General features: G+C 41.4%; 125 protein-coding genes, 1 pseudogene and 2 riboswitches (1 of these 128 cut by a window edge). Of the genes and pseudogenes, 45 read left to right on the top strand and 81 right to left on the bottom strand.

The features are described 5' to 3' along the window. A protein-coding gene (locus AC6CIB_RS13130; RefSeq protein WP_498281286.1) for a sodium-dependent transporter crosses the window boundary here: on the top strand, window positions 1-129 show its final stretch. Its footprint begins 1,200 nt before the window's first position; the window shows 129 of its 1,329 coding nt (coding positions 1,201-1,329); the start codon falls outside the window, past its left edge; the stop codon is at window positions 127-129. Window positions 130-729: 600 nt separating this feature from the next. After that, a complete protein-coding gene (locus tag AC6CIB_RS13125) occupies window positions 730-1,101 on the top strand; it encodes a helix-turn-helix domain-containing protein (protein WP_498281284.1) in 372 nt (123 codons plus the stop codon). Between the two features lie 182 nt (window positions 1,102-1,283). Here AC6CIB_RS13125 and AC6CIB_RS13120 read toward each other — a convergent pair whose 3' ends face one another. Both AC6CIB_RS13120 and AC6CIB_RS13115 read right to left on the bottom strand, forming a co-directional pair. Beyond that, window positions 1,284-2,453 carry an aminotransferase gene (locus AC6CIB_RS13120; RefSeq protein ID WP_498281282.1) on the bottom strand — a complete coding sequence of 390 codons (1,170 nt, stop codon included), beginning with the start codon at window positions 2,451-2,453 and terminating at the stop codon, window positions 1,284-1,286. Continuing rightward, the gene (locus AC6CIB_RS13115) at window positions 2,450-2,950 is read right to left on the bottom strand and encodes an Lrp/AsnC family transcriptional regulator (RefSeq protein WP_498281280.1); all 501 of its coding nucleotides are present in this window, start codon (window positions 2,948-2,950) and stop codon (window positions 2,450-2,452) included. Before AC6CIB_RS13115 ends, AC6CIB_RS13120 begins: the two co-directional genes overlap by 4 nt. 199 nt (window positions 2,951-3,149) lie before the next feature. On the opposite strand from AC6CIB_RS13115, the gene AC6CIB_RS13110 reads away from it, so the two are divergent. After that, window positions 3,150-4,058, top strand: a complete 909-nt coding sequence (locus AC6CIB_RS13110) for an alpha/beta fold hydrolase (protein ID WP_498281278.1) — start codon at window positions 3,150-3,152, stop codon at window positions 4,056-4,058. A gap of 27 nt (window positions 4,059-4,085) precedes the next feature. On the opposite strand, the gene AC6CIB_RS13105 is transcribed toward AC6CIB_RS13110, so the two are convergent. Beyond that, window positions 4,086-4,346, bottom strand: coding sequence for a DUF1871 family protein (locus AC6CIB_RS13105; RefSeq protein WP_498281276.1), 261 nt, complete (start codon window positions 4,344-4,346; stop codon window positions 4,086-4,088). 81 nt (window positions 4,347-4,427) lie between these two features. Between AC6CIB_RS13105 and AC6CIB_RS13100 the strand changes: the two genes are divergently transcribed. Next, window positions 4,428-5,633, top strand: a complete 1,206-nt coding sequence (locus AC6CIB_RS13100) for a MalY/PatB family protein (RefSeq protein ID WP_498281274.1) — start codon at window positions 4,428-4,430, stop codon at window positions 5,631-5,633. A gap of 167 nt (window positions 5,634-5,800) precedes the next feature. On the opposite strand, the gene AC6CIB_RS13095 is transcribed toward AC6CIB_RS13100, so the two are convergent. The 3 genes from AC6CIB_RS13095 to AC6CIB_RS13085 form a co-directional block, all read right to left on the bottom strand. Next, window positions 5,801-6,331, bottom strand: coding sequence for a superoxide dismutase family protein (locus AC6CIB_RS13095; RefSeq protein WP_498281272.1), 531 nt, complete (start codon window positions 6,329-6,331; stop codon window positions 5,801-5,803). Window positions 6,332-6,506: 175 nt separating this feature from the next. Then, window positions 6,507-6,710: a hypothetical protein gene (locus AC6CIB_RS13090; RefSeq protein WP_498281270.1), complete on the bottom strand. Its 204-nt coding sequence runs from the start codon at window positions 6,708-6,710 to the stop codon at window positions 6,507-6,509. Between the two features lie 214 nt (window positions 6,711-6,924). Continuing rightward, entirely contained in the window at window positions 6,925-7,665 is a 741-nt protein-coding gene (locus AC6CIB_RS13085; protein ID WP_498281268.1) for a peptidylprolyl isomerase, read from the bottom strand. Window positions 7,666-7,760: 95 nt separating this feature from the next. Here AC6CIB_RS13085 and kapB point away from each other — a divergent pair, with 95 nt between their 5' ends. After that, window positions 7,761-8,159, top strand: coding sequence for a kinase-associated lipoprotein KapB (kapB, locus tag AC6CIB_RS13080; protein WP_498281266.1), 399 nt, complete (start codon window positions 7,761-7,763; stop codon window positions 8,157-8,159). Between the two features lie 44 nt (window positions 8,160-8,203). On the opposite strand, the gene kapD is transcribed toward kapB, so the two are convergent. After that, window positions 8,204-8,824 (bottom strand): 3'-5' exonuclease KapD, encoded by a 621-nt coding sequence (gene kapD / locus AC6CIB_RS13075; protein ID WP_498281264.1) that lies wholly within the window; start codon window positions 8,822-8,824, stop codon window positions 8,204-8,206. A gap of 255 nt (window positions 8,825-9,079) precedes the next feature. On the opposite strand from kapD, the gene AC6CIB_RS13070 reads away from it, so the two are divergent. Together AC6CIB_RS13070 and AC6CIB_RS13065 are read left to right on the top strand one after the other, a co-directional pair. Then, entirely contained in the window at window positions 9,080-10,291 is a 1,212-nt protein-coding gene (locus tag AC6CIB_RS13070; protein ID WP_498281424.1) for an MFS transporter, read from the top strand. A 16-nt stretch (window positions 10,292-10,307) separates the two neighbouring features. Next, a complete protein-coding gene (locus tag AC6CIB_RS13065) occupies window positions 10,308-12,155 on the top strand; it encodes a transglycosylase domain-containing protein (protein ID WP_498281262.1) in 1,848 nt (615 codons plus the stop codon). A gap of 35 nt (window positions 12,156-12,190) precedes the next feature. Here the strand turns inward: AC6CIB_RS13065 and AC6CIB_RS13060 are convergent, their stop codons facing one another. Both AC6CIB_RS13060 and AC6CIB_RS13055 read right to left on the bottom strand, forming a co-directional pair. Then, window positions 12,191-12,766, bottom strand: a complete 576-nt coding sequence (locus AC6CIB_RS13060) for a DUF5366 family protein (RefSeq protein ID WP_498281260.1) — start codon at window positions 12,764-12,766, stop codon at window positions 12,191-12,193. Between the two features lie 165 nt (window positions 12,767-12,931). Beyond that, entirely contained in the window at window positions 12,932-13,189 is a 258-nt protein-coding gene (locus AC6CIB_RS13055) for a hypothetical protein (protein WP_498281258.1), read from the bottom strand. Between the two features lie 302 nt (window positions 13,190-13,491). Here AC6CIB_RS13055 and AC6CIB_RS13050 point away from each other — a divergent pair, with 302 nt between their 5' ends. The 7 genes from AC6CIB_RS13050 to mnhG are packed head-to-tail and all read left to right on the top strand — an operon-like array spanning window position 13,492 to window position 19,250. Continuing rightward, complete coding sequence (locus tag AC6CIB_RS13050) at window positions 13,492-15,897, top strand: Na+/H+ antiporter subunit A (protein WP_498281256.1); 2,406 nt, start codon at window positions 13,492-13,494, stop codon at window positions 15,895-15,897. Further along, window positions 15,894-16,322 carry a Na(+)/H(+) antiporter subunit B gene (locus AC6CIB_RS13045; protein WP_498281254.1) on the top strand — a complete coding sequence of 143 codons (429 nt, stop codon included), beginning with the start codon at window positions 15,894-15,896 and terminating at the stop codon, window positions 16,320-16,322. The genes AC6CIB_RS13050 and AC6CIB_RS13045 overlap by 4 nt, the downstream gene beginning before the upstream one ends. Continuing rightward, complete coding sequence (locus AC6CIB_RS13040; protein WP_044338125.1) at window positions 16,322-16,663, top strand: Na(+)/H(+) antiporter subunit C; 342 nt, start codon at window positions 16,322-16,324, stop codon at window positions 16,661-16,663. The genes AC6CIB_RS13045 and AC6CIB_RS13040 overlap by 1 nt, the downstream gene beginning before the upstream one ends. After that, the gene (locus tag AC6CIB_RS13035; protein WP_498281252.1) at window positions 16,656-18,137 is read left to right on the top strand and encodes a Na+/H+ antiporter subunit D; all 1,482 of its coding nucleotides are present in this window, start codon (window positions 16,656-16,658) and stop codon (window positions 18,135-18,137) included. The genes AC6CIB_RS13040 and AC6CIB_RS13035 overlap by 8 nt, the downstream gene beginning before the upstream one ends. A 6-nt stretch (window positions 18,138-18,143) precedes the next feature. Further along, window positions 18,144-18,620 (top strand): Na+/H+ antiporter subunit E, encoded by a 477-nt coding sequence (locus AC6CIB_RS13030; RefSeq protein ID WP_498281250.1) that lies wholly within the window; start codon window positions 18,144-18,146, stop codon window positions 18,618-18,620. Then, window positions 18,620-18,904, top strand: a complete 285-nt coding sequence (locus tag AC6CIB_RS13025; protein ID WP_113968950.1) for a Na(+)/H(+) antiporter subunit F1 — start codon at window positions 18,620-18,622, stop codon at window positions 18,902-18,904. Before AC6CIB_RS13030 ends, AC6CIB_RS13025 begins: the two co-directional genes overlap by 1 nt. Then, window positions 18,888-19,250, top strand: coding sequence for a monovalent cation/H(+) antiporter subunit G (gene mnhG, locus AC6CIB_RS13020; protein WP_498281248.1), 363 nt, complete (start codon window positions 18,888-18,890; stop codon window positions 19,248-19,250). The genes AC6CIB_RS13025 and mnhG overlap by 17 nt, the downstream gene beginning before the upstream one ends. 66 nt (window positions 19,251-19,316) lie before the next feature. Here the strand turns inward: mnhG and AC6CIB_RS13015 are convergent, their stop codons facing one another. Both AC6CIB_RS13015 and AC6CIB_RS13010 read right to left on the bottom strand, forming a co-directional pair. Continuing rightward, window positions 19,317-19,685: a DUF2188 domain-containing protein gene (locus AC6CIB_RS13015; protein WP_149157592.1), complete on the bottom strand. Its 369-nt coding sequence runs from the start codon at window positions 19,683-19,685 to the stop codon at window positions 19,317-19,319. Window positions 19,686-19,769: 84 nt separating this feature from the next. Further along, the gene (locus AC6CIB_RS13010; RefSeq protein ID WP_044338131.1) at window positions 19,770-20,153 is read right to left on the bottom strand and encodes a PaaI family thioesterase; all 384 of its coding nucleotides are present in this window, start codon (window positions 20,151-20,153) and stop codon (window positions 19,770-19,772) included. A gap of 175 nt (window positions 20,154-20,328) precedes the next feature. On the opposite strand from AC6CIB_RS13010, the gene AC6CIB_RS13005 reads away from it, so the two are divergent. Further along, window positions 20,329-20,709, top strand: coding sequence for a YuzC family spore coat inner layer protein (locus tag AC6CIB_RS13005; protein ID WP_498281246.1), 381 nt, complete (start codon window positions 20,329-20,331; stop codon window positions 20,707-20,709). Between the two features lie 232 nt (window positions 20,710-20,941). On the opposite strand, the gene ymaG is transcribed toward AC6CIB_RS13005, so the two are convergent. The 3 genes from ymaG to AC6CIB_RS12990 form a co-directional block, all read right to left on the bottom strand. Then, window positions 20,942-21,145, bottom strand: coding sequence for an inner spore coat protein YmaG (ymaG, locus tag AC6CIB_RS13000; protein WP_498281244.1), 204 nt, complete (start codon window positions 21,143-21,145; stop codon window positions 20,942-20,944). A gap of 167 nt (window positions 21,146-21,312) precedes the next feature. Further along, complete coding sequence (locus AC6CIB_RS12995) at window positions 21,313-22,629, bottom strand: Na+/H+ antiporter family protein (protein WP_498281242.1); 1,317 nt, start codon at window positions 22,627-22,629, stop codon at window positions 21,313-21,315. Between the two features lie 370 nt (window positions 22,630-22,999). Beyond that, window positions 23,000-24,505: a leucyl aminopeptidase gene (locus tag AC6CIB_RS12990; RefSeq protein ID WP_498281240.1), complete on the bottom strand. Its 1,506-nt coding sequence runs from the start codon at window positions 24,503-24,505 to the stop codon at window positions 23,000-23,002. Between the two features lie 157 nt (window positions 24,506-24,662). On the opposite strand from AC6CIB_RS12990, the gene AC6CIB_RS12985 reads away from it, so the two are divergent. Continuing rightward, a complete protein-coding gene (locus AC6CIB_RS12985; protein ID WP_498281238.1) occupies window positions 24,663-25,142 on the top strand; it encodes a divergent PAP2 family protein in 480 nt (159 codons plus the stop codon). 10 nt (window positions 25,143-25,152) lie between these two features. Then, window positions 25,153-25,941, top strand: coding sequence for a cobalamin-binding protein (locus tag AC6CIB_RS12980; RefSeq protein WP_498281236.1), 789 nt, complete (start codon window positions 25,153-25,155; stop codon window positions 25,939-25,941). 46 nt (window positions 25,942-25,987) lie between these two features. On the opposite strand, the gene spsC is transcribed toward AC6CIB_RS12980, so the two are convergent. The 5 genes from spsC to AC6CIB_RS12955 all read right to left on the bottom strand — a co-directional run bounded on the left by spsC (window position 25,988) and on the right by AC6CIB_RS12955 (window position 29,547). Continuing rightward, on the bottom strand, window positions 25,988-26,692 hold the full coding sequence (gene spsC, locus AC6CIB_RS12975; RefSeq protein WP_498281234.1) for a stationary phase survival protein SpsC: 705 nt from the start codon (window positions 26,690-26,692) through the stop codon (window positions 25,988-25,990). Between the two features lie 263 nt (window positions 26,693-26,955). Next, a complete protein-coding gene (locus AC6CIB_RS12970) occupies window positions 26,956-27,273 on the bottom strand; it encodes a YuiB family protein (protein ID WP_498281232.1) in 318 nt (105 codons plus the stop codon). A 211-nt stretch (window positions 27,274-27,484) separates the two neighbouring features. Continuing rightward, complete coding sequence (locus tag AC6CIB_RS12965; RefSeq protein ID WP_172655674.1) at window positions 27,485-27,610, bottom strand: YuiA family protein; 126 nt, start codon at window positions 27,608-27,610, stop codon at window positions 27,485-27,487. A 156-nt stretch (window positions 27,611-27,766) separates the two neighbouring features. Next, on the bottom strand, window positions 27,767-28,270 hold the full coding sequence (locus tag AC6CIB_RS12960; RefSeq protein ID WP_498281230.1) for an NUDIX domain-containing protein: 504 nt from the start codon (window positions 28,268-28,270) through the stop codon (window positions 27,767-27,769). Window positions 28,271-28,329: 59 nt separating this feature from the next. Further along, a complete protein-coding gene (locus AC6CIB_RS12955; protein WP_044338140.1) occupies window positions 28,330-29,547 on the bottom strand; it encodes an NAD(P)/FAD-dependent oxidoreductase in 1,218 nt (405 codons plus the stop codon). A gap of 496 nt (window positions 29,548-30,043) precedes the next feature. Between AC6CIB_RS12955 and AC6CIB_RS12950 the strand changes: the two genes are divergently transcribed. Both AC6CIB_RS12950 and AC6CIB_RS12945 read left to right on the top strand, forming a co-directional pair. Next, entirely contained in the window at window positions 30,044-31,042 is a 999-nt protein-coding gene (locus tag AC6CIB_RS12950; RefSeq protein WP_427599018.1) for an NAD(P)/FAD-dependent oxidoreductase, read from the top strand. Window positions 31,043-31,931: 889 nt separating this feature from the next. After that, a complete protein-coding gene (locus AC6CIB_RS12945) occupies window positions 31,932-32,576 on the top strand; it encodes an SDR family oxidoreductase (RefSeq protein ID WP_498281229.1) in 645 nt (214 codons plus the stop codon). A gap of 50 nt (window positions 32,577-32,626) precedes the next feature. On the opposite strand, the gene AC6CIB_RS12940 is transcribed toward AC6CIB_RS12945, so the two are convergent. Continuing rightward, window positions 32,627-32,989, bottom strand: a complete 363-nt coding sequence (locus AC6CIB_RS12940) for a HesB/IscA family protein (RefSeq protein ID WP_299743748.1) — start codon at window positions 32,987-32,989, stop codon at window positions 32,627-32,629. Window positions 32,990-33,208: 219 nt separating this feature from the next. Here AC6CIB_RS12940 and AC6CIB_RS12935 point away from each other — a divergent pair, with 219 nt between their 5' ends. Beyond that, the gene (locus tag AC6CIB_RS12935) at window positions 33,209-33,907 is read left to right on the top strand and encodes a DUF2225 domain-containing protein (protein WP_498281227.1); all 699 of its coding nucleotides are present in this window, start codon (window positions 33,209-33,211) and stop codon (window positions 33,905-33,907) included. 100 nt (window positions 33,908-34,007) lie between these two features. Here the strand turns inward: AC6CIB_RS12935 and AC6CIB_RS12930 are convergent, their stop codons facing one another. Then, window positions 34,008-34,265: a YuzB family protein gene (locus AC6CIB_RS12930; RefSeq protein WP_498281225.1), complete on the bottom strand. Its 258-nt coding sequence runs from the start codon at window positions 34,263-34,265 to the stop codon at window positions 34,008-34,010. Window positions 34,266-34,571: 306 nt separating this feature from the next. On the opposite strand from AC6CIB_RS12930, the gene AC6CIB_RS12925 reads away from it, so the two are divergent. Further along, entirely contained in the window at window positions 34,572-35,639 is a 1,068-nt protein-coding gene (locus AC6CIB_RS12925) for an NAD(P)/FAD-dependent oxidoreductase (protein WP_498281223.1), read from the top strand. A 101-nt stretch (window positions 35,640-35,740) separates the two neighbouring features. Here the strand turns inward: AC6CIB_RS12925 and AC6CIB_RS12920 are convergent, their stop codons facing one another. Beyond that, window positions 35,741-36,067: a YuzD family protein gene (locus AC6CIB_RS12920; protein ID WP_498281222.1), complete on the bottom strand. Its 327-nt coding sequence runs from the start codon at window positions 36,065-36,067 to the stop codon at window positions 35,741-35,743. Between the two features lie 855 nt (window positions 36,068-36,922). On the opposite strand from AC6CIB_RS12920, the gene AC6CIB_RS12915 reads away from it, so the two are divergent. After that, on the top strand, window positions 36,923-37,159 hold the full coding sequence (locus AC6CIB_RS12915; protein WP_034763763.1) for a NifU family protein: 237 nt from the start codon (window positions 36,923-36,925) through the stop codon (window positions 37,157-37,159). A gap of 48 nt (window positions 37,160-37,207) precedes the next feature. Here AC6CIB_RS12915 and AC6CIB_RS12910 read toward each other — a convergent pair whose 3' ends face one another. Beyond that, a complete protein-coding gene (locus AC6CIB_RS12910) occupies window positions 37,208-38,170 on the bottom strand; it encodes a 2-hydroxyacid dehydrogenase (protein WP_498281220.1) in 963 nt (320 codons plus the stop codon). Window positions 38,171-38,259: 89 nt separating this feature from the next. After that, window positions 38,260-39,261, bottom strand: coding sequence for a spore coat putative kinase YutH (gene yutH, locus AC6CIB_RS12905; protein ID WP_498281219.1), 1,002 nt, complete (start codon window positions 39,259-39,261; stop codon window positions 38,260-38,262). A gap of 285 nt (window positions 39,262-39,546) precedes the next feature. Here yutH and AC6CIB_RS12900 point away from each other — a divergent pair, with 285 nt between their 5' ends. Next, the gene (locus AC6CIB_RS12900; protein ID WP_498281217.1) at window positions 39,547-40,047 is read left to right on the top strand and encodes a phosphatidylglycerophosphatase A family protein; all 501 of its coding nucleotides are present in this window, start codon (window positions 39,547-39,549) and stop codon (window positions 40,045-40,047) included. A gap of 146 nt (window positions 40,048-40,193) precedes the next feature. Further along, entirely contained in the window at window positions 40,194-40,316 is a 123-nt protein-coding gene (gene sda / locus AC6CIB_RS12895) for a sporulation histidine kinase inhibitor Sda (RefSeq protein WP_498281422.1), read from the top strand. On the opposite strand, the gene AC6CIB_RS12890 is transcribed toward sda, so the two are convergent. The 3 genes from AC6CIB_RS12890 to AC6CIB_RS12880 all read right to left on the bottom strand — a co-directional run bounded on the left by AC6CIB_RS12890 (window position 40,313) and on the right by AC6CIB_RS12880 (window position 42,457). Further along, the gene (locus tag AC6CIB_RS12890; protein ID WP_498281215.1) at window positions 40,313-40,564 is read right to left on the bottom strand and encodes a helix-turn-helix domain-containing protein; all 252 of its coding nucleotides are present in this window, start codon (window positions 40,562-40,564) and stop codon (window positions 40,313-40,315) included. The genes sda and AC6CIB_RS12890 overlap by 4 nt on opposite strands. Window positions 40,565-41,128: 564 nt before the next feature. Then, window positions 41,129-41,893: a TIGR01457 family HAD-type hydrolase gene (locus AC6CIB_RS12885; protein WP_498281214.1), complete on the bottom strand. Its 765-nt coding sequence runs from the start codon at window positions 41,891-41,893 to the stop codon at window positions 41,129-41,131. A gap of 126 nt (window positions 41,894-42,019) precedes the next feature. Then, the gene (locus tag AC6CIB_RS12880) at window positions 42,020-42,457 is read right to left on the bottom strand and encodes a DUF86 domain-containing protein (protein ID WP_498281212.1); all 438 of its coding nucleotides are present in this window, start codon (window positions 42,455-42,457) and stop codon (window positions 42,020-42,022) included. A 129-nt stretch (window positions 42,458-42,586) separates the two neighbouring features. Here AC6CIB_RS12880 and AC6CIB_RS12875 point away from each other — a divergent pair, with 129 nt between their 5' ends. Both AC6CIB_RS12875 and AC6CIB_RS12870 read left to right on the top strand, forming a co-directional pair. Then, window positions 42,587-42,856, top strand: a complete 270-nt coding sequence (locus AC6CIB_RS12875; protein WP_498281210.1) for a DUF3055 domain-containing protein — start codon at window positions 42,587-42,589, stop codon at window positions 42,854-42,856. Between the two features lie 77 nt (window positions 42,857-42,933). Then, window positions 42,934-43,236, top strand: a complete 303-nt coding sequence (locus tag AC6CIB_RS12870; protein ID WP_113968993.1) for a cytosolic protein — start codon at window positions 42,934-42,936, stop codon at window positions 43,234-43,236. 43 nt (window positions 43,237-43,279) lie between these two features. Here the strand turns inward: AC6CIB_RS12870 and AC6CIB_RS12865 are convergent, their stop codons facing one another. Continuing rightward, entirely contained in the window at window positions 43,280-43,555 is a 276-nt protein-coding gene (locus AC6CIB_RS12865) for a YutD family protein (RefSeq protein WP_113968994.1), read from the bottom strand. A gap of 102 nt (window positions 43,556-43,657) precedes the next feature. Between AC6CIB_RS12865 and AC6CIB_RS12860 the strand changes: the two genes are divergently transcribed. Next, on the top strand, window positions 43,658-44,386 hold the full coding sequence (locus AC6CIB_RS12860; protein ID WP_498281208.1) for a YhcN/YlaJ family sporulation lipoprotein: 729 nt from the start codon (window positions 43,658-43,660) through the stop codon (window positions 44,384-44,386). Window positions 44,387-44,512: 126 nt separating this feature from the next. Here AC6CIB_RS12860 and lipA read toward each other — a convergent pair whose 3' ends face one another. Continuing rightward, window positions 44,513-45,430, bottom strand: a complete 918-nt coding sequence (gene lipA / locus AC6CIB_RS12855; RefSeq protein WP_498281206.1) for a lipoyl synthase — start codon at window positions 45,428-45,430, stop codon at window positions 44,513-44,515. A 268-nt stretch (window positions 45,431-45,698) separates the two neighbouring features. Here lipA and AC6CIB_RS12850 point away from each other — a divergent pair, with 268 nt between their 5' ends. Continuing rightward, window positions 45,699-46,658: a M23 family metallopeptidase gene (locus AC6CIB_RS12850; RefSeq protein ID WP_498281420.1), complete on the top strand. Its 960-nt coding sequence runs from the start codon at window positions 45,699-45,701 to the stop codon at window positions 46,656-46,658. Between the two features lie 47 nt (window positions 46,659-46,705). On the opposite strand, the gene AC6CIB_RS12845 is transcribed toward AC6CIB_RS12850, so the two are convergent. The 31 genes from AC6CIB_RS12845 to AC6CIB_RS12695 form a co-directional block, all read right to left on the bottom strand. Continuing rightward, window positions 46,706-46,813, bottom strand: a complete 108-nt coding sequence (locus AC6CIB_RS12845) for a methionine/alanine import family NSS transporter small subunit (RefSeq protein ID WP_498281204.1) — start codon at window positions 46,811-46,813, stop codon at window positions 46,706-46,708. A 1-nt stretch (window position 46,814) separates the two neighbouring features. Further along, on the bottom strand, window positions 46,815-48,341 hold the full coding sequence (locus tag AC6CIB_RS12840; protein ID WP_498281202.1) for a sodium-dependent transporter: 1,527 nt from the start codon (window positions 48,339-48,341) through the stop codon (window positions 46,815-46,817). 350 nt (window positions 48,342-48,691) lie between these two features. Continuing rightward, the gene (locus AC6CIB_RS12835; RefSeq protein WP_498281200.1) at window positions 48,692-50,257 is read right to left on the bottom strand and encodes a Na+/H+ antiporter NhaC family protein; all 1,566 of its coding nucleotides are present in this window, start codon (window positions 50,255-50,257) and stop codon (window positions 48,692-48,694) included. A gap of 115 nt (window positions 50,258-50,372) precedes the next feature. Continuing rightward, a riboswitch (Lysine riboswitch) is annotated at window positions 50,373-50,554 on the bottom strand. A 79-nt stretch (window positions 50,555-50,633) separates the two neighbouring features. Further along, window positions 50,634-51,398 (bottom strand): sporulation protein YunB, encoded by a 765-nt coding sequence (yunB, locus tag AC6CIB_RS12830; protein WP_148970790.1) that lies wholly within the window; start codon window positions 51,396-51,398, stop codon window positions 50,634-50,636. Between the two features lie 59 nt (window positions 51,399-51,457). Beyond that, window positions 51,458-52,570 carry an HD-GYP domain-containing protein gene (locus tag AC6CIB_RS12825; RefSeq protein ID WP_498281198.1) on the bottom strand — a complete coding sequence of 371 codons (1,113 nt, stop codon included), beginning with the start codon at window positions 52,568-52,570 and terminating at the stop codon, window positions 51,458-51,460. Window positions 52,571-53,288: 718 nt separating this feature from the next. Further along, window positions 53,289-53,591: a YunC family protein gene (locus AC6CIB_RS12820; protein ID WP_397552883.1), complete on the bottom strand. Its 303-nt coding sequence runs from the start codon at window positions 53,589-53,591 to the stop codon at window positions 53,289-53,291. A gap of 56 nt (window positions 53,592-53,647) precedes the next feature. After that, a complete protein-coding gene (locus tag AC6CIB_RS12815) occupies window positions 53,648-55,000 on the bottom strand; it encodes a bifunctional metallophosphatase/5'-nucleotidase (protein WP_498281196.1) in 1,353 nt (450 codons plus the stop codon). Between the two features lie 27 nt (window positions 55,001-55,027). Beyond that, window positions 55,028-55,852 (bottom strand): sulfite exporter TauE/SafE family protein, encoded by an 825-nt coding sequence (locus tag AC6CIB_RS12810; protein ID WP_498281194.1) that lies wholly within the window; start codon window positions 55,850-55,852, stop codon window positions 55,028-55,030. Window positions 55,853-55,873: 21 nt separating this feature from the next. Then, complete coding sequence (locus AC6CIB_RS12805) at window positions 55,874-56,716, bottom strand: DUF72 domain-containing protein (protein ID WP_498281192.1); 843 nt, start codon at window positions 56,714-56,716, stop codon at window positions 55,874-55,876. 154 nt (window positions 56,717-56,870) lie between these two features. Next, window positions 56,871-58,268 carry a Fe-S cluster assembly protein SufB gene (gene sufB / locus AC6CIB_RS12800; RefSeq protein WP_498281190.1) on the bottom strand — a complete coding sequence of 466 codons (1,398 nt, stop codon included), beginning with the start codon at window positions 58,266-58,268 and terminating at the stop codon, window positions 56,871-56,873. 38 nt (window positions 58,269-58,306) lie between these two features. Then, complete coding sequence (sufU, locus tag AC6CIB_RS12795) at window positions 58,307-58,747, bottom strand: Fe-S cluster assembly sulfur transfer protein SufU (RefSeq protein WP_149156675.1); 441 nt, start codon at window positions 58,745-58,747, stop codon at window positions 58,307-58,309. After that, complete coding sequence (locus AC6CIB_RS12790; RefSeq protein ID WP_498281188.1) at window positions 58,737-59,966, bottom strand: cysteine desulfurase; 1,230 nt, start codon at window positions 59,964-59,966, stop codon at window positions 58,737-58,739. The genes sufU and AC6CIB_RS12790 overlap by 11 nt, the downstream gene beginning before the upstream one ends. Then, complete coding sequence (gene sufD / locus AC6CIB_RS12785) at window positions 59,966-61,276, bottom strand: Fe-S cluster assembly protein SufD (protein WP_498281187.1); 1,311 nt, start codon at window positions 61,274-61,276, stop codon at window positions 59,966-59,968. The genes AC6CIB_RS12790 and sufD overlap by 1 nt, the downstream gene beginning before the upstream one ends. Window positions 61,277-61,293: 17 nt before the next feature. Beyond that, window positions 61,294-62,079, bottom strand: coding sequence for a Fe-S cluster assembly ATPase SufC (gene sufC, locus AC6CIB_RS12780; protein ID WP_498281185.1), 786 nt, complete (start codon window positions 62,077-62,079; stop codon window positions 61,294-61,296). Window positions 62,080-62,429: 350 nt separating this feature from the next. Beyond that, on the bottom strand, window positions 62,430-62,588 hold the full coding sequence (locus tag AC6CIB_RS12775) for a YuzK family famiily protein (protein ID WP_498281184.1): 159 nt from the start codon (window positions 62,586-62,588) through the stop codon (window positions 62,430-62,432). A 661-nt stretch (window positions 62,589-63,249) separates the two neighbouring features. Continuing rightward, a complete protein-coding gene (locus AC6CIB_RS12770) occupies window positions 63,250-63,615 on the bottom strand; it encodes a carboxymuconolactone decarboxylase family protein (RefSeq protein ID WP_498281182.1) in 366 nt (121 codons plus the stop codon). A 139-nt stretch (window positions 63,616-63,754) separates the two neighbouring features. Next, window positions 63,755-64,576: a MetQ/NlpA family ABC transporter substrate-binding protein gene (locus AC6CIB_RS12765; protein WP_498281180.1), complete on the bottom strand. Its 822-nt coding sequence runs from the start codon at window positions 64,574-64,576 to the stop codon at window positions 63,755-63,757. 15 nt (window positions 64,577-64,591) lie between these two features. Further along, a complete protein-coding gene (locus AC6CIB_RS12760) occupies window positions 64,592-65,260 on the bottom strand; it encodes a methionine ABC transporter permease (protein ID WP_498281178.1) in 669 nt (222 codons plus the stop codon). Further along, on the bottom strand, window positions 65,257-66,279 hold the full coding sequence (locus AC6CIB_RS12755) for a methionine ABC transporter ATP-binding protein (protein WP_498281418.1): 1,023 nt from the start codon (window positions 66,277-66,279) through the stop codon (window positions 65,257-65,259). Before AC6CIB_RS12755 ends, AC6CIB_RS12760 begins: the two co-directional genes overlap by 4 nt. 150 nt (window positions 66,280-66,429) lie before the next feature. Continuing rightward, window positions 66,430-66,536: riboswitch (SAM riboswitch) on the bottom strand. Between the two features lie 110 nt (window positions 66,537-66,646). After that, complete coding sequence (locus AC6CIB_RS12750; protein WP_498281177.1) at window positions 66,647-66,997, bottom strand: hypothetical protein; 351 nt, start codon at window positions 66,995-66,997, stop codon at window positions 66,647-66,649. 277 nt (window positions 66,998-67,274) lie between these two features. Beyond that, complete coding sequence (locus AC6CIB_RS12745) at window positions 67,275-67,592, bottom strand: thioredoxin family protein (RefSeq protein ID WP_498281175.1); 318 nt, start codon at window positions 67,590-67,592, stop codon at window positions 67,275-67,277. Between the two features lie 2 nt (window positions 67,593-67,594). Continuing rightward, entirely contained in the window at window positions 67,595-67,954 is a 360-nt protein-coding gene (locus AC6CIB_RS12740; protein WP_498281173.1) for a toprim domain-containing protein, read from the bottom strand. Between the two features lie 181 nt (window positions 67,955-68,135). Then, window positions 68,136-68,372, bottom strand: coding sequence for a YusG family protein (locus AC6CIB_RS12735; RefSeq protein WP_498281171.1), 237 nt, complete (start codon window positions 68,370-68,372; stop codon window positions 68,136-68,138). Window positions 68,373-68,995: 623 nt separating this feature from the next. Beyond that, window positions 68,996-69,379: a glycine cleavage system protein GcvH gene (gene gcvH, locus AC6CIB_RS12730; RefSeq protein WP_044338178.1), complete on the bottom strand. Its 384-nt coding sequence runs from the start codon at window positions 69,377-69,379 to the stop codon at window positions 68,996-68,998. A gap of 126 nt (window positions 69,380-69,505) precedes the next feature. Beyond that, window positions 69,506-69,862 carry an arsenate reductase family protein gene (locus AC6CIB_RS12725; protein ID WP_498281170.1) on the bottom strand — a complete coding sequence of 119 codons (357 nt, stop codon included), beginning with the start codon at window positions 69,860-69,862 and terminating at the stop codon, window positions 69,506-69,508. Window positions 69,863-69,979: 117 nt separating this feature from the next. Next, window positions 69,980-70,282: an ArsR/SmtB family transcription factor gene (locus AC6CIB_RS12720; RefSeq protein WP_498281168.1), complete on the bottom strand. Its 303-nt coding sequence runs from the start codon at window positions 70,280-70,282 to the stop codon at window positions 69,980-69,982. 32 nt (window positions 70,283-70,314) lie between these two features. Beyond that, entirely contained in the window at window positions 70,315-70,440 is a 126-nt protein-coding gene (locus AC6CIB_RS12715; RefSeq protein ID WP_498281166.1) for a hypothetical protein, read from the bottom strand. After that, window positions 70,441-71,094 (bottom strand): SDR family NAD(P)-dependent oxidoreductase, encoded by a 654-nt coding sequence (locus tag AC6CIB_RS12710; RefSeq protein ID WP_498281164.1) that lies wholly within the window; start codon window positions 71,092-71,094, stop codon window positions 70,441-70,443. Window positions 71,095-71,175: 81 nt separating this feature from the next. After that, on the bottom strand, window positions 71,176-72,960 hold the full coding sequence (locus tag AC6CIB_RS12705) for an acyl-CoA dehydrogenase FadE (RefSeq protein WP_498281162.1): 1,785 nt from the start codon (window positions 72,958-72,960) through the stop codon (window positions 71,176-71,178). 70 nt (window positions 72,961-73,030) lie between these two features. Beyond that, complete coding sequence (locus AC6CIB_RS12700; RefSeq protein ID WP_498281160.1) at window positions 73,031-74,209, bottom strand: acetyl-CoA C-acetyltransferase; 1,179 nt, start codon at window positions 74,207-74,209, stop codon at window positions 73,031-73,033. A gap of 37 nt (window positions 74,210-74,246) precedes the next feature. Continuing rightward, entirely contained in the window at window positions 74,247-76,631 is a 2,385-nt protein-coding gene (locus AC6CIB_RS12695) for a 3-hydroxyacyl-CoA dehydrogenase/enoyl-CoA hydratase family protein (RefSeq protein ID WP_498281158.1), read from the bottom strand. A 244-nt stretch (window positions 76,632-76,875) separates the two neighbouring features. On the opposite strand from AC6CIB_RS12695, the gene AC6CIB_RS12690 reads away from it, so the two are divergent. The 3 genes from AC6CIB_RS12690 to AC6CIB_RS12680 all read left to right on the top strand — a co-directional run bounded on the left by AC6CIB_RS12690 (window position 76,876) and on the right by AC6CIB_RS12680 (window position 79,760). Beyond that, on the top strand, window positions 76,876-78,456 hold the full coding sequence (locus tag AC6CIB_RS12690) for a bifunctional metallophosphatase/5'-nucleotidase (protein ID WP_498281156.1): 1,581 nt from the start codon (window positions 76,876-76,878) through the stop codon (window positions 78,454-78,456). Window positions 78,457-78,544: 88 nt separating this feature from the next. After that, complete coding sequence (locus AC6CIB_RS12685; protein ID WP_113969033.1) at window positions 78,545-78,682, top strand: YuzL family protein; 138 nt, start codon at window positions 78,545-78,547, stop codon at window positions 78,680-78,682. A 451-nt stretch (window positions 78,683-79,133) separates the two neighbouring features. Continuing rightward, a complete protein-coding gene (locus AC6CIB_RS12680; protein WP_498281154.1) occupies window positions 79,134-79,760 on the top strand; it encodes a YczE/YyaS/YitT family protein in 627 nt (208 codons plus the stop codon). 136 nt (window positions 79,761-79,896) lie between these two features. Here AC6CIB_RS12680 and AC6CIB_RS12675 read toward each other — a convergent pair whose 3' ends face one another. The 3 genes from AC6CIB_RS12675 to AC6CIB_RS12665 all read right to left on the bottom strand — a co-directional run bounded on the left by AC6CIB_RS12675 (window position 79,897) and on the right by AC6CIB_RS12665 (window position 83,656). Further along, window positions 79,897-81,360, bottom strand: coding sequence for a potassium/proton antiporter (locus AC6CIB_RS12675; protein ID WP_498281152.1), 1,464 nt, complete (start codon window positions 81,358-81,360; stop codon window positions 79,897-79,899). A gap of 164 nt (window positions 81,361-81,524) precedes the next feature. Further along, window positions 81,525-82,040, bottom strand: coding sequence for a GNAT family N-acetyltransferase (locus AC6CIB_RS12670; RefSeq protein WP_498281416.1), 516 nt, complete (start codon window positions 82,038-82,040; stop codon window positions 81,525-81,527). A gap of 698 nt (window positions 82,041-82,738) precedes the next feature. Then, the gene (locus AC6CIB_RS12665) at window positions 82,739-83,656 is read right to left on the bottom strand and encodes a proline dehydrogenase family protein (RefSeq protein ID WP_498281150.1); all 918 of its coding nucleotides are present in this window, start codon (window positions 83,654-83,656) and stop codon (window positions 82,739-82,741) included. A 299-nt stretch (window positions 83,657-83,955) separates the two neighbouring features. Here AC6CIB_RS12665 and AC6CIB_RS12660 point away from each other — a divergent pair, with 299 nt between their 5' ends. Next, a complete protein-coding gene (locus AC6CIB_RS12660; RefSeq protein WP_498281148.1) occupies window positions 83,956-84,225 on the top strand; it encodes a hypothetical protein in 270 nt (89 codons plus the stop codon). A gap of 16 nt (window positions 84,226-84,241) precedes the next feature. Then, complete coding sequence (locus tag AC6CIB_RS12655) at window positions 84,242-84,589, top strand: spore coat protein (RefSeq protein WP_148970081.1); 348 nt, start codon at window positions 84,242-84,244, stop codon at window positions 84,587-84,589. Window positions 84,590-84,771: 182 nt separating this feature from the next. Here AC6CIB_RS12655 and AC6CIB_RS12650 read toward each other — a convergent pair whose 3' ends face one another. From AC6CIB_RS12650 to AC6CIB_RS12630, 5 genes are read right to left on the bottom strand one after another with little or no spacing between them, the layout of a single operon-like run. Next, complete coding sequence (locus AC6CIB_RS12650; RefSeq protein WP_498281414.1) at window positions 84,772-85,038, bottom strand: DUF2573 family protein; 267 nt, start codon at window positions 85,036-85,038, stop codon at window positions 84,772-84,774. Window positions 85,039-85,058: 20 nt separating this feature from the next. Next, a complete protein-coding gene (gene fhuF, locus AC6CIB_RS12645) occupies window positions 85,059-85,817 on the bottom strand; it encodes a siderophore-iron reductase FhuF (RefSeq protein WP_498281147.1) in 759 nt (252 codons plus the stop codon). Then, entirely contained in the window at window positions 85,814-86,632 is an 819-nt protein-coding gene (locus AC6CIB_RS12640; RefSeq protein WP_498281146.1) for an ABC transporter ATP-binding protein, read from the bottom strand. The genes fhuF and AC6CIB_RS12640 overlap by 4 nt, the downstream gene beginning before the upstream one ends. Window positions 86,633-86,647: 15 nt before the next feature. Beyond that, on the bottom strand, window positions 86,648-87,703 hold the full coding sequence (locus AC6CIB_RS12635; RefSeq protein ID WP_498281144.1) for a FecCD family ABC transporter permease: 1,056 nt from the start codon (window positions 87,701-87,703) through the stop codon (window positions 86,648-86,650). A 3-nt stretch (window positions 87,704-87,706) separates the two neighbouring features. After that, window positions 87,707-88,693 carry a FecCD family ABC transporter permease gene (locus AC6CIB_RS12630; RefSeq protein ID WP_498281142.1) on the bottom strand — a complete coding sequence of 329 codons (987 nt, stop codon included), beginning with the start codon at window positions 88,691-88,693 and terminating at the stop codon, window positions 87,707-87,709. A 232-nt stretch (window positions 88,694-88,925) separates the two neighbouring features. On the opposite strand from AC6CIB_RS12630, the gene AC6CIB_RS12625 reads away from it, so the two are divergent. The 4 genes from AC6CIB_RS12625 (at window position 88,926) to AC6CIB_RS12610 (ending at window position 93,799) form a co-directional block, all read left to right on the top strand. Next, window positions 88,926-89,891 (top strand): ABC transporter substrate-binding protein, encoded by a 966-nt coding sequence (locus AC6CIB_RS12625; protein WP_498281141.1) that lies wholly within the window; start codon window positions 88,926-88,928, stop codon window positions 89,889-89,891. Between the two features lie 202 nt (window positions 89,892-90,093). Then, complete coding sequence (locus AC6CIB_RS12620) at window positions 90,094-91,599, top strand: spore germination protein (RefSeq protein WP_498281139.1); 1,506 nt, start codon at window positions 90,094-90,096, stop codon at window positions 91,597-91,599. A 17-nt stretch (window positions 91,600-91,616) separates the two neighbouring features. Continuing rightward, window positions 91,617-92,705, top strand: a complete 1,089-nt coding sequence (locus AC6CIB_RS12615; protein ID WP_498281137.1) for a GerAB/ArcD/ProY family transporter — start codon at window positions 91,617-91,619, stop codon at window positions 92,703-92,705. Continuing rightward, on the top strand, window positions 92,702-93,799 hold the full coding sequence (locus tag AC6CIB_RS12610; protein WP_498281135.1) for a Ger(x)C family spore germination protein: 1,098 nt from the start codon (window positions 92,702-92,704) through the stop codon (window positions 93,797-93,799). Before AC6CIB_RS12615 ends, AC6CIB_RS12610 begins: the two co-directional genes overlap by 4 nt. Window positions 93,800-93,842: 43 nt before the next feature. On the opposite strand, the gene AC6CIB_RS12605 is transcribed toward AC6CIB_RS12610, so the two are convergent. Next, the gene (locus AC6CIB_RS12605) at window positions 93,843-94,904 is read right to left on the bottom strand and encodes an oxidoreductase (protein ID WP_498281133.1); all 1,062 of its coding nucleotides are present in this window, start codon (window positions 94,902-94,904) and stop codon (window positions 93,843-93,845) included. 102 nt (window positions 94,905-95,006) lie between these two features. On the opposite strand from AC6CIB_RS12605, the gene AC6CIB_RS12600 reads away from it, so the two are divergent. Further along, window positions 95,007-95,321, top strand: coding sequence for a thioredoxin family protein (locus tag AC6CIB_RS12600; protein WP_498281131.1), 315 nt, complete (start codon window positions 95,007-95,009; stop codon window positions 95,319-95,321). Window positions 95,322-95,397: 76 nt separating this feature from the next. On the opposite strand, the gene AC6CIB_RS12595 is transcribed toward AC6CIB_RS12600, so the two are convergent. After that, window positions 95,398-96,816, bottom strand: a complete 1,419-nt coding sequence (locus AC6CIB_RS12595) for an esterase/lipase family protein (RefSeq protein ID WP_498281129.1) — start codon at window positions 96,814-96,816, stop codon at window positions 95,398-95,400. Between the two features lie 209 nt (window positions 96,817-97,025). Between AC6CIB_RS12595 and AC6CIB_RS12590 the strand changes: the two genes are divergently transcribed. Continuing rightward, entirely contained in the window at window positions 97,026-98,039 is a 1,014-nt protein-coding gene (locus tag AC6CIB_RS12590) for a metal ABC transporter solute-binding protein, Zn/Mn family (RefSeq protein WP_498281127.1), read from the top strand. A gap of 39 nt (window positions 98,040-98,078) precedes the next feature. On the opposite strand, the gene AC6CIB_RS12585 is transcribed toward AC6CIB_RS12590, so the two are convergent. From AC6CIB_RS12585 to AC6CIB_RS12575, 3 genes are all read right to left on the bottom strand, one after another. After that, a complete protein-coding gene (locus AC6CIB_RS12585; RefSeq protein ID WP_498281125.1) occupies window positions 98,079-99,260 on the bottom strand; it encodes a GTP-binding protein in 1,182 nt (393 codons plus the stop codon). A 90-nt stretch (window positions 99,261-99,350) separates the two neighbouring features. Beyond that, on the bottom strand, window positions 99,351-100,253 hold the full coding sequence (locus AC6CIB_RS12580) for a TIGR03943 family putative permease subunit (RefSeq protein WP_498281123.1): 903 nt from the start codon (window positions 100,251-100,253) through the stop codon (window positions 99,351-99,353). Between the two features lie 14 nt (window positions 100,254-100,267). Beyond that, window positions 100,268-101,266, bottom strand: a complete 999-nt coding sequence (locus AC6CIB_RS12575) for a permease (RefSeq protein ID WP_498281121.1) — start codon at window positions 101,264-101,266, stop codon at window positions 100,268-100,270. A gap of 190 nt (window positions 101,267-101,456) precedes the next feature. On the opposite strand from AC6CIB_RS12575, the gene AC6CIB_RS12570 reads away from it, so the two are divergent. Then, entirely contained in the window at window positions 101,457-101,597 is a 141-nt protein-coding gene (locus AC6CIB_RS12570; RefSeq protein ID WP_188048561.1) for a hypothetical protein, read from the top strand. Window positions 101,598-101,664: 67 nt separating this feature from the next. Here AC6CIB_RS12570 and AC6CIB_RS12565 read toward each other — a convergent pair whose 3' ends face one another. Beyond that, the gene (locus AC6CIB_RS12565) at window positions 101,665-101,820 is read right to left on the bottom strand and encodes a hypothetical protein (RefSeq protein WP_498281120.1); all 156 of its coding nucleotides are present in this window, start codon (window positions 101,818-101,820) and stop codon (window positions 101,665-101,667) included. A gap of 114 nt (window positions 101,821-101,934) precedes the next feature. Here AC6CIB_RS12565 and AC6CIB_RS12560 point away from each other — a divergent pair, with 114 nt between their 5' ends. Beyond that, window positions 101,935-102,114: an H-type small acid-soluble spore protein gene (locus AC6CIB_RS12560; RefSeq protein ID WP_498281118.1), complete on the top strand. Its 180-nt coding sequence runs from the start codon at window positions 101,935-101,937 to the stop codon at window positions 102,112-102,114. 65 nt (window positions 102,115-102,179) lie between these two features. Here AC6CIB_RS12560 and AC6CIB_RS12555 read toward each other — a convergent pair whose 3' ends face one another. The 4 genes from AC6CIB_RS12555 to AC6CIB_RS12540 form a co-directional block, all read right to left on the bottom strand. Then, window positions 102,180-103,559, bottom strand: a complete 1,380-nt coding sequence (locus AC6CIB_RS12555) for an alkaline phosphatase (RefSeq protein WP_498281116.1) — start codon at window positions 103,557-103,559, stop codon at window positions 102,180-102,182. 174 nt (window positions 103,560-103,733) lie between these two features. Further along, window positions 103,734-104,591: a dimethylarginine dimethylaminohydrolase family protein gene (locus AC6CIB_RS12550; protein ID WP_498281114.1), complete on the bottom strand. Its 858-nt coding sequence runs from the start codon at window positions 104,589-104,591 to the stop codon at window positions 103,734-103,736. Between the two features lie 190 nt (window positions 104,592-104,781). Beyond that, on the bottom strand, window positions 104,782-106,362 hold the full coding sequence (locus tag AC6CIB_RS12545) for a long-chain-fatty-acid--CoA ligase (protein ID WP_498281112.1): 1,581 nt from the start codon (window positions 106,360-106,362) through the stop codon (window positions 104,782-104,784). 725 nt (window positions 106,363-107,087) lie between these two features. Beyond that, window positions 107,088-108,554: a DEAD/DEAH box helicase gene (locus AC6CIB_RS12540; RefSeq protein ID WP_498281111.1), complete on the bottom strand. Its 1,467-nt coding sequence runs from the start codon at window positions 108,552-108,554 to the stop codon at window positions 107,088-107,090. 75 nt (window positions 108,555-108,629) lie between these two features. On the opposite strand from AC6CIB_RS12540, the gene AC6CIB_RS12535 reads away from it, so the two are divergent. Continuing rightward, on the top strand, window positions 108,630-109,085 hold the full coding sequence (locus AC6CIB_RS12535; protein WP_498281109.1) for a hypothetical protein: 456 nt from the start codon (window positions 108,630-108,632) through the stop codon (window positions 109,083-109,085). 199 nt (window positions 109,086-109,284) lie between these two features. Here the strand turns inward: AC6CIB_RS12535 and AC6CIB_RS12530 are convergent. Both AC6CIB_RS12530 and AC6CIB_RS12525 read right to left on the bottom strand, forming a co-directional pair. Next, a pseudogene (locus AC6CIB_RS12530) lies at window positions 109,285-109,386 on the bottom strand (hypothetical protein); the annotation flags it as partial. 5 nt (window positions 109,387-109,391) lie between these two features. Beyond that, window positions 109,392-110,267 (bottom strand): LysR family transcriptional regulator, encoded by an 876-nt coding sequence (locus AC6CIB_RS12525; RefSeq protein ID WP_498281107.1) that lies wholly within the window; start codon window positions 110,265-110,267, stop codon window positions 109,392-109,394. 293 nt (window positions 110,268-110,560) lie between these two features. Between AC6CIB_RS12525 and AC6CIB_RS12520 the strand changes: the two genes are divergently transcribed. Next, on the top strand, window positions 110,561-111,103 hold the full coding sequence (locus AC6CIB_RS12520; RefSeq protein ID WP_498281106.1) for a flavodoxin family protein: 543 nt from the start codon (window positions 110,561-110,563) through the stop codon (window positions 111,101-111,103). 178 nt (window positions 111,104-111,281) lie between these two features. On the opposite strand, the gene AC6CIB_RS12515 is transcribed toward AC6CIB_RS12520, so the two are convergent. Beyond that, window positions 111,282-111,710, bottom strand: coding sequence for a MarR family winged helix-turn-helix transcriptional regulator (locus AC6CIB_RS12515; RefSeq protein ID WP_498281104.1), 429 nt, complete (start codon window positions 111,708-111,710; stop codon window positions 111,282-111,284). A gap of 177 nt (window positions 111,711-111,887) precedes the next feature. On the opposite strand from AC6CIB_RS12515, the gene AC6CIB_RS12510 reads away from it, so the two are divergent. Then, window positions 111,888-112,310, top strand: coding sequence for an organic hydroperoxide resistance protein (locus AC6CIB_RS12510; RefSeq protein WP_498281102.1), 423 nt, complete (start codon window positions 111,888-111,890; stop codon window positions 112,308-112,310). 134 nt (window positions 112,311-112,444) lie between these two features. Further along, the gene (locus tag AC6CIB_RS12505; protein WP_498281412.1) at window positions 112,445-112,855 is read left to right on the top strand and encodes a VOC family protein; all 411 of its coding nucleotides are present in this window, start codon (window positions 112,445-112,447) and stop codon (window positions 112,853-112,855) included. The last annotated feature ends 143 nt before the right edge of the window (window positions 112,856-112,998 follow it).

Here is a 112,998-nt window from a genome sequence, read left to right as displayed (position 1 = left end):
TTGAAGCGGGAAGACGTATGGAACGAACTTAAATCAGGATCTTCCATATCACCAGCATTATTCAACAGCTGGATCTTCCTTCTCCGCTATATCGTACCAGTAGCCATTTTACTTGTATTTTTATCCTAAATGAGAGGTCCGTCCGAGACGGACCTTTTAATTTTGGCTATTTCATGGTCTTGGTCTTGGGTAGACAGTTGAATTTTGAAAAACGAAGCTGACGACTGGTATGGTCTTGGAGCTCCTTTTTTATCCAAATCCTTCTCCTTTTTATCCTACAGAACTCTTTTGATAGAATTTTGAAGGGGAATAGGACCCTTTTAGTCATTTAGATTACAATTAACAGGGTAAAGTGAGGTTCATGGAAGGTAGAATCAGCCACCTCCCTACTTTATGAACCGCTTTTAGTTAGTTATGAACCGAGTTTGGATTTTATGAACCGGAATTCCGATTTATGAACCACTTTTTCATACTTATGAACAGCTTGTCGAATATTCCTGATCATTTTGTCGAAATTCCACCGTTTACTAACACAAGTCCATATCCCTTTACTTAGCACGAACATTCACAGCTACAGTAAAAGCCTGTGGCCGTATGTATCGGATTAAAAGACTTAGCAAAAGAATCTTTCATTATTAACACTTTGTTCACGACAATGCGGGCTATTTTTTTCCAAATGGTGATAAACTGTAGATATAAGGAAGGTATTCTATGGGGAGGGACTTTAGCATGTCACACTTTGGTGAGAATTTAAAACGGGTACGCGAAGAGCGCAAGCTATCTCAACAGGAGCTTGCTTTAAGGGCCAGATTAGGCACAAAGACGATTGAAAAGTATGAATCCGATCTTCAGATTCCTGATACACAAACGATTCTAAGGCTTTCAACTGTACTTGATATACCCGCTTCTGAACTGCTGGAAAGGGAAGTGAAAGATCATCCTCTAACAGGTGTTGACGCTGAAATGGAACAGCTGATCAAAGAATTGGGACCAAAACGAACAAAGCTGATCCTCCGCAAGGCGAAGGAATTCTCTGAAGAAGATTTCCTTCGTGTGATGCAAATATTGTATGAACTGAAATATGAAAAGAGCGAACGCTAAAAATTTTTTATGAAATGATGTATGGATAGTGAAAAAAGGGGTCATACTGAAAATAAGCTTTCTAAGTATTCCCCCTTTTGTTTTCATTTGTTGGACGATATTTTATCGTCCTATTTTTTTTGCCCAAATAAAAAGGGTGCCAGGCACAAAAGCATTTGTGCCTGGCACTCTTCATTTCCTAACTATGAATGATTCTCTACAAACCGCTTCATCCTTTTCACGGCTTCCTGCAGCTGTTCCATACTTGAGGCATAAGAACAACGAATATATCCTTCTCCCCCTTTACCAAACACATTTCCGGGTACAACCGCAACTTTCTCTTCCATAAGAAGCTTTTCTGCAAATTCCTCTGAGGACATCCCTGTTTTTTTAATGGAAGGAAAGGCATAGAATGCTCCTCCAGGGGTGTGGCAGGTTAATCCGAACTCATTTAGGGAGTCAACAAAATAGTGTCGTCGATGACGATAGCTTCGCTTCATCTCCATCACATCATCCATTCCTTTATCCAATGCCTCTACCGCAGCATGCTGAGCAGGGGTGGATGCACACATCATGGCGTATTGATGAATTTTAAGTAAGGATGAAGCGATCTCTTCAGGAGCACAAATAAACCCCAGTCTCCAGCCCGTCATGGCAAACCCTTTTGAGAATCCATTGATTACGAGGGTTCTTTTTCTCATGTCCTTTAAAGAAGCAATGGACACGTGGCGATGATCATAAGCAAGTTCAGAGTATATCTCATCTGAAAGAACAACTAGATCATGCTTTCGAATCACCACTGCAAGCTCTTCTAAATTTTCTCTTTCAAGGACCGTCCCTGTTGGATTATTCGGCGAACAAAGTAAGACGGCTTTTGTACGCGGAGTGATGGCGGCTTCGAGTTCTTCGGCTGTGACTTTGAAGTCATTTTCCGGCTTGGTTCCGATAGTTACAGCTACTCCACCTGCCAATTGAACAAGAGGTACATAAGAAACGAAGCCAGGTTCCACCACAACGACCTCATCTCCTTGATCAATGATTGCACGCAAACTGATATCAAGGGCTTGAGAGGCACCAACCGTCACAATGATTTCGCTTTTCGGATCATAGTCAACGGAGTAGCCCTCTTTCATATACGCAGCAATCTTCTCCCTCAGCTCCAGTAGGCCAGCGTTCGCTGTATAAGAGGTGTAACCTTGCTCCAAGGAAAGAATCGCGGCTTCCCGCACCGTCCAGGAGGTAATGAAATCCGGTTCCCCAACCCCTAACGAAATGACCCCTTCCATATTTGCTGCCAAATCAAAGAATTTCCGGATACCGGAAGGCTTTAAGTTTTTCACAGATTGAGATATGTAAGATGTCTTTGTTTTCATGGAGACACCACAATTCGTTTATCTTCACCATGATCACCAAAAATGGTTCCGTCATGTTTGTATTTCTTCAATTGAAAATGGGTTGTTGTAGATAAAACGGAATCCAGAGTAGATAGCTTTTCAGAAACGAATGAAGCTACTTCATGCATGGTTCGGCCCTCCACCGTTACAGAAAGGTCGTATGCCCCCGACATTAGATAGACGCTTTTCACTTCTTTGTAACGATAAATACGATGGGCCACTTCATCAAATCCCACTCCCCTTTTCGGAGCTACTTTCACATCGATCATCGCCGTTACTCCTTCATGACCTTCTACTTTGGACCAATCCACAACGGAACTGTATCTGACAAGAACATTGTCTTTTTCAAGCCTTTTAATCGCATTCTCTATTTCCTCTGTTGTTACTTGAAGCATTTTCGCTATGTTCTCTGTGGAAATCCTGGCATCCTTCTGTAAAATCCTTACTAAATCAAGCTCCATTTCTCTTAGTTGCATTCTGCTTCCTCCTCATCACCACTAAATGGTTTTATTATATCAGAAGTCACTGTTATGAAAAGAGGGATCATCAATTTAAGTTTATTTTCCCCATTACATCCATAATTACAATTGGATATGAGACAACTTTTGAATCGAGGTGTTAAATACAGAAATAGGGGTAAAATATCTGTAAACTGGTAGAGAGGAGTGACGAAGTATGCAAGAACAAGATTTTGCAAAGGTTGTTCAGGTGAATGGTGCCAATGTTTACTTTGAACATCATCAGCAACCTGCAGCCACTGAAACCTTCGTCCTTCTTCATGGATTTCTATCATCAACCTTTAGCTTTAGACGGCTTACTCCTCTTTTGAAAGAAAATTATAATGTCATTTCCATCGATCTGCCTCCCTTTGGGAACAGCGAGAAAAACAATCGATTTATCTATTCTTACGACAATCTGGCCAACACAGTTATCGCCTTATTAGACCACTTGAATGTTAGCAATGTCCACTTAACGGGTCATTCAATGGGTGGTCAGATCGCTTTGAACGTGATGAAAAAAGCACCTTCGCTAGTCGAAAAGGGTGTACTCCTGTGCAGTTCCGGCTATCTCAAGAAAATGAAGTGGCCTGTCACGATGCTAAGTTATATTCCCTTTTTCCATCTGTATGTAAAACTGTGGCTTACACGATCAGGGATACGGAATAATCTTGAAAATGTCGTACATGATTCAAAAATGATTGATGATGAAATGATGTTCGGGTATCTGAAACCATTTTTGGAGGATGATATTTTCAAGGCATTGACAAGGATGATTCGAGATCGTGAAGGAGATTTAACTGGGAGCGATTTGCGCAACATTCAAACACCTTGCCTCCTTGTTTGGGGAGAACATGACAGAGTGGTACCTTTATCCACAGGACATAAGCTGAAACAGGATATCCCGAACTCAAGGCTGGTGGTTTTAGAAGAAACCGGCCATCTCGTTCCTGAAGAGAAGCCTGAAGAAGTATTGGAACACATTCATCAATTTGTATCCGCCCCTCTTGAAGGAATTACAGAGGATTCTCAGACACAGCCGCTATATAAAAAAGGACTTTCCCAAACGCTCTTATCAGAAACGTAGGGAGAAGTCCCTTTTTTATGTTAGATGTTAAATCGAACACGATCCGCTATTTTTGATTTGGATCAGCTTGTATGACATCTGGAGACAATCCTCCATTGGTATCCATTCTTCAAAGGAGAATTCATAAATTCTCTGTATTTCTTTCGCAAGGATATTCGGGTTGTCCTGGTCGTGAACCGCTCCGATCACGTCAGCGATTTCAGTGTCATACCCTTCCCTTCCAATCGAAAAAGGATCCCACTGTTGGAGAGTTTCCACGAGTTTTTCATTTGTTTCTCTCATATTCATTACGATCACCTATCACTTATAGTTTCTGTTATCAAGGATAAACGATAAACAAATAATTTTCATCTTTTTCGATTACATCATATGATTATATTAACCATCACATATGAGAAAGGGGACAAATCCGTGAGTAAATTCGAAGAAATCATTAACCGAAAAGGGTCTTCCTCCGTAAAGTGGGACCTGACGAAGACGGTGTTTGGAAAAGACGATGTTCTGCCCATGTGGGTGGCAGATATGGATTTCCTTCCGCCACAAGATGTGTTGGATGCCCTGCAGGATCGACTGAAACACGGGATCTTTGGTTACACCTTTGTTGGAGATGACACGGCAGCAAGCATTAAGGAATGGGTCCACAAGCGTCACGGCTGGGACATCGAAAAAACCTGGCTCCAATATAGTCCAGGAGTCGTGCCGGCGATTTCAACCATTATTCAGGCACTTACTGTTCCGGGAGATAAAGTGCTCGTACAATCCCCTGTCTATACACCCTTTTTCAGCCTGGTGGAGGACAATGACCGGGAAATTGTAAATGCTCAACTGGATTATGATGAAGGAAGCTATTCTATCGACTTTGGTGCGTTTGAGGAATCCTTAAAAACAGGTGTGAAGCTCTTCTTATTATGTAATCCACACAATCCGAGCGGACGGGTATGGAAGAAAGAAGAGCTAATGAAAATAGCTGAATTATGCCATCAGTACAATGTCGTGATCGTGTCGGATGAAATTCATTCAGATCTGGTTTATGAAACTGATACCCATATTCCACTGGCATCTCTTAATGACTCGTTCAGAGATATCACCATCACGTGCATCGCACCAAGCAAAACCTTTAACCTTGCAGGATTACAGGCTTCAGCCATGATTACTCCCAATCCGGATCTCCGGGAAAAAATCGCCGCCATTCATAAAAAACAGGGCTTCTTCACTCTCAATACGTTTGGGATTGTCGGAATGGAAGCAGCCTATCGCTTTGGTGAAGCATGGCTTGAAGAAATACTTGCGTACCTGCAGGAAAACGTGAGAGTCACGAAGGAATTCATTGGGAAGCACTTGCCTGATCTCCAATTGGTGGACCCTGAAGGAACATATTTGCTCTGGATAGATTGTACAAAGATGGAACTCTCTGATGAAGAGCTGAAGGAACGTCTATTGGATAAAGGAAGACTCGCATTGGAACCCGGAACGAAATACGGACCAGGCGGGGAAGGCTTTGTACGTATGAATATTGCCTGTCCACGAGTGACGTTGATGGATGGGTTGGAAAGATTACGAAAAGCTTTAAGCTAATTTTAACTACGGGAAGATGCGACTTTTGTCGGCCACTCTTCCCGTTTTTTGTTTTGTAGGGGAAGGTCATCGCTTTGATCGATTGGCTTTATTTTCAATTTTTTTTGCACCTGGTACATTCCGAATCATTTGTACCCGGTACACCATGTTGCAAACCCTGACTTATTCTACTTCTTCTTATCACTCACAATTTCCCCGCAGGCAATGCGTTTACCGGAATCGCCTGAAGGCTGGGTCATCCCATCGTCTTTGTTTTCATCGATGATCAAAGAAGTCCCCTTTTTAGTGAAAAGGGACGTCTTCCCTTTCGTCAAGGTGACTCCACCTGCCATCAGTTTGACTTTAGCTATGCCATCATCCTCGACAATGATGTTAGGAAGATCCCCTCCATGTGCTCCCTCAGGATGAAGAAGTCCATGTTTTTTATCATCAGGATTGAAGTGATTCCCTGCAGATACAAAATCGGGTCGTTCACATACTCCTTTTTCGTGGATGTGAATCCCGTGTTCACCGGGAGGCAAACCTTCAAGGTCCAAGCCGACTTCCACTCCATCTGATTTCTCTTGCAGAGTGGCTTTTCCAAGTGAATCCCCGTTCTCATTTTTTATTTCCACTTCGACTTTTTTAGGGTTTTCAATGGCACATGCCCCAAGTAATACACTCATCATGATCATATATAATAGTGATAATTTTTTCATTTCGCACTTCCTCCAAATCTGCATACTCTTTCACCATTGTTGACGTTTGAGGGAAAAAGTATTCCTCTTTTTTGTGCAAAAAAGGGCACAGGTTGGAGGCGGTATGAGAAGAAAATCGAGTTGAATCAACACAACAAAAAAACACGCCTATACATTTAAGCGTGTTCCACTCTTTTTATTCTGTTTCCCTTTTATGCTGCCTGGCTTCCTCTTCCATCTTCTTCGTTTTCAATTCTTCACGTTTTGAAACCTTTATAATTAAACGGAACGTCAATAAGGCAGCTATTAAGAAGATGGCCATTGTAATGCTTGCAGGGATATATTCCGACTTATCTTCAGGAAAGTATAGAAATAAATTTAATACATAAGAAGAAAGCATCGTAAGCTCCTTTCAAAAAAACAAACTCTTCGTCCATTATACCAACACTGTTAAGGACAAACCAACTTGAAATTGCCACGTTTTTAACGATTTAATGAACAGGTTCTGAAACAAACCTCGACAATTTCCGAGGAAATATCCGTTTATGCTTTTAGAGCCCCCATCAAAAAAAAAGAGCTATAAACCCCAAATAGGGTTTATAGCTCTCTCACTACTATTTTACAACCTTAATATTTTCAATCACGACATCTTCTTTTGGAAGATCATTCGCACCAACTTCTACATTGGCAATCTCATCGACGATGTCCATTCCTTCAACCACGTGACCAAAGACCGTATGTTTTTGATCAAGCCAAGGGGTTCCACCATTCTCCATATAAGCTTCGGTGATTTCTGCAGGAAAACCAGCTGATTTCATTTGCTCTTCAAATTGTGGATCGATGTCATCCTTTTGTACGATGAAGAATTGACTTCCATTCGAATCCGGGCCGGCGTTGGCCATGGAAAGGGCACCACGAAGGTTGAATAATTCAGGTGAGAATTCATCTTCAAAGGATTCACCATAAATACTTTCTCCACCCGTGCCGTTTCCATTCGGGTCTCCCCCCTGAATCATGAAATCTTTGATTACGCGATGGAATTTAAGCCCGTTATAATAGCCGTTTTCACTATGAGTGATAAAGTTCTCAACGGTTTTAGGTGCCTGCTCAGGGAAAAGCTTGATCTTAATCGTTCCCATCGAGGTTTTCATTTCTACCAATTTTTCGTTTTCAGCAACTTCTGTTGTAAGCTGAGGGTATGTCATTGTGTCATCTCCTTTGGATTCTTCTGCCGTATTCTTCTTTTCTTCTGTTTGTTGTGTTTCTTCTTTAGCGTTATCTTCCTTCTCTGTTTGTCCACAAGAGGCAAGTACTAAACCTAATAAACACAGGATTACGATCATCAGACGCTTCATATATGTACCTCCACATGTTACCTTTATAGTAGTTCTTTCACCATTCATTCCGCTTTCATTATAATAAAGAATGAAGTATTAGAGGAGGTTTTTTTATGAAAAACATACAAATTGGTGATTATGTCACAGCTTTTTATAAAACGGGCAAGTATATTGGGGAAGTAACCGGAGAGCGGCCAGGTGCCTACGTGGTGAAGATTCTCTCCGTCTTGAAGCATCCACGGCAAGGCGATTTACATAATCCCCAGGAAGTGGACGTTCCACTGTTTCACGAACGAAAAGCCCTTGCACACCGCGAGCAGGCAAATATGCCGGAGAAGATGGTGAAGCCGTTTGACGGGAACATTCAAGATTATAATGAATCACTCGTCTCTGCATACCTTACACTGAAGAAAGAGCTGGAAGAAGACCCAACCCCTCACGCCCAAAAGAGCCTTGAAACACTCCAATCGATCCAAAGAGAATACGAACTGATGTATAGCCTGACATTTTAAACATAATGAGGGACGTACCTCAGGAAGGTCGGTCCCTCATCTCGTTATGCAAGCTGGTTGTAAAATTTGGACAGGTCTATTCTTTCCCCTATGGTGGTTGGTTCAGCTTTATCGAGGTATTTTTTGTCTTTTTCGACCAGGTTGTAGATATGGTGGGTGGTGAGGGCATCATCTAAAGCTTTATGATGCTTTCCGACTCCTTCCCTTCCGTATTCCTGGACTGCTTTCCATAGCCCCGTTTGGTTTTGATCACCAAAGAATCGTTTATATTCCATGGACAAGTCGACGAATTGAGCTTGGAAAGGAAATGGAATGCCGGACTGTGCACAGTTATCACGCAGTACCTTCATATCCATGTTTCCCCACGTCACTACTTTGTCGATCCCTCTTGCATTCAACCCGGAAAAATAGTCAATCAAGCATTGAAATGAGATTCCCGAATCGACTTCCTGCTGGTTAATCGATAAGAACCGTTTACAGCGGTTGGTTAGTTTGGGAAACGCAGTCGGTTTCACATAAGATGAAAACGAATCGGACACTTTCCCTTTCTCAACCACCACGACACCGGCTTCAATAACCTCAGGAAAAAAACCTTTGGGGACTCTATGTCGTTCCGGCATAGAAAACTCAAAATCTATAAACACAAGCTGTTCCGGTTTCGCCACTATACTCCCTCCTCAAAATCTAGATAAGACCCCAATTTATCTATAATAAAAAGAATTCATCATAAATATAAAATCGGTACTCACTCCAATTTCCCACACTTCTTATTCTTACATTATATCATGATGAACCTATAAATTATGACTAATTCCCGGTTTTCCCCATGAATAAATGTTATTCGGTGGACTGGAGTCTCAATCTTTAATAAAATGAATATTTAGGAATACGAAATAAAATTCATACAGAAGGTGTTAACCATTTCAATCAAAAAAAAGAATTTGACGATTATGCTTATGGCCAATTTCCTGGTTGCGGCAAGTGCGACGATGGTTTTGCCGTTTTTGTCTCTTTATATTGAAACCTTTGGTACGTACAGTCATGAATACGTTCAACGCTGGTCAGGCTTTGTGTTCGGGGTTACATTCTTAACGGCTTTCTTTATTTCTCCTTTATGGGGACGGATCGGTGACCGTTTCGGCTATAAACCGATCCTTCTTATTACAGGGTACGGAATTGCCACGTCGATTTTTCTAATGGGCTTTATGGATTCCGTTTGGGGGCTCTTCGCCCTTCGCATGATCATGGGTGCGGTGACAGGTTTCATTCCCACTTCGATGGCCCTTATTTCAGCTCAGACTCCAAAGGAAGAAGCAGGGCGTACGCTTGGCACCCTGCAAATGGGAACCGTTTCAGGAGGGCTATTCGGTCCAGTCATCGGTGGGTTACTCGCTGATAATGTAGGCTTTTCCTACACATTCATTTTCACCTCCATTGCCATTGCCATAGCAGCAACCGTTGTTTTACTTGGCATTGACGAACAACGGAGCAAAGAGCAACGGAATCAGCGAAACAAGTATTCAAGTATTGAAGTGCTTCAGCATATTTTCAGTCACAAATTATTAGTGACGGTTCTCTTACTGTCATTCCTTATTCAAGTAGCAAACTTTAGCATTCAGCCTCTTCTAGCCCTCTATGTTGATGAGATTACCTCTTCTACGAATCTGGCATTTTTGGCGGGAATTGCTTTCTCTGCTACCGGGTTTGGGAATTTACTTGCCACGAGACGATGGGGTCAACTAGGTGATGAAATTGGTTATGAAAAAGTTTTATCGATCCTCCTTGTTCTGGCCTCTATTTTCATCGTGCCCCAAGCACTGGCTGTTGAACTATGGCAGCTTGTCCTGTTCCGGTTCTTATTCGGCATCGCGATCGGCGGGATGATTCCATGTGTGACCGCTTATATCCGTCAGGAAGCGCCCATAAGTATGCAAGGGGAAGTGCTCGGGTATAATCAAAGTTTTCGTTTTCTGGGGAACGTGGTCGGACCTGCTTTTGGCGGGATTGTGTCAGGATATATTGGTATTTCTTCCGTTTTTTATGTAACAGGTGCTTTATTCTTAGGCGCGTTTGGATTATTATGGTGGAGTATGCGTCATTCTGAAACAACCAGCCATGTGAAAGATTATTAGAAAAGTAGAGTGAGAAATGAGAGTTTTCGCAGGTTATATAACGGTTATTAGTTTTATGCTCATCTTTTTTACCACATTATTTTTTGCGACGGATGAATGGAACAAAGTACAAAGCTTTCAAAATGAATTAGAACACTCGGTTAGTACCGATACCTTAAATTTAAATCGTACCAGCTTACTGCTGGATCAGAAGGGGAAGGTATTTTCCGAAGTGAACCGTCCGTTCCGGTTATATATTCCGGATGACGAGATCCCCCCTTTTATGAAGGACATTCTTGTCGCTTCAGAGGATCAGCATTTTTATGAACATGTCGGATTCGATGCCGGAGCGATTCTTCGGGCAGTCGTGAAAAACTTGGTTTTCACCCACATTCAGCAGGGTGGGAGCACGATTACACAGCAGCTTGCAAGAAACCTGTATCTGGGTCAGGAAAAAACGTACAATCGTAAATTGACCGAGTTATTTTACGCCCATGAAATCGAAAAATCATTATCTAAAGATGAAATATTAGAGCTTTACCTGAATGTCATTTACTTCAGTAATGGTGTTTACGGAATTGAAACAGCGTCACAGTATTACTTTCAGAAGAGTGTAACGGAACTCAATCAGGCAGAGATGGCGTTCATAGCATCGATTCCCAATAATCCGGGGAAATATGATCCCATCGATCATTTCGATCAAACGAAAGTTCGTCAGGAACGGCTTCTGGATATCCTCGTCAGTACGGATAAGCTATCCAGAGAAGAAGCGAAGAAAATGAAAAAAGTACCGATTAGCTTAAACGTTCGCAAAAAGATCGATCTATATCCTGATTATGCTTTTTATGTAGAAAGTGAATTAAAAGAACTGATTTCGATTCACGAGGGCTACAAAGTGGAATTAGCAAATGCCGCCTCTCCAAAGGATAAGGAGAAAGTAGCACAGAAGCTCGATGAACGTTTCCAAGAAGTGATCTCCTCAGGGGTTCAAATTCAAACCGGACTGAACCCGGAGCTGCAACAAAAAAGTGTGAAGACTTTAAATAAACAGCTTCAGGAAGAGTTACAAGGGGCCTCTGTCACCATTGACAACAAGACAAGGACCATCGCGGCTTTGACCGGAGGCAAGAACTACCAGAAATATAACTTCCATCACGCATTTCAAGCTTTCAGGCAACCTGGGTCAGTGATTAAGCCACTTCTTATCTATGGTCCGTATATCGAGAGGTACCAGGCTTCCATCACTGAAAAAGTAAATGCGAACCGGTACTGTATAGGTGACTATTGCCCAATAAACTATGGAGGGGTCCAGCCGGGAACCGTGACGTTAAAAAAATCGTTAGCACAATCGTATAACGCCCCGTCATTGCGATTGATGGAAAGAGTAGGCATTGAAGAAGCCTTCAAATCGTTATCCCCTTTTTCATTTGAGAAGGTGATCAGCGAGGATCAAACCTATGCCGCCTCCGTAGGGGGATTCACCTATGGGATGAGCCCCCTTGAAATGACGGATGCTTATACTTCCTTTATTGATGGGAAGTACCAGGAAAGTCATGCGATCATTCATGTGAAGGACAATAACGGAAACATCCTTTATCAATGGAAGAACAAGCCAAAGAAGGTTTGGTCCGCAGAAACAGCCTCTAAAATGAGAAAAATGCTGGGCGAAGCCGCTACTTCAGGAACGGGAAAAGCAGCTTACGTATCAAAGCCCTATGTTGGGATTAAGACAGGAACCACCAATAACTATCATGACTACTGGGTTATGGGAATAACAGATACATTCACTACCGGTGTATGGGTCGGTCATGACATTCCCCGTAACATGAGTCACATAGAACAACAGCGACCAAGTCATAAGATTTGGAAGCAGATCATGGAATGACAAAGAGTCTGCAGCATGTGCTGCAGACTCTTTGTCTATAACTTCACTTTCGACATAACCGGCAAACTCGCCATCACGCCATTGTATAATTTCAAACACACAAAGAATATCGTTAAAAGTAAGGATGACCATGAAAACACCTGTAAACCCACGACTGCGAAAATCCCCATTTTCGAGAGGGACGGACTTATTTTATATACAAAATAAATAAAATACACGACCGAGCTCAAAGCAAAGATAATCAACAGTCCCAGGAAGGATTTCAGACTCAGAACAGACACCAGACCACCTATAAAATAAATCATCGAGCCTGTTCGAACACGGTTATACAATAAGCCATTCGAATCCATGGAGAAAAACAACATCGAAATACCATTGACCGTCTCCGCTATCAGCTTCAAGGCAGCAAACACCATAAAAAAAGCAACCATTAATAAAATCAAAATCGCGAGCTTTAATTGCATATCCGATAAAAATTCCCTCATTCCGGGATAAACACCAATTTTCTTAAAGATGTCTACGAATACTTCTACCCCATAAACCGAAAATGTAAGGCTAAATAATAATATTGAAAAAAGAGGCAAATAACTTGTTAAGTATGTATTTTTCACTAAAAACTCTCCCATAACGATTCTTTGACCACTTTCATCATAATCGTTTATGAGTATCTTGAAAAGGGTACAGACACATATGAAACAGTGACTTTTTGCCTATCACTTGTTTCACTGCAAGGACAAAAAGACCGGCCCTTCTATGATTGCAGAAAGGACAGTCATTTATTGCTGAAAATTGGAATGTGGCACGACACGGATATATTCTCTCGATCCAAATGGTTGTCTTTGGTGAATAGAATCTTTCGTTATTTCTTCTTCCACTTCTTCCGTTTCGCCGTATTGAACAGGCCTGATGTTCATACTGGTCGGGTCTTCCATTTCAATCATTCCTCTATTAAACCGATCTTGTGATTCAATTAACCACGCAAAGCCAAAAAAAGTAAAGAATATGGTCGTAACCGCTACAGTTTTCTTTTTCATAACTTCACCACCTTATGGATAGGATTCTCCAATTTGACCGAAACTATTCTGTAGTTGGTCGTATCGTCTAAAAAAAACAACAATTTTCCGGTGGTATTTTCCGTCTATCTACATATTTAATACTTCATGAACAATCTGATACGAATGGAATCCTGAGTAATGCAAGCATTTATTTTTTACGTTATAATGCTCTTTGAGGTTCAGCTTCGGTCGAGGTTTTTGAAAGAAGATGCATGTTTAAAAACAGAAAAGACATTAGACCATGTTGAGAATAAATGAATTTTACATGAGGGGGGTTTTATATGACTTTGTTACACTGGGCTATTGTTTCGCCTTTTTTATTTGCCATACTCATTCCATTTCTTTATAAGGCATTTCGGAATGTACATACTGGTTGGTTCGTTTTATTATTGCCAGTCGCTTTATTTACTTACTTTTTTCAATTCATCGCCATTACTAAGAATGGCGATACCGTCAAGGAAACCTTGGAGTGGATGCCGTCCTTTGGTATCAACTTCATCGCCTACGTTGACGGACTAGGATTACTGTTCGCCCTGCTTATCACAGGGATCGGTTCACTGGTTGTCCTGTACTCGATTTATTACTTAGATAAGAAGAAAGAACAACTACATAACTTTTATGTATATTTAATGATGTTTATGGGAGCGATGTTGGGAGTTGTCCTATCGGATAACTTGATCGTTCTTTATATGTTCTGGGAATTCACATCCATTTCCTCATTCTTATTGATCGGTTACTGGTATCACCGCGAGCGGTCAAGATACGGAGCCCAGAAATCCATGCTCATTACCGTCTTTGGGGGACTGAGCATGCTTGGGGGATTCTTACTTCTCTATCTGATGAGTGGGACGTTCAGCATCAGGGAATTAGTCATGCAATCCGATCAGCTAATGACAGAAGCTCTTTTCCTTCCAGCATTACTTCTTATCCTGTTGGGGGCTTTCACGAAATCCGCTCAATTCCCGTTCCACATTTGGTTACCGGATGCCATGGAGGCACCAACACCGGTCAGTGCGTACCTGCATTCTGCCACGATGGTTAAAGCCGGAATTTATCTAGTTGCCCGCATGAGCCCTGTATTTGCTGAATCAAGTGTATGGTTGTGGCTTGTAGGCGGATTCGGTATCTTTACCCTATTCTGGGGCTCCTTTAATGCGGTGAAACAAACAGACCTTAAAGGAATACTTGCGTTTTCAACCGTCAGTCAACTTGGTCTTATCATGTCTTTATTGGGAGTCGGCGCAGCTGCTCTCCACTACAGTCAATTAGATGAAAATATTTATATGGTTGCTACCCTTGCTGCCGTTTTCCATTTGATAAATCACGCCACCTTCAAAGGAAGCTTGTTCATGGTTGTGGGAATTATTGATCATGAAACAGGCACAAGGGATATCCGTAAGCTTGGCGGGTTGATGAATTTCATGCCGATTACCTTCACCATTGCGATAATCGGAGCATTCTCCATGGCAGGACTTCCTCCATTTAATGGCTTCCTTAGTAAAGAAATGTTCTTTACAGGAATGGTAAGGGTCCTTGAAATGGATATATTCAACCTGGACACAGTGGGTATGATTTTCCCACTCCTTGCCTGGGTTGGTAGTGTGTTCACGTTTATTTACAGCATGATTCTTGTGTTTAGAACCTTTACTGGTAAGCATCAACCGGAGAAACTGGAAAAGAAACCACATGAAGCTCCACTTGGAATGTTAATTTCTCCAATCATCCTGGCTTCACTTGTGATTATTTTTGGTTTCTTTCCAAATATCCTGTCCGAACGAATCATCGCTCCGGCAGTAGCTTCTATTACTCCCAGCCTGATTCAAGAAGGACATGCAGTCGAAACTCATATTTCATTCTGGCATGGCTTTACACCTGAACTGTTTATGACCTTTGGAGTCATTCTATTTGGAATTCTGTTATATCTCCTACTTCCAAGATGGAGAAAGATATACTCTTGGATACCGGAACGTTTCACGTTGAATTCATTTTATGATGGCGGATTAATCGGTAGCGAACGAGGAGCATATAGCTTTACGAAGGGTTATATGACAGGCTTTATCCGTACGTATCTCGTATATATTTTCTCCTTCTTAATTGCCGTATTACTGTTTAGTATGTGGTTTAAAGGAGCATTTGCGATCAATACGGTTGAATTGGCTCCGATTGGAGTCTATGAGGTGGCCATAGCTCTTTTACTTGTTATCAGCTCGGTTACCATCTTGTTTGCAAAGTCTCGATTAACGTCCATCATTTCGCTGGGAGCTGCCGGATATACGGTTTCTTTATTCTTCGTATTATTCCGTGCTCCAGACTTGGCCCTGACACAGCTTGTGATCGAGACCGTGTCTGTTGCTCTATTCTTACTCTGCTTCTATCACCTGCCTCCATTAAGCAGGCATGAAGAACGAATGAGATTTAAGCTTGGAAATGCATTAATTGCGATAGGTGTGGGTCTAGTCGTTACCTTATTTGCGATTTCTGCATATAGCACAAAACTTTTCGATTCGATTTCAAGCTATTACATCGAGAATGTGTATGAAGAAGCGGGCGGTAAGAACATGGTAAACGTTATACTCGTTGACTTCCGTGGATTTGATACATTATTTGAAATTTGTGTATTAGCGATAGCCGCACTTGGTATTTTCTCCATGATTAAATTGCGTCTGACAAGGGGGAAAGAAGGATGAAAACAAAAACGAATGACGTCATCTTACAAACCGTAACGAACGTTGTCGCATTCATCATTATCCTGTTTTCTCTGAGACTCTTCTTCGCCGGGCACTATACCCCGGGTGGAGGCTTTATTGGGGGCTTAATGACTTCGGCAGCGATTGTATTACTGTTGTTGGCGTATGATATCAAAACAGTAGCTAATATCCTGCCGGTGGATTATAAAATCGTTACTGCGAGTGGTTTACTTCTGGCAGTAGCAACTTCTGCGGGGGCACTACTGTTTGATGTGCCTTTCCTGACACATGCGTACGATTATTTCCATCTTCCACTGTTAGGAAAGACATCTCTGCATACAGCCGTTTTATTTGATACGGGAGTGTATCTGGTTGTTATCGGTGTCACGATGACCATTATTCAAACGATTGGGGTGAGCGAATAATGGAAATTTTAATGGCCATTGTTGTTGGAATTCTTATTACGATCGCCGTTTACTTAATGTTATCCAAAAGCTTGCTCCGAATCATTATTGGAACAGCATTGTTGAGCCACGGTGCGCATCTTTTACTTCTTTCCATTAGTGGTCTAAAAGGAGGAGCTGCACCTCTTCTTGGAGAACACGCAAAATCTTATGTCGATCCGTTACCACAAGCATTAATTTTAACAGCGATTGTTATTAGCTTTGGAGTGACAGCTTTCTTCCTTGTTCTTGCTTATCGGGCCTATCAAGAGCTTGGAACGGATAATATGGATCAGATGAGAGGAAACGAAGGAAATGACTAACTTATTAATATTACCCATTTTAATCCCATTATTTACGGCGATCATATTAATGTTTGTCAGCAAATACGTGAAGGTACAACGTGGAATTTCAGCCATTTCGACTCTGGCTACCATTGCAGCATCCCTTGTACTCATCAACACCATCTACAATGATGGAATACAAACAATTAACTTAGGAAGCTGGGTGGCTCCTTTTGGGATTACACTCGTTTCTGACATGCTCTCTGCATTACTGGTGACAACGACGAGCATCATCACATTGGTCGTGTTACTTTACTCCTTTAAGTCTATAGGGGCCGACAGAGAACGATTCTACTACTACCCTGTTGTTCAGTTTCTGCTTGTAGGAGTGAACGGGGCATTTACAACCGGGGATATCTTTAACCTCTTCGTCTTTTTCGAAGTGATGCTGATGAGTTCGTATGTTCTGCTCGTTCTAGGCGGGACAAAGGCTCAATTGCGTGAAGGAATTAAATACATTCTCGTCAATGTCATCTCCTCTGCTTTATTCGTTATTGCCGTGGCATACTTGTATTCCGTGGTAGGAACATTGAATATGGCAGATATTTCGAGAAAGATTGCTGAAGTGAATCAGCCGGGGATACTTACAGCGATCGCTATCATGTTTCTCTTAGTCTTCGGACTTAAGGGTGCGATCTTCCCACTTTACTTTTGGTTACCAGGCTCATACTATGCACCACCAACACCGGTGCTTGCTTTATTCGGAGCCTTGCTCACAAAAGTAGGGATCTATTCGATTTTACGAACGTACACATTATTCTTCTACCATGATATCGGGTATACACATGAAATCCTGAGCATATTAGCCATCCTGACAATCGTCCTTGGCTGTATCGGGGCCATCGCGTATTGGGATGTTAAGAAGATCATCATCTACAACATCATCATTGCAGTTGGTGTGATATTGTTCGGGGTGTCAACCATGAACCCTGAAGCACTAGAAGGAGCTATTTACTATCTCGTTCATGACATGATTATTAAAGCGGCGCTATTCCTCCTGGTTGGAGTAATGATTGCCATAACCGGGACAACCAACCTCAAGAAAATGGGTGGTCTCATTAAAGAGTACCCGTGGCTCGGCTGGACGTTCCTCGTGGCATCCTTCTCCTTGGCAGGGATCCCTCCTTTGAGTGGATTTATAGGGAAACTATTAATTCTAAGAGGAAGCTTTGCTGCAGAAGCCTATGTAGGTGCCGGTGTCATTCTGGCCTCAAGTCTATTGGTACTGTATTCTGTTATCAAAATCTTCCTGAACGGTATATGGGGAACTCCTAAAGAATACAACGGAGTTTCAAAAGGTCACGCTCGTTACTTATGGATGACTTCCGCAATACTTGTCGTGTTAGCCGTATGTTACGGCTTTGGTGCCGAGGCGGTCCGTCCTTTATTCTCACAAGCAGCAGAAGTACTGGTGAATCCGAATCTCTATATAGACGCAGTGTTAAAGGAGTAATGTAGAATGGCATTTCAAATTTTATTAAACTTTTTCCTGGCCTTTGTCTGGATGTTTCTTTCGGTGTCCTTTACTTCTCAGTCATTTATTATTGGCTATTTGCTAGGATTGCTTGTGATTTTTGCATTCAGAAGGTTTTTCAGCTCACGGTTTTATTTATTACGCGTGGCTGCCGTGATCAACTTATTTTTCTTGTTCTTAAAAGAACTGATCCTTGCTAACATCTCGGTCTTAAAAACGATTCTGAGACCGAAGCTTGATTTCCAACCGGGAATCTTTGCTTTACCGACAGATTTAAAAACAGATTGGGAGATTACCTTATTAGCTAATCTCATTACCTTAACACCCGGGACGCTCGTGATGGATGTATCGTATGATAATAAGATTCTTTATGTCCATGCCATCGATATCCCTGATGCGGATCAAGCCATTGATGAGATTAAAAATTCCTTTGAAAAAGCCATTATGGAGGTGAGTCGCTAATGTTACACACGATTTTTCAAATCACACTGCTATGCGTCTCCCTATCCATGCTGGGACTTGTATATAGGGTTGTGAAAGGGCCAACCACCCCCGACCGTGTGGTAGCCCTGGATGCAATCGGTATCAATCTGATTGCCATCATCGCCCTCGTATCCATGATGCTCGATACTTACGCCTTTCTGGAAGTTATTCTCCTTCTTGGGATTCTGGCTTTCTTAGGAACCGTTGCCTTTTCAAAGTTCTTAGAGAAAGGGGAGATCATCGAACGTGAGCGAGATCATTAGATTTTTCATCGGGTTCTTTTTAATAGTAGGAGGGTTTCTCAGCCTGGTCACTGCCTTTGGTTTGCTGAGACTCCCAGATGTATATACGAGAAATCATGCGGCTTCTAAAAGTGCGACACTGGGCGTGATGTCGATTCTTTTGGCAACATTCCTTTACTTTTATTTGGAGCATGGACACTTTAATTCAAGACTGATTCTGACGATTTTCTTCATCTTTGTGACGGCACCTGTTGCTGGACACCTCATTTCAAGAGCTGCCTATAATTCTGGGGTTAAGCTCTGGGACAAAAGTGTACAGGATGATTTAAAAGATAAAAAAGAATACGACCGCCAAAACAGTCAATAAAAAGCATAAGATGAAACAAAAAAGCTTGACCTCACGAGGATTTCCTCGAGTGGTCAAGCCTTTTTCTTATTGTTGATACAAGTGATTCTCCACACTTCCATCCTGTTTGTGTACAACAAGCGTGCCGGAATGATCCGTCACATAGTCCTTCGCCTTTGATAATAGCTTATCCTTTGTCTCCTCTACCAGGATGGCACGTTGTCCGTCTGCTTTCTTTAACTGCCAGCCGTCGTCATGTGGACTGACATGATATTCGGTTTTATCCGAAGCATTTCCTTCTTCAGACTTATGAGCCCGGTCGGTGGCAATCGCAATCGCTCGTCCCTCTTCATACCCTTCATCGAGAAGAGCATTGGCAATCTCAATGGCTTTATTCCGAACATCCGCCGGCAGGTTTTTCAGTGAATCAGGATAATCATTTTTTGTCCAACTCATTAAATAAAGCCCCCTAATCAAATGGTTAGTTATTGATTTCCCATTTATTCACTTTTTAAACATTTGGATATGTAAGATTTCCATTTAGCGTTTTGGCACAACTGCCATCGTACATCTTGAAACACAGATCAATTGATCGTCCTCATCCGTGATCTTAATCTCCCAAACCATTGTGGTTCTCCCTTGGTGCATCACCGTTCCTGTGGCAGTAACAAGGCCTTCACGCTTTGCTTTAATATGATTGGCATTGATCTCCAAACCGAAGCAAATCTCCTTATCCAGATCAATTAATTGAACCGCACCAACACTCGCAACCGTTTCCGCAAGTGCCACTGATGCTCCTCCATGAAGGAATCCGAATGGCTGCCTGGTGTTTTCATTTACGGGCATCGTCGCAATTACTTTTCCTTTTCCCAGTTCGACAAACTCAATTCCTAACGTACTGATTAATGTATTTTCCATATTCATATGAATCACCTCATAATATTTTCTTCTATACTATCTGTTCTATAGAGGCCGTGAAAATCCTTTATTTTGCCTAAAAGGGCTTGCCACTCTCCCCTTCTACCTTCTTGTTTTATGTATAATTCCCTCTTCATTTTCATACATTTCCATAGAGCATTCCTAAGAAAGGGGTTATGTTATGTATCGATACCATCCTTTTTACCCGCCCGTTCAACGCCCCTACCCGCCTATTTATTCAAGGGCACAGCCTTCTTACAACCGCAATTATCCCCCTGTTGAACCCAAAACTTTTATGTCTTCAGCAGGTAAAACGTTGAGCTTGATGGAAGATGCCCAAAAAGTGCTCCAAAGAATTAAAACTTCAAATGATTTTTCATCGAAGTTTATGAGTGCTGCACAACAATCCAACCTTCCTGAAGTACATAAACTACTTCAAACCATCGGCACAAAAGTACAACCTGTCGTGTCATTTAATCCTGACGGTGTGCGTTTAGTCTTCGATGAGAAGCTTGGCCAGGTAGATTGCTGTCACTTGATTGTGATTGTCCGGTGGGTGTAGGGAAGCGATGTAATGATCTGCATCGCTTTCTATTAGGCTCAGCCGCACGCTAGCTGCAAGCGAAGCAGTTCCCCTCACCATCAAGCACATACTGATTGACAGAGCTCAAGCAGACCTTATGTTAAAAAACAACAATCTTTGCGAAGAGAGCCTTTTATTATTATTACGAAAGAATAGCAGTGTCATAGGTGACACTGCTATTCTCATTATTCTATTTGCCTACTTGAATGACTTAATAATAATAAGGGTAATAACCCGGATATCCCCCATAGCCGTATGGTGGATAGTACGGATAATAATAAGGTCTTGGAGCTAAGAGTGCGGAACCTAATAACCCGCCGAGTACTCCTCCTATAAATGGTCCACCGAAGAACCCACCACCGAAAAATGGTCTTCTACCCCACGGTCTTCTTCCATACACAATACGTTGATTCATCTGGCACCTCCTTCTATTCTTTCTAATCGTTTGCCAGCCACTATTTTTCTTTAGGCTTCACACTACTATGTATGCTAACGAATGAAGATTGGAGTGGGCGATGATCTATTTTTGAGTGATGAACTGTCTGTGAAATATAAAAAGCAAGGGAACAGGTCCCTTGCTTTTTATAGAATAATGGCTGCAATCCAGCCGAATAGTATCAGTGGAATATTGTAGTGTAAGAATGTTGGCACACACGTGTCCCAAATGTGATTATGCTGTCCATCCGCATTTAATCCGGCTGTCGGTCCAAGCGTACTGTCCGATGCCGGAGAACCTGCGTCACCAAGTGCCCCTGCTGTCCCGACAATCGCAATCGTTGAGAGAGGGCTGAATCCAAGCTCCATGGCAAGTGGTACGAAGATGGCTGCTATGATTGGAATCGTAGCAAATGAAGATCCGATTCCCATTGTCACCAGAAGGCCTACGATCAACATGATAAGAGCAGCCAATGCCTGGTTTCCGTCGATTACGTCAGCAGTCGCTTCAACCAATGTTTCGACATCTCCTGTGGCTTTTACCACTTCAGCAAAACCTGATGCAGTAATCATCACAAAGCCTATGAAGGCCATCATTTTCATTCCTTCATTCAGTAACCCATCGGCCTCTTTCCAATTAACCGACCCAGAAATATAAAGAACAGCAATACCGGCTAACGCACCAAAGATCATTGATTCCAGCTGAAGCTGAACGTATAAAGCGACAACGATGGAAACAAGAGCGAAAATCATCGCTCTTTTATTATAAACGACCTTCTCTTCAGCAATCACTTCTTTTGCTTCATTGTAGTCCCGTGGTTTACGGTAGCTCACAAACACGGCGATGAGTAAACCGATCACCATGCCCCCTACTGGGATAAGCATTGCTTTCGGAATATCACCTAACGCAATTTCCATGCCGCTTGAGCCCATGTTTTGAGCAATGATTTCATGGAACTGCAAGCCAAATCCTACAGGTAAAAGAATATAGGGAGCCGTTAAACCAAACGTAATCACAGATGCGATTAAACGTCTGTCTACTCGTAACTCTGTCATCACCTTCAATAATGGTGGAATCAAAATAGGAATGAAAGCAATATGAATCGGAATCACATTCTGAGAAAAACAAGCCATAATTAAAATAGATAAAACAATAAGTGCTTTCGAAAGCGCTTTTTTTCTAGAATCGCCTTTTTTTCCAACCACTTTAAGTACCCAGTCAACAAGTAGATTCGGGATCCCAGTATAGGAAATCGCCACCGCAAATCCACCTAGTAATGCATAACTCAAGGCGATACTGGCCCCGCCGCTGATTCCTTCAGTAAATATGGATATCGTCTCGTTTAATCCCAGCCCACCAGTCAATCCTCCGACTAACGCACCAGTGATCAGAGCGAATACAACATTCACGCGTACCAGGCTTAGTACAAGCATGACAAGTACCGCTATAACAACTGCGTTCATAACTACCTTCCTCCTCAAAATTCTTCCTACAACGTTTATCGTTTTACTTTAGTTCGCTAAATTGGTAGAGTAATAAAATCACGATTTCAACTTTAACAAGATAAAGAGAGTTTGTCAATACTTTAGCAGAGTGAAAGAGGAGTGGGGAATTTTTTTAGGAGAGTATTGGGTTCATGTGGAGGGTTGGGTTGGGTTGGGTTGGATATCCATTAAATGTTAATTGGCTGGATTCTGGTCAAAAACGGCCGGATTTTGATGATCTACAATTTCAGCTACCCTTATCATTCAAAATCATGAATTCTCACAAAAAAAGCCTTCTTTCAGTATCATCATGCTTAAACACTGAAAAAAGACTCTCCATTCCATCACTTTATTTCTCTAAAGGCACAAAACGCTCAACTAATATTGCAAGTGTTCTTGCCATGACACCCGTTCCGCCTTTCGGGCCCAGTTCATAGCCGCCTTTCCTAGTAGCCGTACCGGCAATATCAAGGTGTACCCAAGGAAGACCTTCAGCAAACTCTCCGACAAATGCCCCACCCATGATGGCATGACCTGCTCGTCCTGGCGAGTTGTTCAAGTCGGCAATATCACTTCCACGAACACGCTTCTTGTCGTTTTCCGTATAAGGAAGCTGCCAGATGTATTCACCTGCTTCCCCTGAAGCTTCCAACACTTGCTCGAAGAACGCTTCATTATTCGTGAGGGCCCCCGTTTTGTCTTCACCGAGTGCAATGATGACTCCACCCGTTAAGGTTGCAACGTCTACTAAATAATTTGCTCCTTGATGCTTCGCATAGGTCATACCGTCAGCAAGCGCGAGACGGCCCTCTGCGTCTGTATTTAACACTTCAATGGTTTTACCGCTCATTGATGTAATCACATCGTCAGGCTTGAATGCAGAGCCGCTCACCATATTGTCTGTTGAAGGAATGACGGCAACGACGTTTTGTTCCGGTTTGATTTCACCAATGATTTCCATGGCACCAAGAACCGCTGCAGCTCCCCCCATATCGGTTTTCATTCCGACGATTCCATCTTTAGGCTTTATAGAATAACCGCCTGTATCAAAGGTGATTCCTTTTCCAACCAAACCGATGACATCTTTCCACTCATCTTTCCCGCTGTACTTAAGAACGATCATTTTGGGAGGTTCAACGGATCCCTGGTTTACAGCGAGAAGGGCGCCCATGCCCAGATGCTCCATCTCTTCTTTATCCAAAATTTCAACTTCAAAGTTATATCGTTCAGCTAATTCAAGGGCGTATTCGGCTAATTTAGTAGAGGTTAATAGATTACCAGGAGTATTCACCAGCATACGAGCTGAATTGACTCCGTTACCAAAGGCGGAGCCGATATGTAAAGCCGTCTCTACTTCTTTAGAGTCTTCGCTTGTAAAGAACTCGATCGACTCTACGTGTACTTCCGGTTGATTTGATTTCTTCTTATAGCCGTGGAACTCATATGTAGACATCGTAAAGGCTTCCATAAATGCATGAGCTGCATCTGTTGCTACCATTTCTTCAGTAATAAACGTATCCAGTGCTACTGAAAAAGAAGAAACCTTCATCTCCTTTAAAGCTTTTGATGCTACACCTAACGATTCTTTTAAAGAATCAAACGTAAGCTCTTTTTGTTTTCCGAGACCAACGAATAATAATCTCTTCGTTTCGAGTTTTCCAAACGTATGTACTTTGGTCACTTTCTTTGCTTTTGAAGATATGTCTCCGTCTTTTACCAGCTGTGTAAGATAGCCCTCGAACTTGTGGTCAAGTTCTTTCAGCTTCCCTTCAAATGTTGGCTGATTGTAAACCCCAACAACGAGGCACTCTTGATTAGCAGCTGTCATTTCATTATGATTAATCGAAAATTTCATATATCCGACACCTCCATCCTTTATTATAGCGAAAATGTCCCATTATTTCGACTTTCTAACAAACCAATCCACAAAGTTAATTAAAGAGGTAAATAGGGTATGATATAATGAGAACACTATTTTTATTCAAACAATTGAAAGGGTGGCATTTCACAGCATGGAAGTATTTTTAAATTTTCCATTATGGGCATCTTTATTTTCAATCTTTTTTGCTCAGTTTGTTAAGGTTCCCATACAGTTTATCGCTACGAGGGAGTTAAATTGGTCATTAATCACCTCAACAGGCGGGATGCCGAGTTCCCATTCAGCGGCCGTAACGGCATTATCTACTGGAGTAGCCTTGGAAGTAGGCGTGGATTCACCAATCTTTGCTGTTTCCGCCATGTTTGCCATCATTACGATGTTTGACGCAACGGGTGTCAGAAGACAGGCAGGAGAACAAGCCATTGTCCTGAATCGATTGATGGTGGATTTCCAGAGGTTTATGTCAGAAGCAAAAGGCTGGCAGAATAAGCCTGAACAGGAAAAGCGCAAAGAGTTAAAGGAATTACTCGGACACAAACCCATTGAAGTGTTCTTTGGTGGACTTTCCGGGATTATTCTGACCCTTATTCTTCATTATTTCTTTTATGCATAGGAGTGGCAAGATGAGAATTGTTTCAATCTGTCCAAGTAATACAGAAATAATCGATTACCTCGGATTAACTCCACTCCTCGTAGGAGTCGATGATTACTCCGATTATCCTGTAGAGGTCCAATCACTTCCCAGGCTCGGACCGGATCTCTCCATTAATATGGATAAGTTGGAGTCCTTGGAGCCTGATTTGGTGTTTTCTTCATTAAGTGTACCAGGAATGGAAAAAAACATCGAAAATCTGGACAAACGGAACATCCCCCACATTACGTTAAATCCTCAGAGCTTTTCTGATATAGCAGAAGATCTTTTAACGGTTGGAATAGCTTGTGGAATCGAAAAACATGCCATGAACCGTCAGAGTGAATTTCTGCAAACCGTAACACGCTTAAAAACGATTAGTTCCGGGGTTCAACATCCTCCATCTCTCTACTGGGAATGGTGGCCAAAGCCTGTTTTCACCCCTGGTAAGATCAACTGGTTAACCGAGTTGAGCGAGATGATCGGGGCACGAAATCTATATGAAGATGTTGATCTGGCGAGTGTTCAAACGGATTGGGAAGATGTACAAAAGCGTGACCCCGACTATATCTGTCTTGCCTGGGTCGGCGTTCAACAGAAACGGGTTAACCCTGATATCGTGAAGAAGCGTCCAGGATGGAACGACATGAGAGCTGTTCAACAGGATCGAATTTTTGTCCTGGAAGAAGCCCTCTATTGCAGGCCGTCCCCTCTTCTATTAAAGGGAGCTGTCAAGCTTGCCAGGAAGCTTCATCCAAAATGGTATAAAGAGGTACAATGACGTTAAAAAAGCACGCAGTTCAACATAAACTGCGTGCTTTTCTTGATTATTCTTCTTTAGGCGATAAAATCTGCTGTCTAAACACCTGCATGGATTTATTTTCATTAAGTGCTACTAATTGTTGTTCGGATAACTCACCTGAACCCATCTGGATCACATACACATCCAGTGTCTGTTTACCCCAGTCATTATACACATCATCCACTGTCTCATAATAGAGGTCCAGTCTATTCCCCTTAATAGCGCTCCCTTTATCGGCTACAACCCCATATCCATAATGGGGGATAAAAAGAATGGTACCAATAGGATAAACGGAAAGATCGGCCGCAATCGTGGAATATAAATCACGCTTCACTTTCACTCCTGAGTATGTAATTCCGTATAGCGGATGCCCAGGATTCTTCCCGGTCGATTCAACCCCTGCTGTATAGCCTGTCGCCACAACCGTATGTTTCGTATACTGATTCCAATCAACGGACTCTTCTAACGACCTCGGCTCAACAGGTGTACTTGCAGAAATTTGAGTTTCATGACCTATCAGCCTCTTAAGAAACTTAAAGGACAAACCTAAACGATTTGTTTCATGCTCTTTATAATTCAAACTTGTTTGTTCACGGTCGCCCTTGTCCATCAACCAGGTTTTAAAGGTTTGGGCTTCTACTCCGGAGACTGATTGAAAAGTAGTTCCCAGTGCCAGGATGAACAAACTGACCATAACAAATCTCTTCGTCCATGTTTTAAACAAATTCATGTATTCACTCCTCCCACCTTTAATACTTCCCAACGAAGAGGAGATATATGCATAAATTGAGAAAAAAATCGAATAGTTTCAATATTTGGAAATAATTCAAGTGATAGTTTTAAGCGTTCCCAATAGATGAACTTCATCGCTCGAAGGCGACTTTGCAGTGGATACTCATTTCCTACTTCAAATAGTATGTACAATTCTCGAAAAAAATCATAATAAAAAAACCGTTCAACTTGGGGAAAGATCCCTCAGTTAAACGGATGCGGTTAAAACATTCGATATCCTTTTGCTCTTAAAATTCTCATCACAACGCCTGCCAGAATCGCTCCTGCCAGCCCGCTTCCTAAAATCACAAGATCAGCTACAGCCAAGTGGCTGATTTTCGTACCTAACTCAGAAAACGACTCGCCGGCATTTCGGAAATAATCTATAAAACGAACATCATCCACAATAAAAATGACGACAATAGGATAAATGATGGCCATAATCCACGTCATACGCAATAACATATTTAACAAAAAGCCTATTCCGAAAAATAGAACAAAAAATAGAAGCATCGAAATTAACATCACATGTATAGGCATTTTACCGTTTACACCTCCATAAACACTAAAGATTAGTGTACCCCGAGTGTAATGAAAGCGTCAATATTTTCAAGAAAGATTTGTGGCTTATTCACAAAATAAACATATTATTTCATAACAGGTGACCATAAAAAAACAGACCCATCAGGATCCATACCTCCAATAGGTATCTACCTTCATCAGGTCTGCTTTGTGAACTATCTTTTAGGGCTTATTTCTGTTTCCCACTGCCTCCGCAGCACGGACACGTTTCAGAACCACCCAATACTAACTGAAAGTATCCTTTTCCTGAACAGTAAAGACAGTATTTCGTTTTAGTACTTGCAGTAGCTCTCATAATTCCCTCTCCCTTTTTTAATTTCTTAATTTTCTGATAATATATCATCTATCTCTAATAAAGAAAAGGGACATTATAGGGGATGTACCGCTAAGAAAGCGAATACATTTGTGTTTTCCTTTCATTATCTCTTTTTTTCTTAAAATTTACAGAATTTTATAAAAATAGTTTGTACTGCGTGTAGGAGAATTGATCCCCTGGATTGATCCCTTCTATCGGGCTTAATATGTTTTGAACACCCAATTGCTTGATCATCTCATGCACCATGACGGACGTTTTTTCATCTTCCAATAATTCGTGAGGTGACTTCCATTGAACATCCCACAACTCTTTTTCTTCAATCTGAATAGAAGAATTCCCCTTGCTTTCCAACAGAAAGATCAGCATGTTATCGCTGACATCAGCTTGGATGACACCTGACCGGACTCCTACAATCCCTTTGATGATTGTATGTATACCTGTTTCCTCTCTTACTTCTCTGATAACCGCATCATCGACTGCTTCTCCCGAATGGACGAAACCAGCAGGCAGAGACCACATCCCTTTCAAACCGCTGTATTTCTTTTTCACCACAAGCCATTTACCATTCTCATCTATGACCAGTCCAGCTACCGCAAGCCAAACCTTCCCTCTTTTCACTCTCGAACACCTCCGTAACATTTCCCCACAACAAAAAGCAGAGCGGAATCCACCCTGCTTTTCATTTTATTCATTAGAGCTTAAAAGAATTTGAACTTTCCTTTTTTGAAGACAAGGGATGGTCCACCAACCATGTAAAGCGCACGGTTATCGACTACCTTCTTCATGAAAGAAGCTTTTGTTCCAGTGATTTTCTTACCGTAAACGACACCGATTGCGTCGTCTTCACCCAGTGAACATACTGTTCCTTTGATGTCTGGAGTGAATTCTTCCAAGTGATCTTTACCGTGCAGTAAAGAAGCAATGTTTCGGGCACATACTTCACCTTGTTGCATCGCGATTTGTGCAGTCGGCGGGTATGGACGCTCAGTTTCTTCATTGATCATAAGTGAACAGTCACCGATGATGAAGATGTTATCATGTCCTGGAGCGCGAAGATCTTTGTTGATTTTTACACGGGCACGCATGTTTTCGATTCCAGCTCTTTCGATGATGGAGTTACCGCGTACACCTGCAGCCCATACGATCGTACCAGCCTTGATTTCTTCTACTTCATCTTCCCCTTTAGCGATTAAGACACTGTCAGCCTTCGCTTCTTTAAGTGGTGTTCCGATGTGGAATTCTACACCTTTTTTCTCAAGCTTGGCACGCGCGTATTTCACTAACTCAGGATCGAATCCAGGAAGAATCATCGGTGCAGCTTCCACGCACACAATGCGTACTTTTTTGCGATCGATATCATATTCATGACAAAGCTCAGGAACACGGTTACCCAATTCACCCAAGAATTCGATTCCAGTGAATCCTGCTCCACCTACCACGATTGTAAGGCGGTCGTCTTTCTTCTCTTCTTCGTTTTTATACGTAGCAAATTGTAATTCGATATGCTCACGGATTTGACGGGCAGAGTTGATGTTTGAAATCATGAATGCATGCTCATGAAGACCCTGGATACCGAATGTCTCAGATTCTGCACCTAATGCAACAACCAAGTAATCGAATTCAACTTCACCGTCACTTGTGATGACTTTCTTTTCTTCTACTTTAATATCTTCAACTGTAGCTTGTAAGAAGTTTACTTTGCTTGTGTTGACAACATCTTTAATGTTGTAACGTACACGATCATGATGAAGTGTACCCGCAGAAGCTTCGTGTAACCAAGTGGTTTCGTAGTGATAATCATTTTTATTAACTAAAATAATTTCTGCTTCATTTGTACCTAATTGCTTTTGAAGACGAGTTACCGTCATTAATCCACCATAACCTGCACCTAATACAACGATTCTTGGCTTTCTCAACTGAATCACATCCACCTTTTTTGATAAATTTGCTTTGGATACTCTTAGAGTCCTCCACATCATGCTTTTTTATCCCGTTCCATCCGATGCTATTACCTTTTTCCCTATAGAAAAGAAACTGAAACAAATCAAACGAGATGTTTTCCTTCATTAAGAGGAAAGTTTTGTATGAAAAATAAATAAAAACGAATAAACAAGAAAGTATGTGACGTATTTCACGAACTACTACATACTTATGCGAGAATTGTCATAAATTCTTAACAATATGCCTACATTACATAATATTCTTTTTACCATGCATTTTCAAGATATATATAGGAAATTGAAAACTTAAGAATATTTAAAAAATATACCCTTCACTCATTCAATAGTCGTAGGGGACCTCATCGAAATGACTGATTATTCCCAATTATAATTTCAATTACTGTGAAGAATCGATTGCTCTATGATAGAATAAATGAAAATGTAATACATCTTAATTGTTGGAGGGATCTAGTTGAAGGAAGATCAGAAAGTGTATGATATTACAATCATAGGCGGCGGTCCTACAGGATTGTTTACGGCGTTCTATGGCGGCATGAGAAAAGCATCAGTTAAGATTATTGAGAGTTTACCACAACTCGGGGGCCAGCTGGCTACTCTATATCCTGAGAAATACATATATGATGTTGCCGGTTTTCCTAAAGTGAAAGCCCAGGATCTTGTAAATAATTTAAAAGAGCAGATGGCTAAATTTGAGACGACGATTTGTCTTGAGCAAGCTGTGGAGGGTGTAGAAAAACAGGCGGATGGCATGTTTAAGCTCACAACGGATAAAGAAATTCATTTTTCCAGGACGATCATCATCACAGCAGGGAACGGTGCATTCCAACCTCGACGCCTGGAACTTGAGCATGCATCTGAATTTGAAGGTAAGAATCTTCATTACTTTGTTGATAACTTAGAACATTTCAGAGGCAAGAAGGTTGTCATTTGTGGTGGTGGTGATTCTGCTGTTGACTGGGCCCTTATGCTTGAGCCGATTGCAGAAAAAGTCTACCTTGTTCACAGAAGAGATAAATTCAGAGCTCATGAACATAGTGTGGAGAATTTGCACAACTCAACCGTAGAACTGAAAACTCCTTATGTTCCTTCAGAGCTGGTTGTGGACGAGAACAAAATCAATCAGCTGATTTTGGAAGAAACAAAGGGTGACGAGAAGGAGATTCTTGATCTCGATGAGCTAATCGTTAACTTTGGCTTTGTTTCATCTCTTGGTCCGATCAAAGATTGGGGACTAGAAATCGAAAAGAATTCAATCGTCGTTAACTCGAGAATGGAAACGAATATTCCAGGCATTTATGCAGCAGGTGATATCAGTACCTATGATGGGAAAGTCAAACTCATTGCCAGTGGATTTGGCGAAGCACCAACAGCGGTTAATAATGCCAAAGCTTATATGGATCCAAAAGCAAGAGTCCAACCGATGCACAGTACATCCATGTTTACAGACTAAAGACCACTATGAGAGAGGCTCAGGATATCTATTCCTGAGCCTCTTTTTTATTCGCTCATTTCGCAAAGATTTTTGCTTTTTAACAAACGGTCTGCTTCGGCACTGTCAATCAGTATGTGCTGGATGGTGAGGGGAACCGCTCCGCTTGCAGCTAGCGTTCGGCGGAGCTCCTCAGCTTAGCCGAACGGGGGACTTCCGCAGGAGTCTACGCAGTTCCCCTCACCATCTTTAAGAGATTTTTTAGTGACAGAGCCAAGATGTGTCAAAAACAATCTAAATCCTCCGTGGGAATAACGATAAACATTAACTAATAACTGGATTTTGAGCTATCATAATGAGTTTAATTTGGTGCTCCTTTGTAGATAGTTTGTTTTTGGATACAAACTATCTACAATAGGAGCTTTTTTTGTGTTTGTCTATCTATATTATTAGGCCATATGGAATGTAGTAGCACAGAGTGGATTATAGCGGAAGGCACTTGACTCCTCCGGGAAATAGAGGAAAGGTCGAGACCTCACAGTCGGAACGTCGAGGAGGCTCGACTTCCTCCCCGGGGAATCTTGTGCCTGGAGTGGAAAAGAACGGTCCACGTTTTGTTCCCACACTCATCCTCTAGCGGAAATCAATCACTTCTTTATTCTCTAAGATAGCCATAAACTTAGCGAAAAGAGCCTTTTATTTGAAAGAGAGACAACAGGGGGAATATGGAGTACACCCCAAATGATAACAGCAAAAAGATTACCGCTCTTATGAAACAGAGTATCCAATTGCAGAAATAATGTGTTAAACATCCATCCCTTTCACACCGGCCCATCAAATTGTTTATTTTAACAGTGAATGGGTAGACCAATAATAAGATGAAAAAACTTAGATAAAGGATGATGGATGCATGAATGTACTTGTGATTGGAGCAAACGGTCATACTGGCCGACACATAGTGAAAGAACTTTCAAACAGCAGTCAACATTTCGTGAGAGCCATGATTCGAAAGACAGAACAAGCCAAGGATATGGAAGACCTAGGGGCAAGACCGATTGTCGCAGATCTCGAACAGGACTTCTCCTACGCACTCGAAAATGTGAATGCCGTTATTTTTGCTGCTGGTAGCGGTGGTTCAACAGGAGACGATAAGACACTTGCGATCGATCAGGAAGGGGCAAAGAATGCAGTGGATTATGCGAAGAAGATGGGAATTGAGCGCTTTGTGATGCTAAGCTCAATGGGTGCAGATAACCCATCAAGCGGCCCGGATACACTACAGTTTTACTTAAAAGCGAAAGGAGCTGCGGATGCCCACTTGAAGGAAAGCGGTCTAAATTTCACAATCGTCCGACCTGGCTCCCTTTCATTCGATGAAGGGACAGGGAAGATTGAAGCTTCTACCTCCATTGAAGACAAAAGCAGAGACATATCACGTGAAGATGTTGCGAAAGTACTTGTCGACTCCTTGACCATCGAAGAAACAAACCACAAGGTATTCGAAATCCTGAGCGGTGACACACCTGTTGAAGAGGCATTGAAGAATATATATTAAGACTAAAAAAGGGACGGACCTCCAAAGTGGAGGTCCGTCCCTTTAATTTATCAGCAATTCTCCGGTGTACCCTTATTCGTCGCCGTCACGAACGATGATCCGCATCCGCATGAAGCGATGGCATTCGGATTATCGATGGTGAACCCGCCGCCCATCATAGACTGCTTGTAATCTATTTTGGTACCGTTCAAAATAGCAGCATCATTTTTAGCTACAACAAGCTTGATTCCATGCTGTTCCAGTGTTGTATCCCCATCTTGAAGCTCATGTTCAAATCCCATTCCATAAGAAAGGCCGCTACAGCCTCCCCCTTTTACCGCTACTCGTAACATGGCATCTGTTTCGTCATGTTCCTTCATCATATCTTTAATCTGAAGGGCCGCGGCTTCTGTCAGAATGACTACTTCACTCATTCATTACACCCCCAACCTTTTCATATCTTACTTCTTAGTATACTCCTTTCTATTTTACTACTCAACCAAAGGGGCTTTGGTGAATGATTGGAAGGAAACTTTTTATTCATATCAATTAATTCATGACTTTTTGCTTATCATTATGTAAAAAACACTAGTCCTTTCTCCTTCTGCCAAGGTATAATTAAGGCAAATAGTCCCGATTATGAGGTGATATTCATGACGGTAGTGACGCCCTTTTATGATAAAAAAACACAGTGCCATTCGTGTAAACACTCGTACAGTACGACAAGGATCAGGTCCCGTTTTGTGAAGGTAGCAGGATATGACAGTGACTTTTGTCCCCTGTATGAGTCAATTGATGTAAATCCTTTACTCTATAACGTTTCTGTTTGCCCTAAATGTGGATTTTCTTATACGGATGATTTCACAGCATACATACCTCCTGTTCTCAAAGAAGATCTGGAAAAGAAAATCAGCCTGCACTGGAAGCCACAAGATTATGGAAAACTGAGATCATATAACGATGGGATTAATACATATAAATTGGCCGCCTACTGTGCCCTTATTAAAAAGGAAAAAAAGGTGACCTTAGCAGGGTTGTATCTCCGGACAGCTTGGCTTTATCGAAAGACCCAAGAAAAAGAACAAGAAAGACGATTCATTAACCTTGCTACTCATGAATACATTGATGCCTATTTGACAGATGGCGTATCGGGTTCTTTGATGTCCGAAACGAAACTCCTGTATATGATCGCGGAATTATTGAGAAGACAGGATAAAATCGAGGAATCGGTCGTTTATCTATCTAAAGTCATTAGTAAACAACATCTCTCCACCGAACCGAAGATCATTGAAATGGCTAGAGAGAACTGGTACGAAATACGGGATCGTTATAAAGAAGCAAAGTCTTTGTAAAAGAAAACTAGTGGTCACTCCACTGGTTTTTTTACTTTCTAGAACACATACACAATTTTAAAAACCAAAAAAACAAGCCAGTCACAAGACCAGCTTTTCTTTAGAACATCGGATTATCTTCAAGAAACTGATAGATATGATCCACCAGTTCTTCAGGTGTATCCCCTGTTACGACTTCACCATTGACAAGAGCATAACAGGATTGGGCGCATTTCCCGCAGTAACCCAGGCATCCATACTCAATGACATCAAGGTTGGGGTCTCTCTCTAATATCTCAAGCGCTTTTTGCGCACCACTAGCAAGATTGCTTATACAAAATTCTATAATAGGTTTCAATTCTATCACCTCACTACTCATTGTTATGCTATCTTTTTTTATCATTATCGTCAATCATTTGATTCCATGTAATGGTATAACAGATTGTGAACATTTTCGCTTATTTCTGTTGTGAAAACACCGTTATTTCGATATACTTTTAATGTTAATAGGTTTACTATTGTAATAATTGCGCGAATTATGCTTCATATTGAAAATGCTTACTTTTTCAGGACCCGTTTCGACGTGAATGTCCTTTCAATCCCGTCCCAAACAATTACTGGGATAAATCATATATAAACACACTATTTCATTCATAATGTGAGTGCAAAAAAGGGGAAATTTTTCATGAAACAATTAGTGCTGCTTGGCGGAGGATATGGGAACATGCGCGTTCTTCTTCGCTTATTACCCAACCAATTACCTGAAGATGTATCGATTACCCTGATTGATCGAAATCCTTACCACTGCCTTAAGACGGAATACTATGCTTTAGCCGCTGGTACGATTTCAGATCAACATGTACGCGTATCATTCCCGGAACATGCCCGTTTATCCTACGTGTACGGAGATATCTCCGGAGTGGACATGGAAAACAAACTCGTAAATATGGGAGATCAAGATCCAGTTCCTTATGACGACCTTGTGATTGGACTCGGTTGTGAGGATAAATATCATAATGTACCTGGAGCTGATGAACATACTTATTCCATTCAAACAATAGAAAAATCCCGTAAGACATACCAAACCTTATGTAACCTTCCAGCTGGTTCCATCGTAGGAATCGTTGGAGCTGGTTTAAGCGGGATTGAGCTTGCGAGTGAGCTTCGTGAGAGTCGTTCTGACTTGAAAATTAAGCTATTCGATCGCGGTCCGCGTATTCTTAATGCCTTCCCTGAACGTCTAAGCTCTTATGTTCACAGTTGGTTCGACGAGAATGATGTAGACATCGTTAATAGCTCGAATATTACAAAAGTGGAGCCAAACACCCTTCATAACCATGAAGAACAGATTTTCTGCGATGCCATCGTTTGGACGGCGGGTATTCAGCCAAGCAAAGTCGTTCGTGATATGGATGTTGAAAAGGATGCAAGCGGTCGCGTCATTCTGACAAAGTATCATAACCTGCCTCAGGATGAGAATGTGTACGTGGTTGGTGACTGCGCAAGCCTTCCTCAAGCTCCAAGTGCTCAGCTTGCTGAGGGACAAGCAGAACAAATCGTGACAGTCTTACTTAAACGTTGGAAAAACGAAGAACTCCCTGCAGAATTACCTAAGATCAAGCTAAAAGGAATTCTCGGTTCACTAGGAAAGAAACATGGTTTCGGTCTGGTAAACGAGCGCTCCATCACAGGTCGTGTCGCTCGTTTGTTGAAGTCTGGTGTGTTGTGGATGTATAAGTATCATAATGGATGATGAAAAAAGAACCGCGATGTGCGGTTCTTTTTTTGGTGCAGCTCTAATGATCCACTAAAAAAGGCTAACCCAATCAGAAAAGCCTTTTCAATCCCCACGAACTAAACCGCTTTATACCCATACTTTTCAAGCTCAGAGTAAATCGTCTTTAAACGGGGATTCCCTTCGCCGACAATATTTCCTTCTAACAGGACAATTGGATAAAACATATCCTCTTCAATCACTCTTGAAGCAAACTGCTTTACGACTTCATCCTCAGGAGGATTGTGAATATCTACATATTTAATCACGAAGGGCTGGTTTGGATACTTTCGACTAACGGCAGCCTCAAGCCATTCGTACGTTTCTTTTGATGATGGTAAATTTACGCAGCTTGGACACAGTACTTCTGCTCCATATACGTAAAGTTCAACAGGTTTTCTCTCCATATCACTCTCTCCCCTTTGTTTCCCTCTCTTGTTTATTTTACAAAAAAAGCAGCGGGGTTGGAACGATAATGTGTGAATTTCTGTACTGGAAACTGCATTTAGAAAATTTCTTAATGCTCTTTTCGTAAATATTGTGGCTATTTTAGAGAAAAAGTAGTAGTTGATTTCCGCTACAGGATGCTCGCTTTCCCGGGGCGGGCGGTGAGCCTCCTCTTCGCTGTGCTCCTGCGGGGTCTCACCTGTCCAGCTCTGGCGACTAGCCCTCGAGGTCTAAGCTATATGGTCCAAGAAGGCAAGGAACGCCTTCTTTGGCCCATTCATCTTATGCTTGCCGGGTCTGAGCAAGCCGCCTCCGCTTTTCGGACTGTCCCCCGCAGGAGTCGAGCACCTGCAGCGAGAATCAACTTTCTAAGTATGTTTCTTTAAAAGAAATAAATAAAAACAAAAAATATTTAGCAAACAACTTTCATTAAGGTGTGTAGAGAATAATATCCTATTGAAGAAAAAGAATTTTGTTTTCTAATTAGATTGTTTTTGACACCTTCTAGATCTGTCGCGAAAAATCGTTAAAGATGGTGGTGAGGGGAACTGCGAGACTCCGGCGCATTTTGGTTGTGCCGAGACCCCATTCGGCTAAGCTGAGGAGGCTCGGCCGAACGATAGCTGCAAGCAAAGCGGTTCTCCTTACCATCCTGCACTCATTCATTGACAGATTCCTAGCAGATTCAATGTTTTTAAGCCACTAACGTTCCGAAAAAACCATTTCTAAAAAAGAAATCCCCAATAGTTTGCAGGTTGATAGATTTTTTGTGAATATGTCATTATAATAGAGAGTAAGGAAAGGAGTAGATAATTATGGCTGAAAACGAAATGATTGCACCTGTTCAGGAAGTATTAGATAAATTACGTCCGTTCCTACTTCGCGATGGTGGAGACTGTGAACTGGTGGACGTTGAAGATGGAATCGTTAAATTACGCCTTCTAGGTGCTTGCGGAAGCTGCCCAAGTTCAACAATCACATTAAAAGCAGGAATCGAACGCGCACTAGTGGAAGAAGTTCCAGGTATCGTTGAAGTAGAGCAAGTATTCTAATTCAATTCATGTTAAAGCCTAAATCCTTAATCGGATTTAGGCTTTTTTTCATTGTACTTCCGTCTTCGGTTGTTCTCCTTTTAAAACTGCCTGAATGTTCTCCACGCATAAGGCCATCATTTCATAACGCGTTTCATTCGAGGAACTGCCGATATGAGGAAGAGCGACAACTTGATTTAATGCAAGAAGAGGATGTTCGGCATCAATCGGCTCTGCTTCGAATACATCCAATCCAGCACCTGCAATGTCACCCCTCTTTAATGCTTTTTCTAATGCCTCTTCATTTACAATCGCGCCACGGGCTGCATTGATGAAAACCCCTGTATTTTTCATCATGGTGAATTGCTCTTCCTGGAACATGCCTTTTGTTCCAGCATTCAGTGGAGCAAGCACAACAACGAAATCCGATTGGATTAAAAGGTCTTCAAATGTTGCATATTGAACTCCAAGGGATCTTTCCGCTTCATGCTTCCTGGAACGATTATGATATAGAACATTCATATTGAACCCTTTGGCTCTTCTGGCTACCGCTTCGCCTATGCTCCCCATCCCGACGATGCCAATGGTTTTATGATGGATATCCGTGCCTGCCAGAAGAAGGGGTGACCAGCTTTTCCACTTTCCTTCTTTAATATAGCGATCCGCTTCAACGATTCGTCTTGCCGTCGCCATTAACAGAGCAAAGGTTAAGTCAGCCGTAGTTTCCGTTAGGACATCCGGCGTGTTGCAAATGGTTACGCCTAATTCTTTTGCCGCTTCAAGATCTATATTATCATAGCCCACCGCAAGATTGGCCACGACCTTTAATGAAGGAGATTTCTGTAATAGCTGCTTGTCTATCCGGTCCGATAGCATCGTAAGTAAAGCAGTAGCGCTCTCTGCTTTACGGAGAAGAATATCCCTTGGTACCGGAACATCCCCATGTTCCCACATGTCGACTTCAAATTCACTCTTCAATGGTGTAATCACTGATTCAGGCAATTTTCTCGTAATGTATATGGATGGTTTCATATGTATCCCCTACCTTCCCTTCACTTTTCTCCAGTTTAGCATAAAAGTGAAGGTTTACAGGGGTTAAATTCAGTGAAGACCTTGATTGTTTATAGCCATTCAACAAGGGGAATCCCCCATTTTTTCACCGGAACTTCGGACATATGATAAAAGTCAGACAGAAATGCTTCATATTGATGAGAATTTTTCAGATAACTCTCCAGCTTCTCTTCTACTACCTTCTTCTCCTGCTCAGATTCTGAAATATAATATTCCTCAATACATTCGAAATAGTGAAGGGGAAACAGGAGTCGTGAATACAGCAATCTCCATGAGAATGGTGAAAGTGGGGTGATGGATTCATACTCTCTCATAAATTCCTGAAGCTCAGGATGAAACGTTTGGCTTCTCATGAAATATCTTTCTCTCACCCATTCCGCTATGTCCCGGCTGCAGTGATCGAACACCCACTGAAATGGAAAATGAATGCAAACCTCAGTCCCCCATGTGGATTGAAGAAAACGCTCATGGCAAATCGTGCCTGCATCCTCTTGCTTCGGGTCCTCATCAAGCTCCGTATCCACCAAGTACTGAATGGCATTTTCTGACAAAGCACTGTAATAAGGATAGCTCTCAACAAAACGACGTTCAAACTCATCAGCCGGCTGATCCTGGATAACCTGATAGAACGCTTTCTCTAACTGGGCCAGCCGCTTTTCCCACAGACTCTTCCACTGTCCCATACGATTTATTTTCTCCACCTTTTCTTCAAAGGTCCGTCCCCTGAAATGGAATTTGCTTAACTTTCTTCCCAGCTTTTTATCAGGGGGAGATTGGATGCTTTCATTTCGCAGCACCACAAAGTCTTTATCTTTTTCTACAACAAGAAATCTTCCTTCGTTGTTAGGGACGAAGGTTGAAACATGCCGATCTCCCTGACTTTTAAGGTGCTCTGTCAATTTGTAGAGCTCCACTAAGGTTTCTTGTTCCATATTCGTTACGCCGACAATACTATATACTAACCCCCCAACCATATATCGATTCATCATTCCATCAAAGAATGCCCGCTCTGGATGCAATCCAAAATGATTGATTAATATTTCTTGAGACATGTTGATCTCTCCTATCTAAAGTGACCGTCTTTTTCTTTTTTCGCAGGGCGACCTGTGTCAAAGAAGTTCATTTTCATATTGTCATTTTCCTTCATTTTGAAGGACACACATTATATGAATATAACCTTTAAAGACATTTATGAATATCTGAAACTTGAGATGGGCAAGAATGAGAGTAGAAGCTATTATTATGTCTATTTTTTAAATAGGAATCATATGTGTAAAACAAGGCTTCGTCTAATCGAAATAGGGGTTTTATAATCATTCAAAGAAAAGGTGAATAGGATGAAGGATAAAGAATCAATGGATTTATTAGAGAAAACGGCACGTAAATGGCTGCATGAAAGAGGAGTAGAGATTGAAGATATCGCTCAATTGGTCATGTACCTTCAACAAAAGTATCATCCTGATCTTGAACTAAAGGAATGTGTCTATAATGTTGAACGTGTGTTAACGAAGCGGGAAGTACAGAATGCAATACTGACAGGTATTCAACTTGATATATTGGCTGAGAAAAAGATGCTTGAAGAACCGCTTCAAGCGATTATTGAAGTAGATGAAGGACTATATGGTGTGGATGAAATCCTGGCCTTTTCGATTGTGAATGTATATGGATCGATCGGATTTACAAATTATGGATATATCGACAAGCAAAAACCTGGAATTCTGGAGAGGTTAAATGATAAATCATCTGGTATGTGTCATACCTTCCTGGATGATATCGTCGGAGCTATTGCAGCGGCTGCTTCCAGTCGTTTGGCACACCGGGCGAAATGCACAGACTGAGGTTGAATAAGTATCCAATCAGACGACTGGAGTCGTCTGATTTTTTATTGATAGAAAAAGTGAATAAATACACTAACAAAATAAATCATACTGTATTCCCTAAAGGATTACATACTACATACGAAGAATAATTAAGGTGAAATCCTATACGGCCACTAAGTGACCAAGCCCTTATTGATGCCTATAAGAAAGCAAAACAGTTGAAACTCAGTAATGAATTTATCATTCTGATCGAACAAGAAATGAAAAAGAGAAAATTAGTTCATTAAAGAATCGTTTGATTATAGATGTCTTCGTGTTCCTCGCAAGTCGGCATAATGTCTTCCCACTGTACGTCCAGAGCACACACAATGGCATTCAGTTTGTTCAGGGACGGGTTCGCCTCTCCCTTTTCAATCAACGAGATATAATTAATTGTTAATCCACATTTGTGACTTAATTCTTGTATGGTGATTTCTTTTGCTCTTCTATGGTGCCTTATTTTCTTTCCGACAAGTCCTGTAACCTTAATACTCATTACCTCACTACCCTTTTAAAAATTCTTTAGAAATGACGTGGAATGTTTCGAAAATCAATTAAGAAACAGTGACTTTCATTCTTAAAGTTGTTTTTGCATTCGTAAAGAATAGTTAGAAATTGAAAAGGTATCAATGCTAATAGTCCCCTACTATCTTAGATGTTTACCCTAGTTGCATACCTTTACACTTCATTTCGTAATATTTTCTGATAGTTTTTTCAAATCCTGTCTTTCTAGTCCTTCTGAGTACTCAAATATGTGTAATGGAAAAATTAGTTAGAGGAAAAACCACATAATATTTTAGGAGTATAAATTTTCGTTCCCGCCATTATTATACTCACCAACTACTTTAGAGGCATAGATAGTCGTAAAAAAGACCATTACTTAGGTCCCTGGGTATAAATAGTATTTTGATTACTTCTTTTAACACTAGTTCTATTTTACTTATACGAACGAAGGTTGTCTATTATGAATATGTTACTAATTTAAGACATTTTTTCCATTCGAGTACTCAGAAGGGTTTAGAGGGAGTGGAAACTAAAAAATAGCCCCCACTTTCTTATATTATATATCCCATTTATCTAACGTTTCAATTGTATAGGTTGGCTGAATGTGTTTCGAACTCAAAGCCTCTTTGGTTGTGACTCCTGTATGAACAAGCAGCGTATCAAGTCCGGCGTTTATCCCGGCTAATATATCGGTATCATAATTATCTCCAACCATTAACGTATCTTTTTTAGGCACTCCTAATACAGACAGCGCCTGCTCCATAATGATTGATTCAGGCTTCCCGATAAATACCGGTTCAGTTTGTGTGGAGACTGTGACAACTGACGTAAGGGAACCATTCCCTGGAAGCAACCCTCTTTCAGTCGGGATCGCGATATCTCCATTGGTTGAAATAAAGGTAGCTCCATTTCTAACACCTAAGCAAGCGAGGGATAGCTTCTCATAATTTATTTCACGATCAATTCCCACTACCACGAAATCAGGTTTCTCATCCTGAAGGGTGATACCGTTCTCTTCCAGTGCTGAACGGATTCCTTCTTCACCGATGACATATGCCGTCCCATTCGGTTTTTTCTTTGCCATATACTGAGCTGTCGCCATTGAAGTAGTAAATACCTGTTCCTTCGTGGCATCGATACCAAAGGACTGCAATTTTTCCGCAACCTGTTCCGGTCTTCTCGAAGAATTATTGGTGACAAACAGATAAGGTAATCCTTTTTCTTGTAATCGTTTAACAAAATCTCCTGCTTCGTCGATTTTCTCTTTTCCTTTATACATTGTGCCATCTAAATCAATTAAGTAACCTTTATATTCTTTCATTGTGTACCTCCATATGCTTGTGTATAGTATGTCCAAATACCGGTAGAGCCTGTGCTTTTTTCGGTAAATTGTATTCCATAAATAAAACAAAACGCTCTCTATTTAGAAAGCGCTGTCAAATGCTGATTAATTTTTAAATGCAGACACAGGTCCCAATTCATTTTCAAGGTAGCTGCGAACATGTTGGGGAAACTTCTCTAATGAGTGGAATACCTCGTTCAAAATCGTATGTAATTGCTCATGATGGATGGCTGTATACTCTTGAACAAGAACCTTACGCTGCGCCACAAGTAGTTTAAGATCCTCACTCATCTTGTCTCCAATTACCTTTTCATCCAGAAGTATATCAATGATATCCTCATAGCTTCCTGGATCTCTCATAATGAAACCGTCGATCATACTGTTTCCTACGTCGAGTATAGATTCAATAATCGTATGAGCCATTCGCTCCAAAGCTAATTTTTCTAATGTCCCGTTCCATTGATCATGTTCACTAACAGTCGTTAACTGTTCATTCATATACATTAATATTTCCTCTATCTTTTCTCTATCTACGAAATACATGGTGCGCCCCTCTCTCTGAACGATATCCTTTATTTTAACATATTTCCCTCCCTGTCATACAGGTACATCCTGCAATTCTCAGCTCAGTTTGTTATGATGAGATAAGCAAAAAAAGAGGGGGACATCTTCATGAGTGAACGATTTTATTTATACGATGATACAGAAAATACAAAAACACGCTTTGTGAGTTTTATGGGGGAAAATCAGCGGTACGACTTAGCAATCACCCAAACAGATCGCTATTATGGGAAATCGTTAGTATTAGACCTTCAAGGCAGTCGATTTGCGATCATCGGCAGGGATGACCTTGATGAACCTGGATATGTAGAAAGTGTATTCAAGCTAACGGAGGAAGAAGCGGATGAGTTGAGGGACTTCTTAGGAGAAATCATTATGTAGTGGTTCTAACAGCGCACGATAAAGAATGAAGTCCACCCCACTCTCACATACTACAAGTATGAAAGGTGGGAGATAATATGAGTAAAGAACCAAGAGACAAAGAAGAAGAAGTATATAGTGACTTTTCCAACGTTGAAACATACCGTAATTTTATCGTTCCGGAAACACTGCCTGAAGGGCCATATGGCTCTCCCCGAGGAAAGCATACTCCCGTTGAGAACAAAAGTACTCCTTGGAAAGAAGGGCAACGATATTACAGTGCTTTCAACTATGAAAATAAATCACTTCATCAGGATATCCCACGTCAGGAGCCTGGATCACACCCTGTTCATGCAGATCCCGATGTGAATGAAGAACCTCCATATACTGAAAATAAGTAAAAGCACAAAAGGAACAAACTTTACTGTTTGTTCCTTTTGTACATTATTTATTGACTTTTTTCACAAGAAAATAAGCGCAGCCAAAATTACAGTATTCATACAAGTAATCCTTATGTGTACTCACCTTTGTGTCAAAAGAGGCTTTTTGATTATGATCATCAAAGAATCCTTTTAAGCGGAGCTGGCCATATCCCCAATCCCCAAGGATAAAGTCGTATTTACTTAAGATGTCGCTATATCTTTCCTTAAATGCTTCCTCGTTGAATCCGTCTCTAAATTCCTCAACGATTTCGTAGCATGTATTCTGCACACAAATCATCTTGTCCACCCACTTTCATTTCCTTATCTTAAATTATAACGGATTGTCCATTAATTACTATGAAAAATTGTCATAAGAGATGGACACCCTATCAAATAGGGGGTGTTTAACTTGAATAAATTCATTCTGGGTACAACTGTACTAAGTATTGCCCTAATCGGAACTGCTTGTGATGGAATTGACACGGCCAATGAAGAAATGTTTCACGACAATGGAAATACCATTAACGTGAATGACCGGGAGGACCTGTACAACGAAAATAGCTGGACGAAAAAAGGAGCTCACCGCGGTGAGGACTTCGGTTATGTTCGTCAACAGAAAAGTCCCACAGGTGGTCAAACCATTTCCACAAAGGATATGTATAGCATCAATCGAGAACAAGTAGCCGACACGATCAGCAAAATGAGTGTCTCTCTTCCAGACGTAAACGATTGTTCCACTCTTGTCACTGACGAAGAAGTGCTGATTTCATACGTGACGGACAAAAAGGATAAAGATGGCCGTTTTGAAGTAGCAGACCAAGTAAAGAAAACAGCCATGTCGGTTATTCCCCGTTGGTACCATGTATATGTGACCGATGACAAGAGCCTGATGCGCAATGTAGAAAACCTGGCCAAAATGGATAGCGATAGCCGTAACGCCAACACAGCCATTGATGATACCATCAACCTTATGCTGCAGGATTCCCCTCAGGGAAGAGATGTAGACGCAGGTGAAAACCCAAATGGTGAAATGACATCTGAGAAATACGAAATGCAAGACGACGATGTCCACAAAATCAACAAAGACCGTCAAAAGCGAAAAGATAACACAGATAACATGGTCGATTAATTAGAAGACAGAAGAGACAGGCATCATACCTTGCAGGATTTGCGTCTCATGTCATACTCTTTGCTACAAAAAGGACTGACTGTTAGAGATCTTCTCCTTCAAGTCAGTCCTTTTATATATGAAAAATTATGCCTTTTGAACCTCTTGCTCACCGGCTGCTTGTCTTGCTTTAGCGGCTGCATTAACTTGCTCATCTGCATGGTAGGAAGAACGAACGAGTGGTCCTGCTTCACAGTGACTGAAACCTTTTTCCATCGCTGCTTCACGTAGTTTAGCAAACTCATCCGGGTGATAATATTTCTGTACTTTCAAGTGTTTCTTAGATGGTTGCAGGTATTGACCTAATGTCACAATATCAACATGGTTTGCACGCAGATCATCCATTGTTTCAAGAATTTCTTCCTTCGTTTCCCCAAGACCAACCATGATACTTGATTTTGTTGGAATTTCCGGATTTAATTCTTTTGCACGACGCAGGAATTCCAATGTACGATCGTAAGTAGCACGGGCACGAACTCTTGGAGTCAAGCGACGAACGGTTTCGACATTGTAGTTCATGATATCTGGCTTTGCATCCATCAATGTCTTGATATTATCGAAAACCCCACCCATATCAGAAGGCAATACTTCAATCGAAGTGAAAGGACTCTTACGACGAATGGCACGAACCGTTTCAGCAAAGACTTGTGATCCACCGTCTTTCAGATCATCACGTGCAACAGCTGTAATAACTACGTGCTTCAAGTTCATTAATTGAACAGAATCTGCAACGCGTTCTGGTTCTTTAAGATCTAGTTCAGTTGGAAGGCCTGTTTTTACTGCGCAGAAACGGCATGCTCGTGTACAAATATCTCCAAGAATCATGAAGGTAGCTGTTCTTCTAGTTCCCCAACATTCATGAATATTAGGACAACGAGCCTCTTCACATACTGTGTGAAGGTTGTTTTCACGCATCATTTTCTTCAAGCCCATATAGTTATCATTCGTATTCAACTTTATTTTAAGCCAATCCGGTTTACGAATGTGTTCATCTTTCTTACCCATACCCCTCATCTCCAATCCTAAATAATTCTGACTTAGGCAAAGAGTGAAACGCTTTCTAAATCGTTCATCTTATGTAAAAAAAGCCATCATCAATATACTTCTTTTGTCACTTTATCATACTAAAAAAGTGAAAACAAGCATGTGATACCCTATTACCATTTATTGATGATTATGAATCCCGAGGAACGATACAAACTAGAAGTAGGCCCCTAAAAATGGAGGGATTATTTTGTACAAACGATTGGTCTTAGCCTTTGTGGCTTTTTGCATGGTGATAAGCCCTTGTCAAACCTTTGCTGCAAAAAAGCTGACAGAAGAACAGATTCACACGAAAAGGATGGAGTTATTTCAGAAAAGCGCGGCTCTTACTAATATTCCCTGGTACTATCTCGCTGCTATTGATCAGTACGAACGCAGTCTACGTTTTGCCCGCAAAGATAGGGAAAAGCCCTCTTCACTTATATCGATCTATATGGAGCCGGAAAAATGGGTCGGCCCTCTGAACCCTAACCGGGAAGATGACAATCCTGAAACGATCGCCCTATTCAACGGGATAGGCCGTGATGGAGATTTCGATGGAAAAGCCAACCTGAAGAGTGATGAAGATATACTGGCTGCTTTGACAGAGTTTATATTACGATACGGAATTGACCGGGATAATTTCAAGCTTGCACTGTGGGACTATTATAAACGTGATAAAACGGTCAGTATCATCATGGGAAATGCAAAAATCTATAAACAATACGGTACCATCCATTTAAACCAGAAAGCCTTCCCCCTTCCCCTCAGATTCAACTACAGTTACCGAAACACTTGGGGTGATGCCCGTGGTTGGGGAGGAAGACGTATTCACGAAGGGACGGACCTCTTTGCTGATTATGGTGTACCTGTAAGAGCGACATCGTATGGAATCATTGAGATGAAAGGATGGAACCGGTATGGAGGCTGGCGTATCGGGATACGTGACATTAATAATACGTATCATTATTTTGCCCACCTTAGTGGTTTCTCTAAAGATCTTCATATAGGTCAAGTGGTGGAACCGGGAATGGTTATTGGTGGTGTTGGGAGCACTGGATACGGACCCCCTGGAACATCAGGGAAATTCCCTCCCCATCTCCACTACGGAATGTACAAGGATAATGGTTTGACGGAATGGTCATTTGACCCTTACCCTCACTTACGAATGTGGGAACGGCAAGACAGAATCAAAAGCAAAAAACGTTAAAAAAGCAGACAATGGTTATCCCATCGTCTGCTTCATCTTTTTACTCTTTACACCTTTTTTTTGGATTTGGAAACAGCGTTCATGATACTAGCTGCTAATCCACCCCAGATGATGACTATTCCAACAATCATCATTGCAATCGCACTACCAGTCATGTTAGCCAACCTCCTTATAGCTTTCAGCTTCAGTTTTGGCATTCCAGCGTTTGAATGAGAAGGCAACACCTGCAAGAATTGCGAATCCTGCAACAAACCATCCGCTGTAAAGGATGAAGGCATCAGAGTAACCTCCATAGTTTCCAGTTTCAGTTTCAAATTCTCTTAATAAATTCATTTTGAATAAACCGAACATCATCCATCCAAGAACGATTGGTGTGATGACACCTAAGCATACTTTCCACCAGGCGCCAAGCTGAATATCCGAGATTCCATTAGCGTGAGATTGGAATGTACCTAACTTGCGCAGGAACCAGGCAATCACTACTACTTCAACTAATCCGACGAATGCTACACCAAACTGGTTGATAAAGTAATCTGCGGCATCCAGGAACAGTAATCCGCCCTGAGTGGCAAATAAGATTGAGATGATCGCAGAAAGACCCCCACCGAATAGAACGGCTTTCGTACGGGAAATTCCGAACTTTTCAGAAACCCCTGCTACATACGTCTCCGTAATCGAGATGAGTGATGACAGTCCCGCTAACACCAGGGAAGCAAAGAACAAGAATCCGAATAAACCGTTAAGAGCCGGGAATTCGTTAATGATTTGCGGGAATACCACAAATGCCAATCCAACTCCCCCGCTTACTACTTCCTGCACCCCAACACCTTGAGATTGAGCCATGAAGCCTAAAGCAGCAAATACTCCAATACCTGCAAGTAATTCGAACCCTGAGTTACTGAAACCTGTGATGAATGCATTATTTGTAATATCCGATTTCTTCGGAAGGTAACTGGAATACGTAATCATAATCGCAAATGCGATGGATAAGCTAAAGAAAATTTGTCCGTATGCCGCTACCCAAACACCAGGGTCAGCTATTTTGCTGAAATCCGGTTTGAAGAAAGCATCTAAACCATCCAATGCTCCAGGTAATGTTAAAGCGCGAACAACAATGATTAAGAATAAAATAACTAGTGCCGGAATAAAGATCTTATTCGCTACTTCGATTCCCTTCTTTACTCCTTTGAAAAGAATCCCCAATGTAATCACCCATACCAATACAAGTGGAATGAATACTCCAGGAACGATACTGCCTGTCTGACCAGGATCAACCGTAAGCTTCAAATAATCGTTGAATAAGAATGACTCCGTATCCTTCCCCCAACCTAAATTGAAAGAAAACACACTGTACGACATCGCCCATGCAATAATGACGGCATAATAGGTAGAAATGACAAATGCGATTAATACTTGCCACCAGCCAAGCCACTCTGATTTCCTATTAAGACGGAAATAAGATAGTGGTGCCGACCCACGGTATTTATGACCTAACGTAAATTCAAGCACTAATAATGGAATACCTGCTGTAAGAAGAGCAAATAAATAAGGAATAAAGAATGCTCCTCCACCATTTTCATACGCTACTGCTGGAAAACGCCAAATGTTTCCCAAACCGATTGCTGACCCGACAGCAGCTAGAATAAATCCTGCTCGTGTTCCAAACTGGGCACGATTCTCCATGTTGGTTCCCCCTAGTTCTTTCCAACTACCATTTTAAGGTATTTGAAATTTTTATATTTTCAGATTATTTATAATCTACAGTCAGTATAGCTAGTTCCAGAGCAATTGTCAAAGCTATTTTTAGATTTTGGAAAGAATTTTTTATTTGAAGACAGGTACTATTTCACTATATGAATTTTGTCGGAATATGAAGAATTGATGATTAGAAAGGTGGAGGTGGAAATCGAGTTTCTCGCTAAGGTTTTTGTAATAATCTTTAACTCTGGCTTATCGACATCCTGCAAAACTATTTTTTTATAACTATCAATATAAAAAACCAGAAGCTCATGAGCTCCTGGTTCTTCTTCATCTTATTGTTCTGAAACAGCTGGTTTTGCTTTTTCACCAAACAGAAAAGCGAATGCGACGATTAATATGATCACAACACCCAGACCGAACAGTGTGCTTCCAGTGAACCCTAATACAAGGTATCCAATTGAAGCAGCAACCGCTCCGATTAATGCATATGGAAGCTGTGTGAGAACGTGATCGATATGATTGCTTCCTGCTCCTGTAGAGGAAAGGATGGTTGTATCCGAGATTGGAGAACAATGATCTCCCAAAACAGATCCAGCTAAAACCGCTGCCATAGCAGGAAGTAAGATACTTACGTCTGTCGCTGCAGCAATTTCCCCGGCGATCGGAAGTAAGATTCCAAAAGATCCCCATGAAGTTCCCGTCGAGAATGCCATGATTCCGGCAACTAAGAACAAGATGACTGGAAGTGCCTGCATAGGTAAGCTTGATTGTTCAACCAGACCCGCAAGATACGTACCTGTTTGCAATTGATCGATCAATGTGACGATCGTCCAAGCGAAGATAAGGATGTAAACGGCTGGCAGCATGGATTTGATCCCTTCCACTACTGCTACTCCAACTGCTTTCCCTTCGATTCCTTTCAAGCTGACTTGACGAAGGAAGAAGATCAACGCCACGAGAAGCCCGAACAAGCCACCATATAATAATGATTTCGTTACATCTGTATTTTCAAAAACCGGCAGGATGTCAAATGATCCAACTGCTTGATATCCTGTCCAGAGCATCATTCCAATCGTGCCGATAACAAGAGCTACGATCGGCCAGACAAGATCACCTACCGATCCTTTCGAGCTGACAGGCAGATCATTTTTCAATTCGCCTGGAATCTCTTTTTCGGGATCATATAGGGCTCCCGTTTCAAGTGCTCTAACTTCATGCTCTTTCATCTTTCCAAAGTCCAAGCCTTTAGCAGCCACCATGATCACAAGCAGGACAGCTGCCCAGACATAAAGGTTCATTGGTATCATTTGAACGAAGGCTGAAAATGCTGTGTACTCTGTGATACTGTGTGCAGCCAGAATCGAACCGATAATACCGATAATGTACGCTCCCCAGCTTGAGATTGGTGAAACGACACAAATGGGTGCCGATGTCGAGTCAATGATATAGGCTAGTTTTGCACGTGAAATTTTGTGACGATCTGTAATGGGTCTCGAAACCTGGCCAACAGCAAGGGCGTTAAAATAGTCATCAATAAAAATTATGATACCTAAAACGGCTGCAAGAAGCTGCGCCCCTTTTCTCGTTTTCACACGTTTCATCGCCCATTCACCGAATGCGCGGCTACCGCCGGAAATGTTCACAAATGCTGTGATGACACCAAGAATGAGTAAGAAGAAAATAATATAGACATTCCAGGTGTTGAGTGCTCCATCGGCGACAAAGATGCCTTTAAAGGCGTCCCACATAAAGCTGAATGTTTTCGTAATTGAGAAATCTGCTAACAGAAAGGCAGACGCAACGATTCCTACTCCCAGTGAAAGTAGAACCCGTCTCGTAAGTATAACCATAAGAATGGCTAAAAGGGGTGGTAATAGTGAGTAAATCGTGTTTTCCATAATGTCCTCCTCCTATTTGATAGGGGGGAACCATCGTAGCATGACAGAGGATAATAAAAAAAGGCAACGATAGAGAAGCTATCATTACCTTAGTAAGTAATTTAAGTGCTCCATCACGATCTGTAGCTCCCCATTATAGAGATTCCCTATAATGACAGTGTTATCCTTCTTCAAGATAACCCCAGCAAATACACATTCGACATGCATATTTACTTCGGCAAAAGTTCCCTTTCATCTGTTCTCACAGTTGTCATTCTCAAACAGCTTACTCTTGAACTCTGCGCCTCTACCCCATCGGACTGATGATGTGGTGTGTTATAAAATTTTCTTTATTAATATATCAAACTATCATTCTTTTGACAACTTTTTTTCCTGACTAATTTGTGGGAATTTCAATAGAAGGACTGGATTCCCCTCCACCATTGTTATAAAACTGTGGTACATCCAGGTGAACGGTACCCATGGCAACCAGGATATCCTGCTTGATGGTCTCCGTTTTCGTTGCAAATGGAATGATGATCTGGACATTGACTTCAAGCTCGACAAACACTTTTACAACGGCATTATTAATCCCGAATTGCTCTACCGTAGTTTTAATATCAGAACGCACATCTCCGATCGAATGAAAGCGAATCGGTACTTTTGGACCAAGGTTACCGAGTAACACGTTGTTGGTCGCCTGACCAAGAGGGACCGAGTAAGTGATGCCCTTCGCTGCTTTAGACTTTCCTTCATCGATTTCCACTTCGGTAATAAATTCAAGGTTTTCTAAATTTCCCTCCTCTGCTTCTTGTAGGTTTTGCTGAACTAAGTTGGTGATTTCTGCCTGAACCCGGTTGATGGTCTGAGTATTATATTTAAATGAAACAATGTCGCCTTCTGTATTCTTCACTTCTTCCGTTATATCCGAAATATCAAGAACATCAGCAATTTTTTTGTTTATCGCTTTATTGATAACCAACGTACCGATCCTGCTGGTTTGAGTTTCAGCATAAGCAAGCAGTGTCGGTTTCAAACCTTTGTTAATGATCCACAATCCGAATCCAGTCGAAATCATAAAGAATAGAATCGTGATGATCATCACATATCGAAAAGGCAGCGGCCCTCCTCTTCGGGGTTTGTATGTTTTAAACTTTGACAAAAAAATCCCCCCTTACAAGCTATTTGTATGCAAAGTAAGAGGGGTTTAACGCAAAAAATTTATTTAATTTTAAGAGTTTGGGGTTCATAATCCGGATCAAATCCCGTAATCACCTTATCTAATTCCGTACTTAAATCCATGGCATAAGGAGTTTGTATTTCCTGTCCATCTTCTTCGATGATCCGAATCACCGGTCGATCCGTTACACCTTTATTTTGATCGGTCACAATTCCTTTTCGGCCATCATTCAGCTCGACCACCATCCCGTTCGGATAAATGGCCACAGAAGATCTGAAGGCTTCAATTACATTTGTATCAAACAGAGTACCGCTTCCTGCATATAATACCTCCAGCGCTTGATGTGGAAGCATGGCTTTCCGGTATACACGATTTGAAGTCATGGCGTCAAATACATCGGCCACCGCTATGATTTTTGCAAAGGGATGGATATCCTCACCTTTGATTCCTCGTGGATAACCAGAACCATCAAGCCTCTCATGGTGCTGGTACGCGCAGTGAGCAATGATCAGGGACACAGAATGAAGCTGTCGCAAAATCTCAAAACCGTGTTCTGAATGCTTCTTGATTTCACAAAATTCGTCTTCTGTCAGCTTTCCTGGTTTCAGAAGAATTTCCTCCGGCACAAGCATCTTACCGATATCATGCAAAATTGCTCCCACGCCTAACTGCTCGAGCTGTTTAGTAGACAGTTTAAGTTCCAGGCCTATGGATAACGTATACAAAGTCACATTAAATGAATGATGAAAAATATAGGAGTCATATGTGAAAACATCCGTCAAAATGGTTAGGAGATCATGATTCGCCTTTACTTCAGACAAGACTACATCAATCACCTGCTTCAATTGCTTAGCACTATCTTCAATCACGAGCACACCAGGTGGCGCTTTCGATGCGCTTAGTTGATTAAAGGCCATCTCAATATTGTTTACAGCTTGCTGTCTCACCTTACTCGAAACAGTTCCCTTTACATGAATTCCCCTCGAAAGGGAGTCTTCAATATAGACATACTGAATACTAAGCTCCTGCAATCTGGAAATCATGCGGTCTGTAATCGGAACGTTATCATGAATTAAAGCTTGACCTCTCATATTATATACGGTTGTAGCTAGAACCATGCCCGGTTTCAAAGCCCTAGTTGATATAAGCCTCATAGAATTCTCCTATGTAATTCTTTCATTTTTCGACAAAATTTCCTAGTATCTCCATTATAAAGGATAAAAACGTTCTTGCAAGATGTATTTCCTGATATAGTGTTAATTATTCATGAAAGAATATGGCTCTTTCGTAAACATTGTGGCTTTTTTACAGAAGAAAGCAGTAGTTGAATTTCCGCTACAGGATGCTCGCTTTCCGCGAGGCGGGCGGTGAGCCTCCTCGTCGCTGCGCTCCTGCGGGGTCTCACCTGTCCCGCTTCTCCCGCAGGAGTCGAGCACCTTCCGCTCCAATCAACTTTCTCAGCATGTTTTCTTATAAAAAGTTTTTTTGAATTGCCACCTCTTTAAAAGAGACCATTGGTCAATTTCCACTTGTGTAATAGAAATTCTGTTTTCTTTAGATTGTCTTTTGTTACCTTTAAGACTGTCATGAAATTTTTTTATAGATGATGAGGGGAACTGCGTAGACTCCTGCGGAAGCACGGGCGTGCCGAGACCACGTTCGGCTAAGCTGAGGAGGCTCAGCCGAACGCTAGCTGCAAGCAGAGCGGTTCTCCTCACCATCCAGCACACGCTTGTTGACAGAGCTTCTGGCAGATCTTATGTTACAAAACAACAATCTTTTGCGAAAAGAGCCAAGAATATAAAGCGAATGGTGATATTCACCCAACAAAAAACCAGTGCTCTCAAAAAAGCAACTGGTCCTTCTTAACACTTATATCATTTTCAACAATGCATCCCGGCCGATCATGCCTGGCGTGATGCCGCGATTTTCTGCCTCATAGGTGATGGATTCCAGAGGGGCATCCAGGAGCTGATCGATGGTTTTTACACCGACAGCTCTTCCTGCAATGATTCCTCTGTCTTTCAACTTCTCATTTAGTAACGCTACGTCCAGTGCTCCACACATTATATATCCTATATCACTCGTCACAACGAGGAGATTGGTTTTGGGCAGTTCAACAGAAATCGCTAAAAAGGTATGTCCCTGAATGGTAATCGGAGATACATTCATCATGTGTCATCGCTCCTTTCCCTCATATGTATGACGTGAGGATGGAAACGGTGATACATTTACTGCTTTAATTTCCACTGGAGGATGTCTCGTAAAAACTCAGGCATAAAGTATTTTTTTTCAAGTCTTTGAAGGTCTGGAAAGAAGTGGCCAAACGTGAACATATCAGGTAAGGCAAGCTTGTACATCTTCTTTGAATCAATCGGATTGTGATCGATTAAGATTTCATGACCTTTGAATTGAATATTTGCATATACAAACCGGCCCATCACCTTGCCTCTAAACCCTAGTCCTTTTACTTGAATATGCGGCCATTCCTCATTAAATGTTTGTTTAACGATTTCCTTCAGCTCTGCCCCCTTCATCTCGATAAGACATGGATTGATGGGATGAGGCAAAATCCGGTGCAGATCCTGTTTCGTCACTGCCCCCTCATTCAGTCCATCAATGAGTAGGCCAGAATTGAGGAAGGCACAATCAGCCTCGCACCATTCAGCAAGAGCATCACATAACACATTCGGAAGTGGGGAAGGATTAAACCAATCCACTTGTAGGGGGTTGGCAAGTTCGGTTACTTTTTCCCCTAACAAATCCTCCCCCTCTTGATACCACACGAGATTTTCCAGTTTTTCCTTTTCGACAGGGGGAAGTTCCTGCTGTTCATATAGTTGTGCTTTTTTGCCGACAATCTTTTTATTGGCTGTGTCAACCTCAATCATCATATGACCAACATAATGACCATATTTTCCTGCTGCACCCAGCATGGTTCCCTTAATTTCTTTTCCTTGATGCAACACATGATGAGTATGAGCTCCAAGGATAACGTCAATTTCGGGAAATCGTGCTGCAATCAGCTCATCATCCCTAATCCCCAGATGGGAAAGAAGAATCACCATATCCACCTGGTGGTGAAGCTCTTGAACCAATTTCTCAAGCTCATCCATCGGAGATGTAATATTCCAGCCGAGAGCTTCATAAAAAGGTTTGAAATAAGCCGTCAAGCCGATGACGCCAATCTTCATTCCACTATTCGTCTGAAAAATATGATCGGTTTTGACCCAGCTTGGCGGCTGCGACGAGCGATCTAATAGATTGCCTACAATCACGTGAAAATCTGCATTTTCATAAAGGCTGTTTAAATCTTCATAGTCCAGTGTAATTCCTTCATTATTCCCAATCGTTACAGCATCAAAGCCGACTTCATTTAGAAAATCAATATTTCCTTTTCCTAAAGTCGCTTCACTTAATGGATGCCAGCGGTCTACATGATCTCCGATATCAAATAGATAAACAGGTTCCCCTTCATCTAAATGCCACTGTTTTCTCATCTTCAAAAAATCACGAATCCTTGACCAATGCTCAAAATGACTGTGAAGGTCGTTTGTATGATAAATATGAATGGTTTCTCTCACTATTTGCTCACTCCTATTGGAGGTATGTTATCCTGTAATACCCTGGTAAATCAATCGAATTCCAATTAAAATTAATATAATCCGTAAAACACTCACTAAGACTTTTGATTCAAGCTTCGTATTCAAATAGGCCCCAAACTTCGCCCCTATCCATGCGCCTGGAATGAGTGCAAGTGCATACAACCACTTTACATTGCCAAACATGACATGCGTTCCTGAGCTGACTAATGCCGATAGAAAAATCATGAACATGGATGTGGCTACGGCTACATGAGGTGGAAAAAGAAAAATCAAGATCATTGCAGGTACCATTAATGATCCACCACCAATACCAAATAAACCAGATGTAAATCCAACTACAAAGGCAATAGCAGCTCCTAATACAGGAGGATATCCATATCGAAAGGTGTTTCCGCCCGGATCGGTAAATTCCCGTTGAAAAGATGCATCCTTGAATGTCTCAATAGGCTTTAACTTGTTTCTTATCATGAGAACAATGGCAATCAAAATCATGAAAATACCAAAATATAAATTGAAGCTTTCCATGTTCAATCCCTTGTTTACCCATGCTCCAAGTATTGAACCCGGCCCACTTCCGGCAAAGAAGATCAGGCCGCTTTTATAATCAACGGTCTTATGCTTTAAATAAGCCAGGGTGGATGATAACCCAGTGAAAATCATAATGACCAATGATGTTCCTACAGCTGTCTGAGGATTCATTCCCGCTATCAAGCTTGTATATGTACCGAAATAGATAAGGGCAGGAACAATGATGACTCCTCCGCCCAGTCCCACGAGGGATCCTATCGCTCCTGCTAAAAGTCCGATTGATAGAAGAACGATCCATTCCATCTGTCTTTCATCTCCTGTCAGCTAAAATAAATCCAGTTGCTTTGGTGCAAGCCCTCCATATTCAATTCCTAATAATTCAATGAGCTCTTTTGCGTTGTCAGCGGCATCTCCACCAGAATTATTATTGAAAAGAATATATAGATTTTCAGAGGTTTCGTGCAAATGATGAATATGCGGTATCCACTCCTCCAGCTCAACACGATTATAGCGATATAAATAACGAACCTCCCGCCAGTCTTCCCCATTCGGTTTATTCCAGCCGTACAGATTCCTGCCGTGAAAACGAATTAGAGTGGCATCTTTATGAGTGGTTTCCAATACCCGTGGTACAGATCCTTCCCCCGCTTGCGGCTCATCGCAAATGCTATGGATCCATCCTTCCTTTTTCATAAACGTTAACGTCTTATCCCGGAACTCCGGTCTGAACCAGCTTTGATGGCGAAACTCCAGCGATAGTGGAAATCCCTTTAGCTGCTCCCGGCAGTACCGGATATAGTCAACATGTTCCTTTTTACAATCGTACCAAGGGGGAAATTGAAGCAGAACCATCGCTAATTTACCTGCATCTACGTACGGAGCAAGGGATTCTTTAAAGGCTCTAAACATCTCTTCCTTTGTTTCAAAAGGGATCTCTCCTCGCTGATGTCCCGTCATTCCCTGATACGCTTTTACTATAAACTTAAAGTCCTCGGGTGTTTCCCTTACCCATTTTTCAGCATTTCGAAGAGGCTGGACAGCGTAGAAGGTTGTGTCCACCTCGACAATGGGGAAATGAGCGCCGTATTCTTTTAGTTTGTCCCTGGGGGAAGCATTTTCATAAAGGGTCTCATGATCTCCCCAGCCTGTTACTCCTATGTATATCATCTTCATTCACCTGCTTTATTATGAACATGTCCATTTTATCATAAGGAAAATGGAAATTCTTTTGTTGGGCTTGATTGAGGAAGAACCGTAGTGATATTTATTGAAACCAGAAAAAACTCCCCTGATGAAACATCAAGGGAGTTTGAATGACATATTAACCGATTGAACCTTCCATTTCAAACTTGATCAGACGGTTCATTTCGACTGCGTATTCCATTGGAAGTTCTTTCGTGAATGGCTCGATGAAGCCCATTACGATCATTTCTGTTGCTTCTTCCTCTGAAATACCTCGGCTCATAAGATAGAATAATTGTTCTTCAGATACTTTTGATACCTTTGCTTCGTGTTCTAACGAGATATTATCGTTAAGAATTTCGTTGTAAGGAATCGTATCAGAAGTTGATTGGTTATCCATGATCAGCGTATCACACTCGATGTTTGAACGTGCGCCTTCCGCTTTGCGGCCAAAGTGTACAATTCCACGGTACGTTACTTTACCACCATGCTTGGAGATGGATTTAGAAACAATTGTAGAAGATGTATTTGGTGCCAGGTGAATCATTTTCGCTCCGGCATCCTGATGCTGGCCTTTACCTGCCAATGCGATGGATAGTGTCATACCGCGAGCGCCTTCACCTTTAAGGATAACCGCCGGGTATTTCATCGTTAATTTTGAACCAATGTTTCCATCTACCCATTCCATTGTTGCGTTCGCTTCACATACAGCACGCTTCGTGACCAGGTTAAACACGTTGTTCGCCCAGTTTTGAATCGTCGTATAGCGGCAGTACGCATCTTTCTTGATGATGATTTCAACGACTGCAGAGTGAAGTGAATTTGTTGTGTAAACCGGTGCTGTACAACCTTCAACATAGTGAACACTTGCGCCTTCATCGACGATGATCAGCGTACGCTCGAACTGACCCATGTTTTCAGAGTTGATGCGGAAATATGCTTGAAGTGGTGTATCCACCTTGATTCCTTTAGGAACATAGATGAATGATCCACCGGACCATACCGCTGAGTTAAGGGCAGCGAACTTGTTATCCGTTGGAGGAATAACCTTTGCCCAGTGCTCGCGGAAAAGTTCTTCATTTTCTTTAAGAGCAGAATCTGTATCTTTAAATACGATACCCATCTCTTCAAGATCTTCTTGCATGTTGTGGTATACAACCTCTGACTCATACTGAGCAGAAACCCCTGCAAGATACTTTTGCTCAGCTTCCGGAATACCTAATTTATCAAACGTTTGCTTGATTTCTTCAGGTACTTCATCCCAACTGCGCTCTGACTTTTCAGAAGGCTTCACATAGTATGTGATCTCATCAAAGTTCAGTTCCTGCATGTCTCCGCCCCATTGAGGCATAGACATATTATAAAAATGCTCAAGTGACTTCAAACGGAAATCAAGCATCCACTTAGGCTCATCTTTCATACGAGAAATTTCTTCAACGATTTCTCGTGTCAAACCACGTTTAGAACGGAAAATAGATACGTCTTTATCACTAAAACCGTATTTATAGTCTCCGACCTCAGGCATCTTCTTTGCCATGTTGATTCCTCCATTCTTAAATAGAGTAGGAGAAGAGCTTATTCCTGCTCTTCTTCTTGAACTCCTTTTTCCATCGCTTTCCAAGCCAATGTTGCACATTTGATACGGGCCGGGAATTTAGCGACTCCTTGTAATGCTTCAATATCTCCTAAATCCACATCGTCGTCATAGTCATTGCCTTGCATCATATCAGAGAAGATCTTTGAAAGCTTCAATGCTTTCTCAATCTCTTTCCCTTTGACCGCTTGGGTCATCATAGAAGCAGAAGCCATGGAGATCGAACAGCCTTCTCCATCAAACTTCGCATCCTGAACGATACCATCTTCCACCTTTAAAGTCAGGTGAATGCGATCTCCACAAGTAGGGTTATTCATATCGATGGTAAAGCTTCCATCCTCTAAAGAACCTTTGTTTCGTGGATTCTTATAATGATCCATAATGACTTGTCGATATAACTGATCTAAATTATTAAAAGACATCGCTGAAAAACTCCTTTGTCTTCAATAGGCCTGCAACAAGTTTATCAATATCTTCTTCCGTATTGTAAAGATAGAAGCTGGCACGTGCTGTTGCGGATACGTTCAACCACTTCATCAGTGGTTGTGCACAGTGATGACCTGCGCGAACGGCAATCCCTTCAGCATCAAGTACGGTTGCCACATCATGCGGATGAACATCATCAATGTTAAACGTAACAATACCTGCCCGCTTTCCTGGATCACTTGGTCCGAAAATTTTCATGCCTTCGACTTCATTCATTTTCTCCAATGCATAAGCCGCAAGCTTATGTTCATGTTCTTCAATGTTATGAAGTCCTACTTCTTCAAGGAAATCAATCGCAGCTCCAAGTCCAATGGCACCTGCAATGATCGGTGTACCACCTTCAAATTTCCACGGAAGCTCTTTCCAAGTGGATTCCTGAAGTCCGACAAAGTCGATCATTTCCCCACCGAATTCTACCGGTTCCATTTTGTTCAGGTGTTTTTTCTTACCGTAAAGTACTCCGATCCCTGTAGGACCTACCATTTTATGACCTGAAAAGGCAAAGAAATCGCAGTCTAAGTCTTGTACGTCGACCTTCATATGTGGAGCAGCCTGTGCTCCGTCAACGACCATGACTGCACCATTTTCATGAGCAATCTTCGTGATTTCTTTGATTGGGTTCATCGTACCAAGCACGTTTGAAACCATCATGATCGAAACAATCTTCGTTTGAGATGAGACAGTAGCTCTGACATCTTCAATCGCTATCGTTCCATCCTCTTGAAGGGGAACATATTTTAACGCCGCTCCGGTTTCTTTGGCTAACTGTTGCCAAGGTATGATATTACTGTGATGCTCCATGTGAGTGATCACAATTTCGTCACCCTCGGACAAATTAGCACGACCGTAGCTTGCTGCAACTGTATTGATTGCTGTTGTCGTTCCACGGGTAAAGATCACTTCTTGAGTGGAGGAAGCGTTTATGAAATTGCGGACCTTTTCACGGGCCCCTTCATAACCATCTGTCGCTCTCGTCCCAAGAGTATGAACACCCCGGTGAACATTTGAGTTATATCCACGATAATAGTCATTCACCGCTTCGATAACGGAAACCGGCTTTTGTGATGTTGCGGCACTGTCAAGATAAACAAGTGGATGGCCATTTACTTCCTGGTCGAGAATCGGAAATTGTTTGCGAATCTCTTTTACATCCATTAGTTTACTTTCCTTTCGATAACCTCAACAAGTTGTTTCTTAACTCCTTCAATCGGTAATTGTTTAACCACAGGAGCCAAGAAGCCATGAATAACCAGACGTTCCGCTTCATGCTGCGGAATTCCACGACTCATCAGGTAATAAAGTTGCAGCGGATCCACTCGACCTACAGACGCAGCATGTCCTGCCGTTACGTCATCTTCATCAATAAGAAGGATCGGATTCGCATCTCCACGTGCTTTTTCACTAAGCATCAATACGCGAGACTCCTGCTCTGCATTCGACTTAGACGCACCGTGTTCAATTTTACCGATACCATTGAAGATGGAAGATGCTTCGTCCTTCATCACTCCATGCTTAAGGATGTATCCTTCAGAGTTTTTACCGAAGTGAACAACCTTCGTCGTGAAGTTTTGTTTCTGTTTTCCGCGTCCAACGACAACGGTTTTTGTATCACCATATGAGCCATCACCCATAAGGTTTGTTACGTTTTCTGAAACAGTGTCTCCATCGTTCATTAATCCAAGAGCCCACTCGATGCGAGCATCCCTTTGTGCAATTCCACGTCGGTTAACATACGTTGTTAATCCGCTTGCTAAATTATCCACAGCACCGTATGCCACTTTAGCATTATTGTTTGCCAAAACTTCCGTAACGATGTTGTATACGCCGTCTTCAACATTTGTTGTAGAAATGTAGTTTTCAACGTATGTTACAGAGCTGTTGTCTTCAGCCACTACTAATACGTGGTTGAACATCGCTACTTCAGCATTGTCATGAACGTAAACCGCTTGAATCGGTTGAGTCAATTCCACATTTTTTGGAATGTAAAGGAACACTCCCCCATTCATCAATGCTGCATGAAGGGCTGTAAGCTTATGCTCATCCGTTTTCACGCCTTCAGTCATGAAGTACTTCTGTACAAGTTCACTGTGGTCTTTTACAGCTGTAAAAATATCCGTAAAAATAACACCATTGTCCTTTAATTCGTTTGAAAGAGAAAGAAAAGCAGGTGTATTATTTCGTTGAATATAAAGACTTTGGTCATTGCTTTCTAAATCAACTAATTCTTTTGCTTCATCCGGCAGCTCACTCAAAGATGAGAACGTATCACTTTCCACTGCATGCTTCTGGAATTGAGTAAAATTCCAATTCGTGATTTTCGTTTTATCAGCAACTGGAAGGCTTAGATCCTTTACTTTATCAAAGGCATCTGTGCGAAGGGTTGTTAACCATTCTGGCTCTCCAAGTTGTTTTGAGTAGGAGCTGACATAGTCCTGATCTACTGATAGTTTCGTTTCTACAGTCATTTTCATCCCCCTAACACTTACGCTTCTTGGCCAACAGTTTCGTCTTTTATTCCTAACTCTTCTTTAATCCATTCATATCCTTCTGCTTCAAGGCGTTGTGCTAATTCTTCTCCGCCTGATTTAACAATACGTCCTTGCATCATAACGTGAACATGATCAGGAGTGATGTAGTTAAGAAGACGCTGATAGTGAGTGATGATCAAGCAACCGAAATCCTCACCGCGCATTTTATTGATTCCTTTTGATACAACCTTAAGGGCATCGATATCAAGACCAGAGTCAATCTCGTCAAGGATGGCAATCTTAGGTTGTAACATCATTAATTGAAGGATTTCATTACGCTTCTTCTCTCCACCAGAGAACCCTTCGTTTAAGTAACGCTGTGCCATATCCGGATCCATTTCCAGGTATTCCATTTCAGAATCCATTTTGCGGATGAATTTCATAAGAGAAATCTCTTCGCCTTCTTCGCGACGGCTGTTGATTGCTGAACGTAAGAAGTCCGCATTCGTTACACCGTTGATTTCACTTGGATACTGCATTGCAAGGAATAGACCTACGCGAGCGCGCTCATCCACTTCCATTTCAAGCACATCTTCACCGTCGAAGTGAATACTTCCTTTTGTTACTTCATACTTTGGATGACCCATAATAGCAGAAGATAAAGTAGATTTACCTGTACCATTCGGTCCCATTACTGCGTGGATTTCTCCACCTTTAATTTCAAGGTTAACCCCTTTCAGGATTTCCTTTCCTTCAATCTCAACATGAAGATCTTTGATTGTTAAAGTAGAACCTGCCATGTATATTTACCTCCGTGACTTTATAATGAATTTAAGAATTAAATTCTTTAATCATTCTCAATTTATTCTCATTACAATCTTATAACAAATAAAAGCTATTATCAACTTTTTCAACTATATAGATAGTGTAAACTTGACCAGATAATCCTTTTCTATTGTTGGCATAAAATAAAGGAAAAATGTAGGGATTCCTTGTCCAGTTTCCGGTCGTGAAGAACATCCCGACACTGATACAAGTTTAAATCCATGAGACCGTTCGCTATGTCCATCGATTTTTAAGGCTTGAGGCTGATTGCATAACAATAAAAAACCAGTGCATCGTCTACACTGGTTTCCTTTTTTCTTCCTTATTATATATTAGCGTGCACCTTACGATCAAGTGCAGCAATCATTCTTCTGCTCTCCTTATAGTCCTGCTCTCTTCTTTTCTCTACTTGCATTCTGACATCATGCTTTCGTTTGTACACCTCATAACCAATCCCATGGGCTCCATGCATTGCCTTTTCCATTTCACTTGTGTACGAGATACTCTCAAGAGAGTCGATAATGAATCATTCCTTTCAAGTTTTTAATTACTTTATAACTATACTACCCCCTCGTTCACAAGACAAAACCAGTATAGGGTCATTTTTTCTTATATTTATCCTTATCATCCTAACTTCAAGGGGTTACCTTTAAGTTTTCACAAAATTCCGCCATTATACTGCCAATTAATAGCTTTTTTAATAAATATATATTTTCTTGAATAAGTATTCATAATGTATTGAGCTATTATTGCCCTTTTCACTCCTGCTACAATTGAAGGCTTTCAAAATGACCTCTGTCAACAAGTGTGTGCTTGATGGTGAGGGGAACCGCTCCGCTTGCAGCTAGCGTACCGCCGGCCTCCTCAGCTTAGCCGAACGGGGTCTCCCCACGCCCGTTCTTCCGCAGGAGTCAACGCGGTTCCCCCACCATCTATATGAAATTTTCTTGACAGAGCTTAAAGCTGACAAAACAATACAGAATTTCCAGTATTAAATCGACCACTGCTCTCTTAAAAAGAGGTTGTTTTCTAATAGTGGATTATATAAAAAAATCAACTACTACTTTCTCTGTAAAAAATAACAACAATGTTTAGAAAAGAGCAAAAAAATCGAGAAGGATATCTCCCTCTCGATTTCATTACCCTTATTGCTTTAACTGATTCAAATCCTGAATCGATTGCTGTACTAACGTCACAGCCTGACTCATGACCGCTCCGCCTCCAAATGCAGCCGTTACTCCGAGTGCTTCAAGGATTTCTTCTTCTGAACATCCTTGATCCAGGCATCCTTTTGTGTGGTAGATGATGCAATATTCATCCTGGGAATAAAGACTGATTCCTAACGCGATCAACTGCTTTTCTTTTTTAGAAAGAATCCCTTCTCTAAAGCAGTGCTCAGTGAACGCATTATACTGCTCGGCAAGCTCAGGCATTTTTTCAGTGAAGATTCCAAGTCCCATTTTATAATCATGAAGGGTAGCTTCTGTTGTATTTCTTGGTTCCATCTGCATTTCATTCAGCTCCATTCCAGAAATAGATTCATCGAAAATAGTATGAACCAATAAGGAAATGATTATGTTAAAAATTTGGGGAAACCTTACAATGAAAAAAAACCGATTCTGTACAGTGTCAGAATCGGGTTTGCACACTTTATTCACTTACCGGCACAACGGCTCCATCCCATTCTTCATTAATGAAGTCCTGGATTTCTTTCGAACGTAGTGCTTCCACTAGAGCTTTTACTTCTTCTTTGTTTTCGTCACCTTTGTTAACTGCAATCACATTCACATATGGAGAGTTACTATCTTCAATGGCAATTGAATCTTCAAGAGGTTTCAACCCTGCATCGATAGCATAGTTAGAATTAATGACAACTGCGTCCCCTTCTTCGTTTTCATACATTTGTGGAAGAAGAGCTGCTTCGTACTCATAATCGAATTGGATGTTTCTGGGGTTTTCTTTGATGTCTTCAATTTGTGCTTGCGTATTTTCCACCCCATCCTTTAAAGTGATGAGACCTTTTTTCTCTAATAATGTAAGGATACGTCCATGGTCCGATACAGAGTTACTCATTAAGATCGTAGCGCCTTCAGGAAGCTCCTCGAGAGATTTGTATTTTTTAGAATAAACACCGATTGGCTCAATATGAATTCCGCCTGCATTGACAAAATCATATTCATTTTCCTTCATTTGCAAGTCCATATAAGGTGTGGTCTGGAAATAGTTCGCATCTATATCTCCATTATCCAGATCTTTATTGGGGAGGATATAGTCTTGATACGTTTCAATTTGTAAGTCGATCCCTTTTTCTTCCAAGACAGGCTTCACTTGTTCAAGGATTTCAGCGTGTGGAATATTAGATGCACCTACCACCAATTCCTTTTCGTCATTTCCCGAACCTGAATCACTCCCACATGCTGCTAATCCAAAAATACTTGTTGCTGTTATAACTCCTGCTACCCATTTTTTCATTTAATTTCTCTCCTTTTATCGTTTATCTAATTTATTTGTAAAAAAATCACCCAGTATCTGAATCGCAAACACAATGAGTAAAATCATTATGGTTGCGGCGATCGTCACGTCTTCCCTGCTTCGTTGAAAGCCATCTAAATAAGCTAGGTTACCAAGTCCTCCAGCTCCGATGACCCCGGCCATTGCCGTGTATCCAACAAGGGCGATGGCTGTCACCGTAATCCCTGAAATCAAAGCAGGCATTGATTCTGGTATCAGTACTTTCCATATAATTGTGCTAGTCTTTGCCCCCATTGCTTTCGCGGCTTCGATGACGCCTTTGTTCACTTCTCTTAAAGCAATTTCTACCATGCGGGCGTAAAACGGAGCAGCTCCGATAATCAGTGCCGGCAGAGCTGCATTCGCTCCACGTATTGTGTCCAATAGTAACTTGGTGAATGGAATTAACAACACGATCAAAATAATGAAGGGAATGGATCTGAACACATTTACGACTGCACTTGTAATCGTATATGTCAGTTTGTTATCCCATAGATTTCCCTTTGAAGTAAGGAAGAGCAAAATCCCAAGGATCATTCCGAGTACAAAGGTAATCAATACAGACATCCCGGTCATATACAGGGTTTCGAGGGTTGCTTCCCACATCTTCTCCCAATCAACATTTGGAAATAAATTTTCAATCATCCTCTCAACACCTCCACTTGAACCAGTTGCTCTTCAGCAAACGCCAATGCATCTTTAATGGTTTGTTCATCCCCATCAAGGTGAACAAATAACGTTCCATAGGCACCTTTTTGGGTTTGGGAGATTTGTCCTTGTAGGATGTTTACTTCTAAGTCAAACTTTCTTATCAGCGCGGTGATGAGCGGCTGCTCAGTTGATTCACCTACAAAAGTAAATTTCAGCATTTTTCCATTAGGATATTGCGTCAATAGGTGATCAATGGTTTCACCCGTTTCCTTTACTTGGGAGACTTCTCTTACGAAACGCTTTGTAACTTGCTCTTTTGGATTTCGGAACACTTCCAATACATCCCCGAGTTCCACGACTTTTCCCTGTTCCATGACTGCGACACGGTGACAGATCTTCTGAATCACGTGCATTTCATGAGTGATCAGGACAATCGTCAGCCCTAAGCGTTTATTAATATCCACCAATAAATCAAGGATGGAATCGGTTGTTTGTGGATCTAAAGCGGAAGTAGCTTCATCACATAGAAGGACATCGGGATTGTTAGCAAGCGACCTCGCAATCCCCACTCGTTGTTTCTGTCCGCCGCTCAGTTGAGACGGATAGGCACCTCCTCTGCCTTCCAAGCCTACAAGCTTCAATAATTCATTGGCTCTATGGACTCTCTCTTTCTTTGAAACGCCAGCAATTTCTAATGGGAACTGTATATTTTCTAATACAGTACGAGACCAGAGGAGATTAAAGTGTTGAAAGATCATGCCTATTGACCGTCTTGCTTCCCGAAGCTTTTTACCCTTTACTTGGGAAACGATTTGACCATTCACGTCCACTATTCCATCTGTAGGAACTTCGAGACCATTGAGCATGCGAATCAGCGTACTCTTACCTGCTCCACTATAGCCAATCACTCCAAAAATTTCCCCTTGGGCAATATCAATATCGACCCCATCAACGGCTGAGATCGGACCCGATTTGGATTGATATATTTTCTTCACATCTGAAATGGTAATCATGTTGTATTCCACCTTCTTTCGGAGTAAAACGAGCTGTTTAATCAGAATTATTGTTGTATTCACCTGATGTTTCCTGCTCCTTTTTCTGAAGCAATAAAAAATGCCTTCCTGCGATAAGCAGAAAGGCATAATCATATAGGACTATCCTTTCTCTCATCTTTCAAAGCAAATGCTTTGAGTGAATTGGCACCATTTCAATTTTCATTGACGGTTGCCGGGCTTCAAAGGGCACGTCCCTCCACCTCTCTTAATAAGAGTAAAGTATATTATTTAATTATTTGGAATAGTTAAAGACTCTGAAAATTTGCTACAAGAGAGATTCTATCACCTGATTTAGAGTGTGTCAATTATTTTTTCAGCTTGATGTTTAGACTTCAACCGGCTCTTTTTCTCTGGATCTCGTTAGCCAAAGGACCGACTCCACAAATAATAGCGGACGATACCCTCCCCTTATTTCCAGGGCTCCGTCCTCAATCAGTTGAGACAACCGTTCTTCCCCTGTGAGTAGAGAAACCACTGTGTCCTCCATTCCTTCAATGACGAAGTGAGCATCACCACTTATATCATCTAATACAGCGCACCTCTTACTCGAAATAATAATGCCGTACACGTCACTTCCACAATCAAAATGAAGAATAAATGGGGCGTCTGGAAATAAGAGTCGTAAGTGATATCTTGAATGACACTGATCTACTAATTCCTCTAAATATATTCTCATGAGTACCCTCCCAGTGAAACTTCTATATAATAACAATTCCACTTTTAGGTATTTTCCCCTTCAATACTTTCTCGACATGTTTTGAACCGATCCATCTAATTTGTCGAACAGTAAGAATTTGGATAATTTCTGGTCAAAAAATGATGTCATTCGCAACATTTCCCGAGAAATATGTCTTCGTTTGTAGAAAGAAAATCGTTCTATAATTGGATTTATGAGGAAATAGGTGAAATCAGACAAATAAAAAAGACCTTCTCCCAAAAGGTCTCTTATCCCTCTAACTATCCGCGGTCTCATTTAGGGTTTCATATAAAAATGGCACGGATTGAAAGGCATAAACCCTTTCCTTTTCGACGCCATCCTTAAATAAAAGTAGGCAGGGTACACTTTCGATGGATTGCTCTTCTGCAAATTGGGGCAAGTAATTCAAGTTGGCCTTCGAAAAATGAAAGGATTGTGGAAGCTTCTCCACTACGTCAATCATCTTGCTTGCAACCTGACAGGTACCACACATCGGTGTATAAAGATAAACAGCTTCGAACGCATGGTCTTCAATCGATTGTTTTAAAGTTCCGGTACTACTTACCTCAATCAAAACTAGATCATCCTTTTTCCTAGAAATTCTTTATGAACGTCGATATTGGCTCCAATAAGCACTGACGCGAGGTGATACTCCGGAGCTGCGGCCACTTCCTTGTACATACGATCAATATACAAATGTTCAGCTTCAGGAAACTCACGTTTAAATTGCTTGCGTAGTTTTTCACCTGCATCATCAGCATCTACTAATATATAGACATCCCTTTCCAATAAAGCGTCAATGAGTTCGTCCATTTTCGTAATGCTAATGGTCCCGTTTGTGCAAATAATTTCAATCGGTTCTTTAATGATATCTTTTACTTTTCGTTTGTCAGTTGTTCCTTCGACAATGATTACTTTTTCGTCAAGTTCCATCATGATCATCACCTTATCTTTCATAAATAAGATTACGATAGTATATTCAAATAACAAGAGATGATGTCCACTTTCTACTTATATTTTCTCATGTTTATAAAAAAAAGTGCAAGTGGCTTGCCTAAACCATCTACTTATACGAATGGTGCCAGATTCATTAATGAATCTGGCACCACGAGCCTCTCTAACACCAGCCACCCTCATCACAATCGGTGTATCTTGCTTGATCGCCTTCTGTGGATGTGTAGCTTTGATAAATTTTATTTTCTTTTGCTTCAAAGTTCGGCTCCATGGTTATTCCGTCAAGAGGCAAAGCCATTCTCCCGATTGGCTGATTATCCAAATATAGTTCTACTTCACCATCTCTAAGTTTTCCTGTCACTCTATTGGTTACATCTAATTTCTTAGGCTCAAGTACCATTTGTGTTCATCCTTTCTCGGTGAAAGGCTCTTTTCGCAAATGTTGCTATTTAACAGAAGAAAGTAATAGTTGATTTCCGCTACAGGATGCTCGCTTTCCGCGGGGCGGGCGGTGAGCCTCCTCGTCGCTGCGCTCCTGCGGGGTCTCACCTGTCCCGCTATTCCCGCAGGAGTCGAGCACCTTCCGCTCCAATCAACTTTCCCAGCATGAAGTTTTTCTATTATATAAATTTTTCAGAAGACAAACTCTTTTAAAGAGTGCAGCGGTGGATTTTCTCTCTTAAGGACTAGAAATTCTGCTTTCTTTAGATTTTTTTGTCCAATAAGCTCTGTCAAGCAAGTTTCTTAAAGGTGGTGATGGGAACTGCGTAGACTCCTGCGGAAAAACAGGCGTGCCGAGACCCCGTTCGGCTAAGCCGGGGAGAATATCGGCCGTACGCTAGCTGCAAGTGAAGCGGTTCCCCTCACCATCTAACACTCACTGGTTGACAGAGCCCTGGCAGAACTTATGTTACAAAACAACATACTTTGCAAAAAGAGCCTTGTGAAAAAACGTCTACTCATATGGTACCCAAAATAAAAAACAAAACACCTTGAGAAATTCTCAAGGTGCTACTGAAGAAATTATCCTTCATTAATCATTTCGTCATACTGTTCAGCTGTCATAAGCTTGTCTACTTCTCCAGCATCTGAAGGTTCAACAACGATCATCCATGCTTTTTCGTAAGGTGATTCGTTCACGAATTCAGGGCTATCAGATAGCTCTTCATTCACTTCTACCACTTTACCCGATACAGGCGCATATAGCTCTGAAACGGTTTTAACCGATTCAACACTACCGAATGGCTCGTCCGCTTTAATCTCATCTCCAACCTCTGGTAACTCAACGAATACGATATCGCCCAGCTCAGATTGTGCAAATGATGTGATTCCTACGCGTACATTTTCACCTTCAACTTTGACCCACTCATGTTCTTCTGAATAACGAAGTTCTTTCGGTGTACTCATTCCTATCCCTCCAAATGCTAGTTATACAACCTAATATTGACACACTTTTCATTGAAAAAGCAAGAAAACTAAGCGTGAATAAGGAAACTTTTTCATTGTCCATGATTTGGTAATCATAGACCTCTTTTACTTCCAGGTTTCTTCAAAGGTTTCTTCCTTGAAACCAACTGTCACCTTGTTTCCATCTGCTGTAATTGGACGCTTGATCAGCATCCCGTCTGTGGAAAGGATTTCTAATAATTCCTCATCAGAAGCTGAGTTTACTTTATCTTTCAATCCTAGTTCACGATACTTTTTACCACTTGTATTGAAGAACTTTTTAAGAGGTAAATCACTCTTTTCATATAGGCTTTTAAGCTCGTCTTTAGACGGTGGGTTTTGGACAATATGTATTTCATTCATTGCTATATCTTGATCTTCAAGCCACTTCTTTGCTTTCCGGCACGTACCACACTTTGGATAAGAATAAAAAGTCAACGACATCATTCCACCACCTTTCATTATGATCTGGATGAAGCAAGGCTCCATCCAGCATTCTGTATTGCACGAATCTATCTCTACATTCGACAATATTCTTTATTATCCTTCTTTTAAGAAACATTACTCACATTGTTTTTCAACCGTCTCAACCAGTTCCTTCAAAAGGACGGTTGCATTATCCAATTCAAGAGAATAGAAGCGTTGCGTCCCCCTTTGCTCTAATGACACTAATTGCTGATCTCTCAGGATCTTTAAATGGTGAGAAACAGCAGGGCGCGATAATGTCAGATTTTCAGTAATTTGATTGACCGTAAGAGGTTCTTGTTCGGCAAGAAGTAATATTATGTCCTGACGATAAGGATCACTCAGTGCTTGAAATAATGGAATACAAGCACGAAATGTTTCGATTGCTTTTTGACCCATAGTCTTCTCCCTTCAAACTCATTCACATTCAATTATACCTGTTCTTGTACTTTACGAACAATATTTGTGGCCATTTTCCTGGGTATAAAACTAATGGACCGAGTCAGCAATCTGTTTTTAATACCTGGGATGATAACGGTTTTGTTCTTCGTCATCATTTAGTTATACCCCTCTTCTACCACTTCTTCCACGCTCATCACACCAGACAAAAATAGTTTTGAAGATTGTAGGTCAGCTGCATCGCTGAATCCCGTTTTGGTAGCTCCTGGGCACAAAGCGGTCACTTTCACTCCGTGTGATGTCCATTCATTTGCCAATGCTTCTGAGATAAAAAGGACATACGCTTTGGTTGCATAGTAAACGGCCAATAATGGACCCGGTTGGAATGCGGCTGTTGAGGCTACATTTAGAATTTGTCCACTATTTCTGCCCAACATTTCTTTTCCAAAATACTTGCTTAGCTCTGTAAGGGCAGTTATATTCACTTGAATCATGTCGAGCTCTTTTGATAGCGCTGTTTGCTCGAATTCACCAAACAAACCGAAGCCTGCGTTATTGATAAGGATATCTACCTGAATCTCTTGTGTTTTCACTTCCTCATATAACGTTTCAGATGCTCCAGGTTTGGAAAGGTCTGATGGTATGACGTATGATTTCACTCCGTACTTACTTTCTATTTCTTTTGATAGAGTTCGAAGCTTCTCCTCACTTCTTGCCCCGAGAATCACATCATGACCTGAACCTGCAAATTTATGACTAAAGTGCAAACCGATACCATTTGAAGCTCCTGTAATTAAAACTGTCTTATTCATCTATGATTACCACCTCAACTTCAATGTTCAAACACAAAGGGACGGACCTCCATTCAGAGGTCCGTCCCTTAAACTACTCAATTAAAGTGTATATTTTTCTGCGTCGATCAGCTTTTCTGATGCCGCACGTTTAACTGCGATCACGTTGATCGGTGTATGGCGGGTGAATTTACGAAGTGCGGATAGCATCATCCGCAGTGTGTCACCCGTTTCAGTTGCTACAAGCGTTTCTTTCGCATGTTGTTCGATTTCGTTGAATGCTTCTTGACAGAAGATTTGTGTGTAAAGAAGTTTTTGTTGAGCTTTCTCTACTCCACCTTTTTGAATCGCTTTTTCTGTTCTAAGAACAACGGACTCCATCGCGTAAGCGTTTGAAACGATATCGGCAATGTTCACAAGGATTTCCTGCTCTTTTTCAAGAGCCTTACCGAATTTTTGAGCCGCTAAACCAGCAAGCATCAAGCCGATTTTCTTAGCGTTTTTCATAAGGTATTTTTCCTGAGCAAGTGGCTCATCGCCTACTTCTTCTGGCATAAGCATCATTAATTCCTCTTGAAGTGCCTGTGCTTTTTGAAGTAGTGGAAGTTCACCTTTCATGGCTTTACGGAGGTATGTGCCAGGAACCAGAAGACGATTGATTTCATTCGTTCCTTCAAAAATACGGTTGATACGGGAGTCACGGTACATTCTTTCAATCTCGTATTCCTGCATAAATCCGTATCCACCATGAAGTTGAACACCCTCATCGACTACATAATCCAGTACTTCTGTTGCGAAGAATTTATTCAATGAACACTCAATCGCGTATTCTGCAATCGACTTTGCCACTTCAGTTCCGTTCTTCACTTCTTCATCCGTAAGCTTGCTCATACGATCCTCGAACAATCCTACTGTACGGTAAACGGAGCTTTCTGCTGCGTATAATTTAGACGCCATTGTTGCCAGTTTTTCTTTTGTCAGGTTGAAAGCAGAAATTGGTGTTTTGAATTGCTGACGTTGATTAGTGTATTGTACCGTTACCTCTAATGCACGTTTACTTGCTCCGACAGCCCCTACCCCTAATTTGTAACGGCCGATGTTTAAGATATTGAAGGCAATGATATGACCTTTCCCGCTATCCCCAAGAAGGTTTTCCACTGGAATTTCAGCATCTTCCAGAATTAATGTTCGAGTGGATGAGCTTTTGATACCCATTTTCTTCTCTTCCGGACCAGTTGAAACGCCAGGGAATTCTTTTTCTACGATAAACGCAGAGAAATGCTCCCCATCGATTTTTGCGTACACAACGAATACATCAGCAAATGCAGAGTTCGTGATCCACTGCTTCTCACCATTTAAAATGTAGTGAGTACCTTCTGCATTCAATTTAGCTGTCGTTTTGGCTCCCAGAGCATCTGAACCTGAACCCGGCTCTGTTAATGCGTATGCTGCCAGTTTCTCACCAGTTGCCAGTGGAGGAAGGTATTTTTGCTTTTGCTCTTCGTTACCGAACAGAACGATTGGCAGTGAACCGATTCCAACGTGTGCACCGTGAGAAATGGAGAATCCACCTGCGCGGGACATTTTTTCAGCAATCAGTGCCGAGCTTACTTTGTCTAATCCAAGACCGCCGTATTCTTCAGGAACATCTGCCCCTAGAAGCCCGAGATCTCCCGCTTCTTTTAATAGACGAACAGAGTGGTCAAATTCATGGTTTTCCAGATTATCAATCACAGGTACCACTTCATTTAACACATAATCCTCGGTTGTTTTGGCAATCATTTTTTGTTCATCAGAGTATTCCTCCGGTGTGAAAACTTGCTCACAGCTTACATCTTCAATTAAAAAACTTCCACCCTTGATCAGCTTTTCTGTTTGATTCGCCATTTCGAATCCCCCTAAAAATTATTATTTTGAAGGAGTAAGGTGCCTCGGCATTCGAGGTCCTTCCCTCCTATTAACCTATTAATTCAAAGACGCCGGCTGCACCCATACCGCCGCCGATACACATGGTGACGATACCGAATTGTTGGTTTCTGCGTTTCATTTCGTGTACGAGGGAAAGGGTCAGCTTCGCACCTGTACAACCCAGTGGATGACCAAGAGCGATGGCTCCACCGTTTACGTTCACTTTTTCTTCATCTAATCCCAGCTGACGAATGACTTGGATGGATTGAGAAGCGAATGCTTCATTCAGCTCAAAAAGTCCGATATCCGACAGCTCCAATCCTGCCATTTTCAATGCGCGTGGAATTGCTTCGACTGGACCGATTCCCATGATCTCAGGTGGCACTCCCGCTACGGCAAAACTTCTGAATTTCGCCATAGGCTGAAGACCAAGGGTTCCTGCTTTTTCACGATCCATCACCATGACCGCTGCCGCGCCGTCACTCGTTTGTGAAGAATTCCCTGCTGTTACAGACCCCTTCACATTGAATGCCGGGCGTAACTTAGCCAGTACTTCCGAACTTGTTTCAGCACGTACACCTTCGTCTTTTGAAAATTGGAATGATTTCTCGACCAGTTTACTTTCATTGCTTACTGAACGATGAAGCACATCAACCGGTACGATTTCATCGTCGAATTTCCCATCTGCGATCGCTTTTGCCGCTTTTTGGTGACTTCTTACTGCGAATGCATCTTGATCTTCACGGGATACACCGAACTTTCTTGCCACCTGCTCAGCTGTGTGCCCCATACTCATGTAGTATTGAGGCGCATTTTCAGCTAACCTGGCATTCGGACGGACTACGTGACCCATCATGGGAACAAGACTCATGGATTCAGCTCCACCTGCAATCGCCGTATCAGAGTGACCAAGCATGATTTTTTCTGCAGCATAAGCAATGGATTGCAATCCAGATGAACAATAACGGTTAATCGTAATCGCCGGTACTGAATCAGGCAGTCCTGCAAGACCACCGATATTTCTTGCCATGTTTAACCCTTGTTCTGCTTCAGGCATCGCGCATCCGATGATCAAATCATCGATATTGCCTTCATAGTTTCCTGCACGTTTGAGGGTTTCTTTAACTACAAGTGCCCCAAGATCATCTGGTCGCACCTGTGCTAATGATCCTTTTCTTGATTTTCCGACTGGTGTTCTTGCACCAGCAACAATGACTGCTTCACGCATGAAATTCCCCCGCTTTCTAATATGGTGTAAACGCTGATTAATTGCGTAATGGTTTTCCTTTAACAAGCATGTGCTGCATTCTTTGTTGTGATTTCGGCTGTGCAACAAGACTCAGGAACGCTTCTCTTTCAAGGTCCAACAGGTACTGTTCATCAACTTCTGTTCCGTACGGTACTTTTCCACCTGCGATCACGTAAGCAAGCTTTTTCGCGATCATCAGATCATGTTCTGAAATAAAGCCTGATTGGAGCATGGATTGAGCTCCAAGAAGAAGGGTTGCATATCCTGTTTCACCGACAACGGGTACTTTCTTACGGATCGGAGCTGAGTATCCACCTTCGTATAGGCTTAGTGCAGCCTGTTTTGCATCGTATAGCAGATGATCATTGTTTACACTTACTCCATCTGCTTTATTTAAGAAGTTGTTGTCTCTAGCTTCATCACCAGATGTGGAAACCTTCGCCGTAGCAATCGTTTCGAATACTTTATTGGCCACTTTTTGAAGATCGAATTCCACTCCATTTGGAAGGTTCGCTAAGTGCTTCATATAAAGCTCTTTGTTTCCACCGCCTCCAGGGATCAAACCAACACCAACTTCCACTAAGCCCATGTACGTTTCCATGGAAGCCTGGATGTGGGCAGCCGGTAAGCAAACTTCGCTCCCTCCGCCTAATGTCATGCCGAATGGTGCTGCTACAACTGGTTTCGTTGAATATTTGATCTTCATCATCGCCTGCTGGAAGTGTCGCACGACCATATCGATTTCAAAGACGTTGTCATCCTGCGCTTCCATGAGAATCATGGCAAGGTTCGCTCCAACACAGAAGTTCTTGCCCTGGTTTCCGATGACGAGTCCTTTGTAATTTTTCTCTACTTCATCAACTGCAAAATTAATCATTTGCGTAATATCTAATCCAATGGCGTTATTTGGAGAATGGAATTCAAGAAGCGCGATTCCATCACCGATATCAATTAAGCTTGCTCCGGAATTCTTTTTGATCAGCTTCCCTTGCGTCTTAAGCGCCTTTAAGTCGAGTGCCTTCGGGTTTCGCTCTACAAGTTGGTAGTCTCCATGGTGATAGAAGTAACGCTCTCCATCTTCTTCTTTATAGAAAGTGGAGTGACCTTCAACGAGCATGGTTTCCACCCACCCAGGTACCTTGAAGCCTTCTTCTTTCATACGGGTTACAGACTTTTCAACTCCGATCGCATCCCATGTTTCAAATGGACCCAGTTCCCAGCCGAAGCCCCATTTCATGGCCTGGTCGATGCCTACGATATCATCAGCGATTTCACCGTGCAGCTGGGCTGAATAGATTAAGACCGGGGACATGATATTCCATAGGAGCGTGCCTGCTTGATCTTTCGCATATACAAGTGATTTTATTTTATTTTTTAAGCCTTTTTCATTTTTCGCCATTTCAAGTGAAGCGGTTTTCAACTTTTGGCGTGGCTGATACTCCATTGTTTCAGGATTAAGCTCCAGAATCTCTTTTCCTTGTTTCAGGAAAAATCCCTGTCCACTCTTACTTCCCAGCCATCCATTCTCAAGCATTTTTTGCATGAAGGATGGTACTTCAAATACCTTTTGCTCTTCACCATCTACCTGGTCGTACACATTCTTCGCTACATGTGCGAATGTATCAAGTCCAACCACATCAAGTGTACGGAAAGTGGCACTTTTCGGTCTTCCGATCGTTGGTCCCGTGATAGAATCAACTTCTCCTACAGAGTAGCCGCCTTTCAGCATTTCTTGAACAGTAATGAGCAATCCATACGTTCCGATCCGGTTTGCAATGAAGTTCGGCGTATCTTTCGCCATCACGACACCCTTACCAAGGATGTCTTCACCAAATGTCTTCATGAAACTGACTACTTCCGGATCCGTCTTCTTCGTTGGAATCACTTCAAGAAGCTTTAAGTAACGAGGCGGATTGAAGAAATGCGTGCCTAAGAAATTCTTTTGGAAATCATCGCTTCGCCCTTCTGACATAGCCTCGATTGAAATCCCGGATGTATTTGAACTGATGATGCTACCCGGTTTTCGATAGCGTTCCACTTGTTCGAACACTTTCTTCTTGATATCTAAATTCTCGACGACTACTTCAATCACCCAGTCACAATCCCCGATATTTGTAAGATCATCCTCGAAGTTGCCTGCTGTAATAAGTGAAGCGTTTTGCTTTGATGTCAATGGCGCCGGTTTTTGTTTGAAGAGCTTTTTTAAAGCGTTTTCACTAAATTGATTACGAAACGCCTTGCTCTCTTCTGTCAGTCCCTTTGCTTTATGTTCGTCGGTTAATTCTCTTGGTACGATATCTAATAACATTGTCGGGATGCCGATATTTGCAAGATGAGCGGCAATCCCTGAACCCATGACTCCTGATCCTAACACTGCGGCTTTCTGAATTCTACGAACCAATGGTATTTCCCCCTTTTACACACTTTGAATGAATACTCATTCATTTTTTATTCAAAAAAAAGACTCGAATGAGTTCCTGTTACATCTAATATATCTGATTTTCTAAAATATCGCAATATTTAAAAGACTAAAAATGATAAATTTTACAAAAACTTTGGTGTTTTTACTGTGTCATGTTCTTCCTGGATAATGTAAACTTGATACACAAGAATGTACTGAAAATTTTAAGGATATGGAGGATGGAATGAAAAAACATACGACATCTATCACGATTCTTGAAACCAGTGATATTCACGGGCATATATTCCCTTACTATTATGGAACTAAGAAAAAGGCAACCGTTGGATTAGGTAAAATCGCTGCCTATATAAAAGAAATACGAGACCAAACCGGCAATGTATTGGTCATTGATAACGGGGATCTCTATCAAGGCACTCCCCTTACTTATTACTATATGAAACAAGCTCGTCATTTGCCAAACCCTTTTGTTTCAATTTTACATGAAATAAATTATGATGCAGCCGTGATCGGCAATCATGAATTCAATTATGGGATGGAACCCTTACGTAAAGCTCATCAAGAAGCAGAGTATCCTTTTTTAGCCGCTAATATCCTCGATAAGGGGACGATGAAACCATTGTTCGGACTCCCTTACTTTATCAAAGTGTTCCCAAATGGGGTGAAAGCAGCTGTACTTGGTGTAACGACACATTATATTCCAAACTGGGAAAATCCCTCTCACATTGTCGATTTGTCATTCGAAGATGCCTTTACCTCAACTCTTAATTGGGTTTCCTACATCCGCACAGTAGAAAAACCTGATGTGATGATTGTTTCGTATCATGGGGGCTTTGAAAAGGATATTCAAACCGGTTCACCAACTGAACGACAAACTGGTGAAAACCAAGGCTATAAGATTTGTCAGAAAATAAAAGGAATCGATGTGATGCTGACCGGTCATCAACACAGAAAACTTGCCGGCACCATCAATGGTGTTTCAATCGTTCAGCCGGGAATGCATGGTGAGAGCATCGGACATATTACCATTGAGTTACAAAGAAACAAGCACGGATGGACGATTGTAAACAAGGTGCCTTCAATCATTTCCATGGAAGGAATGGAGGCCGATAAGAAGGTCCTTTCCACAGCCCGGGATATTGAAAGCAAAACACAATCCTGGCTGGACCAACCCATTGGTACAATTGAAGGATATATGCAGATAGTAGATACATTCGAGGCTCGTATTAAGGAACATCCATTCATTGAGTTCATCCAGCGCGTCCAAATGGAGGCAGCGGACGTTTCCATTTCAGCAACCGCTCTATTTAGTGAATCACAACAGGGCCTGCCCAGTATAGTCACATTGAGGGACATCGTGTCTAATTACATCTATCCCAATACTTTAACCGTTCTTGAGCTTACAGGTAGAGACATACGACTTGCCCTTGAGCGCTCGGCATCTTATTTTACTGTAAACCAAGCAGGGGTGCTTAGTGTGAACCCTGATTTCACCACCCCTAAACCTCAGCATTATAATTATGATATGTGGGAAGGAATTGACTACGTGTTGAATATCAGCCATCCAATAGGAGAACGAGTCACTTCCCTCTTCTACAATGGGGAACCCTTAGCAGAAGATCAGGAATATCAAGTCGTCATGAACCATTACCGGGCAGGTGGCGGCGGAGAATACTCCATGTTCAAAAACAAGAAGGTTATCAAAGAGATCCAAATCGACATGACCGAGTTGATTGCTGATTACTTCCTCAAACATAAAACAATAAAAGCTGCCTGTAATCACAATTGGAAAGTTGTGGTCGATTAAGAGGGACGGACCTCACTTTGAGGTCTGTCCCTCTTCTTTTTCATAATTCTATATGGATAAGGGAATCTTAGTAATGGAGGTGTTCGACATGGCTAAGCATAAGAAAAATCCTTCAAAAGCTGGAGTAAGTGCGGCAAGTGTGAAGGGTGACGCTGGTCCTACCGTTGATATGGACGGCGGAGGGAAAAGAAACAGTCAAAACAATCAATTTAAGAAGCAACCATAGTAAGTTAGGAAGAATAGCACCCGATTTTGTTGGTCGGGTGCTTTTTTTGCGTAAAGTTGATGGTTTGGGCGTGAGTGATTACCGTTTCAAAGGGATTTATAGGCCATTGGGAAATTGATCGACCGTTGTTTGGATATATCGACCGTTATATCGATTTATCAACCGTCATCCAGATTTATCGACCGTTATTTCATTTTATCAACCGTATTTTCAATATATCGACCGTTCGACAAATTTCGCTAAAAGCACACACACTAATCCCCCAATAACTCTTCCAATCTTTTTCCCTTCTCATACAAAAATTAACTTTGCCTTGTCCCCACTTTTACAGTAAACTAAGAATATAAATTTTAAGTCGTCAGACCTCCTACTTTATCATCACCACCTAAGGTAGCTCGTCTGTTTTTTAATGTACAGTAATGATAACGTTTACAGAGAAGGAGACTATGCAATGAAGCGCAGACTTTTGTTTTTTACGATTGGACTTTTTATTTTGACAATGGGGGTTGCCTTGATTATTAAATCTGGTTTGGGTGCCTCTGCTTGGGATGCCCTGGCCGTTGGGGAATCGAATATGTTTGGGATTACGGTTGGAACCGCTGTTTTCATAAATGGGATTGTACTGATCGGCCTTAATGCTCTTATTATGAAGAAGAAGCCTGATGTATTGGCTGCGGGGTCCATTCTTGTGATTGGTCTTTTGATTGATTTTTGGTTACTGGTTGTCTTTAATAATTATGCGCCTGAGATGCTGATGAATCAGGTGTTTGCCCTTGCTTCAGGCATTTTGACAATGGGACTTGGTATTGCGATTTACTTACAGGCTAAATTCCCGGCAAGCCCGATGGATACACTTATGGTGGCAATCCATACGCGTTTCGGATTAAATCTTCGTAATTCCCGTATCATCAGTGAAGGATTTGCTCTGTCACTGGCATTCCTGTTTAAGGGTGATATTGGAATCGGTACAATCATTGTTACGCTCCTATTAGGATTCGTGGTTCAATATAGCTTCCCGATTTTCGAACAGCTCTTTGAGAGAAAATCAATGGGTAAAGCAGCCGTTTCTGCTGATTAATCAAAAAAAAGCAATCTTCCAAGTGGGAGATTGCTTTTTTATTTAGTGACATATTGAAAGATTTTGTCTCATCTCGGATGAGGGGGCTCGTGCCCGGCTCAAGCATCTGAAGAGGAAACGGGGATAATTGTTCTGTTTAAGTGGAACTTAATCCCCCTTTAGAATTCAAGAGCTCATTGATACGCTTTCTCTGACTTTTATTTGCAAGCACATAGAGTGTATCGCCCGCTTTGATGACGGTGTCTCCCATTGGAGTGATTAGTTCATTGTTTCGAATAACTGCTGAAATCAATGTTTTCTCAGGGAGGTTGATGTCTTTAATCGACTTGTTTGTAATAAAGGCATCGTCGTTAATGAGAATTTCGAGCATTTCATTGTTGGTTTTACCAATTGAAACAAGTTCTATGCTATGAGCGATAGGAGGTCTTTCTTCTCCAGCAAGTTTAAGGTAGTTGGCTAAAGGTGAAATGGTCGTTCCTTGGATCAGAGCGGATAGAAGAACAACGAAAAACACGACGTTGAAGATGACTTCATTGTTTTCGATATTGGCTACCATTGGATACGTTGCCAATACGATTGGTACCGCGCCTTTCAAACCTGCCCATGAGATGAAGAACTTTTCTTTTACCGTAAAGTTCTTTGCCAGAGCAAGGCTTAAATAGACTCCCAGTGGTCTCGCTACTACAATCAATAGAATCGAGAGAACAATACCTTGCCACGCAATGCTTGGCAAATGCTGAGGGAAAACTAGTAAACCCAGCAGGATAAACATGACGATTTGCATCATCCAGGCAAATCCTTCATTAAAGCGGACAATCGAATGTCGATAGGTCAATTCCTGATTTCCGACTACAATCGCCATGATATAGACAGCTAATAGACCGCTCGCTTCAAGTATGCTCGTAAATGCGTATGTGAAGATCGCCAGTGAGATAGACAGAACAGGATACAAACCGGATGAATCAAGATTAATCCGATTGATGATCCATACAGATGCCCATCCCAGTGCCAGACCAAGTACTAATCCCATACCCATCTGCCAAAAAAAGCTTAAAATCAAGGTAGCTGGATTTAATCCGGGAAATTGGATCAATTGCAAAAAAGCTACCGTCAAAAAGATTGCCATCGGGTCGTTACTGCCTGATTCTGCTTCCAGTGTAGAAGAAATTTTAGGTTTGATGTTTTTGTTCCCTAAAACGGAGAAAACCGCTGCAGCGTCCGTTGAACCAACGATTGCCCCAAATAACATCCCTTCCAGCCAGCTTACATCCAGAATGAACTTTGCTGCCACTCCAATCGAAAGTGTGGTCACAATGACTCCAATGGTTGCCAGTGATAATGAAGGTTTATAGACACTTTTCACATTACTCCATTTCGTCTGAAGTCCACCTTCAAACAGGATGATGATTAAAGCAAGTGTTCCGATGAATTGTGTCATTGGAGCATTATCGAAGAAGAAATATGTATTTAATACCATACCTACGATGATAAATAAAATAAGTGAGGGAACGCCTAATCGTGTGGAGAACTTAGCGGTTACAACACCGACTAAAAGCAAGAGGCCAAGCAGTAAAGTCAAGTTATCAATGGTAATTTCCATTTTATCGCCTCTTATTTCATGAAGATTATTCTCTTTTATTATATAATATTGTGAATAACGTAACAATTAAAAAGCCTTGCCCGTGACCATACTAATCGAAACTTCTGAAAGTATAAGCGGGATGAACTCCATTTCCCTCTTACTGTTCAGAAGTTGAGCCGAAATCAACCACTCCTCTCCTTTCGGCTTAAGTTTTTCCCCATAATGATATATTCGTGGGGAACATGTGGATAGAATCCATCACGAAGGGTTTTCCAGTCTTGAGAATGATAAAAGTCAATGGCTGATTGATTATCCTTGCGGGTTGTAAGAAGTGCTCTTTCCTCTCTTCTATGCTGCAATAATATTCCCATCAGTCGTTTAGCAATACCTTTTCCTCTGTAATCGGGATGAACACCAAGTTCGACCAGCTCCATGCAATTCTCCATCCACTCACGATTCGGGTGTAAATGACGGGACAAGAGCTCGTGGTAATATTGCCCTTTTTTAGAGGAATATCCATATACGTACCCTGCGACTTCATCACCCACAATAGCGAGATATCCTTCAAAATGCGGGTACATAGAATGACGTCTAAACTGTTGTTCCATGCCGGCTGGATCCACCTTAAAGAGTTGGCAATAAAGCTTAATCATTTTCTTGAAATATTTTCCTTCTACTTTAATAGGAACGATATTCATTTTCACTCTAACCTCCCATACTGATTATGAATGCCTCTATTCGCAAAGATTGTTGTTTTAAAACACATGACCTGCCAAGGCTCTGTCAATCAGTTTGTGCGTGATAGTGAGGGGAGCTGCTCCACTTGCAGCTAGCGTTCGGCCGATCCTCCTCAGCTTAGCCGAACGGAGTCTCGGCACGACGGTTCTTCCGCAGGAGTCTACGCAATTCCCCTCACCATCTATAAAAGATCTTCGTGACAGAGCTTAATCGTGACCAAAAACAATCGAAAGGAATAGTATTTCTACTATAAAAAGCTAAAATCGACGACTGCACACTTTGAAAAATACTGTTTTCTAAACGTGTATGGTATTTATATTAGTCTATAGTAGTATTTCATGCTTAGAAAGTTTATTCTCGCTACAGGTTCTCGACTCCTGCGGGAATTGCGGGAAGCTCCGAATAGCGGAGGCGGCTCGCCCAGCCCCGACATTCATCTTATGACCTCGAGGGGCTAGCCGCCGGAGCTAGACAGTTGAGAACCCGCAGGTCAAAGCCCGAGGAGGCTCAACTCACGCCCCGAGAAAAGCGAGCACCTGGAGCGGAAGTCAACTACTGCTCGCTTTTTCAAAAGCAACAAAGTTTACGAAAACAGCCTTATGAATATACAAATAAGACTCCATGAACATCCATAGAGTCTTAATACTATCTACTATTATTATTTCTTCATGACCCCTTTTAGAACAAAGGCGACATTTGCCGGTCTTTCAGCCAGTCTTCTCATGAAATACCCGTACCAGTCCGTACCGTATGGAACGTATACGCGCATTTTATAGCCTTCTTTGACCAGTTCATGCTGACGTTCTACACGAATGCCAAAAAGCATTTGAAACTCGAATTGATCACGAGGAATGTTGTACTCTTCCACGAGTCTCTTCGTATATTCGATCATCTCATCATCGTGAGTGGCAATAGCCGTATAATTGCCATTCAACAGATGAGTTTTAATAATTTTTTTGAAATTATCGTCTACATCCTTCTTTTCTGGAAACGCAACTTCAGGTGATTCTTTATAGGCTCCTTTTACTAGACGCAGATTGGGGGAATACGCATTCAGATCATCCATATCCTTTTCTGTTCTATATAAATAGGCTTGTATTACCGTGCCGATATTATCATACTCAGACTTTAAGCGCTTGAAGATATCAATGGTCTTTCCACAGCGGGAATAGTCTTCCATATCAATGGTCACGAATACATTTTGCTTGGTTGCTTCATCAAGAATCAACCTCATATTCTTCATGACAACGTCTTCGGAAATATCCAACCCCATTGAGGTCATCTTCAGGGATAATTGAGATTTCAGGTTTTCCTTCCCGATCGCACGAACAGCCTCTATACATTCAAGAGCCATTTCGTTTGCTTCTCGCTCATTGTCCACAAACTCACCTAAATAATCGATCGTTACAACAAGATTCTGACTATTCAGTTCGCGAATAACATCAACTGCCTGCAGAATGGAAGATCCTGCAACGAATCGTCCGGCTCCAAAACGTAGGCCATATTTCTTAGCCAGCTTCGTCATCGGCTTATTTTTTGAAAGGAATAAAAAGAAATTACGCATTGCTTGCTCCATGTTGCTTACCCCCTGAAAAAACATATATATCATATTATGAAACCGTTTTCTTTATTGCTAAAAAAGAAAAGGTTCATACTATTAATATATTTACCAACATTTTATCACCTTTTAAACATTTTGAATATACTTTCAATACTTTCTTAGTAGAATATTATCGGAATTTGTAAATACGTGAATAATCATGTTGAGCATTAGGAAAAATAACCTTTGCCCTATGATTATAAAACTTTCTTAAGGGGTCGTATACAGGGTAATATTACCTATCGATCATACAAAGAAAGGATATTAAGGAGGAAATGAAAATGCAACAACAATCTCAACAAGGAAGCCAGCAACAAGCCTATACGGAACCACCGCAAATGCTTACAACAAAGGATTCTTTATATTTAAATGACATGCTTGCATGGAATCTTAATGCCATGAAGAAGTGCCATTTTGCAGCAGCTCAATGTCAGGATACTGAGATTAAAGCTGAGTTGGATAAATGCGGCCAAATGCATCAACGTCACTACCAACAACTATTAGCACATTTGAATACGACTAACCAAAACCAAAACATGATGTAGAAAGGAGTCCTCTTACATGAATCAACAAAATCAGCAAAAAATCCAAAACCCGCAAACACAAGTACCTGAAACCCCACAGATGAATGATCGAGACTTTATAACGGATGTACTATCTCACGAGAAATACATGACTGCTTCTTACTGTACAGCTCTGAACGAAGCGAGTCATCAAGCGCTATATCAAGACCTGCTCACGATTTTTAATGAAACACAAAATGCTCAACGCGAGCTATACAATGAAATGTTCCGCAAAGGCTGGTACAAGCTTGAGGCTGCCGACAGTCAAAAGATTCAACAATCCTATCAGCAGCACCAGCAATATTCTTCTCAATTTCCTTATGGGTATGGCGGGCAAGTCCAATAATTGGGGGCAGACTTGAGTCTGCCTTTTTTTCCGGATTGAAAATTTAAAAATGAAATTTTGAAAGTCGATAATATATCTCCCAAACTCATTTAAAATGATCCTCTGCCTCCCGACTCCAGACAAATTCCAATAAAAAAAGCACCCTCTCAAACAAAAAAGGGCACTTTCCACATAAAAATCAATTACTCTTTCTTCTTTTTCCCATTCATTTCCTCACGATGAGCTTCATTCATCTCTTTTATCTCGCCGACGATTCGTTTCATCTCATCTTTACCCTCTGGATATAATGAATTCCAGTGTTTCACGAGTGCAGGCATGTTTTTCGCGATGAATGAGTAAAGAGCGTATCGTGTGACCATTTCTTTCTTGTCCGAATCGGTATTACCTACTAAAAGCTCAGTGTACTTTTCTAACAATGCATCAAATTGTTCGGGAAATTCTTTCATTATCATAAACCTCCTTGTGAGAGCTATGTCCTTTTCACTCGACAGGTTTGCGGACATGTTTTACAGCGATACTGCTCCCCATTTTCCAGTCTATAGGAGAAACAACACGTTTTACGAACACGTACGTTTTCCGTTACTCCTTCTACATTTACTTTTCCATTATAGTAACGAGCCAATGGATTTTTGTGATACCGTCCGAACCACTGGCTGTTTTCCTCAGAAAGCAGCTGGCGGAATTGTTCGTCACGCAGTATTCTCATTCCTTCGTTTAAAAGAAAATCATCATTCTCGAAAATCCAGAAAACATATACGGCGATATTTTCCCACAGAATAATATTTGACAGCTTTGTCGCTTTCTTTAATGACTGGATCACTCCATTAAGATGATCTCGAAAGATCAACTGAATAAATTCCTCTTTCTCCTCGGTGGAAGTAAATTCAGTAACGATTACATCTTTCAAATAAAACTGAGGCATCCATAATCCATTCTTATCTCCATCAACCAGTATAAGGTTTTCAGGGGCGAGGTTTACTTTCTTATTCCAATACGTCATCGCCATTAATCCCATTGCTGCTATGAAAGCATAGCGTTTCATGAATAAGGACGCTGCTACCTTAAGATCATCTGTTCCGATTGACGAAAGCTTGCCGGATAGATAAGCTTTCATGTCATTCTCCCCTAAGAAAGAACTTGCTTCTTCCCCTTTAAAAGCAGGATCCCACTCTCTATGAAAACGATATTTCTCAAGAGTGTCCCACTGTTCCTGGGTGAGGGCATTCATCCCGTCTCACCCACAGCATTCAGAATGCAACGGCCTTTACCAAACGGGATACATAGCGGCGTTCCAAACAATGGATCTCGAGAAACCTGACAATCCATATCAAATACATTCTTCACGAGTTCACAGCTAATCACATCTTCAGGCTTCCCTTGGGCATAAATTTGCTTATCACGGATGGCGACAATATTATGGGCGTAGCGACAGGCTAAATTAAGATCGTGCAGGACCATGACGATGGTTCGCTGCTCTTTCTCGTTGAGTTCGAATAATAAATCAAGAATCTCAATTTGATGGGTCATATCGAGATAGGTAGTCGGTTCATCTAACAGAATGATGTCTGTGTCTTGCGCTAATGTCAACGCAATCCAAGCACGCTGTCTCTGTCCCCCTGAAAGTTCATCCACTTTCCGGTGTTGCAGTTCTTCCATCTTCGTTGCCTTCAGTGCATCCTGGACAATTTCTTCATCCTTAAGGGACCACTGCTTGAGCCAGGTTTGATGAGGATAACGACCTTGCTTTACCAGTTGCAGGACGGTCAATCCCTCTGGAGCCGTTGGCGATTGAGGGAGAATAGCCATTTTACGAGCGACTTCTTTCGTTGATAAACGAGAGATTGCTTCCCCATCCAACAGAACCGAACCTTGTTTCGGCTTAAGTAATCTGGCAATGGAACGAAGAAGAGTCGATTTACCGCAGCCATTTCCGCCGATGAAGACAGAAATCTCCCCTTTTGGAATGTCAATATTCAGTTCATCAATGATCGTTCGTTCCCCGTAAGATAGAGTTAAATCCTTCGTTTGTAAAATGTCACTCATTAATGGCCAACTCCTTTAAGAATTTCTTGTTTTAAATAATAGATAGATAAAATAAGGTGCTCCGATCGCTGCAGTAAATACACCGGCTGGAACTTCCAGGGGCAGGAATAATGTTCGGCCGATCAGATCTGCTACCATCACGAGAATACCACCTATTAAAGCGGCAGTCGGAAGTAACACACCGAAAGATGATCCTACCAATCGTCTTGCCATATGGGGAGCCATCAGACCTACAAAGCCAATTCCCCCAGCAAAGGCAACCGCTCCACCCACTAGAGCCGTTGACATTAGGAGAAGTAAAAAGCGTTGTCTCTGAACGTTCCCTCCAACACTTGTAGCGATTTCTTCCCCAAGTTCCTGAATATTTAATTGACGGGTTATAAAGAAGCTTAACAGGATAAAGACCAAGCTCCACGGAAGCAGGATCCATACGTCCTGCCAATCCGATCCGTTCACGGTACCCGTTATCCAAATGTTCGCTTGACTGGCTCTATATATAGGGCCTAGTATCATAAGAAGTGTTGTCAAAGCTTGTGTCAAAGCTGATATCCCGATTCCAATCAAGACGAGCCTGACAGGCGATACCCCTTTTCGCCATGCTAAGAAATAGACTAAAAAGGCAATGACTGCTGCCCCTATAAATGCAGCAACAGGAAGCCATTTAATGCTGACCATCAAGGTATTATCATCATTGCTGAAAATGGTCAGAAAAGCGACCACAGCTGCTCCTGCACCCCCAGTTATCCCGATGATGTCGGGAGATGCCAAAGGATTTCGAATCATCCCCTGTAAAATTCCCCCTGCAACGGCCAATGCCATCCCGGCTAACAAGGCAATGATAATCCTTGGAAGTCGAAAAGACGTAACAACAAGCTGTTCTAAACTTGTTCCGCCCCCAAAGAAGACGCTTACGACCTTCCATGGTGCTATTTTCAAGTCACCTATTCCCGTACTCATAATAAGGACGAGTACAGTGATGACGCCTAATATCATGATTTTCTTCATTGCTGATATATCAACGAGCATAGAAACCCGGTCCTGAAGCCAGCGTTTCCCCATAAATCTATTCATCGGTTAAAACCCCTTCCTTGCAACGTACACGAAGAATGGTGCACCAATAATGGCTGTCATAACACCAACCGGCACCTCCTGGGGCATGATGATGTATCGGGCTCCAATGTCAGCGGCCAATAGCAAAATCGCTCCGAGCAATCCTGAGTAAGGGATCAACCAGCGATGATCAACCCCGATGATTTTTCTCGCAAGATGGGGGATGACAATTCCAATAAAGCCTATTGGTCCAGCAATGGCTACGGAACCTCCAGCCAGCAGCACCACCACAAGTAATGCGATACATTTAATCAATGCTGTTTTGAGTCCCAAGCCTTTGGCAACATCTTCTCCCATGGCAAGTATATTCATTTTACCTGCTAACATGAGCGCAAGGATCCAGCCTGCTACAATATAAGGAAATACTCCGGTTAAAATGTCGAGGTTTCTCCCTTGAACAGATCCTGCAAGCCAAAACAATACCTGCTCTAACGCCGCTTCATTCAATACAAGCAATCCCTGTGTGAATGAAGCGAACATCGCCGTGATGGCAGCCCCTGCTAACGTCAACTTCATGGGAGTCAACCCGTTATTCCCAACGGAACTGATGACATACACTCCGACGGCAGCCAGTCCTGCTCCTAAAAATGCCAGCCACGTAAAGGATTGAAGATTGGTTACACCAAATAACGTAACCGCCACTACCACCATAAAGGCACCTCCGGCATTGATCCCGAAAATACCGGGAGATGCTAACGGATTCTTGGTCAAGGTCTGCATCAGGACGCCTGAAATCGCGAGGGATGCCCCTACTGTCGCAGCAATAAGTGCCCGTGGTAACCGAATCGTCTGAAGTACAATATGCTCAGTCGAACCATCAGGGTTGGTAAACGCTTCAAACGCTATTCTCCACGACGTATCGGTATACCCGTATACAATGCTGATTCCAATACACAATATGAGAAAGAAAATGGTTCCTATATACAGAATAAGTTGTTTTTGAGTTTTCATTATGTGTTAACCTTTCTAATCCTTTATGAACATTCAATCAAGGAAAGGAAAATCAATTGCCATTCACGCTCTGTCCTTCCCCTACTATATTAAAGAAGAATGGAACAACCGTCAATGACTTTGAAAATCATTATCATTTAGGTGTTGACAATGAAAGCCTTCTCAACTAATATAAGAAGAGTAATTGATAATCATTATCAACCATAAATAATTTTCAGGAGGATTTATACATATGAAATTAAGAAGTTTATTATCTTTATTACTCATCGCTTCTCTTCTATTTTTAGCGGCATGCGGTAATAAAGAAGAAGAAAAAGAGGGTTCTGCAAGTAACGATGATAAGAAAAAAGAAACCTATACAGTGGAACACGCAATGGGTACGACGGAAATCGAAGGGACACCTAAGAAGGTTGTCATCCTTACTAATGAAGGAACAGAGGCTCTTCTCTCTATGGGTGTGACTCCGGTTGGTGCCGTACAATCCTGGACAGGTGATCCTTGGTATGATCATATTGCCGACGATATGAAAGATGTTGAAGTAGTCGGAACTGAAAGTGAATTAAACATGGAGGCCATTGCTAAACTTCAGCCGGACCTTATTATCGGGAACAAAATGCGTCAAGAGGAACAATACAATCAGCTGAAGGACATCGCTCCAACCGTTATGGCTGAAACACTTCGTGGTGACTGGAAAGAGAACTTTGAATTATACTCCAAGGCACTAAACAAAGAAGAAAAAGGTCAGGAAGTATTAGGTGAATACGATCAGCGAATTGAAGATCTTAAAGGCAAACTTGGAGATAAATTGAATCAAAAAATATCCATGGTTCGTTTCATGGCGGGAGACGTCCGTATCTACCATAAAGATACATTCTCAGGCGTAATCCTGGATCAATTAGGATTTGCACGTCCAGAAGGTCAAGATGTAGACGACTTTGCTGAAAAGGGTGTAACAAAAGAGCGCATCCCGGCGATGGATGGGGATGTCCTATTCTATTTCACATATGAAACAGGCGATGGCGAAGCGAATAAGCTTGCTGAAGAGTGGCTGAACGATCCTCTATTCCAAAGCCTTGAAGTAGCAAAGCAAGAAAAGGTATATGAAGTAAATGATGCTATTTGGAACACTGCAGGTGGCGTTATTGCAGCAAATGCGATGCTTGATGATATTGAGAAGTTTTTCCTGGAGCAGGAATAACCATATGAGACTGGAAAAGGAACATTCCTTTTCCAGTCTTTTTTAGTTCAGTCCCAATCTTGATTGATCCACCTCTATCTCATCCCCTCTTTTCATTCAACAGACCTTAACGTTTTTTCCCACATTCCCCATCCTTTTTCATAATTCTCCTATTTTCGGAAACACTATAGGATAGACCATACATCGAACATGAGGGATTAGTATGTTTCCATTCTTTAAGAACAAGAAAAACACCGATAACACGAAGAAAAAACAGACATATGAAAACTTTAAGCAGGAAGCTGAGAAATCAGCTGACTATAAACAAGCCTTTTATCAGAACCCTCATACAGGGGCCAAATTCAGTCTGCATTTCATTACCACCCTGATTGATGGGAAAATCCTGCAGGAGGATGTTCTTCCCTCCTTACTTTCAAAAGATTTTCATTCATTTGATGATTTAAAGACATTGGTTCCTGTCCTGGATATAGAAGTATCCAAAGAGGAAGCTCAAATTGAACAAAAGCTTTTTAACGGATATACCTTGTTAACGATGGATGCCTCCAACCGGAAATTTGCCTTCATCGCTACGAAGAATGAAATGGGGAGACAGGTTTCCCAACCGGAAGTGGAGTTCAGTGTGGTTGGTCCTAAAGAGGCCTTTGTGGAATCACTCAGTGACAACCTGAACCTTCTCCGTAAACGTCTTCCTATTAAAGAACTGCTAGTGGAGGAATTTAATATTGGAAAACTGACTCACACGAGGGTCGCCTTGGTCTATCTTGATGGATTAGTGGATGAAGCCAATGTGAATACGATGCGTCAACGTTTACAAGACGTGGATTTTGATCAAATCATGGATAGTTCATTTATTGAACAGCTCATTGCCGATAATAGTCTTTCCCCTTTCCCCCAGCTATTGGATTCAGAACGTCCGGATCGTGTCGCTTCTGTACTGGTGGAAGGAAAAGTCGCCGTTATGGTAGACGGGTCTCCTCATGCCTTGATTGGACCGACAACTCTCGTCGAGTTCTTTAATGCATATGAGGATTATTTCTTGAATTTCTCGATCGCCTCATTCCTCCGTCTAGTCCGTGTTTTTGCAGTAGGTTTTTCGATCTTGATTACACCGGTTTACGTTGCTGCGCTGACGTATCATTATGAACTCATTCCAAAGGATTTAATGGCCACTCTTGTGACATCGAGACAAGAAATTCCTTTGCCTCCTATATTAGAGGCGTTATTTCTCGAATTAACGATTGAATTATTGCGTGAGGCAGGAGCCCGCCTTCCAACCAAAGTTGGTCAAACGATCGGTATCGTTGGAGGGATCGTAATCGGGACCGCATCCGTTGAGGCCGGAATTACGAGTAACGTACTGCTCATTTTAGTTGCCCTTGCTGCACTTGCTTCCTTTACGACTCCCGTGTACCGCATGGGTAATACGATTCGTTTGCTCCGATTCCCCTTCTTGTTGTTCGCACAGCTATGGGGATTATTAGGCATTGTTTTCTGTTTCTGTTTACTAATGGGACATTTATTACAACTAACCTCCCTGGGAAGACCGTTCCTGGAGCCACTCTATCCACCGAGAATGAAGGACCTGAAAGACGCTCTAATCCGGTTCCCTTTTAGTAAACAAGCAGGACGTCCAGAATATTTAAGAACGAAGAAACCATACAGGTTCCGTCCATCTGAAGGAAAGAAGAAGCTAGATATCGATGAATAAAGGCCGGAGGTGAAAAGATGCAAACCATTCCAGATAGAAGAAAAATATCTCCTTTCCTTGTTTTCTTTCTCATACATTCCATTCAAGTAGGGGCAGGCGTTCTCGGGTTCCAACGAATCATTTCGAGGAATGCGGGGTATGATGGTTGGATTTCTGTCATCCTGGCAGGTATTCTTACTCATATTCTCATGTTCCTTATGTACCTTATTTTGGAAAAATCTGGAGGGGACCTTGTATCTGCTCATACTTTGGTTTTTGGAAAGTGGATTGGAAATATATTCAATTTATTATTCGCCCTCTATTTTAGTTTGCTGGTGATCACGATTGTGAGGACGTATATCGAGGTATTGCAAGTATGGATGTATCCCCGATTAAGTACGTTTATGTTTGCATTGTTCTTCTTAATTCTTGTCTACTATATTGTGAATGGAGGAGTCCGTACCATTGCAGGTACAGCTTTTTTTGGAACTGTACTACCCAGTTATCTGATCTTAACCTTTGCGTTTACATTTAAATACTCAGATTTCCTAAATATTTTACCGGTATTTGATCACACCATCAAAGATATCTTAATCTCCACAAAAAATATGTCACTTACCTATCTGGGATACGAAGCCATACTGATGTTCTATCCTTATATTAAAGATGCGAAAAAGTCTCAAAAATATGCTCATTGGGGGCTATTTACAACAACAACCATATACACCTTACTTGCCATCATTTCTTTTGCATTTTTCAGTCAAAAGCAATTAGAAAAAACCGTTTGGGCCACCCTTTCTATGTGGAAAATCGTTGAAATGCCCTTTGTTGAACGTTTTGAATATATCGGAATCGCTAATTGGTGCTTAGTGATTTTGCCCAACGTGTGCATAACTCTCTGGTGTGCCAGCAGGACCATTAAGCGAATGACTCCTTTAAGACATCGTCATGCCTTGATTATCATTTGTATTCTCAGTTTATGTACCTTAACTTTTATCACTGACCGAGAACAGGTTCATTTCTTGAATTCGATTTCAGGACAAATCGGATTCTATTTCAACTTTATTTACATACCCGCTCTGTTAGTACTGGTGACTATCATGAAGAAGGTGAGACAAAAACAATGAAACAATTTTCCTTGATCATTTTACTCATTTGTTCTCTGTTCCTATCGGGATGTGTAGAAAAGGAAATTCTCGACGATTTATATATTGAAACCGGAAAAGCCTTTGATTATGCTGAAGAAAATTTAATAAGAGGTACATCACTCTTTCCTATTTACTTATCCGATAAATCAATCCAGAATGGAACTCTTTCTGCTGAGGCATCTTCTACACGAGAAGTACTTGAAAAATTGGAAAGAAAGGCTCAACAGCCCCTTGTAAGAGGAAGCTTGGATGTCGTGTTGATAGGGGAAAAACTAGCAAAGAAAGGAATCATCGATATCGGTGATTCCCTGCAAAGAGACGCCAGTGTTGGCGCAAGGCTATATGTAACGATAGTAGAAGGAGAAGCAGGTGAACTGCTCAAAGGGAATTATGGCTTAAGGGGCAATGGAACGTATATTTCTAACTTAATTACACACAACATTACCCGAAGAGAGTTACCTGAAACGAATTTACATTTATTTCTATTTAATTATTTTCAAGAAGGACAGACAGCTTATCTCCCTATATTGAAGCAGCTCTCTAATGAAAGTATAGCGATTACAGGTGTTGCTCTCTTTCATAAAGATAAAATGGTAAAAAAGATTCCTGCTGACGATATGTTTTTCTTTAAATTATTGGTGGATAAACTTGCTGAAGGAAGCCATGTCATCAAAATGGGGAAAAAGCCTGGTGCTGCCGAAGAAAACGTTGAAGCGGCTGTAACGAGTCTGAGTTCAAAGCACAAGATTATCATAAAACATAAAGCTGATCCTGTTGAAGTGACAATGAGAATCAAGGTTAGGGGAATTGTCAAGGAGTATACCGGAAAAAAATTGACACTTGATAAAGTCGGAGATGTTGAGAAAAAAATGGAAAACGATATTGAAGAAAAATGCTTAGCCATGCTGAAGGAATTTCAGGAATTAGGAATCGACCCTGTCGGCATCGGTCAAAATCAAAAGCACGGGGTACGTGGATTTGATATTAAAGAATGGAAAGAAAGCATTTATCCGCGGGTGAAATTCAATGTAGACGCAAAGGTTCACATCTTAGAAGCTGGTACGGTAGAATAGCATCTATAAAGAAAGGCTCCCTATTGCGGGGAGCCTTTCTACTCTATTTCAGTTGAATAACACGTTTGCTCTCTGCACTCACTTTACATGCTTCAATGATTTTGATCACGTGTAAAGCATCCTCTGGTTTTACCGTAAGAGGTTTGTTTTCCCTTAATGTTCCATATATCCCAAGATAGAACTGAGTATAATCCCCCTTTTCGGAAGGAATGACTTCCGAGGTCACTTTTTCATCAGATAGGGTTGTCAGAGTACCCCAGTTTTCTTCGTCTTCCATTCCCCACTCTTTACCAAGAGGATTTATTCCTGCTTTCAAATCATCTTCCTGACGATCCATTCCGTGCTTCACGTAGCTTCCTTTTAATCCATGAACCTGATAGCGAGGTCCTGGATCAAGGACTACAGAACGAGAGTACAATTGCACTCTCAATACGTCATACCCGAGTGTAATGTGGAAATAATCTTCCGCTTTTTCCGGATTTCTTTGTGGGAATACATCTGCCTGTACCCATTGTGGTGTACCAAATAAAGTGAGTGCTTGATCGAGGAGGTGAGAACCCAAATCATATAACACTCCGGCTCCCTCGATTTTATTTTCTTTCCAACGGTCTTTAATATTCGGGCGGAAACGATCGAAGTGGGCTTCATATGTATAAATTTGTCCTAAAGCTTCTTCTTCAAGTAATTTTTGAATGGTTAAAAAGTCGGCATCCCATCGTCGGTTATGGAAGACAGATAGATGCAAGCCTCTCTCTATCGCTAAAGCTAACAACTCTTCCCCTTCCACACTATTCGTCACAAACGGCTTCTCTACCACTACATGCTTATCAGCTAGTAAAGACTGCTTAATCATCCGGTAGTGAAGATGGTTTGGCGTTGTGATGACAACTAATTCAATGTCTTGTTGAAGTAAATCGTCAAGGGATGAAACCACTGTTGCACCCTCAATGTCTTTCAACACTTTCTCTTTATCAGAAGAAAGCACCGCTTGGATATGAAATTCCTCTAAGTGAGAAAGTAACGGGCGATGAAAACTTTGTCCAGAAAAACCGTATCCTACTAATCCAACTTTAATCGGTTGCATAATGTCACCTTTTTCTTTCAAAATGTATTCTCATATTATCATGTACAAGTTCAGACGAAAAATGATTCGTTTTACAATTGATTGATGTTTTGTATAAAATAATATCAAAGGGAGGTTAACAACATGCAAGCAATCAAAAACAAAGAAACCTTTGAAGATCTAGTCACTTCGGCAGAGCCGGTGATCGTGAAATTCCATGCAGACTGGTGTCCTGACTGCCGTCGTATGGATATGTTCCTTGATGAGATCATGGAAGAGTTCGGTCAATATAAATGGTACGACATCAATAAAGACGAATTTCCTGAAATCGCCGAAAAATATGACGTCATGGGCATCCCAAGCCTGCTTGTCTACAAAAATGGCGAAAAAATCGCTCACCTGCACAGCGCAAACGCCAAAACACCTGAACAAGTAACAGAATTCCTTAAAGCACTATAACCCAGAGCCCAGAGGTCCGTCCCTGTTTATACATAGGGACGGACCTCTCCTTCTTGATGAATGTCACCTCAAACCATTAATAGATATTCCCCTTACCATCTACATAAACCGTTTGAATAATCGTTCTCTGAAATTGGTTTCCCTCCTGGGTTTCCCCTTCTATATCGATGGTAATGTTATGGACTCCTTCTTCAAATTCAGCAAGAGGCAGAGAAGATAGATCTTCCGTTGTAATGAGGGTGGCTTTGTTTCCGTTCTTTATCGGGATATGGTGAATGGTATATGTTCTCTTCACAGGTTTGTCGTGTGTATTCCATGAACCCATTAAAGATTCTCCATCCCCCGCCAACTGTTTCCCCTCCTTACTAACTCCTTTCTGAAACAGAATCGTTAACATGTAATTTTCACTTTGACTATTATGTGCCCTCATTTCCCACTGTCCTAAAAGTGGCTTTGAAATGATAATGGAATGATGGTAAGCGCCAGGGAAAAAGCCTGTCGCATCTTCCGTAATCATGAACTGTTTATACACTTGCCCGTTCGGACTAATGAGCTCATAGATCATAACCTGTTGATCACTGATCCAGTCCACCGAGATTTTCTCTACCTCTTCCTCCACTGAAAACTTCTCCACTCCAACACCCACAAATACCCCGCCTCTATTGAGAACCGACGTTTCTCCCTCATTTGCAAGCTCGCTCACGGCAGCATAGGATACCTCTTGCACCTCTTCTGTTAAGAGTTCCTTTAAATAAGGGAAAATCTCCCCGCCTTCTTTTATCGTCGTATGAGACCAGTCTTGGACCCGCACCTCTTCCCCATAAGGAAGGCGTGAACTTGTTACCAGCACCGCTCCATCACTTTGTCCAAATCGGCTTAAATATAACCCGCCCCAAAACAGTTCAGAATTCACCCCTCCCCATCCTGTACCACCGAATGTATAGAATGGGGTGGCTTTTGCAAGTTCAAGTTCATCCGTCTGGGAACGGAAAGATTTCATATATCCCGTTTGCAAGGAGAACACGGCATTATTTTTGCTTTTTAAAACATCGGTTAACCAGCCGGCCCATTTACTATAGGCAAGGTCTGCAAGCTCTGATCCATAATGAGGGGACGAAAGAGTGATGACCCTTTCTACATATGGTCCGGCACCATAATGAACCAATGCTGTTTGCACATCGATCCCTCCTTTACTATGCCCCACAACCACTACCTTCCTCTTAAAATAGTCGTAAATCTCACGAAGCTTTTCCACTAAAAGCTGCCCATTTTTCCACATATCTTCGTCTGGATGCAAATCAATAAAAACTGCTTGGTGCCCATATTTCCGTGTGAATTCCTGTAGATCATTTTCTCGTATCCACGTGTCTGACGAGGCATGAATCCCATGAATAAATAAAATCGGATAGCCCTCCGACCCGTCTGCCAATTCATCCACAAACCACCTGCCCGGTATTCCTGACACATTCTGAGTCCCATCCATTTTCTCATGCAATTTCTTTACCTCCCTTTAGATATCCTATCTTCATTATCGTTTAGAAGAATTAAAATATCAGTAGTAATGTTAAATATAGGAATAAAGTTACAAATTCCATGTTCTGGTCATAATCAGTAGTCCATCATCATAAAACGTAATGATTATGATTTACAAATCGTAATCATTACGATAAAATAAAATCGGAATGAAAGAAAAGGAGAGTAATAATGAAAAAATTAATAGTATTGGCCATTATAAGCAGCCTTGTTACACTCACAGCATGTAATGTTTCTAATCCCGGTTCATCAGAAGAGAAGCCTTTGTCCATCATTACCTCCATCTATCCCCTGCAATATTTCGCAGAGAGAATTGGTGGAGAACATGTGAAGGTAAACACACTGCTTCCGCCCGGTTCAGATGCTCATACATTCGAGCCAACATCAAAAGACATGATGTCCATTGCAGAATCCAACCTATTTATCTATAACGGTCTGGGAATGGAATCGTATTCTAGTAAAATAACAAAAGCGTTAAAAAATGAAGAGACCATTATGCTGGAAGCGACTAAAGGGGCCGAAGTCATTTCAAGCTCTCATCATCATGAAGAACAGAGCGACAATGCACATGAAACAGAAACTCATGACGAAGAGGCTCATGGTGAACACAGTGACTCTTCGCTTGAAGAAGAGGCTCATGATGAGCATGACCATGGAGATTATGATCCCCATGTATGGCTGGATCCCTCTCGAGCGAATCACCTTGCGGCCAACATTCGAGATGCGTTGGTAGAATTACGTCCTGAAGAAAAGGAACTGTTTCAGCGAAATTATAAGGCACTACAAAAAGATTTAGACGACCTGCATCACGAATTCGAGGAAGCAGTAAGTGGGAAGGACCATCCAGAAATCCTTGTCTCCCATGCAGCGTATGGATACTGGGAAGATTCTTACGGAATTGAACAATTAGCCGTATCGGGTCTCTCTCCTACAGATGAACCCTCGCAAAAGGAATTAAAAGATATGATTGAAACAGCAAAAGAACATCAAATAAAGTACGTTATTTTCGAACAAAATGTAACTCCTCGTATCGCAAAGATCGTTCAGAACGAAATCAAGGCAGAACCCCTTAAGGTTCATAACCTTTCCGTATTAACGGATGAGGATATCGAAGAAAATAAGGACTATCTATCCCTGATGAAAGAAAACATTCAAACAATCAAGAAAGCACTAGAAAACGAATGAAAAAGCCAGGCGCGTTCAAGCGCCTGGCTTTTTCGTCTCTCAACCTTCCACCGTAAAAGCAGGGATCGGGTCTTTAAATTCTGTCCAATCCTCTGCCATTTCTTTTTCTGTTAACAAGCAGCTATCTAATGACAGCTCTATTTCTTCCCTGTTCATCTCAAGACCGATAAATACGATTTCGTTCATTCGATCCCCATAAACGGGATCCCATTTATCTGCTAATTCCACTTCTTCAGCAAGGATTTCCTTTCTCTCATTCTCAGGATAAGCAGCTACCCATTCCCCTGCCCCCTGAATGATAATCGATGGACCTGCCTGGGATAATAAGCCCGTCATGTCGTTACGGGTCGGCAGCCAAAAGAAGCCCTTTGCCCGTACGATGTCAACCGGCCACTCCTCCATCCAAGTCATGAAACGTTCTGGGTGAAATGGCTTGTTACGTCGATAGACAAAAGAAGAAATTCCATATTCTTCTGTCTCGGGGGTGTGTTCTTCTTGTAACTCTTTAATCCACCCGGCTGCCTGGCTTGCTTTCTCAAAATCGAATAATCGGGTGTTCAGTACTTGATCTAATGAAATGTTAGCATGTGAAGTTTCAATGATTTTCCCTTCTGGGTTCAACTTATGAAGAACAGCTTTTAATTCTATAACATCCACTTCTTCCACTAAATCTATTTTATTTAACACAATCACATTCGCAAACTCTATTTGATCAATCAGTAAATCGACTACTTCCCTTGTATCTCCTTCGTCTGTTGCTTGCTTGCGGTCCAACAGAGTTTCACCGCTTGCAAAATCATGCCAGAATCGGTTGGCATCTACAACCGTCACCATCGTATCCAGTCTTGTTTTCCTCGTAAGATCAATGTCCATCTCTTCATCCAGATAAGTGAATGTTTGAGCTACAGGAATCGGTTCGGAAATCCCGGTAGACTCAATCACAATGTAATCAATATTCCCCTGATCGACCAATCGCTGGACTTCAATCATTAAATCTTCCCTTAAGGTGCAGCAAATACAACCATTTTGAAGCTCCACTAACTTTTCTTCTGTTCTAGTAAACCCACCACTCTTCACCAGGGAAGCATCAATATTCACTTCACTCATATCATTCACAATAACCGCTATTCGTTTATCTTCCCGATTATGTAAAATATGATTTAATAATGTCGTCTTGCCTGATCCTAAATAACCGCTTAATACTGTTACTGGTACTTTCATTCTAACAACTCCTATCCTTTAATCGAAATGATTACGATTTGTATATTATAAGAAAATCCCCACTTACACATAAGTAAGGATTTTTTTAGTTTATTCAATTTTAATAAAGAACTCCTCTACATAAGGATTAGCAGGCGGCTCTATTACTTCAAACACCGGATTCTTTAGTACCGGCATTTCCTGACCATTAAAATCCACCTTATCGATCACGCCACTCACGTTAATCCATGTATCTGGTTCAAGTTTACTCAGTTCTGAATCACGTGCCAATAAACCATAAACGGAGGCATCGGCTACGCAGCATGTAACGGTAAAACGGGAAATGACCATTTCATCCTCTGCAAACCCTTCATCTTTATAGACAAAACCAGTAAGCTGAATTTCTTTTCCGACGAAATCGTCCAGATTTTCATCCACAATACTTAATGTTTGGATATATTGTTCGTCTCTTACAATTATTTTTTTACTGTTATGGACGATTTCCTTGAGCTTGTCGAAATCCTTTTCAACTGGAAACTCATCATACGGTCCAAGGACAGGCTCAATGGAAGACTCACTTTTTTCTGTCCTTTCTTCTTGGTTTACTCCGTTTTGTTCCTGTGTAGGCGCCGTTGAGAATAGACTATTCCCCACTTTCACCCCTCTCTTAGCCGCGACGGAACTATCTAATAAGTTATCCGGCAGCAGGAATCCCACCACTATTGGAAAAATAAATAGAGCATATACCATGCTGGATCGAATGAATCCTTTCGGCAGTTCATGACCTTCGCAATCACAATGGTGTTCTTTTGCAGAAGCTGAAGATGTCCCCCGAATGATTTGGATCGCCCCCAGGAGAATGAAAACCCCCAGAGCAAAATACATGTAACCATGCATTTTTGGTGCGACAAAGTTTTGCAAATTAAACGTTAAAAATAGTTTCAATACCAAGAGAGCATATCCAATTAAGATGATCCCCCTGATGAATGTATGGAATTGGATGGATGGTTTCACTTCTCTAGCCTCCTTTACACAAATACTTGGAATACAAGCGTGCATATATATACTACGATTGTCACGATCCCAATAAAGATCAACACGAATTTTTTATTAAAGTAAGCAAGCATCAATAATGTATTCTTGAAATCAATCATCGGACCATACACTAAGAATGCCACAATGGATGAAGCAGAAAACATACTGCCGAAAGACGAAGCCACGAACGCATCTGCTTCTGAACATAGTGAAATAATATAAGCAAATCCCATCATAACCGCCGGAGCCATTACCTCATTCGTTCCTATCCCTACGAGAAGCTCCCTATCAAGATAAGTCTGAAATCCTGCTGCAACGAATGCTCCAATGATAAGGAATTTACCCATGTCAAAAAATTCATCACTGGCATGTACAATCGTCTGCATTAGTTTATTGGAGGAGTGATCATGATGATGCTCATGGTCATGTGCCTTCTGTATAAGCGGATTCCTATTTCCATAAAATTTATACAATAGGGCACCAATGATTAATGCGGCTATTAAAGCAATTCCCATTCTTCCCACGACAACTGTCATATTATTTTGGAATGCATAATAAGTAGAGGCAAGTACAATCGGATTTAAAATAGGTGCCGTTACCATGACGACAATCGCAAGATGAGCGGGCATTCCTTTCTTAATCAGCCTTCTTGCCACCGGTACAATGGCACACTCACAAACAGGGAGCAATGCTCCGACTACAGCTGCAGGAAACAGAGCAAGGTAAGGAAACCTTTTCGGGATGATTCTTTGTAATAGACTCTCAGAAACAAATACTTGAATAAGTGCGGATGCGAAGACGCCAATTAAGATAAAAGGGATCGCTTCTAAGAGAATACTCAAGAATATGGTGATGACATTCACCATTGAAGAAGTAAGGAACTCATCCGGAACATATCCTTTCATCCAATCTCCCGCTAAAAAAAGAACAATGAATAACATGAATAATAGTATCCCTGTCATCTCTTGACTAAAGCTCCTCAAAGAATTCATTCATTTACGTTTCCTTTCTTAAGTTTACATATTTAATCGTAATCATTTCGTTTTATATTATAACTTATTCTTGTCCCAAAAAACTATGCTAAATTATTTTTTTAATCTTTCTTTAACATTTCTATTTGTGCATAACCTTTTGTTAATCTTCAAAAACTACTAATGAATCGAGTAGAATGGAGGAAATGATATGACGAAAAAGAACAACAAAGGCAGTGAAAACCAAAATTCACCTAAGCGTGGAACAACGGAGTTTGCTACTGAAATTACGAGTGGAGACAACAGTAAGGGAAACAAGCATAATAAAGATCAGCGTAATAAAACGAAATAACAAAAACCTGTCCGATGGAAGATCGGGCAGGTTTTTATTTTATAAGTATAGGATTCAGCTGGTACTCTTACTCATCATCACCATTAATCTTCACCGCGGCCGTATTATTTTGTATATAAGTGGGCGGTGCAGGATCATCTTCTTTTTCATTACTTCCATAAAATCTTTCATTCATTTCCATGTTTGCTTCTGTAGTGGATGTTCTTTCATCCTGCTTCTTCATGACCATCACCCTTTCGCTATTAGCGTATCGGATTGCAAATGAAATATACGCTTATTTTTCTCTTAAACAGGACACACTAACCAATGAAAATAGAATATAAGGAGGAAATGAGGAATGGATTATAATCGTGTAAAACAGATTTTATCTTCTTCAGCTGATATTGAAGTAAAATATAAAGATGCTTCCGTATGGATTGACTCTGTTAATGAAGATGGAAAAATAGCCGTTGTTCATCTTCGCGGACCATTAGAAGAACGTTCTGAAGTAAGTGTTTCAGATTTAGAAGAAGCATAATCGAAGAAAAGACCATGCAGTCCACCCCAAAAGGAGGGGCAAGCATGGTCTTTTCTATATTAAGTTTATTTCTTATCTTTGCTTTCCCCTTTATTATTCAATAATTCAAAGATCATCTTCGCTTGATCTGTGTTATCGATCATGCCGGAGAATTTCTCTTTTTGTGGACCAAATGCATACACAGGAACGTCATCTCCTGTATGTCCATCCGTTGTCCAGCCAGTACCTGAACGTTTGTCGAAGATTTTCTCAATGGCGTGATCGATTTCGGTTAGATCGCCTTGTTCTGCTGCTTCTTTCACAGAAATAATCTCTTCTCCAGTTAATTCAAAGTCGATATTTTCGGCTAATGTATCCTCAACTGAAGCACCCTTTGCGATTTGTTCTGCCATAAAGTCAGGTGTGCGTTTTGCAGCTTGAATAGCTGACGGATCCCAATTGTACTCACCATCTGATCCAATGGAGAATCCGCCTGTTGAGTGGTCAGCTGTAACGATAACAAGTGTTTCACCATTTTTTTTCGCGAAATCTCTTACTTCTTCAAATGCCTTCTCAAAGTCTCTCATTTCACTCATAGCACTCACAACATCATTATCGTGACCAGCCCAGTCGATTTGACTTCCTTCCACCATTAGGAAGAATCCGTCCTTGTCACCTTTTAAACGGTCGAGTGCAGATGTCGTCATATCTGCTAAGCTTGGCTGTTCTTTATCACGGTCGATCATCTTGTCCATTCCGACTTCAGAGAAAAGCCCAAGAATTTGCTTGTTGTCGTCATTTTTAAGTTCTTCAGCGGATTTCACATAGCTGTATCCATCCTTTTGGAACTGCTCGGCCAAATTACGGTCATCACGTTCGAAGAAGTCCGTCCCTCCGCCCAGCATTACGTCAATCTTATGTTCACCGTTAATCATTTCATCATAATAGTCATCCGCAATCGCATTTTCGCTTTTACGCTGCTCTTCATGTGCTCCATAAGATGCTGGGGTCGCGTGGGTGATTTCAGATGTAGCTACAATTCCTGTAGACATACCGTTTTCTTTCGCCTGCTCTAATACGGTTTTAACATCGGTTTTATCATTATCGACTGCTATCGCATTATTATAGGTTTTGACTCCACCACTCATCGCCGTAGCAGCAGCAGCTGAGTCTGTTACGTTCTCTTTTTCATCTTCAGGATAAGTAGATTGCAGTCCGACAAGGTAAGGATCGAATGCCGTTTTTTCCATCTCTACTGTATCTGGATTGTCATTCATGTAACGAAGAGCCGTTGTGTAAGGAACGCCCATTCCATCACCGATCATAAAGATGACGTTCTTGGCTTTGCCATTTTTAGATTCCTTCCCTAGAGCTTCTGAGCTGTCTTGATTCATTCCTATTACACTCCCAAGTGCTAATGTTGACACAACCGCTAACGGAAGAATCTTCTTCATTGATTTCTTCATTTACCCTACCTCCTGTAATTTCCAATACATGTAGAAGGATAAAGGGAAACTATGAAGAAACTTTTGCAAAAGGACTACAGGAGTGTAAAGGTTAAGTAAATGAAGAAAAACAGGTAAAAAGCCACCTGTTTTTCATGAATAAATCTATCCTGTTCATAGTCAATAAGACCTCATCTACTCTCTAATCAAGGGAAGCGTACAACAACGGAATGATCCACCTGACTTGATGATTTCGGATAAATCCAGTTCAATCACGTCAAAACCTTTCGATCTGATTCGTTCATTCAAGTCATGATTTTGAATAAGACTGATGATTTTTTCATCACCGATTGCTAATACATTGGGGCCCATTTGAAATTGTTCATCTTCCGACACGGTGATGATATTATAATGCTTCTTGATTATCTCAAGATCCTGTTTAGAAAAGGCCGGTGGATATACAATGGCCCATTCCTCTGAAATGATCGTAAATACACAATCTAAATGAAGGACCCCTTCTTTTAAAGGCAATTCATGAACGGTAAATTGGGGGAGCTGATTTCGTAACGATTGGATGGCCAATTGATTCGTCCGTCCACTTACTCCAATCCAAATATTCTGCTCATCAACGAGCACATCCCCTCCTTCAATGGAATGGAGAAGTTCATTATAAGGCACTTCATTCGTTTCCAGCCAATTCTTCAGCGTTTTCACTTCGCCTCGCCTGACATCGGTATTCATCGATGCAACGAAGAACTGATCATGAATAGTGAAACCAATATCTCTTGTGAAGACTTGCTCATTAAACTCTGGTGATGGTTGCAGGTGAATGACCTCTGAACCATTTTTCTCTAACGTATCAACAAAGTTTTTATGCTGAAGAACCGCTTTTTCTATATTAATATTTTCCTTTAGGAAATGCTTTTGTGTTTCATTTATGATTTCATTAATTTGCATATTTTCAGGTGAAACAACAACCACTTTCTTTAACTTTCCATACTCATTGGAACAATGGGTTTTTTGATTCGGAACCAACGGGGAATTTAAACTCATCTTTACGCCCTCCATTTGTATACTCTTAAAAACTGCTTTTCCCTGTTATTATGCTGATAAAACTTCCTTATTATAATTTATGCTGAAGAAGCCTAAACAGGGACGACGGGCATCCTGGATTTAAGAAATAGGGACTTTTGTCCAACCGAATAATAAAAAGGCATACCTCTCTGCTGCATGCCTCCTTCTATCAATGAACCATTCGGTCATGATCCTTCCAGAATTCTTTACGGATCACAACCTTTTGGATTTTTCCGGAGGCGGTCTTAGGTAATTCTTTTACAAAGGTAATACTCTTCGGGGCTTTGAAGTGAGCAAGCTTTTCTCTACTAAACTCGATGAGATCCTTTTCCGTTGTGCTGTGACCCTCCCGAAGTACAACCACTGCATGTGGCACTTCTCCCCAACGTTCATGGGGAATGGCAACGACGGCTGCTTCGAGGACACTATCATGTTCATAAAGAGCCCCCTCCACTTCAATAGAAGAGATGTTTTCTCCCCCGCTAATGATGACGTCTTTCATCCGGTCGACAATTTCAATGAAGCCATCCTGGTCAACCGTCGCCATGTCCCCTGTATGCAGCCATCCATCTCGAATGGCTTGATTGGTTGCTTCAGGGTTTTTATAATATCCTTCCATCACTGTATTCGTTCTTGTCACGATTTCTCCAATCGCTTTCCCGTTATGGGGCACTTCATTTCCGAACTCATCCACTACTTTCACCTTGCTGCCAATCATACTGTAGCCGGCTTTCGCCTTTAACCGGTACTTTTCTTCCTTTGGTCTGTCCTGTTCTGAAGATCTCAGGATGGATGTAGTGATAAGTGGAGAGATTTCAGTCATTCCGTACACTTGGATAAACTCCCAGTTCAGATCCTCTTCCACCTTTCGTACAAATGCTGGTGGAGGGGCCGAGCCTGCAATCACAACCCTTACATTTTGGCCGATGGTCCGCTCCCTGTTCAGATAGTTCTCCAGAAGCATATTCAGAACAGTCGGTGCCATATGCATAACCGTTACGCCATGCTTCTCGACTTTATCTAAAATCATCTCAGGGTCTACTTTTCTGAGCATCACCTGGGTCGCACCGTTGGCAGTATAGTAAAAAGGAGATCCCCATCCGTTCACATGGAACATAGGCAGCACGTGAAGCAAAGTGTCCTGATCAGAAACCCGTAAATGATGCATGGATGATAGAGCATGCAGATAATTTGATCTGTGTGTGAGGAGTACTCCCTTCGGATCCCCTGTCGTTCCACTTGTATATAATAATGAAGCGATATCCGTTTCTTCCAGATCTACGCGATCGAAGGCTTCGTCGCTGAATGAGCCGCGCCACTCGTCATAGCCAGGATATCCATCTATAGACTCACCATGGATCACAATATGCTTTAAATTCGGCACCTTAGACAAAATCGGCTGCACCAGCGGATAAAGTTCCTCATCCACAAATAATGCTTTGCTTTCGCTATGAGTCAGAATAAATTGATAATCCGCAGGTTTTAAGCGCGTATTAAGTGGCGTCATGATCCCTCCAACACCGTAGACTCCATAGAACCCCTCCAGCATCTCGGTTGTATTCGGAGCCAGATACGCAACCTTGTCCCCTTTTTCAATCCCGAATTCCATTAGTCCTCTAGACAGTTGATTCACACGGGCATTTAGCTGCTTATATGTCAAACGCTTCACATCGTCAATAATCGCAACCTTTTCTCCATATTGCTCAACTGCCCGATCTAAAAAATCCGTTAACACTAAAGGTATATGCATAAGTACACCCCATCCCTTCTGTTAATTAATGACTGCTGTATTACTTATATTGAATATTTTAGCAGATTCTATTTATTAATTGGGAATATTCAGAAATTATATAGTGGTGTCCTGATTAAAAAAAGCTCCATGTTTTGTTGAAGGATAGTTGACCACTCTTTTCTATTAAGGCTTTGTTAAAACTGATTGTTGATCTTCCACATATTGGAATAGTGAGAAGTGGTAGCCCGCAGGAGCATTGAACTCTTATAAAACGTTCAGTAATCAGGTAACTTTAAGTGAATGGGATGAAAACGGTTTTCAGGGGAAACATAGTGGCAGGCTGTCCATTTTACAGTTTTCGACAAACGGATCATAAGTATAAAAAAGTGGATCATAAATCAGAATTCCGGATCATAAATCCCAAAAGCGGATTATAAATCAGGGGGGAGTCCTATATTACCCTTATTTTTTCTGTCAATCGTACTCTAAAGACATGAAAATCGACTAAATAATCCAATTCCAGTTATAAATTCAATTATTTGGTTAAAATGTTACGTCAAAAGGAAGTGCTTGTATAAAAATAGAAGCCAAGGTGCTATACCATAATAGGTCGTTAGCTTCTTTCCTTAAAAATTCATCAGTCTCGCAAAACGATAAAATTGTCTTTGTGGAAATCAACAGAAATGTTTTACATAGCCTTCCATAAAAAGCATGGTGACACATTGGTCACCATGCTTTTTGGGTTAGCGGCCTCTTCTATTTGAAGAGGGTTTTCCTTGGCTGTTTCTTTTACCGCTGGAGTCGTTTCTTCTAGGTTTGCCAGAATCACTGGGTCTGGATTGTCTGCCTCTTGAGGGACTGACTGAGTCTCCGCCACGTCGGGATGATGATTCTTCCCTTCTCGATCGACGACTGCGTGACGAGTCACCACCTTCACTGTTACGAGACCGACCTCCACGTGGTGATCTTGCTTTTCGCTCTTTATTCGCTTGGATATTCTTTTCCCGTTTATCCTTTGCACTTTCATTGGATCCCTTATGAACAGGTGAGGTTTCCTTAGAAGGAGCAACCTCCACGACACGACGAGGCAATGAACGGCCAATGCCTTTTTCAATCATTTCCAGGTCCTGCTTATCCTTTAATGCCACAAAGGTGATCGCAAGCCCGTCTTTACCGGCACGGCCTGTACGTCCGATTCTGTGAATGTAGCTTTCGACATCTTGAGGAATGTCATAATTAAATACATGAGTAACGCCTTCAACATCAAGACCACGCGCTGCTACATCTGTTGCGATAAGAAGCTGAAGTTTCGCGTCCCTGAACTTCTTCATTACTCCTTCTCGTTTCGCTTGAGACAGGTCACCGTGCAGTTCGTCCACCAGGAATCCTCTCGCTTTCAGATCTCCCAGCAGCTTGCTGACCCTTCTTTTCGTTCGGCAGAAAATGATGCCTAAAAACGGCTGGACATCATGAATCGTTTGACTAAGGGCTTCTAATTTCTGACGATCCGTCGTCTCCACGATTTCCTGCTGGATTTCCTGTACAATTTTTTCTTTTTCCCTAATCTGTACATTATGTGGATTGTTCATATAGCGCTTGCCGATCTTTCGGATATCCTTGGACATCGTCGCAGAAAACAGGGCAGTTTGACGAGTAAACGGCGTCTCGCGAATAATCGACTCCACTTCATCAAAAAATCCGATATGAAGCATTTGATCCGCTTCATCCAGCACAAGGAACGATACATTTGAAAAGTCCACGGTCTCCCGACGAACGTGATCAAGTAAACGACCAGGTGTTCCAATCACGATATGAATCGCTTTATTCTTCAGTCGCTTAATCTGCTTCTCAACATCCTGGCCGCCGTACACAGCTAACACATTTATGTCATCTTCCGTAGAAGAAAGAATCTGATTTAATTCAGCCGTTACCTGAATCGCCAACTCCCTCGTCGGAGTCACAATAAGAGATTGGATCTCATCTCTCGCTGGATTAATTTTGGCAAGCATAGGCAGGAGAAAAGCCATCGTTTTTCCCGTTCCTGTCTGTGCCTGCCCGATCACGTCTTCACCATTTAATAACACAGGGATGGTTTCGCTCTGGATCGGTGTTGGTTCTGTAATCGATTGTTCTTTTAACGCATTGACGTACTTAGGTCCAATTCCTAAGGAAGTAAAATCATTCAATGGGGTCACCTCTTTGTACCCCATTATACCTTTAACTTCTCTGAGAAAATAGGGCACTGTGTTATAATGGAAAAATCGTAAAATGAAATGAGGAATATGATGTTACCATTTGAAGATAAATTAACCATAATCGAAGAGTTCCCTGAACTTTCACGGAAGGACGTTTCATTGAACCGGGTGAATTTCCACTTTGAAGAAAGTCTCTATGAAAAGACGACTGTGGTGTACCACCTGCACCCGAACGGAAACGGATTTGTTTATACGGGCAGTCTCCCCGATTATGAAGCCAATCAAAAAGGACTCGTGAATATCCGTGATTTTTCAGGTGATGAACTCCGCAAAATCATCCGGGCTTCCATTGATCATTTGGCAACGGAAGAAGAAATCGTGCCTCCGGTCCAACAGGTGTGGAAAGATACGGAAGGACATTCCCTCATGTTGATTGAAGAAGATGACCGTTGGAATATTTATGCCGGTGATAACTTGGAGGACTCCTTTGGCGGGTACGATGAAGCTGCGTTGTATTTACGTGAGGAAGGGTTTCGGAGACGCTGATATAGTTTGAAATCTCTCTCAAATGGACCGTTGATAAGAATGGATATTCAAAAAGGACGAATCGGATTTCGATTCGTCCTCTTGTAATGGATTCGGTTCTCGCATCATGTTTTCTTTTCAGAAGGGTGCCTGTCTGGTAAGAAACCAGCCGAAACGGGGATTAATTCGGATTATTTACTTTTATTTCTAAATAGGCATTGAATACGAAGGAAGAGCCCCAACCTAATTTATCCTTCGTTTTCCAGTTTGTGATGACCGAAACAGAGTTCATTTCAGAATCTGTTGCCGCGGGGGTCAGAACGATATTTAATGTGTTAATGATGATATCAATTGTGTTAATGGTGGAGTAAGCCATTTCTTTCTTTGATACACAACTTGCGTATAGACCTCTATTTTTTCATGATGAAACGGAAGTTGAATCACCTTACCGTTTTCTATTTCTTTTCTTACAGCGATTTCAGGTAAGATGGCAATTCCTAAATCATCCGCTACACATTGTTTGATCGCCTCTAGACTGCTAAAAGAAATAACTGATTTAGCCTGTACATTTTCTTCTTTCAGCAACTGTTCCAGCAAGACTCTGTAAGAGCAGCCTTCCTCTGTTAAGATCAGGGTTTCTGATTCAAGTTCCCGCAGGTTCATCACTTGATGTGAACCGAGTCGATGACTGATAGGGGCAATCATGACAAGCTTTTCTTGACGAATCGGAATGGTCGTGAGTTCAGGATGCTCCACATAACGGTCCATTAAAATCGAAAGATCGAATTTCCCTTCAAGCGTCCCTCCTTTTAAATTGGGACAATGCCCGGATTCCAATAGAATCTTTAATTCGGGATGCTTTACTTTTAATTGTTTAATATATGGTGTAATGAAATAGGCAGCCAATGATTCTACCGTTCCGACACGCAGAGTTCCCCTGAGATTACTTTCCTTCAAGATTCGTTCCTCTGCTTCATCTAAAAGGGATAGGATTTTCTCCACATAGTAATAGAGTTCTTCCCCGGATTGTGTTAGGCGCATCTTACGGCCGACCCGCTCAAATAACTTAATGCGATAATGCTCTTCAAGCTTCTTGATTTGCGTCGTCACACTCGATTGAGCATAGCCCAGTTTTTCCCCGGTCTTTGTATAACTTCCCCACTTGGCCACTTCTTTAAAAGTATAAAAATAATTCAGATCCATACCTATCCCCCATCACTATTTACGATAGTTAGTATTGATAATTATAGATAACTTTAATTCTTTAATCAATGATATACTCCAATCCAACACCTTATCAAAAACAATAGGTAGCAACTAATCGGTATGGTACTGTACACTTTAACTATTAAATACATTGGGGGACTATTTAGGAATGATCTTCTTTTCCATTCCGCTTATGGGTCGCTCTTAATCAAATCCCGTCGTATGCAAAGTGGCAGGATAAGAAAGACATAAACTGGATACACAAAATTCATATTGAGGAGTGTTGATTAATGAAAGTATTAGCCCTTTTAGGAAGCACACGAAAAAATGGCAATTCAGAATACCTAGCAAAAAAAATCGTAGAAGGAACCGATCACACCATCGTTTCTCTTGCCGATTTGCATATTGAACCAATCGAAGACTTACGACACTCAGAAGGCGGGTTCTCTCCTGTCGATGATGATTACGAACAACTCGTCCAATTAATGGAACAACATGACGTATTACTATTTGCCACTCCACTCTATTGGTATGGAATGAGCGGTCCTATGAAAAACTTCTTTGACCGCTGGAGTCAGTACCTGCGTGATGAGCGCTTTAACTTAAAAGAAGAGCTAAAAAAGAAAAAAGCATATGTAGTGATTACCGGTGGAAGCTCTGCTAACGTTAAAGGACTTCCTCTTGTACAACAGTTCCATTACATTTTTGAATTCGTGAACATGGAATTTGCAGATTATATAATCGGTGCCGGAGTGAAGCCTGGTGAGATCATGAATGACGTGACATCTTTAGAAAAAGCAGAGCGTTGGAATGCGTTATTTAAAGATAGATGATCCCTATATGGGGTCATCTTCTTTGAAAAGAGCCTTTTATAAAAATCTAGCTTTTTTTAAGGGGATTCGGGCGTAATCACGAAAAACCCAACCGTTTACCATATTACAACAAATACCTCACCAGGATTCTACCATTTTCTCCATAAAAAAAGATGACCAAAGCCATCCCTTCTCTCTTTTACCCCTGAAGCCTTCCCAGTATCGTCGTCAATGTCTGATCCAACCTCTCCAACTCTTCCCCATCCACCTCTAATCGCTCGAGCAACCGAGTCGGAACACAAGTAGCTTTTTCTTTCATCGATTCACCTTTTTCTGTAAGAGAAATCACGACGCTCCGTTCATCTTCAACAGATCGGTGACGCTCGACGAGTCCGTTCGCTTCCATTCTTTTCAGCATAGGCGTTAACGTTCCCGAGTCTAAGAACAATTTCCGCCCCAATTCTTTTACAGATACCGTTCCATCTTCCCAAAGCACTAGCAATGCAAGGTATTGCGGATAAGTCACACCGATTTCTTCAAGTAGCCCACGATATAACTTGGTAATCTCCCGCTCTGCTGTGTAGATCTTAAAACAAATTTGATTCTCTAATAACAAAGGATCTTTCATACATGTGTATTCCTTTCTAGAACAAACTAATTGAGATTATCATACAAAAAAAGATATCAATTATCAAATTTAATTGCGCACAATTTAATTATTGACAATTAAAAACAAAACCGTTAGTATTAATTTTACAATATTAAATTGCGCACAATGAAAAAATACAAATGAGGAGTGAAAGAAATGAATGCATTATACACAGCAAAAGCAACAGCAACAGGTGGACGCGCCGGAAAAGTAACAAGCAGTGACGGAGTATTGGATGTCGGATTGGCAATGCCTAAATCACTTGGGGGTTCTGGAGCAGAAGGAGCAACGAATCCTGAACAATTGTTCGCAGCTGGATATGCGGCTTGTTTCGATAGCGCTCTTAACTTAGTGGCTCGTCAAGAAAAGAAAAAGATTGAATCGAAAGTAGCAGCTGAGGTTTCCATTGGAAAAGATACAGATGGTGGATTCAAACTGGGCGTTGTGTTATCAGTAGCAGTAAGTGGTGTTGAATTAGATGAAGCGAAGCAATTAGTCGAAAAGGCACACGGAGTATGCCCATATTCTAAAGCAACGAATGGCAATATCGATGTTGAATTAAATACTGAATTATTTTAAATAATCGTGGATAGGCAGTTAAATGCCTATCCCATTTTTTCTATATAAAGCGAACATTCGTTCTTGTTTTATTCCAACGGTTTGGACTATAATAAAGATGTATTAAAATTCATACGAACTGGAGTGGAGAAATGATGAAACATCAAGCTGCACCTTATTTTAGTTTTAGTGGCGAAGCGAAAGAAGCATTAGAATATTACAAAGAAGTTTTTGAAGGAGAAGTATTGGCAGTTCAGACTTTTGGTGAGGCTGATTACCCAAGTCCACCGGAAATTGCTGATCAAATCATGCATGCTCACTTTAAAAAAGGAGAGTTTTCCTTTATGATGTCAGATAGCTTTCCTGGTCATCAGCCAACGGTAGGAAACAATATATCCCTTGTCCTTGAGCTGGAAAGTGAAGAGGAAATCGACACTTACTACCGTCGTTTAACTGAAAAAGGAACCGTAGTAATGGAACTTCAAGACACGTTCTGGGGCGCTAAATATGCAAAGGTGAAAGACCCTTATGGCATCAGTTGGGACTTGAATTACACGAAAAAATAAACCAGTGGCTACTGCACCTTCACCCTACCTAATTTATGCAGTAGCCGTTTTTCCACGTTTATACTGATCCATTTCGATTGCATTTATTCCTATTGAAACAACGTCCTATCTCAATCTCCTTCATTCAAGTAAATCTAATATAC

It is taken from the genome of Rossellomorea sp. GQ25 (genome assembly GCF_059758515.1).
This window is presented reverse-complemented; position numbering and strand designations above follow the sequence as displayed.

Excerpts from the sequence above, each read along its gene's own strand:
- AC6CIB_RS13125 (WP_498281284.1), top strand. The coding sequence starts at position 730 with ATGTCACACTTTGGTGAGAATTTAAAACGGGTACGCGAAGAGCGCAAG.
- AC6CIB_RS13120 (WP_498281282.1), bottom strand. The coding sequence starts at position 2,453 with ATGAAAACAAAGACATCTTACATATCTCAATCTGTGAAAAACTTAAAG.
- AC6CIB_RS13115 (WP_498281280.1), bottom strand. The coding sequence starts at position 2,950 with ATGCAACTAAGAGAAATGGAGCTTGATTTAGTAAGGATTTTACAGAAG.
- AC6CIB_RS13110 (WP_498281278.1), top strand. The coding sequence starts at position 3,150 with ATGCAAGAACAAGATTTTGCAAAGGTTGTTCAGGTGAATGGTGCCAAT.
- AC6CIB_RS13105 (WP_498281276.1), bottom strand. The coding sequence starts at position 4,346 with ATGAATATGAGAGAAACAAATGAAAAACTCGTGGAAACTCTCCAACAG.
- AC6CIB_RS13100 (WP_498281274.1), top strand. The coding sequence starts at position 4,428 with ATGATTATATTAACCATCACATATGAGAAAGGGGACAAATCCGTGAGT.
- AC6CIB_RS13095 (WP_498281272.1), bottom strand. The coding sequence starts at position 6,331 with ATGAAAAAATTATCACTATTATATATGATCATGATGAGTGTATTACTT.
- AC6CIB_RS13090 (WP_498281270.1), bottom strand. The coding sequence starts at position 6,710 with ATGCTTTCTTCTTATGTATTAAATTTATTTCTATACTTTCCTGAAGAT.
- AC6CIB_RS13085 (WP_498281268.1), bottom strand. The coding sequence starts at position 7,665 with ATGAAGCGTCTGATGATCGTAATCCTGTGTTTATTAGGTTTAGTACTT.
- kapB (WP_498281266.1), top strand. The coding sequence starts at position 7,761 with ATGAAAAACATACAAATTGGTGATTATGTCACAGCTTTTTATAAAACG.
- AC6CIB_RS13065 (WP_498281262.1), top strand. The coding sequence starts at position 10,308 with ATGAGAGTTTTCGCAGGTTATATAACGGTTATTAGTTTTATGCTCATC.
- AC6CIB_RS13055 (WP_498281258.1), bottom strand. The coding sequence starts at position 13,189 with ATGAAAAAGAAAACTGTAGCGGTTACGACCATATTCTTTACTTTTTTT.
- AC6CIB_RS13050 (WP_498281256.1), top strand. The coding sequence starts at position 13,492 with ATGACTTTGTTACACTGGGCTATTGTTTCGCCTTTTTTATTTGCCATA.
- AC6CIB_RS13045 (WP_498281254.1), top strand. The coding sequence starts at position 15,894 with ATGAAAACAAAAACGAATGACGTCATCTTACAAACCGTAACGAACGTT.
- AC6CIB_RS13040 (WP_044338125.1), top strand. The coding sequence starts at position 16,322 with ATGGAAATTTTAATGGCCATTGTTGTTGGAATTCTTATTACGATCGCC.
- AC6CIB_RS13035 (WP_498281252.1), top strand. The coding sequence starts at position 16,656 with ATGACTAACTTATTAATATTACCCATTTTAATCCCATTATTTACGGCG.
- AC6CIB_RS13030 (WP_498281250.1), top strand. The coding sequence starts at position 18,144 with ATGGCATTTCAAATTTTATTAAACTTTTTCCTGGCCTTTGTCTGGATG.
- AC6CIB_RS13025 (WP_113968950.1), top strand. The coding sequence starts at position 18,620 with ATGTTACACACGATTTTTCAAATCACACTGCTATGCGTCTCCCTATCC.
- AC6CIB_RS13015 (WP_149157592.1), bottom strand. The coding sequence starts at position 19,685 with ATGAGTTGGACAAAAAATGATTATCCTGATTCACTGAAAAACCTGCCG.
- AC6CIB_RS13010 (WP_044338131.1), bottom strand. The coding sequence starts at position 20,153 with ATGAATATGGAAAATACATTAATCAGTACGTTAGGAATTGAGTTTGTC.
- AC6CIB_RS13005 (WP_498281246.1), top strand. The coding sequence starts at position 20,329 with ATGTATCGATACCATCCTTTTTACCCGCCCGTTCAACGCCCCTACCCG.
- ymaG (WP_498281244.1), bottom strand. The coding sequence starts at position 21,145 with ATGAATCAACGTATTGTGTATGGAAGAAGACCGTGGGGTAGAAGACCA.
- AC6CIB_RS12995 (WP_498281242.1), bottom strand. The coding sequence starts at position 22,629 with ATGAACGCAGTTGTTATAGCGGTACTTGTCATGCTTGTACTAAGCCTG.
- AC6CIB_RS12990 (WP_498281240.1), bottom strand. The coding sequence starts at position 24,505 with ATGAAATTTTCGATTAATCATAATGAAATGACAGCTGCTAATCAAGAG.
- AC6CIB_RS12985 (WP_498281238.1), top strand. The coding sequence starts at position 24,663 with ATGGAAGTATTTTTAAATTTTCCATTATGGGCATCTTTATTTTCAATC.
- AC6CIB_RS12980 (WP_498281236.1), top strand. The coding sequence starts at position 25,153 with ATGAGAATTGTTTCAATCTGTCCAAGTAATACAGAAATAATCGATTAC.
- spsC (WP_498281234.1), bottom strand. The coding sequence starts at position 26,692 with ATGAATTTGTTTAAAACATGGACGAAGAGATTTGTTATGGTCAGTTTG.
- AC6CIB_RS12970 (WP_498281232.1), bottom strand. The coding sequence starts at position 27,273 with ATGCCTATACATGTGATGTTAATTTCGATGCTTCTATTTTTTGTTCTA.
- AC6CIB_RS12965 (WP_172655674.1), bottom strand. The coding sequence starts at position 27,610 with ATGAGAGCTACTGCAAGTACTAAAACGAAATACTGTCTTTACTGTTCA.
- AC6CIB_RS12960 (WP_498281230.1), bottom strand. The coding sequence starts at position 28,270 with ATGTTACGGAGGTGTTCGAGAGTGAAAAGAGGGAAGGTTTGGCTTGCG.
- AC6CIB_RS12945 (WP_498281229.1), top strand. The coding sequence starts at position 31,932 with ATGAATGTACTTGTGATTGGAGCAAACGGTCATACTGGCCGACACATA.
- AC6CIB_RS12940 (WP_299743748.1), bottom strand. The coding sequence starts at position 32,989 with ATGAGTGAAGTAGTCATTCTGACAGAAGCCGCGGCCCTTCAGATTAAA.
- AC6CIB_RS12935 (WP_498281227.1), top strand. The coding sequence starts at position 33,209 with ATGACGGTAGTGACGCCCTTTTATGATAAAAAAACACAGTGCCATTCG.
- AC6CIB_RS12930 (WP_498281225.1), bottom strand. The coding sequence starts at position 34,265 with ATGAGTAGTGAGGTGATAGAATTGAAACCTATTATAGAATTTTGTATA.
- AC6CIB_RS12925 (WP_498281223.1), top strand. The coding sequence starts at position 34,572 with ATGAAACAATTAGTGCTGCTTGGCGGAGGATATGGGAACATGCGCGTT.
- AC6CIB_RS12920 (WP_498281222.1), bottom strand. The coding sequence starts at position 36,067 with ATGGAGAGAAAACCTGTTGAACTTTACGTATATGGAGCAGAAGTACTG.
- AC6CIB_RS12915 (WP_034763763.1), top strand. The coding sequence starts at position 36,923 with ATGGCTGAAAACGAAATGATTGCACCTGTTCAGGAAGTATTAGATAAA.
- AC6CIB_RS12910 (WP_498281220.1), bottom strand. The coding sequence starts at position 38,170 with ATGAAACCATCCATATACATTACGAGAAAATTGCCTGAATCAGTGATT.
- yutH (WP_498281219.1), bottom strand. The coding sequence starts at position 39,261 with ATGTCTCAAGAAATATTAATCAATCATTTTGGATTGCATCCAGAGCGG.
- AC6CIB_RS12900 (WP_498281217.1), top strand. The coding sequence starts at position 39,547 with ATGAAGGATAAAGAATCAATGGATTTATTAGAGAAAACGGCACGTAAA.
- AC6CIB_RS12890 (WP_498281215.1), bottom strand. The coding sequence starts at position 40,564 with ATGAGTATTAAGGTTACAGGACTTGTCGGAAAGAAAATAAGGCACCAT.
- AC6CIB_RS12885 (WP_498281214.1), bottom strand. The coding sequence starts at position 41,893 with ATGAAAGAATATAAAGGTTACTTAATTGATTTAGATGGCACAATGTAT.
- AC6CIB_RS12880 (WP_498281212.1), bottom strand. The coding sequence starts at position 42,457 with ATGTATTTCGTAGATAGAGAAAAGATAGAGGAAATATTAATGTATATG.
- AC6CIB_RS12875 (WP_498281210.1), top strand. The coding sequence starts at position 42,587 with ATGAGTGAACGATTTTATTTATACGATGATACAGAAAATACAAAAACA.
- AC6CIB_RS12870 (WP_113968993.1), top strand. The coding sequence starts at position 42,934 with ATGAGTAAAGAACCAAGAGACAAAGAAGAAGAAGTATATAGTGACTTT.
- AC6CIB_RS12865 (WP_113968994.1), bottom strand. The coding sequence starts at position 43,555 with ATGATTTGTGTGCAGAATACATGCTACGAAATCGTTGAGGAATTTAGA.
- lipA (WP_498281206.1), bottom strand. The coding sequence starts at position 45,430 with ATGGGTAAGAAAGATGAACACATTCGTAAACCGGATTGGCTTAAAATA.
- AC6CIB_RS12850 (WP_498281420.1), top strand. The coding sequence starts at position 45,699 with ATGGTGATAAGCCCTTGTCAAACCTTTGCTGCAAAAAAGCTGACAGAA.
- AC6CIB_RS12845 (WP_498281204.1), bottom strand. The coding sequence starts at position 46,813 with ATGACTGGTAGTGCGATTGCAATGATGATTGTTGGAATAGTCATCATC.
- AC6CIB_RS12840 (WP_498281202.1), bottom strand. The coding sequence starts at position 48,341 with ATGGAGAATCGTGCCCAGTTTGGAACACGAGCAGGATTTATTCTAGCT.
- AC6CIB_RS12835 (WP_498281200.1), bottom strand. The coding sequence starts at position 50,257 with ATGGAAAACACGATTTACTCACTATTACCACCCCTTTTAGCCATTCTT.
- AC6CIB_RS12825 (WP_498281198.1), bottom strand. The coding sequence starts at position 52,570 with ATGAGGCTTATATCAACTAGGGCTTTGAAACCGGGCATGGTTCTAGCT.
- AC6CIB_RS12820 (WP_397552883.1), bottom strand. The coding sequence starts at position 53,591 with ATGATGAATGTATCTCCGATTACCATTCAGGGACATACCTTTTTAGCG.
- AC6CIB_RS12810 (WP_498281194.1), bottom strand. The coding sequence starts at position 55,852 with ATGGAATGGATCGTTCTTCTATCAATCGGACTTTTAGCAGGAGCGATA.
- AC6CIB_RS12805 (WP_498281192.1), bottom strand. The coding sequence starts at position 56,716 with ATGATATACATAGGAGTAACAGGCTGGGGAGATCATGAGACCCTTTAT.
- sufB (WP_498281190.1), bottom strand. The coding sequence starts at position 58,268 with ATGGCAAAGAAGATGCCTGAGGTCGGAGACTATAAATACGGTTTTAGT.
- sufU (WP_149156675.1), bottom strand. The coding sequence starts at position 58,747 with ATGTCTTTTAATAATTTAGATCAGTTATATCGACAAGTCATTATGGAT.
- AC6CIB_RS12790 (WP_498281188.1), bottom strand. The coding sequence starts at position 59,966 with ATGGATGTAAAAGAGATTCGCAAACAATTTCCGATTCTCGACCAGGAA.
- sufD (WP_498281187.1), bottom strand. The coding sequence starts at position 61,276 with ATGACTGTAGAAACGAAACTATCAGTAGATCAGGACTATGTCAGCTCC.
- sufC (WP_498281185.1), bottom strand. The coding sequence starts at position 62,079 with ATGGCAGGTTCTACTTTAACAATCAAAGATCTTCATGTTGAGATTGAA.
- AC6CIB_RS12775 (WP_498281184.1), bottom strand. The coding sequence starts at position 62,588 with ATGGAAAAGGCAATGCATGGAGCCCATGGGATTGGTTATGAGGTGTAC.
- AC6CIB_RS12770 (WP_498281182.1), bottom strand. The coding sequence starts at position 63,615 with ATGCAGATGGAACCAAGAAATACAACAGAAGCTACCCTTCATGATTAT.
- AC6CIB_RS12765 (WP_498281180.1), bottom strand. The coding sequence starts at position 64,576 with ATGAAAAAATGGGTAGCAGGAGTTATAACAGCAACAAGTATTTTTGGA.
- AC6CIB_RS12760 (WP_498281178.1), bottom strand. The coding sequence starts at position 65,260 with ATGATTGAAAATTTATTTCCAAATGTTGATTGGGAGAAGATGTGGGAA.
- AC6CIB_RS12755 (WP_498281418.1), bottom strand. The coding sequence starts at position 66,279 with ATGATTACCATTTCAGATGTGAAGAAAATATATCAATCCAAATCGGGT.
- AC6CIB_RS12750 (WP_498281177.1), bottom strand. The coding sequence starts at position 66,997 with ATGAGAATATATTTAGAGGAATTAGTAGATCAGTGTCATTCAAGATAT.
- AC6CIB_RS12740 (WP_498281173.1), bottom strand. The coding sequence starts at position 67,954 with ATGATGGAACTTGACGAAAAAGTAATCATTGTCGAAGGAACAACTGAC.
- AC6CIB_RS12735 (WP_498281171.1), bottom strand. The coding sequence starts at position 68,372 with ATGGTACTTGAGCCTAAGAAATTAGATGTAACCAATAGAGTGACAGGA.
- gcvH (WP_044338178.1), bottom strand. The coding sequence starts at position 69,379 with ATGAGTACACCGAAAGAACTTCGTTATTCAGAAGAACATGAGTGGGTC.
- AC6CIB_RS12725 (WP_498281170.1), bottom strand. The coding sequence starts at position 69,862 with ATGTCGTTGACTTTTTATTCTTATCCAAAGTGTGGTACGTGCCGGAAA.
- AC6CIB_RS12720 (WP_498281168.1), bottom strand. The coding sequence starts at position 70,282 with ATGGGTCAAAAAGCAATCGAAACATTTCGTGCTTGTATTCCATTATTT.
- AC6CIB_RS12715 (WP_498281166.1), bottom strand. The coding sequence starts at position 70,440 with ATGATGACGAAGAACAAAACCGTTATCATCCCAGGTATTAAAAACAGA.
- AC6CIB_RS12710 (WP_498281164.1), bottom strand. The coding sequence starts at position 71,094 with ATGAATAAGACAGTTTTAATTACAGGAGCTTCAAATGGTATCGGTTTG.
- AC6CIB_RS12705 (WP_498281162.1), bottom strand. The coding sequence starts at position 72,960 with ATGGCGAATCAAACAGAAAAGCTGATCAAGGGTGGAAGTTTTTTAATT.
- AC6CIB_RS12700 (WP_498281160.1), bottom strand. The coding sequence starts at position 74,209 with ATGCGTGAAGCAGTCATTGTTGCTGGTGCAAGAACACCAGTCGGAAAA.
- AC6CIB_RS12690 (WP_498281156.1), top strand. The coding sequence starts at position 76,876 with ATGAAAAAACATACGACATCTATCACGATTCTTGAAACCAGTGATATT.
- AC6CIB_RS12685 (WP_113969033.1), top strand. The coding sequence starts at position 78,545 with ATGGCTAAGCATAAGAAAAATCCTTCAAAAGCTGGAGTAAGTGCGGCA.
- AC6CIB_RS12680 (WP_498281154.1), top strand. The coding sequence starts at position 79,134 with ATGAAGCGCAGACTTTTGTTTTTTACGATTGGACTTTTTATTTTGACA.
- AC6CIB_RS12675 (WP_498281152.1), bottom strand. The coding sequence starts at position 81,360 with ATGGAAATTACCATTGATAACTTGACTTTACTGCTTGGCCTCTTGCTT.
- AC6CIB_RS12670 (WP_498281416.1), bottom strand. The coding sequence starts at position 82,040 with ATGAATATCGTTCCTATTAAAGTAGAAGGAAAATATTTCAAGAAAATG.
- AC6CIB_RS12665 (WP_498281150.1), bottom strand. The coding sequence starts at position 83,656 with ATGGAGCAAGCAATGCGTAATTTCTTTTTATTCCTTTCAAAAAATAAG.
- AC6CIB_RS12660 (WP_498281148.1), top strand. The coding sequence starts at position 83,956 with ATGAAAATGCAACAACAATCTCAACAAGGAAGCCAGCAACAAGCCTAT.
- AC6CIB_RS12655 (WP_148970081.1), top strand. The coding sequence starts at position 84,242 with ATGAATCAACAAAATCAGCAAAAAATCCAAAACCCGCAAACACAAGTA.
- fhuF (WP_498281147.1), bottom strand. The coding sequence starts at position 85,817 with ATGAATGCCCTCACCCAGGAACAGTGGGACACTCTTGAGAAATATCGT.
- AC6CIB_RS12640 (WP_498281146.1), bottom strand. The coding sequence starts at position 86,632 with ATGAGTGACATTTTACAAACGAAGGATTTAACTCTATCTTACGGGGAA.
- AC6CIB_RS12635 (WP_498281144.1), bottom strand. The coding sequence starts at position 87,703 with ATGAATAGATTTATGGGGAAACGCTGGCTTCAGGACCGGGTTTCTATG.
- AC6CIB_RS12630 (WP_498281142.1), bottom strand. The coding sequence starts at position 88,693 with ATGAAAACTCAAAAACAACTTATTCTGTATATAGGAACCATTTTCTTT.
- AC6CIB_RS12625 (WP_498281141.1), top strand. The coding sequence starts at position 88,926 with ATGAAATTAAGAAGTTTATTATCTTTATTACTCATCGCTTCTCTTCTA.
- AC6CIB_RS12620 (WP_498281139.1), top strand. The coding sequence starts at position 90,094 with ATGTTTCCATTCTTTAAGAACAAGAAAAACACCGATAACACGAAGAAA.
- AC6CIB_RS12615 (WP_498281137.1), top strand. The coding sequence starts at position 91,617 with ATGCAAACCATTCCAGATAGAAGAAAAATATCTCCTTTCCTTGTTTTC.
- AC6CIB_RS12610 (WP_498281135.1), top strand. The coding sequence starts at position 92,702 with ATGAAACAATTTTCCTTGATCATTTTACTCATTTGTTCTCTGTTCCTA.
- AC6CIB_RS12600 (WP_498281131.1), top strand. The coding sequence starts at position 95,007 with ATGCAAGCAATCAAAAACAAAGAAACCTTTGAAGATCTAGTCACTTCG.
- AC6CIB_RS12590 (WP_498281127.1), top strand. The coding sequence starts at position 97,026 with ATGAAAAAATTAATAGTATTGGCCATTATAAGCAGCCTTGTTACACTC.
- AC6CIB_RS12585 (WP_498281125.1), bottom strand. The coding sequence starts at position 99,260 with ATGAAAGTACCAGTAACAGTATTAAGCGGTTATTTAGGATCAGGCAAG.
- AC6CIB_RS12575 (WP_498281121.1), bottom strand. The coding sequence starts at position 101,266 with ATGAATTCTTTGAGGAGCTTTAGTCAAGAGATGACAGGGATACTATTA.
- AC6CIB_RS12570 (WP_188048561.1), top strand. The coding sequence starts at position 101,457 with ATGACGAAAAAGAACAACAAAGGCAGTGAAAACCAAAATTCACCTAAG.
- AC6CIB_RS12565 (WP_498281120.1), bottom strand. The coding sequence starts at position 101,820 with ATGAAGAAGCAGGATGAAAGAACATCCACTACAGAAGCAAACATGGAA.
- AC6CIB_RS12560 (WP_498281118.1), top strand. The coding sequence starts at position 101,935 with ATGGATTATAATCGTGTAAAACAGATTTTATCTTCTTCAGCTGATATT.
- AC6CIB_RS12555 (WP_498281116.1), bottom strand. The coding sequence starts at position 103,559 with ATGAAGAAATCAATGAAGAAGATTCTTCCGTTAGCGGTTGTGTCAACA.
- AC6CIB_RS12550 (WP_498281114.1), bottom strand. The coding sequence starts at position 104,591 with ATGAGTTTAAATTCCCCGTTGGTTCCGAATCAAAAAACCCATTGTTCC.
- AC6CIB_RS12545 (WP_498281112.1), bottom strand. The coding sequence starts at position 106,362 with ATGCATATACCTTTAGTGTTAACGGATTTTTTAGATCGGGCAGTTGAG.
- AC6CIB_RS12540 (WP_498281111.1), bottom strand. The coding sequence starts at position 108,554 with ATGGGGTACAAAGAGGTGACCCCATTGAATGATTTTACTTCCTTAGGA.
- AC6CIB_RS12535 (WP_498281109.1), top strand. The coding sequence starts at position 108,630 with ATGTTACCATTTGAAGATAAATTAACCATAATCGAAGAGTTCCCTGAA.
- AC6CIB_RS12525 (WP_498281107.1), bottom strand. The coding sequence starts at position 110,267 with ATGGATCTGAATTATTTTTATACTTTTAAAGAAGTGGCCAAGTGGGGA.
- AC6CIB_RS12520 (WP_498281106.1), top strand. The coding sequence starts at position 110,561 with ATGAAAGTATTAGCCCTTTTAGGAAGCACACGAAAAAATGGCAATTCA.
- AC6CIB_RS12515 (WP_498281104.1), bottom strand. The coding sequence starts at position 111,710 with ATGAAAGATCCTTTGTTATTAGAGAATCAAATTTGTTTTAAGATCTAC.
- AC6CIB_RS12510 (WP_498281102.1), top strand. The coding sequence starts at position 111,888 with ATGAATGCATTATACACAGCAAAAGCAACAGCAACAGGTGGACGCGCC.
- AC6CIB_RS12505 (WP_498281412.1), top strand. The coding sequence starts at position 112,445 with ATGAAACATCAAGCTGCACCTTATTTTAGTTTTAGTGGCGAAGCGAAA.